Source organism: Micromonospora sp. AKA38 (assembly GCF_027925725.1).
In the GTDB taxonomy this organism is placed as follows: Bacteria; Actinomycetota; Actinomycetes; order Mycobacteriales; family Micromonosporaceae; genus Micromonospora.
On the sequence record NZ_BNEI01000004.1, the window covers coordinates 344,859 to 460,201 of the forward strand.

General features: G+C 74.0%; 65 protein-coding genes, 4 pseudogenes and 2 riboswitches (2 of these 71 cut by a window edge). Of the genes and pseudogenes, 46 read left to right on the plus strand and 23 right to left on the minus strand.

Annotated features, from left to right (window positions below; all coding sequences use genetic code 11):
* The 3 genes in view from TPA0908_RS16945 to TPA0908_RS16955 are tightly spaced (at most 14 nt apart) and all read right to left on the minus strand, a layout consistent with a single transcriptional unit that may run on beyond the window.
* Nucleotides 1-53: the 5' end (the start) of a thioesterase II family protein gene (locus TPA0908_RS16945; protein ID WP_281939072.1), read on the minus strand. The gene continues 706 nt to the left of window position 1, outside the view; the window shows 53 of its 759 coding nt (coding positions 1-53); the start codon lies at nucleotides 51-53; its stop codon lies off the left edge, out of view.
* A 14-nt stretch (nucleotides 54-67) separates the two neighbouring features.
* Complete coding sequence (locus TPA0908_RS16950) at nucleotides 68-286, minus strand: MbtH family protein (RefSeq protein ID WP_281939074.1); 219 nt, start codon at nucleotides 284-286, stop codon at nucleotides 68-70.
* Entirely contained in the window at nucleotides 283-11,805 is an 11,523-nt protein-coding gene (locus TPA0908_RS16955; RefSeq protein ID WP_281939076.1) for a non-ribosomal peptide synthetase, read from the minus strand. Before TPA0908_RS16955 ends, TPA0908_RS16950 begins: the two co-directional genes overlap by 4 nt.
* Nucleotides 11,806-12,082: 277 nt before the next feature.
* On the opposite strand from TPA0908_RS16955, the gene TPA0908_RS16960 reads away from it, so the two are divergent.
* The 3 genes from TPA0908_RS16960 to TPA0908_RS16970 are packed head-to-tail and all read left to right on the plus strand — an operon-like array spanning nucleotide 12,083 to nucleotide 14,932.
* Nucleotides 12,083-12,832 (plus strand): O-methyltransferase, encoded by a 750-nt coding sequence (locus tag TPA0908_RS16960; protein ID WP_281939078.1) that lies wholly within the window; start codon nucleotides 12,083-12,085, stop codon nucleotides 12,830-12,832.
* Nucleotides 12,822-14,699 carry an HAD-IIIC family phosphatase gene (locus tag TPA0908_RS16965; RefSeq protein WP_281939079.1) on the plus strand — a complete coding sequence of 626 codons (1,878 nt, stop codon included), beginning with the start codon at nucleotides 12,822-12,824 and terminating at the stop codon, nucleotides 14,697-14,699. The genes TPA0908_RS16960 and TPA0908_RS16965 overlap by 11 nt, the downstream gene beginning before the upstream one ends.
* Complete coding sequence (locus TPA0908_RS16970; protein ID WP_281939081.1) at nucleotides 14,696-14,932, plus strand: acyl carrier protein; 237 nt, start codon at nucleotides 14,696-14,698, stop codon at nucleotides 14,930-14,932. Before TPA0908_RS16965 ends, TPA0908_RS16970 begins: the two co-directional genes overlap by 4 nt.
* Here TPA0908_RS16970 and TPA0908_RS16975 read toward each other — a convergent pair.
* Nucleotides 14,902-15,684 (minus strand): thioesterase II family protein, encoded by a 783-nt coding sequence (locus tag TPA0908_RS16975; protein WP_281939083.1) that lies wholly within the window; start codon nucleotides 15,682-15,684, stop codon nucleotides 14,902-14,904. The genes TPA0908_RS16970 and TPA0908_RS16975 overlap by 31 nt on opposite strands.
* Before the next feature lie 127 nt (nucleotides 15,685-15,811).
* On the opposite strand from TPA0908_RS16975, the gene TPA0908_RS16980 reads away from it, so the two are divergent.
* Entirely contained in the window at nucleotides 15,812-16,852 is a 1,041-nt protein-coding gene (locus TPA0908_RS16980; protein WP_281939085.1) for a ketoacyl-ACP synthase III family protein, read from the plus strand.
* Here the strand turns inward: TPA0908_RS16980 and TPA0908_RS16985 are convergent.
* Nucleotides 16,836-17,984: a glycosyltransferase gene (locus TPA0908_RS16985; RefSeq protein ID WP_281939086.1), complete on the minus strand. Its 1,149-nt coding sequence runs from the start codon at nucleotides 17,982-17,984 to the stop codon at nucleotides 16,836-16,838. The genes TPA0908_RS16980 and TPA0908_RS16985 overlap by 17 nt on opposite strands.
* 115 nt (nucleotides 17,985-18,099) lie before the next feature.
* On the opposite strand from TPA0908_RS16985, the gene TPA0908_RS16990 reads away from it, so the two are divergent.
* Nucleotides 18,100-18,513: a hypothetical protein gene (locus TPA0908_RS16990; protein ID WP_281939087.1), complete on the plus strand. Its 414-nt coding sequence runs from the start codon at nucleotides 18,100-18,102 to the stop codon at nucleotides 18,511-18,513.
* 101 nt (nucleotides 18,514-18,614) lie between these two features.
* On the opposite strand, the gene TPA0908_RS16995 is transcribed toward TPA0908_RS16990, so the two are convergent.
* Nucleotides 18,615-19,907: a cation:proton antiporter gene (locus TPA0908_RS16995; RefSeq protein WP_281939089.1), complete on the minus strand. Its 1,293-nt coding sequence runs from the start codon at nucleotides 19,905-19,907 to the stop codon at nucleotides 18,615-18,617.
* A 315-nt stretch (nucleotides 19,908-20,222) separates the two neighbouring features.
* A riboswitch (cobalamin riboswitch) is annotated at nucleotides 20,223-20,425 on the plus strand.
* Between the two features lie 35 nt (nucleotides 20,426-20,460).
* Between TPA0908_RS16995 and bluB the strand changes: the two genes are divergently transcribed.
* From bluB to cobA, 14 genes and pseudogenes are all read left to right on the plus strand, one after another.
* Nucleotides 20,461-21,102 carry a 5,6-dimethylbenzimidazole synthase gene (gene bluB / locus TPA0908_RS17000; RefSeq protein ID WP_281939091.1) on the plus strand — a complete coding sequence of 214 codons (642 nt, stop codon included), beginning with the start codon at nucleotides 20,461-20,463 and terminating at the stop codon, nucleotides 21,100-21,102.
* Between the two features lie 196 nt (nucleotides 21,103-21,298).
* A riboswitch (cobalamin riboswitch) is annotated at nucleotides 21,299-21,428 on the plus strand.
* A 320-nt stretch (nucleotides 21,429-21,748) separates the two neighbouring features.
* Entirely contained in the window at nucleotides 21,749-25,417 is a 3,669-nt protein-coding gene (gene cobN, locus TPA0908_RS17005; RefSeq protein ID WP_281939093.1) for a cobaltochelatase subunit CobN, read from the plus strand.
* Nucleotides 25,414-27,633: a VWA domain-containing protein gene (locus TPA0908_RS17010; RefSeq protein WP_308447833.1), complete on the plus strand. Its 2,220-nt coding sequence runs from the start codon at nucleotides 25,414-25,416 to the stop codon at nucleotides 27,631-27,633. Before cobN ends, TPA0908_RS17010 begins: the two co-directional genes overlap by 4 nt.
* Nucleotides 27,634-27,693: 60 nt before the next feature.
* A complete protein-coding gene (gene cobO / locus TPA0908_RS17015) occupies nucleotides 27,694-28,305 on the plus strand; it encodes a cob(I)yrinic acid a,c-diamide adenosyltransferase (protein ID WP_281939095.1) in 612 nt (203 codons plus the stop codon).
* Nucleotides 28,302-29,663 carry a cobyrinate a,c-diamide synthase gene (locus TPA0908_RS17020; protein ID WP_281939096.1) on the plus strand — a complete coding sequence of 454 codons (1,362 nt, stop codon included), beginning with the start codon at nucleotides 28,302-28,304 and terminating at the stop codon, nucleotides 29,661-29,663. Before cobO ends, TPA0908_RS17020 begins: the two co-directional genes overlap by 4 nt.
* Nucleotides 29,660-30,442, plus strand: coding sequence for a precorrin-2 C(20)-methyltransferase (cobI, locus tag TPA0908_RS17025; protein WP_281939097.1), 783 nt, complete (start codon nucleotides 29,660-29,662; stop codon nucleotides 30,440-30,442). Before TPA0908_RS17020 ends, cobI begins: the two co-directional genes overlap by 4 nt.
* Entirely contained in the window at nucleotides 30,439-31,278 is an 840-nt protein-coding gene (gene cobM, locus TPA0908_RS17030; RefSeq protein ID WP_281939099.1) for a precorrin-4 C(11)-methyltransferase, read from the plus strand. The genes cobI and cobM overlap by 4 nt, the downstream gene beginning before the upstream one ends.
* A gap of 50 nt (nucleotides 31,279-31,328) precedes the next feature.
* A pseudogene (locus TPA0908_RS17035) lies at nucleotides 31,329-32,345 on the plus strand (cobalt-precorrin-5B (C(1))-methyltransferase); the annotation flags it as partial.
* Nucleotides 32,306-33,637: a precorrin-6y C5,15-methyltransferase (decarboxylating) subunit CbiE gene (cbiE, locus tag TPA0908_RS17040; protein WP_374709230.1), complete on the plus strand. Its 1,332-nt coding sequence runs from the start codon at nucleotides 32,306-32,308 to the stop codon at nucleotides 33,635-33,637. The pseudogene TPA0908_RS17035 and the gene cbiE, both read left to right, overlap by 40 nt.
* A complete protein-coding gene (cobJ, locus tag TPA0908_RS17045; protein WP_281939102.1) occupies nucleotides 33,625-35,370 on the plus strand; it encodes a precorrin-3B C(17)-methyltransferase in 1,746 nt (581 codons plus the stop codon). The genes cbiE and cobJ overlap by 13 nt, the downstream gene beginning before the upstream one ends.
* Nucleotides 35,358-35,581 (plus strand): annotated as a pseudogene (locus TPA0908_RS17050) (4Fe-4S binding protein); the annotation flags it as partial. The gene cobJ and the pseudogene TPA0908_RS17050, both read left to right, overlap by 13 nt.
* Nucleotides 35,582-35,644: 63 nt before the next feature.
* Nucleotides 35,645-36,652, plus strand: coding sequence for a HoxN/HupN/NixA family nickel/cobalt transporter (locus TPA0908_RS17055; protein ID WP_374709231.1), 1,008 nt, complete (start codon nucleotides 35,645-35,647; stop codon nucleotides 36,650-36,652).
* Nucleotides 36,649-37,245, plus strand: a complete 597-nt coding sequence (locus TPA0908_RS17060) for a precorrin-8X methylmutase (RefSeq protein WP_281939106.1) — start codon at nucleotides 36,649-36,651, stop codon at nucleotides 37,243-37,245. Before TPA0908_RS17055 ends, TPA0908_RS17060 begins: the two co-directional genes overlap by 4 nt.
* A complete protein-coding gene (gene cobA, locus TPA0908_RS17065) occupies nucleotides 37,242-38,876 on the plus strand; it encodes a uroporphyrinogen-III C-methyltransferase (protein ID WP_281939108.1) in 1,635 nt (544 codons plus the stop codon). The genes TPA0908_RS17060 and cobA overlap by 4 nt, the downstream gene beginning before the upstream one ends.
* Nucleotides 38,877-38,953: 77 nt before the next feature.
* Here cobA and TPA0908_RS17070 read toward each other — a convergent pair whose 3' ends face one another.
* The 5 genes from TPA0908_RS17070 to TPA0908_RS17090 form a co-directional block, all read right to left on the minus strand.
* On the minus strand, nucleotides 38,954-41,002 hold the full coding sequence (locus TPA0908_RS17070) for an amylo-alpha-1,6-glucosidase (RefSeq protein WP_281939336.1): 2,049 nt from the start codon (nucleotides 41,000-41,002) through the stop codon (nucleotides 38,954-38,956).
* Between the two features lie 5 nt (nucleotides 41,003-41,007).
* Nucleotides 41,008-41,367 (minus strand): SCP2 sterol-binding domain-containing protein, encoded by a 360-nt coding sequence (locus tag TPA0908_RS17075; RefSeq protein ID WP_281939110.1) that lies wholly within the window; start codon nucleotides 41,365-41,367, stop codon nucleotides 41,008-41,010.
* A gap of 225 nt (nucleotides 41,368-41,592) precedes the next feature.
* Nucleotides 41,593-43,128: a ricin-type beta-trefoil lectin domain protein gene (locus TPA0908_RS17080; protein ID WP_281939112.1), complete on the minus strand. Its 1,536-nt coding sequence runs from the start codon at nucleotides 43,126-43,128 to the stop codon at nucleotides 41,593-41,595.
* 151 nt (nucleotides 43,129-43,279) lie between these two features.
* Nucleotides 43,280-45,634 carry an AbfB domain-containing protein gene (locus TPA0908_RS17085; RefSeq protein WP_281939114.1) on the minus strand — a complete coding sequence of 785 codons (2,355 nt, stop codon included), beginning with the start codon at nucleotides 45,632-45,634 and terminating at the stop codon, nucleotides 43,280-43,282.
* A gap of 181 nt (nucleotides 45,635-45,815) precedes the next feature.
* Entirely contained in the window at nucleotides 45,816-46,826 is a 1,011-nt protein-coding gene (locus TPA0908_RS17090) for a hypothetical protein (RefSeq protein ID WP_281939115.1), read from the minus strand.
* Nucleotides 46,827-47,025: 199 nt separating this feature from the next.
* Between TPA0908_RS17090 and TPA0908_RS17095 the strand changes: the two genes are divergently transcribed.
* Nucleotides 47,026-48,591 (plus strand): chitinase, encoded by a 1,566-nt coding sequence (locus TPA0908_RS17095; protein WP_281939116.1) that lies wholly within the window; start codon nucleotides 47,026-47,028, stop codon nucleotides 48,589-48,591.
* Nucleotides 48,592-48,807: 216 nt separating this feature from the next.
* On the opposite strand, the gene TPA0908_RS17105 is transcribed toward TPA0908_RS17095, so the two are convergent.
* Nucleotides 48,808-50,301: a sulfatase family protein gene (locus TPA0908_RS17105; protein ID WP_281939120.1), complete on the minus strand. Its 1,494-nt coding sequence runs from the start codon at nucleotides 50,299-50,301 to the stop codon at nucleotides 48,808-48,810.
* Between the two features lie 210 nt (nucleotides 50,302-50,511).
* Here TPA0908_RS17105 and TPA0908_RS17110 point away from each other — a divergent pair, with 210 nt between their 5' ends.
* From TPA0908_RS17110 to TPA0908_RS17130, 5 genes are all read left to right on the plus strand, one after another.
* Nucleotides 50,512-51,783 (plus strand): chitinase, encoded by a 1,272-nt coding sequence (locus TPA0908_RS17110; protein WP_281939122.1) that lies wholly within the window; start codon nucleotides 50,512-50,514, stop codon nucleotides 51,781-51,783.
* Between the two features lie 20 nt (nucleotides 51,784-51,803).
* Nucleotides 51,804-52,985: a carbohydrate-binding protein gene (locus TPA0908_RS17115; RefSeq protein WP_281939124.1), complete on the plus strand. Its 1,182-nt coding sequence runs from the start codon at nucleotides 51,804-51,806 to the stop codon at nucleotides 52,983-52,985.
* Nucleotides 52,986-53,216: 231 nt separating this feature from the next.
* Nucleotides 53,217-55,850, plus strand: coding sequence for a class III lanthionine synthetase LanKC (lanKC, locus tag TPA0908_RS17120; protein ID WP_281939126.1), 2,634 nt, complete (start codon nucleotides 53,217-53,219; stop codon nucleotides 55,848-55,850).
* On the plus strand, nucleotides 55,847-55,981 hold the full coding sequence (locus TPA0908_RS17125; protein ID WP_255562982.1) for a hypothetical protein: 135 nt from the start codon (nucleotides 55,847-55,849) through the stop codon (nucleotides 55,979-55,981). Before lanKC ends, TPA0908_RS17125 begins: the two co-directional genes overlap by 4 nt.
* 212 nt (nucleotides 55,982-56,193) lie before the next feature.
* Nucleotides 56,194-56,607, plus strand: a complete 414-nt coding sequence (locus TPA0908_RS17130) for a hypothetical protein (RefSeq protein ID WP_281939131.1) — start codon at nucleotides 56,194-56,196, stop codon at nucleotides 56,605-56,607.
* Nucleotides 56,608-56,659: 52 nt separating this feature from the next.
* Here TPA0908_RS17130 and TPA0908_RS17135 read toward each other — a convergent pair whose 3' ends face one another.
* The gene (locus tag TPA0908_RS17135) at nucleotides 56,660-58,801 is read right to left on the minus strand and encodes a discoidin domain-containing protein (RefSeq protein ID WP_281939133.1); all 2,142 of its coding nucleotides are present in this window, start codon (nucleotides 58,799-58,801) and stop codon (nucleotides 56,660-56,662) included.
* Between the two features lie 182 nt (nucleotides 58,802-58,983).
* Between TPA0908_RS17135 and TPA0908_RS17140 the strand changes: the two genes are divergently transcribed.
* Both TPA0908_RS17140 and TPA0908_RS17145 read left to right on the plus strand, forming a co-directional pair.
* Nucleotides 58,984-60,300 (plus strand): family 43 glycosylhydrolase, encoded by a 1,317-nt coding sequence (locus tag TPA0908_RS17140; protein ID WP_281939135.1) that lies wholly within the window; start codon nucleotides 58,984-58,986, stop codon nucleotides 60,298-60,300.
* 107 nt (nucleotides 60,301-60,407) lie between these two features.
* On the plus strand, nucleotides 60,408-61,235 hold the full coding sequence (locus tag TPA0908_RS17145) for a peptidoglycan-binding domain-containing protein (protein ID WP_281939137.1): 828 nt from the start codon (nucleotides 60,408-60,410) through the stop codon (nucleotides 61,233-61,235).
* Between the two features lie 104 nt (nucleotides 61,236-61,339).
* Here the strand turns inward: TPA0908_RS17145 and TPA0908_RS17150 are convergent, their stop codons facing one another.
* Entirely contained in the window at nucleotides 61,340-64,705 is a 3,366-nt protein-coding gene (locus tag TPA0908_RS17150; RefSeq protein ID WP_281939139.1) for a CARDB domain-containing protein, read from the minus strand.
* Nucleotides 64,706-65,036: 331 nt separating this feature from the next.
* A pseudogene (locus TPA0908_RS17155) lies at nucleotides 65,037-66,380 on the minus strand (beta-1,3-glucanase family protein); the annotation flags it as partial.
* 210 nt (nucleotides 66,381-66,590) lie between these two features.
* On the opposite strand from TPA0908_RS17155, the gene TPA0908_RS17160 reads away from it, so the two are divergent.
* Entirely contained in the window at nucleotides 66,591-69,680 is a 3,090-nt protein-coding gene (locus tag TPA0908_RS17160) for a discoidin domain-containing protein (RefSeq protein WP_281939141.1), read from the plus strand.
* 45 nt (nucleotides 69,681-69,725) lie between these two features.
* On the opposite strand, the gene TPA0908_RS17165 is transcribed toward TPA0908_RS17160, so the two are convergent.
* Nucleotides 69,726-70,529: a DUF1206 domain-containing protein gene (locus TPA0908_RS17165; protein ID WP_281939143.1), complete on the minus strand. Its 804-nt coding sequence runs from the start codon at nucleotides 70,527-70,529 to the stop codon at nucleotides 69,726-69,728.
* A 104-nt stretch (nucleotides 70,530-70,633) separates the two neighbouring features.
* On the opposite strand from TPA0908_RS17165, the gene TPA0908_RS17170 reads away from it, so the two are divergent.
* From TPA0908_RS17170 to TPA0908_RS17220, 11 genes are all read left to right on the plus strand, one after another.
* Complete coding sequence (locus TPA0908_RS17170) at nucleotides 70,634-71,425, plus strand: thioesterase II family protein (protein WP_281939144.1); 792 nt, start codon at nucleotides 70,634-70,636, stop codon at nucleotides 71,423-71,425.
* A 142-nt stretch (nucleotides 71,426-71,567) separates the two neighbouring features.
* Nucleotides 71,568-72,575, plus strand: a complete 1,008-nt coding sequence (locus TPA0908_RS17175) for a class I SAM-dependent methyltransferase (RefSeq protein WP_281939146.1) — start codon at nucleotides 71,568-71,570, stop codon at nucleotides 72,573-72,575.
* Between the two features lie 5 nt (nucleotides 72,576-72,580).
* A complete protein-coding gene (locus TPA0908_RS17180; RefSeq protein ID WP_281939339.1) occupies nucleotides 72,581-75,205 on the plus strand; it encodes an amino acid adenylation domain-containing protein in 2,625 nt (874 codons plus the stop codon).
* Nucleotides 75,186-76,355 (plus strand): potassium transporter TrkA, encoded by a 1,170-nt coding sequence (locus TPA0908_RS17185; protein WP_281939148.1) that lies wholly within the window; start codon nucleotides 75,186-75,188, stop codon nucleotides 76,353-76,355. The genes TPA0908_RS17180 and TPA0908_RS17185 overlap by 20 nt, the downstream gene beginning before the upstream one ends.
* Nucleotides 76,346-77,707 (plus strand): DUF6002 family protein, encoded by a 1,362-nt coding sequence (locus TPA0908_RS17190; RefSeq protein ID WP_281939150.1) that lies wholly within the window; start codon nucleotides 76,346-76,348, stop codon nucleotides 77,705-77,707. Before TPA0908_RS17185 ends, TPA0908_RS17190 begins: the two co-directional genes overlap by 10 nt.
* On the plus strand, nucleotides 77,704-80,055 hold the full coding sequence (locus tag TPA0908_RS17195) for a non-ribosomal peptide synthetase (protein WP_281939153.1): 2,352 nt from the start codon (nucleotides 77,704-77,706) through the stop codon (nucleotides 80,053-80,055). The genes TPA0908_RS17190 and TPA0908_RS17195 overlap by 4 nt, the downstream gene beginning before the upstream one ends.
* Nucleotides 80,056-80,110: 55 nt before the next feature.
* Nucleotides 80,111-81,769 carry a beta-ketoacyl synthase N-terminal-like domain-containing protein gene (locus TPA0908_RS17200; protein ID WP_281939155.1) on the plus strand — a complete coding sequence of 553 codons (1,659 nt, stop codon included), beginning with the start codon at nucleotides 80,111-80,113 and terminating at the stop codon, nucleotides 81,767-81,769.
* Entirely contained in the window at nucleotides 81,766-85,269 is a 3,504-nt protein-coding gene (locus TPA0908_RS17205; protein WP_281939157.1) for an amino acid adenylation domain-containing protein, read from the plus strand. The genes TPA0908_RS17200 and TPA0908_RS17205 overlap by 4 nt, the downstream gene beginning before the upstream one ends.
* Nucleotides 85,266-87,569, plus strand: coding sequence for a lantibiotic dehydratase (locus TPA0908_RS17210; RefSeq protein ID WP_281939159.1), 2,304 nt, complete (start codon nucleotides 85,266-85,268; stop codon nucleotides 87,567-87,569). The genes TPA0908_RS17205 and TPA0908_RS17210 overlap by 4 nt, the downstream gene beginning before the upstream one ends.
* Nucleotides 87,566-91,930, plus strand: a complete 4,365-nt coding sequence (locus tag TPA0908_RS17215; RefSeq protein ID WP_281939160.1) for a type I polyketide synthase — start codon at nucleotides 87,566-87,568, stop codon at nucleotides 91,928-91,930. Before TPA0908_RS17210 ends, TPA0908_RS17215 begins: the two co-directional genes overlap by 4 nt.
* Entirely contained in the window at nucleotides 91,927-97,293 is a 5,367-nt protein-coding gene (locus TPA0908_RS17220; RefSeq protein ID WP_281939161.1) for a non-ribosomal peptide synthetase/MFS transporter, read from the plus strand. The genes TPA0908_RS17215 and TPA0908_RS17220 overlap by 4 nt, the downstream gene beginning before the upstream one ends.
* Here TPA0908_RS17220 and TPA0908_RS17225 read toward each other — a convergent pair.
* A complete protein-coding gene (locus tag TPA0908_RS17225; RefSeq protein ID WP_281939163.1) occupies nucleotides 97,261-99,576 on the minus strand; it encodes a lantibiotic dehydratase in 2,316 nt (771 codons plus the stop codon). The genes TPA0908_RS17220 and TPA0908_RS17225 overlap by 33 nt on opposite strands.
* Before the next feature lie 46 nt (nucleotides 99,577-99,622).
* Here TPA0908_RS17225 and TPA0908_RS17230 point away from each other — a divergent pair, with 46 nt between their 5' ends.
* The 6 genes from TPA0908_RS17230 to TPA0908_RS17255 all read left to right on the plus strand — a co-directional run bounded on the left by TPA0908_RS17230 (nucleotide 99,623) and on the right by TPA0908_RS17255 (nucleotide 108,088).
* Nucleotides 99,623-100,633: a 3-oxoacyl-[acyl-carrier-protein] synthase III C-terminal domain-containing protein gene (locus TPA0908_RS17230; RefSeq protein WP_281939164.1), complete on the plus strand. Its 1,011-nt coding sequence runs from the start codon at nucleotides 99,623-99,625 to the stop codon at nucleotides 100,631-100,633.
* 75 nt (nucleotides 100,634-100,708) lie between these two features.
* Nucleotides 100,709-100,942: an acyl carrier protein gene (locus TPA0908_RS17235; protein ID WP_281939165.1), complete on the plus strand. Its 234-nt coding sequence runs from the start codon at nucleotides 100,709-100,711 to the stop codon at nucleotides 100,940-100,942.
* Nucleotides 100,939-101,844: a thiamine pyrophosphate-dependent dehydrogenase E1 component subunit alpha gene (locus TPA0908_RS17240; RefSeq protein ID WP_281939166.1), complete on the plus strand. Its 906-nt coding sequence runs from the start codon at nucleotides 100,939-100,941 to the stop codon at nucleotides 101,842-101,844. Before TPA0908_RS17235 ends, TPA0908_RS17240 begins: the two co-directional genes overlap by 4 nt.
* Complete coding sequence (locus TPA0908_RS17245; RefSeq protein WP_281939168.1) at nucleotides 101,841-103,919, plus strand: 2-oxo acid dehydrogenase subunit E2; 2,079 nt, start codon at nucleotides 101,841-101,843, stop codon at nucleotides 103,917-103,919. Before TPA0908_RS17240 ends, TPA0908_RS17245 begins: the two co-directional genes overlap by 4 nt.
* A 67-nt stretch (nucleotides 103,920-103,986) precedes the next feature.
* A complete protein-coding gene (locus TPA0908_RS17250) occupies nucleotides 103,987-106,932 on the plus strand; it encodes an ATP-binding protein (protein WP_281939170.1) in 2,946 nt (981 codons plus the stop codon).
* A gap of 178 nt (nucleotides 106,933-107,110) precedes the next feature.
* Nucleotides 107,111-108,088, plus strand: a complete 978-nt coding sequence (locus TPA0908_RS17255) for a glycoside hydrolase 5 family protein (RefSeq protein WP_281939172.1) — start codon at nucleotides 107,111-107,113, stop codon at nucleotides 108,086-108,088.
* 117 nt (nucleotides 108,089-108,205) lie between these two features.
* Here TPA0908_RS17255 and TPA0908_RS17260 read toward each other — a convergent pair whose 3' ends face one another.
* The 5 genes and pseudogenes from TPA0908_RS17260 to TPA0908_RS31810 all read right to left on the minus strand — a co-directional run.
* Nucleotides 108,206-109,243 (minus strand): GNAT family N-acetyltransferase, encoded by a 1,038-nt coding sequence (locus tag TPA0908_RS17260; RefSeq protein ID WP_281939174.1) that lies wholly within the window; start codon nucleotides 109,241-109,243, stop codon nucleotides 108,206-108,208.
* A complete protein-coding gene (locus TPA0908_RS17265; RefSeq protein ID WP_281939176.1) occupies nucleotides 109,227-110,156 on the minus strand; it encodes a sporulation-delaying protein SdpB family protein in 930 nt (309 codons plus the stop codon). Before TPA0908_RS17265 ends, TPA0908_RS17260 begins: the two co-directional genes overlap by 17 nt.
* Nucleotides 110,141-110,737, minus strand: a complete 597-nt coding sequence (locus TPA0908_RS17270) for an SdpA family antimicrobial peptide system protein (RefSeq protein WP_281939177.1) — start codon at nucleotides 110,735-110,737, stop codon at nucleotides 110,141-110,143. The genes TPA0908_RS17265 and TPA0908_RS17270 overlap by 16 nt, the downstream gene beginning before the upstream one ends.
* 281 nt (nucleotides 110,738-111,018) lie before the next feature.
* The gene (locus TPA0908_RS17275) at nucleotides 111,019-113,892 is read right to left on the minus strand and encodes an ATP-binding protein (protein ID WP_281939180.1); all 2,874 of its coding nucleotides are present in this window, start codon (nucleotides 113,890-113,892) and stop codon (nucleotides 111,019-111,021) included.
* A pseudogene (locus tag TPA0908_RS31810) lies at nucleotides 113,893-114,645 on the minus strand (AfsR/SARP family transcriptional regulator); the annotation flags it as partial.
* A 150-nt stretch (nucleotides 114,646-114,795) separates the two neighbouring features.
* On the opposite strand from TPA0908_RS31810, the gene TPA0908_RS17280 reads away from it, so the two are divergent.
* Nucleotides 114,796-115,179 carry a helix-turn-helix domain-containing protein gene (locus TPA0908_RS17280; RefSeq protein WP_281939182.1) on the plus strand — a complete coding sequence of 128 codons (384 nt, stop codon included), beginning with the start codon at nucleotides 114,796-114,798 and terminating at the stop codon, nucleotides 115,177-115,179.
* A 73-nt stretch (nucleotides 115,180-115,252) separates the two neighbouring features.
* Here the strand turns inward: TPA0908_RS17280 and TPA0908_RS17285 are convergent, their stop codons facing one another.
* Nucleotides 115,253-115,343, minus strand: partial view of a class I SAM-dependent methyltransferase gene (locus TPA0908_RS17285; RefSeq protein ID WP_281939184.1) — the 3' end only. The gene runs 2,456 nt beyond the window's last position; 91 of the gene's 2,547 nt are visible here — the last part of the coding sequence; its start codon lies off the right edge, out of view; its stop codon occupies nucleotides 115,253-115,255.

Here is a 115,343-nt window from a genome sequence, read left to right on the forward strand (position 1 = left end):
TCGGCCGTGGGCTTGCGCAGCAGCCATGGTCGGCGGGTGGCCGTGACGTCCATGCGGGCGGCTCCGGTCAGGTGTCGGTTTCGGCCATCGCCTCGACCAGGCTGCGTGGCCGCATGTCGGTCCAGTGCTCCTCGACGTAGGTCAGGCAGCCCTCGCGGGTGTCCTCACCGTGCACCACCCGCCATCCGGCGGGCACGTCGGCGAACGTCGGCCACAGTGAGTGCTGGTCCTCGTCGTTGACGAGCACGACGAAGCGGCCGTCGGGATCTTCGAAGGGGTTGGTCATTCTCGGCTCCTTGACGTGGTGTGCGGATCGGCGCTGAGCGCCCGGGCCAGCGCCGGCCCGAATGCGGCGACCGCGTCCGGTTCGAGCAGCCGTGGATGGGTGGAGGCGACCTCGACCGTGCGGACCGCCCCGTTGACGTAGGGCTGCCAGCTTGCCGGGTCGGGCCAGTCGTCCACCGGGTTGGCGGTCGTGACGACCAGCAACACGTCGCCGTCGAAGCGTTGCGGTCGGTAGCCGAACTGGAGGCGGATGTTGTTCTCGAACGTGCCGAGCACCGCCTCGATACCGGCCTCGTCCACCCCGGACAACGCGCCACCGGAGGCATGGAGCCGGCGTACCGTGGCGGCCACCGTGATCTCCTCGAGGTCACCGGGATCGGCGCCGACGAACATGAGGAAGCCGGCCAGGATCTCCTCGCGGGAGGGCATGGCCGGTGGCGTCGAGAACGCGCTCTGCGGGTAGGTGTCGAGGATCGCCAGCAGCTCGACGGTGTCGCCGGCCGCCTGCAGGGTGGTCGCGAGCGCGTGCGCGGCGATGCCACCGAACGACCAGCCGAGCAGGTGGTAGGGGCCGTCGGGCTGCACCGCGCGGATCTCGGCCAGCCACCTGTCGACAAGCGCCGGCATGTCGGTCGGAGCCGGGTCGCCGTGCAGACCGGGTGACTGCAGCGCGTACAGCGGCCGGTCCGGTTCGAGGAACCGGGCGAGTCTGGCGTACGACCAGCCGACACCGGCGCCCGGCGGCAGGCAGTACAGCGGTGGGAGCGTGCCGCTGGGCCGCAGCGGCAGCAGTGTCGCGAACGAGTCGAGGTGACCGTCACCGTCGTCGAGCCGCCGGGCCAGGTCGGCCACGGTCGGCGTCTCGAACAGGTGCAGCAGGCTGAGCCGCGTGCCGAGCGTCTCCTCGATCCGCCGCAGCAACGTCGGGGCCAGCAGCGAGTGCCCGCCCGCGGCGAAGAAGTCGTCGTTCGGGCCGATGTGCGGCCGGTCGAGCACCTCGGCGAACAGCGCGCACAGCAGCTCCTCGCGGGGAGTGCCGGCGGTACCCCCGACCCCGGTCACGGGCGCTGGCGCGGGCTCGTCGGCGGGGACGACAGTGATGTCGGCGGGCACCAGGTGAGCGGGCAGCCGGGTCCGCAGTCGATCGCCCAGCGCCGCCACGTCCAGCGTCGCGCCCGGCTCGGCCACCAGATAGGCCGACAGCCCCTGCGTGGTTCTGCCGTCGCCGTGCAGGGCGAGATCCACGTCGCGGACCCCGGTCTCGCCGCGCAACACGGCGCGCACCTGACCGAGATCCAGCGGTGTGACGGCCCCGGCCGCCACCACACGGGCCCCGTCGCACCGCGACAGGGACCGCTCCGGATCCGCCAGGGCGGCGGTGAGCAGTTGGCGCCAGCGTCCGACCAGGGCCTCGACGGTGGCGCGGTCGAACATGTCGGTCCGGAACTCGGCGATGCCGTCCAACCCGAGCAGCGCGCCGTCGGCCGCCTTGCGCTCGATGAGCTGGAAGGACAGGTCGAACTTGGCGCTGGCCGTCGGGACCGGCTCCGCGCCCACCGTGACACCGGGCAGACCGAAGCCGGTGAACGGCACGTTCTGCAACGCGAGCAGAACCTGGAACAGCGGCTGGTGGGCCAGGGACCGGGTCGGGTTGAGGGCTTCCACCAGGTGTTCGAACGGCACGTCCTGGTGACCGTACGCGGCGAGCGCCGTCGACCGGGCCCGCTCGACGAGGCCGGCGAAGCTCGGATCGTCGCTGGTGTCCACGCGCAGGACGAGTGTGTTGACGAAGAACCCCACCAGGTCGTCGAGGGCTTCGTCGAGGCGCCCGGCGACCGGTGTGCCGATGGGGATGTCGTCACCGGCGCCGAGCCGGGAGAGCAGCCCGGCAAGGCTGGCCAGCAGCACCATGAACGCCGTGGCGTCGACGCTGCGGGCGGTGGCCACGAGCGCGCCGTGCAGGTCGGCGTCGAAGGTGAAGGTGACGACCCCACCGCGATAGGAGGCGACCGGTGGCCGTGCCCGGTCGGCCGGCAGCGCGAGTTGTTCAGGCAGGCCACGCAGGGTTTCCCGCCAGAAGGCCACCTGGTCCGCGTAGAGGCTGTGGGGGTCGTCCTCGGCCCCGAGCAGTTCCTGCTGCCACAGCGTGTAGTCGATGTACTGGACCGGCAGTGGCGACCAGGCCGGTGGCCGCCCGTCGCTGCGGGCGGTGTAGGCGGTGAGCAGGTCGCGGGTCAGCGGCGCCATGGACCAGCCGTCGCCCGCGATGTGGTGTATCAGCACCAGCAGGACCGACGTCCGGGCGTCGACGGTGAACAGCCACGCCCGTACCGGCAGCTCGGCGGCCAGGTCGAAGCGGTAGGCAGCGGCCACGGCCAGCGCCTCCGCCAGGCCGGCCTCGTCGGCGGGTGTCACGGTCATCGGCACGGCGAGGCCGTCGACCGGCTGGACCTGCTGCACCGGGTGGCCGGCGGTCTCCGGGAAGGTGGTGCGCAGCGACTCGTGCCGGCCGACCACGTCGGTCAGCGCGGCCCGTAGCGCCGGCACGTCGAGTTCGCCGCGCAGCCGCAGCCCGATGGGCACGTTGTAGGCGGCGTCGGCCACGCCGAGACGTTCCACGAACCACAGCCGCCGCTGCGCGTACGACAGCGGCACGACGGCGGGGCGGGGCATCGGCCGGACCGCGGGCCGGGTGGTGGCGACCGCGTCGGTGAGGTGCTCGGCGAGCATGGCCGCGGTCGGGGCCACGAAGATCTGTCCCACCGGTATCTCGACGCCGAGCACGGCCCGGATGCGCGCGGCCAACCGGGTGGCCAGCAACGAGTGCCCACCCAGGGTGAAGAAGTTCTCCTCCGCGCCGACGGCGGGGTGGCCCAGGACCTCGGCGAACAGGTCGCACAGGATCTCCTCCTGCGGCGTGCCGGGCGCGCGGGTGGTGCGTGACGGGGTGGCGGCGGGGGCCGGAAGAGCGGCCCGATCCACCGTCCCGTACGGCGTCCGCGGGAGATCGTCGAGTACGACGGTGGCCGACGGCAGCAGATGGGCGGGCACGTGCCGGCGTAGTGCGCCGGCGTCGACGTGGTGTCCGGCGTGCCCGGCGACGTAGGCGACGAACCGTGGCGGCGTCTCCTCGCCGGAGCGGACGACGACGCCGCGCCGGACCGCCGGGTAGTCCGCGACGGCCGCCTCGACACGGCAGGGGAGCAGACCCGGTTCGAGGCCGTCGACCTGTTCGGTCGGGCCGTAGAGGTCGAGCTGCCCGTCCGGGCGCAACCGGCCACGGTCACCGGTCGCGGCCAGGCCGGTGCCGTCGTGCACGTGGATGTCGCCGGCGACGCCCGGCGGCACGGGTCGCCGCCAGGCGTCGAGCAGGTGGAGGCGGTCACCGGCAGCGGGTCGCCCGATCGGCAGCGGGTCGATCGCGGCGGTGCCCGCGGCGGGTTCGAGCGGGTCGCTGATCGTGAGCCAGGGATGCGTGGCGGTGCCGTACACGTTGACGAACCGCCGGCCGGCGGCCCAGTCCGTCACCATCGCGGGAGGGCAGTTCTCCCCGGTGACGGCGATGCCGTTGAGGCCGGCGGGCGCCGCGTCCGGGTCGAGGTCGCTGAGGCGGGTCGGGGTGGTGATGAGGTGACTGACGCGTCCGGTGTGCAGCCAGCCATCGAGATCGGCCGAGTCGGTCGGCACGGGTAGCAGCGACGCACCGGTTTCGGCGGCCAGGAGCGCCAGCGCTCGCGCCACGGCGGGCCCGGCGGTCGCCTCGTGCGCGACGCGGGCGTCGGGGCCGATGCCCAGTGCGGTGGCCAGCGCCCGCGCCCGCGCCGAGAGCACGTCGTCCACCTCGACGGTTCGAGCGACGTCCGGGTCGGGCACCGTGGCGTGTTCGGCGGGCGTCAGCAGATCTATCGCGCCCAGCCGGATGCCGGGGTCGGCGACGGCGGCGGCGAGGAGGCGGCGGTAGCGGTCGGCGAGGGCCTCGACGGTGGCCCGGTCGAACAGGTCCGTGTTGAACTCCACCATGCCCGAGATGCCGGCCGGCGCGCCGGTCTCGTCGCGTTCCTCCGCGACGTTGACGAACAGGTCGAACCGGGAGGCGCCGACGCGGGGCCCCTGCGCGCCGGCCGCGAGGTCAGCCGACCTGAACTGCCCGCCCGGTGCGTTCTGCAGGGCGAACATGACCTGGAACAACGGCTGGTGGGCCAGGGACCGGGTCGGGTTGAGCACCTCGACGAGATGCTCGAACGGCACGTCCTGATGGCTGTACGCGGCCAGCGCGGTCGACCGGGCTCGCGTGAGGAGGTCGGCGAAGGTCGGGTCACTGCTGGTGTCCATGCGCAGGACCAGAGTGTTGACGAAGAACCCGACCAGTTCGTCAAGCGCCTCGTCCAGCCGGCCGGCCACCGGGGTGCCGATGGGCACGTCGCAGCCTCCGCCCAGCCGCGACAGCAGCCCGGCCAGTCCCGCCAGCAGCGCCATGAACATGGTGGCGCCGTGACCACGGGCGGTGGCGGCGAGCGCGGCGTGCAGGTCGGCGTCGAGCGTGAAGGCGACCACGTCACCGTGGTACGCGGCGACCGGTGGCCGCGGTCGGTCGGCCGGCAGCACGAGCTGTTCCGGTAGGCCCCGGAGCGCGTCCTGCCAGTAGCTCACCTGCTGCGTGTAGACGCTGTCGGGATCACCCTCGGCGCCCAGCAGCTCGTGCTGCCACATCGTGTAGTCGGCGTACTGCACGGGCAGCGGCGTCCAGGCCGGCGGTTGCCCGTGGCCGCGGGCGGCGTAGGCCGTGCGCAGGTCGCGGGTCAGCGGCGCCATGGACCAGCCGTCACCCGCGATGTGGTGCATCAGGATCAGCAGTACCGAGGAGTGCTCGTCGACGGTGAACAGCCACGCCCGCACGGGTGGCTCGGCGGCCAGGTCGAACCGGTGACCGGCGGCCTCGACGAGCGCGGCCGCCAGGCCGGCGGCGGTCACCCCGACGGTCTCGACGTGCGCCACCACCTCGCCGATCGGGAGCACCCGCTGCGACGGTACGCCGTCGGTGTCCGTGATGACGGTACGAAGCGACTCGTGGCGTTCGAGCACGTCACGGTAGGCGGCCCGCAGGGCGGCCTCGTCCACGGCTCCGTCGAGGCGGATCGGCACCGGCACGTTGTAGGTGGGACTGGGACCTTCGAGGCGGTGCAGGAACCACAACCGGCGCTGCGCGAAGGACAGCGGCACCACGTCCGGCCGGGCGATCGGCACCACGGCCGGGCGCAGCGAACGGTGCGGGTCCAGCGCCGTCGCCAGTCCGGCCACCGTGGGCGCGTCGAAGAGCCTGCGCACCTCCAGTTCGACTCCCAGCGTGGAGCGCACGCGACTGACCAACCGGGTCGCCAGAAGCGAGTGGCCGCCCAGATCGAAGAAGCTGTCGTGGACGCCCACCGCCGAGACGCCCAGCACCTCCGCGAACAGGCCGCACAGCACTTCCTCCTGCGGTGTGCGGGCCGCCGCCACCGCGCTTGTGGCACCGGACTCGGGTACCGGCAACGCCGAGCGGTCGAGCTTGCCGTTCGGGGTCGTCGGCAAGGATTCCAGCAGCATCACGACCGGCACCATGAACTCCGGCAGCCGGTCCCTGATCCAGTCACGCAGGCGGGATTCGACGAGCCCGGCGTGGGGCGCGGGCACGACGTAGGCGACGATCTGGGTGACGCCCGGCCGGTCGTGCGCGACGACGGCGACCTGGTTGACGTCGGGGTGCTCGGTGACGACGGCCTCGACCTCGGACAGCTCGACGCGATGACCGCGGATCTTCACCTGGTGGTCGACGCGGCCCAGGTACTCCAGCGTGCCGTCGCGCCGCCACCGCACCAGGTCCCCGGTGCGGTACATGCGGCCACCGGCCGCGCCGAACGGGTCGGCGACGAAGCGTTCGGCGGTCAGCCCACGGCGTCGCAGGTACCCGCGAGCGGCGCCACGACCGGCGATGTACAGCTCACCGGTGGTCCCCGGCGGCACCGGGTTCAGCCACGGGTCCAGCACGTACACCTGCTGGTTCGCGATGGGCCGGCCGATCGGGGCCGCGGGTGGCCAGTCGTCCACACCCGGCGGCAGTTGGCACGCGGTGACCACGTGCGCCTCGATCGGGCCGTAGTGGTTGTGCAGGCGGCGTTGCGGACCGCGGCGCATGAAGTCACGGATCTGCCTGCTGAGCAGCAGCGCCTCCCCGGATTGCGACACCTCGCGCAGCGCCGGCAGATCCGTGTCGTGCTCGTTCGCCGCCTCGCAGACCGCCTCGATGACCAGCGTCGGGCTGTAGAACTCCCGGATGCGCTGCCGCGCCAGCCATTCGGCCAGCGCACCCGCGTCCCGGCGGATGGTCTCGGCCGGCAACACGAGCGTCTTGCCGGTGGTGAGCGCCGAGAAGACCTCCTGCGTGGCCACGTCGAACGTGACGGTGGTGAACTGGGCCACCCGGGCGTCGGGGTCGGCGCCGATGTGCGCGTCGTGCCAGCGCAGCATGTTGGCGATGACGGTCGTCGGCATGACGACGCCCTTGGGCCGGCCGGTGGTGCCGGAGGTGTAGAGCACGAAGACCGGGTTGAGTGGATGCGGCCGGCCGGTGCGCTCGGCATCGGCCAGGTCTCCGGCGGGGACGGTGCGCAGCCGGTCGCGTACCTCGTCGGCGTCCACCACGATCACCGGCGCGACGTCGTGGTCCACGCCGCCCGCCAGCGCGGTGACGGTGAGCACGGCGGCGACCTGCCCGTCGTCGAACATGAAGTCGACGCGTTCGGCCGGGAAGCCGGGGTCCGCCGGCAGGTAGGCCGCGCCGGTCTTGTTCACCGCGAGCAGCGCCACGATCAGGTCGACCGACCGCGGCATCAACAGCCCGACGAGGCGTTCCGGGCCGGCGCCGTGTGCGACGAGCAGGCGGGCCAGCCGGTTGGCGCGCGCGTTGAGGTCGGCGTAGGTCACCCGCTCGCCGCCGGACTCGACCGCGATCCGCTCGGGCGCCCGCGTCACCTGCGCCTCCACCCGCTGGTACAGCAACTCGGCAGGCACCGGCCGTATCGTGTCGTTCCACGCGGCGAGATCCGCCCGCTCGGTCGGTTCGAGGAGGTCGAGCGCGCCGAGCCGACGGTCGGGATCGGCAACCGCCGCGGCCAGCAACCGGATCCAACGCCGCGCGAGTACGCCCACCGTGGCCCGGTCGAACAGGTCGCTGCGGTACTCGATGATGCCGTCCATGCCGGTCGGCCGCCCGGTGGCGTCGTGGCGCTCGACCACGTTCCAGAACAGCTCGAAGCGGGACGTCGCGGTGCCGACGGGCTGGAACGTGACCTGCGCGCCGGGCAGCTCGAAGCCGGCCTCCGGCGCGTTCTGCAGGGCGAGCATGACCTGGAACAGCGGGTGGTGGGCCAGCGACCGGACCGGGTTGATCACCTCGACCAGACGCTCGAACGGCACGTCCTGATGGGCGTACGCGGCCAGCGCCGTGCCGCGGACGCGTTCGAGCAGGTCCGCGAACGACGGGTCCCCGCTCAGGTCGACCCGCATGACGAGCGTGTTGACGAAGAAGCCGACCAGGTCGTCGAGCGCCTCGTCGAGCCGCCCGGCGACGGGGGTGCCGATCGGCACGTCCCGGCCCGCACCCAGCCGCGAGAGCAGCCCGGCCAGGCCGGCCACCAGCACCATGAACACGGTCGCGCCGGACGACCGGGCCACCTCGACGATCCGCTCGTGCAGCCGCGCGTCGACACTGAAGTCGAGCAGGTCGCCCTCGTAGGACGAGAGCGCCGAGACGGGCCGGTCGGTGGGCAGCGCGATGCGGTCGGGCAGGCCGGCCAGCGCCCGCTGCCAGTAGTCGGTCTGCTGGGCGGCCAGGCTGTCCGGGTCGTTCTCGGCGCCGAGCAGCTCCTGCTGCCAGAGCGCGTAGTCGGCGTACTGCACCGGAAGGGGCCGCCAGCCGGGCGCACGCCCCTGCGTCCGGCTGGCGTACGCGGTGAACAGGTCGCGGGCCAGCGGCGCCATCGACCAGCCGTCGGCGGCGATGTGGTGCACGTTGAGGAGCAGCACGTGGTCATCCGGCGCGAGCACCAGCAGGTCGCCCCGCACGGGTGGCTCCGAGGCGAGCTGGAACGAGTAGCGGGCCGCCCTCTGCAACACCGCTTCCAGCGTCTCCGACGTCACCGGCGTGACGGTGAGGTCCACCCCGGCTCGGTCCGGCGGCCGGACCAACTGGGAGGGCGTACCGTCGACCTCCGGGTAGAGCGTGCGCAGGCTCTCGTGGCGGGCGACCACGTCGGTCAACGCGGCCCGCAGCGCGGCGCGGTCGAACGTGCCGGTGATCCGCAGCGGCAAGAGGATGTTGTAGGTGGGGCTGGGGCCTTCGAGGCGGTGCAGGAACCACAGCCGGCGCTGCGCGAACGACAGCGGCACCACGCGTGGCCGGGCCCGCGGTGTCAGGGCCGGGCGCAACAGTCGGTTGGCGTCCAGCCGCGACGCCAACCCCGCTACCGTCGGCGCCTCGAACAGCGTCCGCACCTCCAGCTCCACACCGAGGGTGGAGCGCGCCCGGCTCACCAGGCGGGTCGCCAGCAGCGAGTGCCCGCCCAGGTCGAAGAAGTTGTCCCGGGTGCCCACCGAGGACAACCCGAGCACCTCCGCGAACAGGCCGCACAACACCTCCTCCTGGGGTGTGCGCGCTTCGGCGCCGCCGGTGACACCGAATTCGGGTGCCGGTAGCGCCGCCCGGTCGAGCTTGCCGTTCGGGGTCAGCGGCAACGACTCCACCACCATCACGACCGGCACCATGAAGTCCGGCAACCGCTGGCGGAGATGCTGGCGCAGCGCGCCGACGAGCAGGCGGCCGGGATCACCCCCGAGCGGGCGGTTGGTGAACGCGGTCGCCGCGTGCCGGCCACCGGGCGCGGCCGGCGCGACGGCCACCGCCATGCCGGTGCCGGGCGGACTGTCTGCCGTCGTGCCGGCGGCGATGTCGAGGTCGAACCGGTCGACGTCCTCCGCCGACCATCGGGCGGCCGCCACGCGCCCGGCCCGGTGCACGGCGTCGAGCGCGTCCTGCGGGTCCACGCCGCCCGCGTCGTACGCGGCGGCCACCGCGTCGACCCAGACCCGTCCGGCGTCCACGACACGCGCCACGGCGGCGTCGGCGGCGACGCGTGCGTTGGGGATACCCGTGACGCGTACCGCTTCGCCGACGCCGGCCAGCCGCTCCACCACGGCCGCCACCGACGAGACGTCGATGTCCCACCGCCAGGTGGTCTCGGCCGGTGCCGCCGGATCCGGTCCGCCGGCGCGGTAGAGCACGGCGTCATAGCGGTAGCGGTTCAGCTCGGTGTCGTGGCGTCCCCGCTTGAGCCGCACGTCGACCGCGCCCAGCAGGGGGAACGCGGCTGCGGCGTCGGTGAACATCCGTGGGTCGACAAGCAGTTCCCGTTCGAGGTCGATGTCGTGGTCGAGTCGCTGCCGGACCTGGTCGACGTCGGCGAACGCCGGGGTGTCGACCAGCCGGACACCGGCGTGGAAGCAGCGCACCAGCGCGAGGTTGCGCAGATCGCCCAGGAACACCGCACCGCCCGGCCGGACCGACCGGAGCGCGATGGTGACCACGTCGACCAGGTAGTCGGCGCTCGGGAAGTACTGGACGACGGAGTTCACCACCACGGCGTCGAAGTGAGCCTCCGGCAGGCCGGTCGGATCGTCGGCGGCCTGCTCGCGTACCCGCACCCGGCCCGCCAGCGTCGGATCGGCGGCTGTCCGGGTCCGCAACGCGGTGACGGCCGGACCCGAGAAGTCGGTCGCCACGTACTCCTCGGTGTGCGGCGCCAGCGGCCCCAGCAGCAGGCCGCTGCCGGCTCCGATCTCGAGCACGCGGCGGGGTCGCAGCGCACGGATCCGCGTGACGGTCTCGTCGCGCCACTCCCGCATCGCTTCCAGCGGGATCGGCGCGTCGTCGTAACTGCTGTTCCAGCCGCTGAAGTCGTCGTCGAGCGGCGCCGGCGCGGTGGACCGACCGGAGTAGAGATCGTCGTAGACGTCGCGCCACTCGCCGACCAGTTCCGCCGCGACCTCCTGGGTGCCGGCGGCGTCGGTGGCCGGCACCACGTACCCGACGAGGCGCTGGTCGCCGGGTTGGACCTCGTGTACGGTCACCGCGGCCTGTGCGACGCCGGGGTGGGTGGCCAGCACCGCCTCGACCTCGCCGAGCTCGATGCGGAAGCCGCGCACCTTCACCTGCCCGTCGGCGCGGCCGACGAAATCGAGCACGCCGTCGGGCCGCCATCGGACGATGTCGCCGGTGCGATACATCCGGCCGCCGCCCGGATGGTACGGGTCGGCCACGAACCGCTCCGCCGTGAACGCCGGTCTGTTCAGGTAACCGAGCGCCACCCCGGCGCCGGCGATGTAGAGCTCGCCGTCGACTCCGGGTGGCACCGGCCGCAGCGCCGGGTCGAGCACGTAGACGCGGGCGCCGTTGACCGGCCGCCCGATCGGCGGCACCCCCATCTCCGGGTCGACGAAGCAGGTGGTCGCGTGCACCGTCGTCTCGGTCGGCCCGTAGATGTTGAGGATGCGGCAGTCCGGCCGGGTCTCGTGGAGGTCCCGGACGGTCTGGGCGGGCAGCGCCTCGCCCCCGAGAACGACGGTGTGCAGGGCCAGTGACGCCCACAGCTCGGCGGCGACGGTGCGGGTGGCCAACAGCTCGGCGAAGGCCGACGGCGTCTGGCTGAGCACGGTCACGCCCTCGGCGGCGAGCAGTCGTAGGAAGTCCAGCGGAGAGCGGGTGTCCGAACGGCTGGCGACCACCAGCCGGCCGCCGTGCGACAGCGGTCCCCACATCTCCCACACGGAGAAGTCGAACGAGTACGACTGGAACAGCGTCCACACCTGGTCGTCACCGAGACCGGACCACGGTGCGTCGGTGGCGAACAGCCGGATGACGTTGCGGTGCGCGACGGCGACGCCCTTGGGGCGGCCGGTCGACCCGGAGGTGTAGATGACGTAGGCGGTGTGCTCGGGGGTGAGGCTGCCGCCGGTCTCGTCGACGCTCAGCGTGTCGGCGGGAAGCTCGGCCAGACGGGCCACCGTCTCCGGGTGGTCGAGCTCGATGACCGTCGCGGTGGCGGGCAGGCCCACACCGCTCGCCCCGGTTGTCACCACACACGCCGGCCGCGCGTCGGAGACGAAGAACGTCAGGCGATCCGGTGGGTAGTCCGGGTCGAGCGGGAGGTACGCGGCGCCGGTCTTGAGCACCGCGATGACGGCGACGACCAGGTCCACCGAGCGCGGCAGCGCCAGGGCGACGATGCGGCCGGGCGCCGCGCCTCGCTCGACAAGCAGGCGGGCGAGCCGGTTGGCGCGCTCGTCGAGCCGGCCGTAGGTCAGGCGGTCGTGGCCAGCCGCCACGGCTTCCGCGCCGGGCGTACGGATCACCTGTGCCTCGAACATCTGCGGCAACGTCGCGCTGGTCCGCCCCGAGTGCCGGGCACGCTCCGTCGCAGTGTCCGTCATAGCGCTCCTCAAGCTCGCCGATCACGTCGGCAGCGGTGCCGCTCGAATCCCCCTGCGGTGGTCGAAAATTGTCCCGGCGAGCAGCCTCCTGGAATGCCTCGAAGCTAGAGCGCCCATCGATGGCAGTCAAGGCTTGACCTCGTCCGACGCCTCTGGTAGCGATATAGAAGTCAATAAATGCTTTGATCATCATCGACTGTTCGCGAAACGATCAGTGCACCTCGGCGCTTGACATCGCCACGCACCGGGCCGGGGCGGTCATGCAGGGGGAGGCTTCGTGCTCCATCGCAAGGACATCGTCTTCACAAAGCCGCCCATCTTCCGGCCCGGAATCGAAGAGTACGCCACCGCGCACACCTCGCCGGTCGCCGGAGAACTGCACCAGATACAGCAGCGCACGCAACGGGAGTGCCCACAGTGGGCGGACATCGCGTCCACCTCCATCCAGGCCGTCTTCCTCGGCATGCTCGTATCCCTGGCACAGGCCCGAAACGTGTTGGAGGTCGGCACCTTCACCGGTCACGGCGCGGTCGCGATGGCGTCCGCGCTCCCCGCCGACGGCAGGGTGGTCACCGTCGACAGCTTCGTCGCCGACGAGCAGGCCCGCGCGGTCGCCAAGTCGGCATTCGACGCCAGTCCGCACGGTCACAAGATCCGGCTGGTGGAAGGTGACGCGCTTGACGTTCTCGGCGAGGTGGACGGGCCATTCGACATCATCTTCGTCGACGCCGACAAGCCGAACTACCAACGGTATTTCGACCGGATCATGCAACGGCGGTTGCTTTCCCCGCACGGATTACTCATTTTCGACAACACGTTGTGGGGCGGGGCGGTCACCGACCCACCGCCGGCCTCCGGCGTCGAGCTCGACCGCACCACGGACGCCGACGAGTGGTTGCGCGCCATGCGCGGCGACTGGGCGCGGCACCTGGCCGCGTTCAACGCCTCGATCACGGCCGATCCGCGGGTGGAGAACGTGTTACTGACGGTGCGGGACGGCATGACGCTGATCCGACATGCCCGTTGACGGACAGCCGCCGTTGGAGGCGTTGCGGTCGCTGCACTCCGCCGGCGCGCTGGCCACCGAGTTCCGTCGCGTGCCGCCACTGCTGAACCAGCTGGCCCGCGCTCCCGACGCCGCCGCCAACCTGACCCGGGCCGGTCAGCTACTGACCCGCATGGACCCGGCCGACGTGCCCCGGCCGGACCGGCGCGGTCTGCTCACGGTCGCGATCACCAGCGCCACCACCGTACGGCCGTTGCTGGCGCCGTTGACCGCCGAGTGCGCGCGACACGGTCTGCTGATGCGGCCCCACGTGACCGAACAGGACCCGCACGCGCTCGCGCTGCGCCGGGGCGGCGCCGTCGAGGCGGCCCGGCCCGATCTCACGCTCTGGCTGCTGGCCCCGCCGATGGTCACCTCGCGGCTGCCACCCGGCTGGCGGGCACCGGATCTCGCCGCCGTGCTCGCCGCCGTCGGCGACGAGATCGGCGCCGTCGTCAGCGAGGTTCTCGCCACCACCACCGGGCTGCTGGTGCTCAACACGACGCCGCTGGTCCGCGCGCTCAGCCACCAGGCGCGCGACCTGCGGACCCGGGCCGAGGTCGGCGCGTTGTGGCGCGAGTTCAACACGGCCCTGCTCCGGCTGAGCGCGCGCGATCCACGCGTCGTGGTCATCGACCTCGAACCGCTGGCGAACGCCACCGGACCCGTCAGCGACGAGCGCATGGCCGGGTACGCGGGGGTGCACCTCAGCGACGAGCTGTTCGCCGCGTACGCCCGCGAGGTCGGCCACCTCGCCGCCGCGGCGGCCGGGCTCACCCGCAAGGTGCTCGTGGTCGATCTCGACGGCACCCTGTGGGACGGCATCCTGGGCGAGGACGGTCCGGCCGGGATCGCCGCCGCGGGAACGCTGCGCGGGGAGGCGTTCCGCGCCGTCCAACAGCTCCTCAAACACCTGTCCGGGCAGGGGGTGCTCCTTGCCGTGAGCAGTAAGAACGACATCGACGCGGTACGCGCCGTGCTGCGCGAGCACCCGGACATGGTGCTGCGCGAGGCGGACTTCGCGCGCCTCAATGCCAACTGGCATCCCAAGGACGTCAACCTGGACGATCTCGCCACCGGGCTGAACGTCGGCGCGGACAGTCTCGTCTTCGCCGACGACTCGCGTTACGAAGTCGGCCTGATCGCCGCCGCCCGACCGGAGATCGCCGTGGTCGAGCTCGACGACGAGCCGGCGTCCCACGTGTCGCGACTGCTCGCCGACGGCTGGTTCGACGTGCTCGACCTGACCGATCAGGACCGCACCCGCACCGCCGGCTACCACGCCGACGCCGCCCGCACCGAGCTGCGCGATCAGGCCGGCTCGACCGCGGCGTACCTGCGAAGCCTCGGCACCGTGGTGCGCCTGGCCCGGCCGCGCCCGCACGAGATCGGCCGGATCTCGCAGTTGACGTTGCGCACCAACCAGTTCAACCTCACCGGCGAGCGGGTGCAGCCGGCCGGTGTCCAACGGCGGCTGGACGATCTCGTGGTCGCCGTGGAGGTCACCGACCGCTACGGCCGCTACGGCATCGTCGGCGCCGTCTTCGCCTGCCGCGACGGCGACACGCTCGACCTCACCAACGTCGTGCTCAGCTGCCGGGTCTTCGGCCGGGACATCGCCGAGGCAGCGGTGATCAGCATGCTGCACCACGCCCGCGACACCGGATGCGACCAGGTGATCGGCCGTTACCGTCCGACCGGTCGCAACGCCGGTGCGGCGCGGTTCTACCCGGCGCTCGGCTTCTCGCCCGCCGCCGGCGGCTTCCGCCACGACCTGCGGGCCGTGCCGGAGCAGCCCGAGCACCTCGCCGTCGAGAACGACCTTGCCCCGACGGAGGCGGCGTCATGATCGATGAGGCGGAGTTCCTCCGGCTCGTCCGCGACGAGCTGAGCCTGCCGGTGGCCGACACCGGTGACCTCGACGTGGACCTCGACGCGGTCCCCGGCTGGGACTCGATCCATGTGCTGCGGCTGGTGGTGGCCATGGAGAGGCGCACCGGCCACCGGGTGCCCGTCGGCGCCCTGCTGACCCAGCGGACCCTGCGTGGCATCTACCGCCGCGCGACCGCGGCGCCGGACTGACCCGGCACCGCCGCGAGCAACCGCCGGCCCACGTCCTCGACCACCGCACGTTCCTGCGGCGTCAGGAAGAAATGGTCACCGGACCACGTCCGCAGCTCGAACCGGCCCCGGGTCACGTCCCGCCACGCGGCGACGTCGTCGACGGACACCTCCGGATCGGTGTCGGCGCTGTAACCGACGATCGGCACGTCCACCCGATCGACGTGATCCGGATAGTACGTCTCCACCAACCGGTAGTCAGCCCGCACCATCGGCAGCAGCATCGTGCGCAACTCCGGATCGTCGAAGACATGTGCGGTATGACGGTCGAGCCGGCGGATGTCGTCGATCAGCGCGGCGTCCCCGCGAATGTGCAGATCGTTGCGCGACAGGCGATGGGGCGCGGGTCGCGCGGACACGAACAGCATGCGCAGCACCGGGCCGAGGTCGCGCTCCAGCCGCACCGCGACCTCGTGGGCCACCGATGCCCCCAGACTGTGGCCGAAGAACGCCAGCGGCGGTCCGAGGAGTGTCGCCGTCGCCGTGCTGATCGCGTCGGCCATCGGCGCCATCGCCTCGATGAACGGCTCCCGGATGCGGTCCTCGCGGCCCGGGTAGCGCACCGCGAGCACCTCGACGCCGGGCGGCAACGCGCCCGGCCAGTTGCGGAAGAAGCTTGCCGCGCCGCCGGCGTGCGGGAAGCACACCAGCCGCGCGGTGGGAGCCGGCACCCGCCGATGCCACCGGAACCAGAGCGGGTCGGCTTGCGTCATCTCGCCTCCTCACTCCGGCCGGACGTCACCATCGACCGGTGCCGCCGCGCGACGCCCCTTAAGCCTTTCACGTTAGTCTATGCGTTGACCGGCTTACGGGCCGAACCCGCCGACCGAAGGGAACACCGTGCGCTGGGCCGACGTCTATCTCGCCGGGACCGGTGCGTATCTGCCCGAGCGTCGCGAGTCCGCGCGGCGGGCCGTCGCGACGGGGCGCTACGACGCCGCCGAGAGCACCGCCAACGGCATCCGCGCCGTCCGCGTCGCCGGCCCCGCCGAGCCGCCGCCCGTGATGGCCGTCGCCGCCGCGCGGCAGGCGCTCGACCGGGCGGGCCGCCCCACCGACGGTGGGCCGACCCTGGTGATCCACGCCAGCCTCGGCCACCAGGGCTTGGACTTCTGGACGCCGGCGCACTACATCCGTCGCGAGACGATCGGCGGCGACGGCCCGACCTTCGAGATCCGGCACAGCTCCAACGGTGGGATGGCCGCGATCGAGACCGCCGCCGCCTACCTGACCGCGATGCCCGCCGTCACGGCAGCCGTCATCACCGCGGCCGACGCGTTCGCCCTGCCGTACGTCGACCGGTGGCGCAGCGAGAACCAGCAGGTGTACGGCGACGGCGCCGGCGCCCTGGTGCTCACCCGCGAGCCCGGCCTTGCCCGCCTGGTCGCGACCGCCACCGTCACCGACTCGGGCCTCGAACCGATCTACCGCGGCGCGGCCGAGTGGGTGGCGGCGCCGATGCCCGACGGCGGCCCGGTGGACCTGCGCGGCCGCAAACGGGAGTACCTGTTGCTCAGCCCGGAACGCTACGACGAGGCGATCGAGCAGACCCAGGCCGGCCTGCGCACCGCCCTGGACAACGCCCTGGCCGACGCGGGGATCACTGTCGACGGGGTGGACCTGTTCGTCCACCCGGTCATCGGCGAGACGGTCGTGGCGTACACCTATGGCGAGCGCCTGGGCATTCCGGCCACGGCGACCCTCTACGACTGGGGCCGGGACATCGGGCACCTCGGCGCCGCGGACCAGTTCGTCCAGCTCCATCACCTGCTCGTCAACGGCCTGGTCCGAGCCGGGCGGCACGTCGTGGCCATCGGCTCCGGTGCCGGCTTCGGCTGGACGGTCGCGGTGTGGGAGATCCTGCCTACCGCACCCCGGTGAGCGCGGGGAACTCGGCGACCAGATCGTCCACCGACGGCAGCGCCGCCATCTGCCGGCGTACCGTGTCCGCCCGCTCGCGGTAGGCCGGCTCGCTCAGCACCTGCCGGATCTCCCGCCGCAGCCGCGCGATCGTCGCCTCGGCGGCCGGCGCCGTCGCCGCGACGCCGGCATCGACGCAGCGGGCGGCGTTGTACAGCTGGTCTCCCATGATCGGCATCGTCACCATGGGAACCCCGGCCCCCAGTGCCTCGCGCACGCTGTTCTGCCCGGCGTGCGTGACGAACACGTCGCAGTGGGCCAGCAGCAACGGTTGCGAGATCGTGTCGACCAGCACCACGTGCGGCCGCCCCGGCGCCACGCCCGCCGGCAGCACGCCTGCCGTCGACACGATCGCGTCGACCTCGAGCCCGTCCAGGGCCGTGACCAGCATCCGGACCAGTGCGGGCCCGTATCCGGTCACATGCGGCACCAGGGTGCCGAGGCTCGCGAAGACCAGTGGGCGTCCGGAACGACGCTGTTCCAGCCATTCCGGCAACGACTCGCCGGCGGTCAGCGGATCGGCGTGCCGGTAGCAGCGCGTGTGCGGTAGCGACTCCTCGGCCCGGTCGTAGCCTGGCGGCAGGAAAGAGGCGTGCCGATAGCGGTAACTCGCCAGCCCTTCCGGGTCCGGCGCGAGGCCGAGCGCCTCCCGGTGCGGCGCCAGCGAGGCCGCCAGCCGATCGGGCCCGTACGTCAGCGCCGTCGCGCCCCCGGTCGACACCGAGACGTGCGGCACGCCGAGCACCTCCGCCGCCAGCGCGCCGCCGAACTCGGTCGACGCCCGGACAATGAGGTCCGGCGTCTTCCGCTCGGCCAGTGCCAGCAGGTCAGCGGCGGTTCGCCCGGCCGGCCCTCCCGCCATCTGCTGCGCCACGGTGCGCGCCCCGTCCTCAAGCTCCGCCAGCGGCACGACAGGCGACCGACCGTCCTCGCCGGTGAGCTGCGCCAGCCAGTCGTCCCCGACCGCAGCCGTGGCGAACCCCTGCCGTCGAGCCAGCGGCTCCGCCGCTGCGGGCACCGCGACCGTGACGTCGTGTCCCGCCCGTCGCGCCGCGTCGGCCACCGGCAGCAGCGGCCGGACATGGGACGTCATCGCGTGACTCGTGATCCAGATATGCATAGACGGCCTTCGCTGGATTGGATGAGCGTCACTGTACCGAAGCCGGTGGCTCACTGCCACCGCCCGGCGTCCCGGTTAGAGTCACCGTGTGCACCAGGCGGACGTGACCACCGAGTTGGCCCGGGCGGCCGCTCTGATCGGCGGCGGTGACGTCTCCCGCGACCGTCTGATCAGCGAGTGGGCCGCGTCGTCGGATCCGCTGACCCGTTGCGTCCTGGCCCACCACATCGCCGACCTCAGCCCCGACGCTGCCGACGAACTGGCCTGGGACGAGCGCGCCCTGGCCGACGCGGACACCGCCCCGCATTCGTCGGTAGCCCCGTTCTATCCCTCACTGCACCTCAACCTCGCTGCCTCGCACCTGCGCCTGGGCGACCTCCCCGCCGCCCGCCGTCACCTCGACCGCGCCGAAGCCACCCGGTCCGCGCTGGGCGACGCCCCGTACAGCGTGATGATCGGCGCCGCCGTCGACCGACTGCGCGCCAGGACCCAGGCTCCGTAACCCGGAGGTGCGCTGCCCCGGATCGCCGGCGACGTCCGGGAGGCGACGGCGCGCCGACAGTGGTGCCCACGGTCGGGCTTCCACGGCGTGACGGGCGGAGATCAGCTCAGAGCCTCGGCACGACGGTGTTCCCGCGCCGACGCGGGCAGTCGGGCGGCCGCGTAGCGTAGGCAGGGCGGCGCCATCACCGAGGTGACGATGGCGACCAGCACGATGACCGTGAACATGGCGGTGTCGAGGACGCCGAGGCGCAGCCCGACCGTGGCGACGATGATCTCGATGACGCCTCGGGCGTTGAGGCCGGCGCCGAGGGCGAGGCCCTCCCAGTGACCCAGGCGGGCGGCCCGGGCCCCGACGTACGCGCCGACGAACTTGCCGACGACCGCCACGGCCAGCACCAGCAGGGCGACACCGAGCACGGCGGGCCGGGCCAGCGCGGTCAGATCGCTGCGCAGGCCGACGGTGGCGAAGAACAGGGGCGCCAGTACGCTCATCACGACCAGCCGCAACGGGGCAAGAGCCTCACGGTCCAGGCTGGCGCAGCCGTTGATCACCAGACCGCCGACGAAGGCGCCGAAGACCGGCTCCAGGTGCAGCGCGTGGGTGGCGGCGGCGAACAGCAGCAGGATCACCACCACCGACGCGACGGTGGGACCACGCTCTCCACCAGCTCGTACCCGCCGCAGCAGCGCGCCGACGAGCGGCCGGGCGAGCCACAGGGCGACCACGACGACGAGGGCCACGGTGCCGACCGCGAGGGCGACGTCGAGGCCGCCGAGACTGCCGGCTGCCATCGCGGCCACGACCGAGAGCAGCAGCCAGCCGACGACGTCGTCCACGATGGCCGCGCTCATGATCAGGTGGCCGATGTCGCGGTGCAGCAGTCGCATCTCCCACAGGGTCTTGGCGATGACCGGGATGGCACTGACACACATCGCCACCGCGAGGAACAGGGCGAAGACCGGGCGGTCGGTGCCGGCCGGGAGCACGCTGGACGGGAGGAGCAGGCCCAGGCCGACGCCGAGCGCCAGGGGGACGACGAGCCCTCCGATGCTGACCCGGGCGGCCACGCCACCGTCGCGGCGTAGCTGCCCGAGGTCCAGGTGCATGCCGGTGAGGCCGACCAGAAGGAGCACGCCGAGTTGACCGACCGCGTCGAGCAGGTGCAGTTGCTCGGACTGCTGGGGGAACAGCCACCGGGACAGGTCGGGCACGGCCGCGCCGAGGACCGACGGACCGAGCACCACGCCTGCGGTCAGTTCACCAACCAGCGAGGGCATGCCCGCGCGTACCGCGAGGCGCCCGAGCGCGACGGCGGCGGCCAGCAGGATGCCCACCTGGAGCAGGAAGATCAGCAGCGAATGGGTGCCGAGAGGTGCGACCGGTATGGCCACCAGGAGTCCTTTCGGTGCGGGCCGCGCGGACGCGGACGGGAAACGCCGCGGCGGAGCCGACCCGCCGCGGCATCGGTGCGGGCCGTGGCGTCAGCCGGTCGACGTAGCACCATTCCCGGATTGACTGTCGCCAACGAATTGACCTTCCCAAATTCGTTGAGATCACTCAAGACACCGGACAACCGGATCGGGAAGGCTCGCGGGAAGGCGATCGGCGCTGCCGGCGGCGGTTCCCCGGCCGTGAGCCGCTGGATGACCGCTTGTGGCTTTCCATCCCGCCACGGGCGCGGCCCCCACTTCGGGTATTGTGCCGGGCGGCATGAACTGTTGCGAGGTGCCCCACCCGGTGGTGGGGAGAATCGGGAAGCCGGTGTGACTCCGGCACGGGCCCGCCGCGGTGACCAGGGAACTGCCGCCCACGCGCACGTGTGCGCAGTCACTGGCCGAACCGGCTGGGAAGGCGGGCGGACCGGTGTTGATCTGGGAGTCCGAAGACCGGCCTCGCGTCATCGGCCCCACCCGGGTGGGGCATGAGCGCAGCGGGAGCCTGCCCATGATCAGCGACATCTACGACGTGATCCACCGCCGCCGCGACGTCCGCGGCCAGTTCACCGGCGAGCCCCTCGCCCCCGGGGTCCTCGACCGGGTGCTGGCTGCGGCGCACGCCGCGCCCAGTGTCGGACTGTCCCAGCCGTGGGATTTCATCCTGGTCCGTGACCGGGACCTGCGCGAAGCGTTCCACCGGCACGTCCGGGCCGAGCGTGACACGTTCGCCGCCACTCTCGACGCCGAGGCGGCCCACCGGTTCTCCCGCATCAAGATCGACGGGATCATGGAGTCCTCGCTGTCGATCGTGGTGACCTACGACCCCGACCGCGGCGGCCCCGCGGTCCTGGGCCGGCACGCCATCGCCGACGCCGGCCTGTACTCCGTGTGCCTGGCCATCCAGAACCTCTGGCTGGCCGCCGCCGCCGAGAACCTCGGCCTCGGCTGGGTGTCGTTCTATCGCGAGCAGTTCCTCCAGCGGTTGCTCGCCATTCCGGCCGGCATCCGACCCGTCGCCTGGCTCTGCCTCGGCCCCGTCACCCACCTCGAAGCGGTGCCCGATCTCGAACGACACGGCTGGCGCCACCGCCGCCCCCTGCGCACGGCGATCCACCACGACCGCTGGAACCCCGGATCGGTCACGGGCTGACGTCTGTCCACCGGGGCTGGGGCCGGTGGCCCGGCCGGCATCGCGCGGCAGGGCCACCGGCCCGGGTGTCGTGACGGCGCCCGACCCGGCGAGGTCGATCAACACGTTTCGATGGCTGGGTCGCGCCCACCCCTGGCGGGAGGGGCGTTGACCCGGGGTCGGGAGGTGTGGCAGCATTCGCGGCCTGACGGCAGTGAAGGAAGCCGGTGTGATTCCGGCGCGGTCCCGCCACTGTCACCGGGGAGTGATCCCCCCTCGCGAGTCACGGCCGTGTGCGTGCGGTTGGAAGGCCGGGGGTGAGCGTCGATCCGGAAGCCAGGATACTTCGGCCGTCGGACGTACCCCAGGGCGTGGACACCCGAGGAGGACCCGATGACGCACGGCATCTCTTTCATCGACGAACATCGCCATGATCCGCACGGTGGACACTCCGCCGCACCCGTCGCCCGCCACGCCGCCGGTCGTGCCGGCGCACCCGAGACCGTGGACCCCCTCGGTCGGGGCGCGTGCCGCCGGCGTTGACCGCTCGCCGACCCGCGTCCCGGTGAGTCGCGCCGTGGGTCGCCGCACCCGCTGACGCCGCTCCCATCCCGCTTCGCCCCGGTCGCCTTCGCGCGACCCCGAGCGTCACTCTCCGGAGTTTTTCGTGCGCATCCTGCTGCTGTCCACCGCCGACACCGACCTGCTGGCCGCCCGCGCCAGCGACGCCGACTACCGGCTCGCCAACCCCGCGCGGGTCGACGCCGACGCGGTGCCCGCGCTCGTCGACGGCGTCGACCTCGCCGTCGTACGCCTGCTCGGCGGCCGGCAGACGTGGCCGGACGGGCTGGCCGCCGTGCTGGCCAGCGGCGTCCCCACGGTGGTGCTCGGCGGTGAGGCGCTGCCCGACGCGGAGCTGATGGCGGTCTCCACCGTGCCGTCCGGTGTGGTCACCCAGGCGCTCGCGTACCTGGTCGAGGGCGGCCCGGCGAACCTGGGCCGGCTGGCCCGGTTCCTGTCCGACCGGGTGCTGCTCACCGGCGAGGGCTTCGACCCGCCCGCGCCCACCCCGGCCTACGGCGTGCACGGCGATCCGGAGATCGTCCCCGGCCGGCCCACCGTGGGGATCGTCTTCTACCGGGCGCACGCGCTGGCCGGCAACACCGGCTTCGTCGACGTGCTCGCCGACGCGGTACGGGCCGCCGGCGGGAACCCGCTGCCGATCTTCTGCGGCTCGCTGCGGGGGTTGACCGCCGGCGCCGGTCCGCTCGGACTCTTCGGCCGGTGCGACGCGCTGCTGGTCACCGTGCTCGCCGCCGGCGGAGCGGTGGCCGCTGACGCCTCCGGCGGCGGCGACGAGGACGCCTGGGACGTCGGCGCCCTCGCGGCGCTGGACGTGCCGGTGATCCAGGCCCTCTGCCTCACCAGCACCCGCGAGCAGTGGGCGGGCAGCGACGCCGGACTGTCCCCGCTCGACGCCGCCATGCAGGTGGCCATCCCCGAGTTCGACGGCCGGATCATCACCGTGCCGTTTTCGTTCAAGCGGATCGACGCCGACGGGCTCTCGGTCTATGCCGCCGACCCCGACCGGGCCGCCCGGGTGGCCGGCATCGCGGTCCGCCACGCCCGGCTGCGGCACGTGCCCGCCGCCGACAAGCGCGTCGCGGTGGTGCTCAGCTCGTACCCGACCAAGCATTCCCGGGTCGGCAACGCGGTCGGTCTGGACACCCCGGCCTCCGCCGTCCGGCTGTTCGCGGCGATGGCCGACGCCGGCTACCACCTGGGCGACGCCCCGCCACCCGACGACGGCGACGCCCTGATCCACGCGTTGATCGCCGCGGGCGGCCACGACGTGGAGTGGCTCACCCCGGAGCAGCAGCGCGCCGCCGAGGCCCGGATACCGGGGCGCACGTACCGACGGTGGTTCGACGAGCTGCCCGCCGCGCTGCGCGAGCGGATGCGGGAGCACTGGGGAGAGCCGCCCGGCGAGCTGTACACCGACGGCGGGGACATCGTGCTGGCCGGCCTGCGCTTCGGCAACGTGGTGCTGCTGATCCAGCCGCCGCGCGGCTTCGGGGAGAACCCGATCGCCATCTACCACGACCCGGACCTGCCGCCCAGCCACCACTACCTGGCCGCGTACCGCTGGCTCGCCGCGCCGGTCGCCGACGGTGGGTTCGGCGCGGACGCCGTGGTGCACCTGGGCAAGCACGGCACCCTGGAGTGGCTGCCCGGCAAGGGCCTCGGCCTGGCGGCCGACTGCGCCCCCGACGCGGTGCTGGGCGACCTGCCGCTGGTCTATCCGTTCATCGTCAACGATCCCGGTGAGGGCACCCAGGCCAAACGGCGTGCCCACGCCGTCGTGGTCGACCACCTGGTGCCGCCGATGGCCCGCGCCGAGACCTACGGAGACCTGGCCAGACTGGAGCAACTGCTCGACGAGTACGCCACCGTGCAGGCCCTCGACCCGGCCAAGGCGCCGACCGTGCGGGCGCAGATCTGGGACCTGGTCTGCGCCGCCGAACTGCACCACGACCTGCACGCCGAGGCGATGCCCGACGCCGACGACTTCGACGACTTCGTGCTGCACCTCGACGGCTACCTCTGTGAGGTCAAGGACGTGCAGATCCGCGACGGGCTGCACGTCCTCGCCGCCGCCCCCACCGGCGAGCCGCGGGTCAACCTGGTCCTCGCGGTGCTACGCGCCCCGCAGGTCTGGGGCGGCACCCGTGCCCTGCCCGGCCTGCGGCAGGCCCTCGCCGGCGCGTACGGTCTCGACGAGCAGGCGCTGCTCGCGTCGCCGGGGCGGCGGGTGGCCGTGCCGGCCGCGCTGACCGAGGTCGTGGACGGGCCGTCGGTCACCGCCGCCGACGCCGTCGACCTGATCGAGGCGCTGGCGCGCCGGCTGGTGGTCGGCCTGGAGACCCTCTGCTGGGAGGCCGACGCGGTCGAGGCGGTGGTCGCGGAGGTGACCGGCCGGGCCGTCCCGGACGCCGCCGCGGTGCTCCGCTTCGCCGCCACCGAGGTGGTGCCCCGCCTGGCGCGGACCACCGACGAGCTGACCAACACCCTCGGCGCCCTGGACGGCCGGTTCGTGCCGCCCGGCCCGTCCGGCTCGCCCACCCGGGGGCTGGTCAACGTGCTGCCCACCGGTCGCAACTTCTACTCCGTCGATCCCAAGGCCATCCCCAGCCGCAACGCCTGGGACGTCGGCACGGCGCTGGCCGACTCGCTGCTCGCGCGGCACCTCGCCGACACCGGCGTGTACCCCCGGTCGGTCGGGTTGTCCGTCTGGGGCACCAGCGCCATGCGGACCCAGGGCGACGACATCGCCGAGGTGCTGGCCCTGCTCGGCTGCCGACCCGTGTGGGACGACCGCTCGCGGCGGGTCACCGGCGTCGAGGTGGTGCCGACCGCGGAACTGGGCCGGCCCCGCGTCGACGTCACGGTCCGCATCTCCGGGTTCTTCCGCGACGCGTTCCCGCACGTGGTGGCGCTGCTCGACGACGCCGTCCGGCGGGTGGCCGCGCTGGACGAGCCGGACGCGGAGAACTTCGTCCGCGCGCACGTCGCCGCCGACCTGGCCGAGCACGGCGACGAGCGGCGGGCCACCGCCCGGATCTTCGGCTCCAAACCGGGCGCGTACGGCGCGGGACTGCTGCCGCTGATCGACGCCCGTACCTGGCGCAGTGACGCCGACCTCGCCGAGGTGTACGCGGTCTGGGGTGGCTACGCCTACGGCCGCGGTCTCGACGGGCGGGAGGCGCGTGCCGACATGGAACGCTCGTTCGCCCGGATCGCGGTGGCCGTGAAGAACCAGGACACCCGCGAGCACGACATCGTCGACTCCGACGACTACTTCCAGTACCACGGCGGGATGGTGGCGATGGTCCGCCACCTGACCGGCGCCTCGCCGGAGGCGTACGTGGGTGACTCGGCGATGCCGCACGACGTGCGCACCCGGACGCTGGGCGAGGAGACCCGGCGGGTGTTCCGGGCCCGGGTGGTCAACCCGAAGTGGATCGCCGCCATGCGCCGGCACGGCTACAAGGGCGCGTTCGAGCTGGCCGCCACCGTGGACTACCTGTTCGGCTACGACGCCACCGCCGGGGTGGTCGACGACTGGATGTACGAGCACCTCGCCGCCGCCTACGTCTTCGACGACACCACCCGTGACTTCCTGGAGCGGTCCAACCCGTGGGCGTTGCGCGGCATCACCGAGCGGCTGCTGGAGGCCGCCGACCGGGGGCTGTGGGCCGAACCGGAGCCGGCCACCCTGGACCGGCTCCGCGACACGTACCTCGCCAGCGAGGGTGACCTGGAGGAACGCGCATGAGCACCTACCCGTTCAGCGCTGTGCTCGGCATGGCCGACATGCGGCTGGCGCTGCTGCTCAACGCCGTCTCCCCGGCGATCGGCGGGGTGCTGGTGCGGGGCGAGAAGGGCACCGCCAAGTCCACCGCCGTACGGGCCCTCGCCGCGCTGCTGCCACCGGTGCGGCGGGTGGCGGGCTGCCGGTTCGGGTGCGATCCGGCCGCGCCCGACCCGGCCTGCCCGGACGGTCCGCACCTCGCCGGCGCCGCCGCCGAGACCGCGCCGGCCCGGCTGGTCGAGCTGCCGGTCGGCGCCGCCGAGGACCGGGTGGTCGGCTCGCTGGACCTGGAGCGGGCCCTCGGCGAGGGGGTACGCGCCTTCGAGCCGGGCCTGCTGGCCGCCGCGCACCGCGGGGTGCTCTATGTCGACGAGGTGAACCTGCTGCACGACCACCTGGTCGACCTGCTGCTCGACGCCGCCGCGATGGGTCGCAACCACGTCGAGCGGGAGGGCGTCTCGGTCAGCCACGCCGCCCGGTTCCTGCTGGTCGGCACGATGAACCCGGAGGAGGGTGAGCTGCGCCCGCAGCTCCTCGACCGGTTCGGGCTCACCGTCGAGGTGGGCGCCAGCCGGGACCCGGCGGTCCGCGTCGAGGTGGTCCGTCGCCGGCTGGCCGCCGACGCCGACCCGGCCGGCTTCGCCGCCCGCTGGGCCGAGGCCGAGGCGCGGACCGCCCGACAGGTGGCCGCCGCCCGGCAGCGGCTCGCCCGGGTACGACTGCCGGACTCCTCGCTGCGCCAGATCGCCGAGGTCTGCGCCGCGTTCGACGTGGACGGGATGCGCGCCGACATCGTCACCGCCCGTACCGCCATGGCGCACGCCGCCTGGCACGGGCGGGACCGGGTGACCGTCGACGACGTCCGGATGGCCGCCCGGCTGGCCCTGCCGCACCGGCGTCGCCGCGACCCGTTCGACACTCCCGGCCTGGACGACAAGCGCCTCGACGAGGCGTTGCAGCGCGCCCAGGACGAGCACCCCGACGACCCGGACGACGGCGGCCCCGACGGCGACGGCCCGCGGGACGGCGGTCCGGGCGGTCCCGGCGGTCCGGGCGGTCCGGGCGGCCACGGTGGGGCCGCCGGGGACGGTCCCGGCTTGGGCGGGGGCGGCCCGGACGGGCGCGGCGGAGACCGGGGTGCCGGGGACGGTCGCGGTCCCGACGTGGCAGACCCGGAGGCGCACGGTTCCGGCGGGCGCGGCACCGTCGACGCCGACCGACGCGGACCCGACGGAGAGCCGTTCGCCGGGGACGGGCCGCCCGGTCCCGGCGGGCGGGCCGACGGCGGCCGGCCGGGCGACGGCGGCAGCGACGACCGGCGTCGGGGCCGGCCCGGTCCGGGCGACGGCGGCGCCGGCCCTCAGTCGGTGGCCGTACCCCGGGGTGGGCTGACGGCGCGGCTGCTCACCGCGCCCGGGGTGGGGGACGGGGTGCCCGGTCGGCGGTCCCGCGCCCGCACCGGGCGGGGCCGCACCACGGGCGCCCGGGTGCCGTCCGGTCGGGTGGCCGCGCTTCACCTGCCGGCCACGGTCCGCGCGGGCGCGCCGCACCAGGCGGCCCGGGGTCGGCTCACCGGCCCACTGAGGCTGCGCCCGGACGACGTGCGCGAGGCGGTCCGCGAGGGACGCGAGGGCAACCTGGTGCTGTTCGTGGTGGACGCCAGCGGGTCGATGGGCGCCCGCGAGCGGATGACGGCGGTCAAGGACGCCGTGCTCGCCCTGCTCACCGACGCGTACCAGCGGCGGGACAAGGTGGCGGTGATCGCCTTCCGGGGCGACCGGGCACGCACCCTGCTGCCGGCCACCTCGTCGGTGCTGACCGCCTCGATCCGGCTGGCCGAGATGTCCACCGGTGGGCGTACCCCGCTGGCCGAGGGCCTGCTCGCGGCGGCCGACCTGCTGCGCCGGGAACGGCTGCGCGACCCGAAGCGCCGCCCGCTGGTGCTGGTCGTCACCGACGGTCGTGCCACCGCGGGTCGGCGCCCGCTGGAGCGGGCGGCCACGGCGGCGACGGTGCTCGCCGCCACCGGCGCTCCCTGCGTGGTCGTCGACTGCGAGTCGGGTCCGGTCCGCCTGCGCCTGGCCCACCGCCTGGCCACCCAGCTCGACGCCCCCCGCCACCCGTTGCACGCGGTCACCCGGCCGTCCGCCCGCGGTCCCGCACGCGCCGCCCCGGCGTAGCGGACGACGCGCGCCCATGACCGACCGTCCGACCGGAGTGCCGACGAGGAGAGATCGCTGATGCCACAGGGGAAGCCGAGCACGGTGCCCGACGACGGCCTGACGACCCGGCAGCGGCGGCACCGGCCACTGCTGATCGTCCACACCGGACAGATGAAGGGGAAGTCGACCGCCGCGTTCGGGTTGGCGCTGCGGGCCTGGACCGCCGGCCTGCCGATCGGGGTGTTCCAGTTCGTCAAGAGCGCCAAGTGGCGGGTGGGGGAGGAGAACGCCTTCCGGGCGCTCGGCGAGGTGCACGAGCGCACCGGTCAGGGCGCGCCGGTGGCCTGGCACAAGATGGGCGAGGGCTGGTCCTGGATCCAGCGCGCCGGTGCGGCCGACCACGCCGCCGACGCGCTGGAGGGCTGGCGGCAGATCCAGCGCGACCTGGCCGCCCAGCGGTACGGGCTGTACGTGCTGGACGAGTTCACCTACCCGATGAAGTGGGGCTGGGTGGACGTCGACGAGGTGGTCGCCACCCTCGCCGACCGGCCCGGCTTCCAGCACGTGGTGATCACCGGGCGCGACGCCGACCCACGGCTGGTCGAGGCGGCCGACCTGGTCGCCGAACTGACGAAGGTCAAGCACCCGATGGACGCCGGTCAGAAGGGCCAGAAGGGTATCGAGTGGTGACCGACCCGACGACGCCCTGGGCGCTGCCCCGGCTGGTGGTGGCCGCGTCGGCCAGCGGGCACGGCAAGACCACGGTGGCCACCGGGCTGCTCGCCGCGCTGCGCCGCCGTGGCCTGACGGTCAGCCCGCACAAGGTCGGTCCGGACTACATCGACCCCGGCTACCACGCGCTCGCCGCCGGCCGGGCCGGCCGCAACCTCGACCCCTTCCTGGTCGGCGCGGACCGGATCGCCCCGCTGCTGCGGCACGGCGCGAGCGTCCCCACGCCCGCCGACGTCGCCGTGGTCGAGGGCGTCATGGGCCTGCACGACGGCGCCGTGGGCCGGGGCGACTTCGCCTCCACCGCGCACGTCGCCCGGCTGATCGACGCGCCGGTGCTGCTGGTGCTCGACACCACCGCGCAGGGTCGGTCGGCCGCCGCGCTCACCCTCGGCATGGCCGCCTTCGACCCGACGGTGCGCATCGGCGGGGTGATCCTCAACCGGGTCGGTTCGCCCCGGCACGAGACGCTGCTGCGCGACGCGCTCGCCGAAGTGGGCGTGCCGGTGCTCGGGGCGGTCACCCGGGCCGCCGAGGTGGCCGCCCCGGCCCGGCACCTCGGGCTCGTCCCGGTCACCGAGCGGGCGCCCGAGTCGCTCGCGATCGTCGCGGCCCTCGCCGACCTGGTCGAGTCCACGGTGGACCTGGACGCCGTGCTCGACCTGGCCCGCACCGCCGCGCCGCTGCGGGTGCCCGCCTGGGACCCGGTCGCCGCCGTCGGCGGCCCGGCCGGCGGGGACCGTCCGCTGGTCGCGGTCGCCGGTGGTCCGGCCTTCACCTTCTCGTACGCGGAGACCACCGAACTGCTCACCGCGGCCGGCGCCGACGTGGTCACCGTCGACCCGCTGCGCGACCCGGCACTGCCCGCCGGCACCCGCGCGGTGATCGTCGGCGGCGGCTTTCCCGAGGCGTACGCGGAGGCGCTGGCCGGCAACGCCACACTCCGTGCCGAGCTGGCCGCCTTCGACGGCCCGATCGTCGCCGAGTGCGCCGGGCTGCTCTACCTCGGCCGGTCCCTGGACGGCGCGGCCATGTGCGGGCGGCTCGACCTGACGGCCCGGATGACCGGCCGGCTGACCCTCGGCTACCGGGAGGCGGTCGCCGCCGCCGACTCCCCGGTGGCCCGGGCCGGCGACGCGGTACGCGGCCACGAGTTCCACCGCACCACCACCGACCCCGGCCACGGCGAGCAGCCGGCGTGGCGCTGGAACGGCGCGGCGCACGGCTTCGTGGCCGGCCGGGTGCACGCCTCCTACCTGCACACCCACTGGGCCGGCCACCCGTCCGCCGCCCGGCGCCTGGTCGAGGCGTGCCGATGACCGCCGGGGCCGCCGCGCCGGTCGACGCCGTGCTGACCGGGATCGGCGTCGGGCCCGGCGACCCGGAACTGCTCACCCTCAAGGCGGTACGGGTGCTGCGTGCGGCCGACCTGGTCTTCGTTCCCGTGATGGCCGATCGGCCCGCGGGCGCCGCGGACCAGGGCGGGGCCGCCGGGCGGGCCGAGCGGACCGTGCTGGCGCACGTCGGGGCGGACCGGCTGCGCCGGCTGCCGTTCGCCCTGGACGACCGGGGCGGCGTGAGCCCGCGCCGGGCGGCGGCCTGGGACGCCGCCGCCCGCGTGGTGGTCGAGGCGGTCGACGCCGGGGCGCGGGCGCTCGCCTTCGCCACCATCGGCGACCCCAACGTCTACTCCACCTTCGGCTACCTGGCGCAGAGCGTCCGCGCGCTGCGCCCGGTGGTGCGGGTCGCCACCGTGCCCGGTATCACCGCCATGCAGGAGCTGGCCGCGCGCAGCGGCACCCCGCTCTGCGAGGGACGCGAGCCGCTGACCCTGCTACCGGCGACCGCCGGGCTGGCGCTCTTCGCCGACGCGCTGGCCGGCCCGGGCACCGTGGTCGCCTACAAGGGCTGGCGGCGGCACCCGGAGCTGGTCGGGGAGCTGCGCCGGCAGGGCCGCCTCGGCGACGCCGTGCTCGGGTGCGGCCTCGGGCTGCCCGACGAGCGGATCGGCGCGGTGGACGACGCCGAGCACGACCTGCCGTACCTGTCGACGCTGCTGGTTCCCGCCCGCCGGGACCGCCGAGGAGGAAAACTGTGACCGGCTCCGGAAAGGTGTGGTTCGTCGGGGCCGGCCCCGGCGCGGCGGACCTGTTGACCCTGCGGGCGGCCCGGGTGATCGCCGACGCCGACCTGGTGATCTGGGCGGCCAGCCTGGTGCACGCCGACGTGCTCGGCCACGCCCGGGCCGACGCGGAGATCGTGGACTCGTCGCAACTGCCCGTCGAGGGAGTGCTGCCGCTGTACGAGCGGGCCGCGCGGCGCGGGCTGACGGTGGCCCGGATCCACTCCGGCGACCCGGCGCTCTGGGGCGCGGTGCAGGAGCAACTGGACCTGTGCCGGGCGCTCGGCCTGGCCGTCGAGATCGTTCCCGGCGTCTCGTCGTTCACCGCCGTCGCCGCGATCGCCGGACGCGAACTGACCGTCCCCGAGGTCGCCCAGTCGGTGATCCTCACCCGTCTCGAAGGCGGCAAGACCCCCATGCCGCCCGGCGAACGGGTCCGCGACTTCGCTAGGCACGGCACCACGATGGCGCTGTTCCTCTCCGCCGCACGGTCCGGCCAGGCGCAGGCCGAGCTGCTGGCCGGCGGCTATTCGGCGGACACCCCGGCGGTGGTCGCGTACCGGGCGACCTGGCCGGACGAGCTGGTGGTGCGCTGCACGGTGGGCACCCTGGCGGCGACGGTCAAGGAGCACCGGCTCTGGAAGCACACGCTCTTCCTGATCGGGCCGGCGCTGGCCGCCACCGGGACCCGCTCCCACCTCTACCACCCCGGGCACTTCCACACCTACCGGCGGGCGGAGCCGGCCGCCCGGGCCGAACTGCGCCGCCGCACCGCGGCCCACCCCACCGACCCGACGGACGGTTCCCGGTGACGTACCCGGAACCGCCGCTGCGGGAGCCGGACCTGCCGCGTACCGCGAAGGTGCGGCCCACCGCGCTGCGCACCGGCTGGACCACCGGCGCCTGCGCGACGGCCGCGGCCAAGGCCGCGGTGACCGCGCTGGTCTCCGGCGTGCCGCAGCCCGAGGTGGAGATCGGGCTGCCGGCCGGCCGACGGGTCCGCTTCCCGGTCGCCCGCTGCGAGCTGACCGGTGTCCCGCCGAGGCGCGCCGAGGCGGTCGTGGTCAAGGACGCCGGTGACGACCCGGACGTCACCCACGGCGCGGAGCTGACCGCCACCGTCGACTGGGCCGACGCCCCCGGGCTGCGCCTGGCCGGCGGGCCGGGCGTGGGCACCGTCACCAAACCCGGCCTGGGGCTCGCCGTGGGTGGCCCGGCGATCAACGACACCCCGCGCCGCATGATCGACGCGGCGGTGGCCGAGGTGGTCGACCTGGCCGAGGTCGGCGTCCGGGTGGTGATCAGCGTTCCCCGGGGCGAGATCATGGCCCGCAAGACCACCAACCGCCGGCTCGGCATCCTCGGCGGCATCTCGATCCTCGGCACCACCGGGATCGTCCGTCCCTTCTCCACCGCCTCCTGGCGGGCCAGCGTCGTGCAGGCCGTGCACGTCATGGCCGCGCAGGGCGAGCGGACCGTGGTGCTCTGCACCGGTGGGCGTACCGAGCGGGCGGCCCGCGCGCTGCTGCCGGAGCTGCCCGAGGTCTGCTTCGTCGAGGTCGGTGACTTCACCGGCGCGGCGGTCCGGGCCGCCGTCGCCGACGGCATGACCGGTGTGGTGTTCGTCGGGATGGCCGGCAAGCTGGCCAAGCTCGCCGCCGGCGTCCTGATGACCCACTACACCCGCTCGGCCGTGGACCTGTCGCTGCTCGGCGCCGTGACCGCCGAGGCCGGCGGCGACCCGGCGCTGGTCGCCGCCGTGACCGGGGCGAACACCGGCCGGCACGCGTACGAGCTGTGGGAGGCCGCCGGGCTGCTCGGTCCGGCCGGGGACCTGCTCTGCCAGCGGGTCCGGCAGGTGCTGCTGCGCTTCGCCGGGCACGCCGTCACGGTGGACGTGGCGATGGTCGACTTCGCCGGGAGTCGCACGGTCGCCGCCACCGGCCGGTGGGCACGGTGAGCACGGTGACCGTGGTCGGCCTGGACGCGGCCGGCGCGCCGGCGCATCCCGCCCTGACGCCGGCGCTCGCCGCCGCCGGGCTGGTGGTCGGCGCCGCCCGGCACCTGGCCGCGGTGCCCGTACCGCCCGGTGCGGCCACCGTCGCCCTCGGGCCGCTCGCCCCCGCCGTGGACCGGCTGGCCGCCGCCGTCGCCGCCGGCGTACCCGCCGTGGTGCTGGCCAGCGGCGATCCCGGCCTGTTCGGCATCGTCCGGCGCCTGCGCGCGGCCGGGCTGCCACTGCGGGTCGTGCCGGCGGTGTCCAGCGTGGCCGCCGCGTTCGCCCGCGCCGGGCTGCCCTGGGACGGCGCCGCGGTGGTCACCGCGCACGGCCGGGACCCGCGGCCGGCGCTGAACGCCTGCCGGGCACTGCCGCTGGTGGCGGTGCTCACCGCCCCCGGCGCCGGGGCCGCCGAGCTGGGCGTCGGGCTGGTCGGCTGGTCCCGCCGGCTGCTGGTCGCCGAGCACCTGGGCACCGACGCCGAACGGATCTGCGAGGTCACCCCGGCCCAGGCCGCCGCCGGGACGTGGTCCGACCCGCACGTGCTGCTCAGCGTCGCCACGCCCGACCCCGGCGGGATGCGGTGGGACAACCAGCCGGCCGCCGCGCCGGTCGACGGGTGGGCCCTGCCGGAGAGCGCCTACGCCCACCGCGACTCCATGATCACCAAGTCGGAGGTACGTGCCCTCGTCGTCGCCCGGCTGCGCCCCCGGCTGGGCCGGCTGGTCTGGGACGTCGGCGCGGGCAGCGGATCGGTCGGCGTCGAGTGCGCCCTGCTCGGTGCGGCGGTGCTCGCCGTCGAGCACGACGCCGGGGCCGCCGATGCGATCCGGGCCAACGCCGCCGCGCACGCCGTCGACGTACGGCTGGTCGTCGGGCGGGCCCCGGCGGTGCTGGCCGGCCTGCCCGACCCGGACGCGGTCTTCGTCGGCGGCGGGGGCACCGACGTCCTCGCCGCCGTGGTGGCCCGCCGCCCCGACCGGGTGGTGCTCACGCTGGCCGCCCTGGACCGGGTCGCGCCGGCCGTGGCGCTGCTGCGCGCCGCCGGCTACCGGGCCGGGGGCAGCCAGCTCTCCGCCGCCCGCCTCGCCGACCTGCCCGGCGGGTCGATCCGTCTCGCGGCCACCAACCCGGTGGTCGTCCTCACCGGGGAGCGCACGTGCACCACCTGACCTCGCACGCCCGGATCGGGCTCGTCGCGGCCACCGCCGCCGGCCGATGCCACGCCCGGACCGTCGCCGCCGCCTGGCCGCACGCCCGGCTGGTGCCGGGGGAGAGCGTCGCCGACGCACTGCGAACCGCCTGGTCCGACTGTGACGCGGTGATCGCCTTCCTGGCCACCGGCGCGGTGGTCCGGATCCTCGCGCCGCTGCTCGGCGACAAGCGCACCGACCCGGCCGTCGTGGTCGTCGACGAGGCAGCCCGGCACGCCGTGGCGCTGCTCGGCGGGCACGCCGGCGGCGGCAACGCCCTCGCCGAGGCCGTCGGCGCGCTGGTGGACGCCCGGCCGGTGGTCACCACCGCCACCGATGCGGTCGACCTGCCCGGCCTGGACACCCTGGGCTGGCCGGTGGAGGGTGCCGTCGCCGCGGTCTCCCGGGCCGTGCTGGACGGCGAACCGGTCCGGCTGGTCGCCGACGTCGACTGGCCACTGCCCGCCCTGCCGCCGAACGTGCGCCCGTCCGGTGCCGACGCACCGGGGGCCGCCGACGGGGTGCCGGCCGGCTACCGGCTGCTGGTCACCGACCGGCTGGTGCCGCCGGACGACCGGACCGCCGTGCTGCGCCCCCCGTCGCTGGTCGCCGGGATCGGGGCCAGCCGGGGCGTGCCCGCCGACGAGGTGCGCGACCTGCTGCACCGGGAGCTGACGTCGGCGGGGCTCAGTCCGGCCAGCCTGCGCTGCCTGGCCAGCGTCGACGTCAAGGCCGACGAGGTGGGCATCGTGGCGACCGCGAACGCGCTGGGCGTACCGCTGGTGACGCATCCGGCGGTGACGCTGGCGGCGGTCGACGTGCCGCACCCCAGCGAGGTGGTGCGCGCCGCGGTCGGCACACCCAGCGTCGCGGAGGCCGCCGCGCTGCTCGGCGTCGACGGCCGGTCCGGCGACGCCGAACTGCTGGTGCCCAAGACGGCGTCGGCGATGGCCACCGTGGCGGTGGCCCGGCACGCGCCGCGCGGCCGGCTCGCCGTGGTCGGGCTCGGGCCGGGCGCCGCCGACCTCCGTACCCCCCGCGCGGTCGCCGAGCTGCGCCGGGCGGCCGTGGTGGTCGGCCTGGACCAGTACGTCGACCAGGTGCGCGGCGTGCTGCGCCCGGGCACCCGGGTGGTGGCCAGCGGGCTGGGCGCGGAGGAGGCCCGGGCCCGGGCCGCCGTCGCCGAGGCCGCCGCCGGCCGGGCGGTCGCGCTGATCGGCTCCGGCGACGCCGGGGTGTACGCGATGGCCAGCCCCGCCCTGGAGTACGCCGACGAGCGGATCGACGTGGTCGGCGTGCCCGGGGTGACCGCGGCGCTGGCCGCCGGGGCGCTGCTCGGCGCCCCGCTCGGCCACGACCACGCGTACCTGAGCCTGTCCGACCTGCACACTCCCTGGGAGATCATCGAGCGGCGGGTGACCGCCGTCGCCAAGGGCGACTTCGTGGCGCTGTTCTACAACCCGCGCAGCCGGGCCCGGGACTGGCAGCTCGGCCGGGCCCTGGCGATCCTCGCCGCGCACCGTCCACCGGACACCCCGGTCGGCGTGGTGCGCAACGCCAGCCGCGACGGCGAGCGGGTGCACCTGGCCACCCTGGCCACCCTCGATCCGCAGGTGGTCGACATGTACAGCGTGGTCGTCGTGGGCAGCAGCGACACCCGCCTGGTCGCCGGTCGGATGGTCACGCCCCGGGGGTACCGGTGGCGCTCGTGACCATCGGCGCCTGCCAGGGCTGCGGCGCCTGCCTGCTCACCTGCCCCACGCACGCGATCCGGCCGGTCGCCGGCGGCCTGACCGTCCGGGCCGACCGCTGCACCGGCTGCCTGGAATGCGTGGAGATCTGCCCGGTGGACGCGATCCGGCTCACCGACCCCGACGAACGTGGAGGAACCCGATGAGTACGACCGCCGCCAGCACCGCACCTCCGGTCGGCCGATGGAGCCGCGCCGAACGGGCCCGCCTCGGCGGCATCGTGCTCGCCGTCGCCATGCTGCACGTCGCCGGCTGGAGCTTCTACCTGTACTGGAACAACCAGCCCGTGGCGGCCGGTGGGCTGGCCGGCGCCGGCACCCTGGCGTACGTGCTCGGGGTGCGGCACGCGTTCGACGCCGATCACATCGCCGCCATCGACGACACCACCCGGCTGATGCTGCTGCGCGGTCGGCGGCCGGTGGGTGTCGGCTTCTTCTTCGCCCTCGGGCACAGCGCGGTGGTGCTGCTGCTGGCCCTGATCGTCGGCCTGGCCTCGACGAACCTCAGCGGCGCGGGGCTGGTACGGGCCCGCGAGCTGGGCGCCACCGTCGCGATCGTCACCGCCACCGTGTTCCTGACGCTGGTCGCGGTGCTCAACGCGGTGGTGTTGAGTGGGCTGGCCCGGCTGTGGCGCCGGCTGCGCCACGGTGGCCTGGACGAGCGGGAGCTGGACCTGCACCTGCTCAACCGGGGGCTCATGCAGCGGGTCCTCGGCGGCCGGGCCCGGGCGCTGGTGCGCTCCTCGTGGCACATGGCCCCGGTCGGTTTCCTGTTCGGCCTCGGCCTGGAGACCGCCAGCGAGGTGACCCTGCTGGCGCTCTCGGCGAGCACCGCCGCCGCCGGTGGCCTGCCGGTGCTGGCCCTGCTGACACTGCCGCTGCTCTTCGCCGCCGGGATGTCCGCCATGGACACCGCGGACAGTCTGCTGATGAGCCGCGCCTACTCGTGGGCGTACCGGCAGCCGGCCCGGCGGCTCTTCTACAACCTGGCCACCACCGCGATGACGGTGCTGGTGGGCGCCGTGGTGGCCAGCGTCTATCTGGCCGGGCTGCTGGTCGACCACCTGGGGATGACCGCGCTCTCCGGGTACGCCGCCGTCGCCGACCACTTCGAGCAGCTCGGATACGTCGTGGTGGGTCTCTTCGTGGCCTCCTGGGTGGGCGCGGTCGCGCTGTGGAAGCTGCGCGGCTACGACCGCCGCTACGCCGGCACGCTGCCCGCCGGCACCGGGGAGCAGCCGTGAGCCGGGTGGTGCACCCGATCGAGGCGGAGTCCTACCGGATCCTGCGCGAGCGGGTCGACCTCACGCACCTGCCGCCGTTGACCCGCGCGGTGACCGAGCGGGTCGTGCACGCCAGCGCCGACCTGGCGTACGTCGACGAGTTGGTCTGCGACGAGGCGGGCCTGGCGTCCGGGCTGGCCGCGCTGCGCGCCGGCGTGCCCGTGGTGACCGACGTGGCGATGGTCGCGGCCGGGATCACCCGGGCCGGCCTGGACCTGGTCTGCCCGGTCGCCGAGCCGGCGGCCGCCGAGCTGGGCCGGGCCGCCGGGATCACCCGGTCGGCGGCGGCCGTGCGGATCGCCCTGGACCGGGTCGGCCCGGGCGCGGTCTGGGTGGTCGGTTGCGCGCCGACCGCGCTTGTCGAACTGCTCACGCTGGCCGCCGCACCGGCCCTGGTCGTCGGTATGCCGGTCGGTTTCGTCGGTGCCGCCGAGTCCAAGGCGGCGCTGCGGGCCAGCGGCCTGCCCGCCGTGTCCAACGTGGGGGAGAAGGGCGGTTCGGCGGTCGCCGCCGCCGCCCTCAACGCCCTGCTCTACATCGAGGAGATGCCATGACCGGTCTGGTCATCGTCGGGCACGGTACGCGCAGCGCGGCCGGGGTCGACCAGTTCGCCGCGCTCGTCGAGCGGGTTCGTCGACGCGGTGTCGTCGGGGACGTCGAGGGTGGCTTCATCGAGCTGTCCCGTCCGCCGCTGACCGACGCGGTGACCGCGTTGGTGGAGCGGGGACACCGGGCGCTGGTGGCGCTGCCGCTGGTGCTCACCGCCGCCGGGCACGGCAAGGGCGACATCCCCGCCGCGATGGCCCGCGAGCAGCAGCGCCACCCCGGGTTGACCTACCGCTACGGCCGTCCGCTGGGCCCGCATCCCCTGCTGCACGCCGCCATCGAGGAGCGGATCGACGCCGCGCTGGCCGGCGCCGACCGGGCCGGTACGTGGATCGCGTTGATCGGCCGGGGCTCCACCGACCCGGACGCCAACGCCGAGGTGGCGAAGGTCGCGCGGCTGCTCTGGGAGGGACGCGGTTACGCCGGTGTCGAGCCGGGGTTCATCTCCCTCGCGGAGCCGTCGGTGCCGGCGGTGCTGGAACGGCTGCGCCGGCTCGGGGCGCGGCGGATCGTGGTGGCGCCGTACTTCCTGTTCGCCGGGGTGCTGCCGGACCGGATCGTCGCCCGGTCGGCCGAGTTCGCCGCCGCGCACCCGGATCTGGACGTGCGGGTGGCCGAGGTGATCGGCGACTGCGACGCGCTGGCGGACCTGGTGCTCGAACGGCACGCCGAGGCGCTGGCCGGGGACATCCGGATGAACTGCGACACCTGCGCGTACCGGGTGCTGATGCCGGGCTTCGCCGACAAGGTGGGCCGCCCGCAGCGCCCGCACGACCACCCGGACGACCCGGTCGACGGTCACCACCATCACCACGGCCACGGCCACGGCCACGGCCACGATCACCACCACGAGGCGACGGCGGGGTCGGTCGCGGTCGTCGGCGGTGGGCCCGGCCCGGACGACCTGATCACGGTACGCGGAAAGGCCCTGTTGGACGCCGCGGACGTGGTGGTGGTCGACCGGCTGGCCCCGCACGGGCTGCTCGCGGGGCTGCGTGACGACGTGCTGGTGGTCGACGCGGCCAAGGTGCCCCGCGGTCCGTCGATGGCGCAGGACACGATCAACGCGGCGCTGGTGACGCACGCCCGCGCCGGCCGGCGGGTGGTGCGGCTCAAGGGCGGCGACCCGTACCTGTTCGGTCGCGGCCACGAGGAGGTGCGGGCCTGCGCGGAGGCCGGTGTGCCGGTGACCGTGGTGCCCGGCGTGAGCAGTGCGTTCGCCGCGCCGGCGCTGGCCGGTGTGCCGGTGACCCACCGCGGCGTCGCGCACGACGTCACCGTGGTCTCCGGGCACCTGCCGCCGGGTCACCCGGGCTCGCTTGTCGACTGGGCGGCGCTGGGCCGCGCCCGGGGCACGCTGGTGCTTCTCATGGCGGTGGACACCATCGCCAAGATCGCCGCCGTGCTGGTCGAGCACGGCCGCGCCCCGGAGACGCCGGTGCTCGCCGTGCAGGACGCCGGGCACCCCGGACAACGCGCGGTGCCGGCCCGGCTGGACGAGATCGGCGCGGTCGCCGCCCGGCAGGGCATCCGTCCGCCGGCCGTGTTCGTGGTGGGTCAGGTGGCCGCGCTGGGCTGACCGGCCCGTTCGTGCGGGAGGGAGGGACCCTCGCCGAGCGCGGCCACCGCGGCCGTGGGTCGGGCGAAGGCTCCCGCTCAGGGGCTCGCCGGATCCGGCCGGCGGCGCGCGAAGGCGTCGAGCCTGCCCCAGCGGCCGGGAATGTCCAGCAGGGTGATCCGTTCGAAGGCGGGCGGGAGCGCCGGGGTGGTGGCGAGGTGGTCCTCGTGGGGCTCCATGCCCAGCATCGTGCGGAGCAGAAGCAGCGATGCCCCGCTGGACCACGCCTGTGGACTGCCGGCGGTCGGATACCGGACCGGGTAGCGGGTGGTCCGGCGGTCGAACCCGCCGAACGCCTCGGGCAGGCGACCCTCGAAGAAGCCCGCGGCCTCGATGATTCCTTCGGCGATGCGTCCCGCCTCGTCGGTCAGACCGTAGCGCCGCAGTCCCCAGGCGATGAAGGAGTTGTCGAACGGCCACACGGTCCCGTTGTGGTAACCCAGCGGGTTGTAGCGGGCCTGCCCCTCGGCCAGCGTGCGGACACCCCAGCCGGAGAACAGCGCGGGGCTCATCAGGAGTTCGGCGACCCGTCCGGCGCGCTCCGGCGGGACGATGCCACTCCACAGGAGGTGTCCGATGTTGGAGGTCAGGCTGTCCACCGGCGTGCCGTCGCCGTCGAGCGCGAGGGCGTAGTAGCCGCGGTCCGCCAGCCAGAAGTCCCGGTTGAACCGGTCGTACAGGGCCGCCGCCTCCCGCTCCAGACGCTCGGCCAGGGCCGGATCGTTCCAGAAGGCACGCGCCAGCCGGGCCGCGCGGATCTTGGCATCGTAGGCGTAGCCCTGGGTCTCGCACGTCGAGCGGGGGAAGCCGGGGAGTCGTCCGTCGGCGTAGGAGATGCTGTCCCACGAGTCCTTCCAGCACTGGTTGTCCAGGCCGGTGGAGCGGTTACGGCGTTCGTACGAGACGTAGCCGGCGCCGGTGAGGTCGGCGTGGTTGTCCAGCCAGTCGAGCGCGGCGCGCGCCTCCTGTTCCAGCTCACGGACGAGATCCGCGTCGCCGCTCCACCGCTCGTACTCGTCGAGCAGCACCAGGAACAGCGGGGTGGCGTCCACGGTGCCGTAGTACGGCGAGTGGGGTTGCTCCTCGAAGGCCGCTGACTCGCCGTAGCGCAGTTCGTGCAGGATCCGGCCGGGATCCTCCTCCAGCACGTCGTCGGTGCGCGCGCCCTGGAGCGAGGCCAGGATCCGCAGGGTGGCCGGTGCCAGGGACGGCGTGAACGGCAGCGCCTGTAGACAGGTGAGCAGACTGTCCCGGCCGAAGAGGGTCATGAACCAGGGCAGCCCGGCGGCCGGCACGGTGGCGCCGCCGAGTGAGAGCGGCGCGAACCGCAACGCCGCCAGGTCCACCAGGCTGCGTTGGTAGACCTGGCGCAGCACCGGGCTGTCGGTGTCCAGGGTCGGAGCCGCCGCCACCCAGGCACGTACGCCGTCGGGCAGGGTCGACGCGTCGGGCCGGTGGACCCGGAGCCCGGCCCGCAGGTCGACGCCGTCGGGTCGCGGCGCTCTCATCTCGGCCCTCACCTCGACCGTCCAACTGGCTCCGGCGTCCAGCCGGATCGGGAAGTCGAGGTGCTCCGGGGTGAAGGTCGCCGGCTCGCTGGCCGTGAGGACCACCTCCCGCTGGAAGGTGGCCCGGCGATAGCCCAGCCGTAGCTCGTCGGGGGTGACGTGCGCGTAGCGTTCGCCGACCTTCGCGTCGGCAGCGAACTTGATCTCGAAGATGTCGGCGAAGTCGGCGGCCACCTCGAGACGCACCGCGAGGTCGAGGTCCGACTCGCCGTAGTTGAAGACGGTGACGGTCTCGACCAGGTCGGCGCCGATGCGGCGTCGTCGGATCGCGGACACGTCCGCCTGGACGTAGTCCATCCGGCCGCCGGGAACGAGGAAGAACGCCACCTCGAAGTACTGGCTGTCGTCCACCGAGAGGGCGGTCATCCGCTCGCCGTCGATGGTCAGCACCCACCGGGACAGGTAGCGCGAGTCGGCGGAAAACAGACCGACCGGCGCGGCCGACGAGGCCTCGATGTCCCCACTGCTGTCGGAGACGACGAACGTGTTCCCGTCGATGCAGGACACGGTGCCCGGCACGTCCCTCACGCGGCGCCTCCACCCTGCCGGCCGGCCGCCGTCACGGGCGCGGGGAACAGCCGTCCGATCCGCAGTGCCAGCGCGAGATCACCGTCGACCATGATCTCGCCCCGGGCGATCGCCGCCAGCCCGTTCATCCCGCCGGCCACCATCGCCACGGCGGTCTGTTCGGAGAGGGTGATGACCGTGGTGGCGGGGCCGTCGTCCTCGGTGACCCGTAGCCGCCCGTGGTCGATGTCGAGCCGCCGGTGGTGTACCCCTCGGTCGTCGTGGATGTCGAACCGCACGCTGCCACTGACCTTGACGAGCCGCTCGTCGGGGCCGCTCCGATCCAGACCGTCGAGAAAGGCGTCGATCGGCGTCACCCGGACCTCCTCGCTGCCACCGGTGTCTGGCCGGCGGTGGCTACCCGCGCCGGGGCGGCTCTAACACCGCCCACACCGTCGGAGCGGGGTGCAAAGCACGCAGACGGGCCGATCTGCGGAACCCGTACCCGGCCCGGCGGGACGCCCGGTTCGGCAGTCGTTCCTGAGCGGCACGACGCCCGTCCTCGGCCCACCTCGGACGGGACGCCGTGTCGGGCGCTCCGCTCAGCCGGTGCGCCACTTCTGGTTGGCGGTGCCGCCGCACTCCCAGAGTTGCAACCGCGCGCCGTCGTTGCCGTTCCAGTCCTTGATGTCGACACACTTGTTGGCCTGCGGGTTGACCAGGTCCCCGGCGGCGGACAACACGAACTGCTGCGCGGCGTTGCCGCTACAGGTGGCGATCTGGATGACCGCGCCGTTGTCCCGGGACCCCCAGGCGACATCCATGCACATGTTGTTCTGCGTGCGCAGGCTACCGCCGGTGAAGGTCCAGCTCTGTGCCGCCGTGCCGTTGCAGTTCCAGGTCTGGAGGGGAACCCCGTCGGAGAAGTTCGAGTTCGGCACGTCGACGCACGTGTTGTTCCAGTTGCTGATGATCCGGGTCCCGGTCCCGCCGCCGCCGGTGGTGACCAGGTTCAGCCCGTAGACGCCGAGGATCTCGTTGACCGGCTGGAACCACATGGTGCCGCCGGAGGTGCAGTTGCCCGATCCGCCCGAGGTTACCCCCTGTGCCTGGTCGCCGGAGAGCCAGGCGCCGCCGGAGTCGCCCCCCTCGGCGCAGGCGTTGCTGCGGCTGAGCCCGTAGACCGCGCCCTGCGCGTAGTTGACCGTCTCCTCCCGACCCAGGAGGGTGCCGCAGCGCCAGCCGGTCGTCCGTCCCGACCGGCATACCGAGCTGCCGATCACCGCGTCCCGGGAGCCGGCGACGGGAGCATTGCCCCCGGCATAGTTGTTCACCCAGGGTCGTGGCGTCCAGTCTCCGTTGGTGCGGACCCAGGCGTAGTCGTTGCCGGGGAACGACGAGCCGGCGAAGGTGCCCTGCGCCACGTTGTTGTACCCCCGGGTGGGGCTGCCGGTGGCCCCGCAGTGTCCGGCGGTGACGAAGCCGCCCGCGACGGCGAAGCCGACCGAGCAGAGCACGTTGCCGTTGATGACGAACTGGTCGCCGCCTCGGATGTCGTACACCGGGCGCGGTGCGTCCGGAGCCGTCGCGTAGCGGACGAGCCCGCCGGCGAGGCCGCTGCCGCCGACGAACGCGCGGGCGGTGCGCTCCTGGCCCGGCGCGACCCGCACCACGACCTCGTTGGCGGCGGCGTCGACGTACCAGCCGCGCACGGCGGCGCCGGGCGGATGGCTGCGTGCCCGCCGATCCAGTGTGGTAAGTGCCGAGGTGAGACTCGTGAGCGCCCGGGGGACGAGCCGGGGCCGGGCCCCCTCGGCCCGTACCGCCGCGGCGGCGGACGCGTCGGTGACGGCGACCGTGAGGGGGCCGCTCGTGTCCAACCACGAGCCGGCGTACCGGGCGCCGAGGCGGGAGCGCAGCCGTCGGTCGACCACCGCGGCGGCGGCCTCGGCTGTCAGGCGGGCGGTGAGTTGGTCGTCGGTCAGGCGCAGATCGCGGCGCATCGCCTCGGCCATGCCGGCCGGCAGGCCGGACACCTGCGCCTGTGCCCGAGCGGTGGGGGAGGTCTCCGGCGGTGCGGCGGCCGGCATCGGCAGCGCGAGCGTCGCGGCGGTGAGCAGCGCCATTGTTCTGGTCATCGAACTCCTTCCGGTGGGTGCGGCGTCGCGCCGTGCCTCCGGGCGCGAGAGAGCGCTCTCAGAGTGAAACCGTAAACAACCTTTGTCAATAGATGTGCCTCGATCGACGTGGCGCGGGGGACGCTGCCGGGGAGTCAGCGCCCCGGCTTGGTCAGGGCGCCCAGGGCGTCGTGACGTTCCAGGTGCTGTCCGCGGCCCACAGCGCGGGTGAGTTCCACGCCTCGCCGCCCGCGCCGTTGCTCAGCCAGACCTCGGAGTCGTAGTGCCGCAGGTACCTGCCGCGGAAGTTGTAGGACTCCAACGAGACGCCGCTTCCGGTGACCCCGACCCGGGCGCACCAGGTGGCGTCCGCGCGGAGCAGCGCCGAGCCGTCGTTCGGCGAGTTGCGTACGCGCGAGTTCTGGTGCCGGAGGAACTGCCCGGGGAAGTTGACCGACTCGAACGAATAGCACGCCGCGTCGGCCAGACCGGCCCGGACCGTGTAGGTCGCGTCGTTCCTGAGCAGCGCGGAGCTGTTCCCGTCCACGACCTCCGTGTAGGCGAGGCTGTCCCGGTGCCGCAGGTACCGGTTGGTGAGTCCGGGGGTGGTGACCTGAAAGGATCGGCGGGTGTTCAGCGGCAGCGCCACCGGCGCCGAGCTGCCGACGGATCTCGACGCGTTGATGAGGGACAGGTTGGCGGCCCGTACCCGGGCCTGGTCCATCTTGACCACCTGCCGGTCGTAGGTGAGGAATCCGTTCAGCTCACCCTCCTGGTCGGCGATCTCGGTGTAGACCGAGGCGCTCAGTCCCTTGCCGAGCATGAGGTTCTGGGTGCCCTGCACGAGTCCGACGTAGCGGTCGGTCAGCGCCGTGGAGTCCGGTTGCCACTCGTACGCGAAGAAGGCGCCGTTCGGGCTCCACTCGTGTCCGGGCGCGCGCAGGCCCAGGCCGCCGAACTCGCCGAGCACGGCGATCCGGCTGCTCGACGGCACCGGCGAGTCCGGCCCCAGGTAGACGTGCCAGTCGTCGATGTCGCCGTTGCCGGGGTCGCCCAACGACTGGCAGCAGTTGTAACCGCTGTGCGCGTTGACGAGGCGGGTCGGGTCCTGGTTCTTCACGTTCTGGGCGACCCGGCGGGTGTCGGCCAGCGCACGCTCCCCCCACCCCTCGTTGTAGACGGTGTAGGTGACGACGGCCGGCGAGCTGCGGTGCTCGTCCACGATCTCGCGGGCCTCGGCTTCGAGCTGCGCCTGCTGCGCGTCGGTCGCGTCGATGTCCTGCGCGGTCAGTGACGGGACGTCCTGCCACACCAGCAGACCGAGCCGGTCGGCGTGGTAGAACCAGCGCTGCGGTTCGACCTTGATGTGCTTGCGCACCATGTTGAAGCCGAGGTCCTTGTGCTTCTGCAGGTCGAAGGCGAGCGCGGCGTCGGTGGGCGCGGTGTAGAGCCCGTCCGGCCAGAACCCCTGGTCCAGCGTGCCGGTCTGGAAGACGAACTGGCCGTTGAGCTTCGGCCGCAGGACGCCGTTGACCACGCCGGTGCTGATCTCGCGCATGCCGAAGTAGTGCGTGGTCCGGTCGACCTGACCGCCCGCCGCGTCGCGCAGGGTGATCCGCAGGTGGTAGAGGAACGGGTCGTCGGGGGACCAGCGACGGGCGTTCGGCACGGGCACCGTGAACTCGGTGAAGCCGCCGGTCGCGGAGCCGACCACGGTGGAACCGTCGAGCGCCTCGGCCACGACGCGGTGCCCGCTGACGTCCCCGCGGGTGAAGACCCGGACGCGGAGGGTGTTGTCGGCCAGGCGTGGGTAGAGGTCGACGCTGCTGATCGACGCCGCCGGCACCGGTTCCAGCCACACCGTCTGCCAGATGCCCGAGCTCGGCGTGTAGAAGATGCCGCCGGGTTGCTTGGTCTGCTTGCCGATCGGCGGCAGACTGCCGCTCTGCCGGCTGTCCGTCGGGTCCCACACCTTCACCACGATCTCGTTCGCGCCGCTGCGCAACTGCGCGGTGACGTCGAAGGTGAAGGCGTCGTAGCCGCCGGTGTGGCCGCCGACCGCGACGCCGTTGACCCAGACGGTGGTCTGCCAGTCGACGGCGCCGAAGTGCAGCAGGACGCGGCGTCCGCCCCAGTTCGGGGGCACCGTCACGATCCGCCGGTAGAACAGGTGGTTGCGGTTGTCGCCGGCGGACCGTTGCACTCCGGAGAGGGCGCTCTCCACCGGGAACGGCACGTTGATCCGCTCGGGCAGGTCGGTGCCGAACTGCGGGGCGTCGTCCGTGGCGGACTGGCGTAGCTGCCACTCGCCGTTCAGGTTGAGCCAGTCCGGCCGGGTCATCTGCGGTCGCGGGTAGTCCGGCAGCGGCACGCCGTCGAGGGCCTGGGCGGTCCAGGGAGTGGTCAGCGGCGGGTTCTTGGCCGGCACGGCGTGCGCCGGCGCGGCCGGCGCGGTGAGCAGGCCGGCGACCAGCGTGAGAACGGCCAGCAGGGGCGCGGCGAGGCGGACGGGATCGGGACGTGTCATGCCGTCTCCATCGGGCGGGCCGTCAGGGCCGAGCTGCGCCGCCGGCGGCTGGCGGTGGGTGCCCGGCGGCCGATCAGGTCAGGCCCGGTCCCGACATCGTTATAGAGCCCTCACGGGCCACCCGTCAATCCTCATCCATCGATATGTCACATCGCGTCATCCATGGGGCCGGCAACCGGTCTCAGGTGGTCAGGGGCGTGAGGAACACGGTGGCGGTGCAACTGATCGCGCCGACGTTGGTCACGGTCAGGGCGAGCTGGCGTTGGGTGGTGCCGTCCGGGTTGACCCGCTGGACGTACCAGGTGCGGGTGATCTCCATCTGACACGGGTCGGTGAGCTGCGCGCCCCAGGGCGACAGGCCGATCAAATGCACGGCGGTGAGCGGGTTGGCGTTGTTCCAGGTCCAGGTGGAGGAGCCGGCCGGGGCGAGGGTGCCCACGTACCAGGTGGTCGGCACGGAAAGCTGCGCCAGGCGGACCTGCGCACCGCAGGTGACCGCGCCGATGTTGCGTACCACGAAGGCGAACTTGCGGACCGCGCCGGCCTCCTGGAGGTACCAGGTCCGGGTGATCTCGAGCTGGCAGGCGGCTGCTCCGCTCGCGCCGGTCGGGCTCAACCCGAGCAGGTAGGAGACGGTCGGCGACACCTGCTCGACCCACCGGTAGTTGCCGGTGGCGCCCGGGGCGAGTGGCGCGATGGTCCAGTCGTACGTGGCGGGTTGGGCGGACAGCAGGACCGTCGCCGCGCAGGTGACGGCGCCGTTGTTGCGGATCTGGAAGTGGAAGCGTCGTTCCCCGCCCGGCTGTTGGGAGTACCAGCGGCGGGTCACCTCGAACTGGCACGGCAGGGCGGCGCTCGCGCCGGTGGGGGAGAAGCCCACCTGGTAGGCCACGGTGAGCGGGTTGGCGTTGTTCCACACCCAGCCCTGGGTGTCGCCCGGGGCCACCTGCCCCGTCGACCAGGAGGCCGCCAGGGCGGCGCGGTTGGCGGAGGCGTCGGTGCCGGCGGACACCGTCCCCGGTGGGGCCGGCACGACCCGCTCGGATCGGGTGCCGCCGGCGCGGGAACCGTCGGGCGGAACCGCCGCGGCGGGGACGGCCGAGCCGGCGAGCATCAGCAGCACCAGCATCGCGCCGAGGCGTACCCGTGGCGTCGTTCCTCGCATCTGCCGCCCCCACTCGATGTGCGTCACGATCGATCCTCACGATCGCACGCCCGCCCGGCCGATCATGCGACCGACCGGGACGGATAGCTGACACCGTGGCGTGGAGGCGGCTCACGCCGGTGACCGCGCCGCCGTGCCTCCGGGGGCCTGGACAACTTCAGTTAACAAACCTAATAATTAGCCTCCCGTCGATACCCCTCGACCGGGCACCCCTCGGGAGGACCGGATGGCGCGCAGATTCCGAACACCGTTCCTGGCGGCCCTGGCGGCCCTGGTCGCCGCCGCCGCGGCGACCCTGACCCTCGCCGATCCGGCCCTGGCCGCCGGTCCGACGGCCACGTTCACCAGGACCTCCGACTGGGGTACCGGCTGGGAGGGTCGATACACCATCACCAACGGCGGCTCGGTCCCGATCACCGGCTGGCAGGTCGCCTTCACGCTGCCGGCGGGCACCACGCTCGGCTCGTACTGGGACGCCACGGTCACCAGCGTGGGACAGCGGCACACCTTCACCAACCGCTCCTGGAACGGCACCCTGTCCCCCGGCGCGTCGGTGTCGTTCGGGTTCCTGGCCACCGGCTCCGGCTCGCCCGGCGACTGCACGCTCAACGGCGCGCCGTGCGGAGGTGGCGCGCCGCCCACCACGGCACCCCCCACCACCGCCCCGCCCACCACCGCCCCGCCCACCACCGCGCCGCCCACCACACCGCCACCGACCACGGCACCGCCCACCACCGCGCCGCCGACCAGCCCGCCGAACACCGGGCTGCCGCGGCACGCCCTGATCGGCTACCTGCACGCCAGCTTCGCCAACGGTGCTGGGTACCTGCGGATGGCCGACGTGCCCGCGGACTGGGACATCGTCAACCTCGCCTTCGGTGAGCCCACCTCCGTCACCTCCGGCGACATCCGCTTCCAGCTCTGCCCGGTCGCCGAATGCCCCACCGTGGAGACCGAGGCCCAGTTCATCGCCGCGATCCGCGCCAAACAGCAGCAGGGCAAGAAGGTGCTGCTGTCCATCGGGGGCCAGAACGGGCAGGTGCAACTCACCACGACCGCCGCCCGGGACACCTTCGTCCGCTCGGTGTCGGCCATCATCGACCGGTACGGCCTCGACGGCCTGGACATCGACTTCGAGGGCCACTCCCTCTACCTCGACCCCGGCGACACCGACTTCCGCAACCCGACCACGCCGGTCGTGGTGAACCTGATCTCGGCGATCCGCGCCCTCAAGCAGCGCTACGGGAGCGGCTTCGTGCTCACCATGGCTCCGGAGACGTTCTTCGTGCAGCTCGGCTACCAGTTCTACGGCTCAGGCCCCTGGGGCGGCCAGGACCCCAGGGCCGGGTCCTACCTGCCGGTGATCCACGCGCTACGCGACATCCTCACCGTCCTGCACGTCCAGGACTACAACTCCGGTCCCATCGTCGGGCTCGACGGCCAGTACCACACGATGGGCGGCGCCGACTTCCACATCGCGATGACGGACATGCTGCTGGCCGGCTTCCCGGTCGCCGGGAACGCCAACGCCGTCTTCCCCGCGCTGCGCGAGGACCAGGTCGCGTTCGGCGCGCCCTCCTCCACCAGCGCCGGCAACGGCTACCTCGCCCCCGCCGGCGTGCAACAGGCGGTCACCTGCCTCGTGCGGGGTCAGAACTGCGGCGGATACAGCCCCCGCAGCGGCACCAACCCCAACTTCCGCGGCCTCATGACCTGGTCCATCAACTGGGACCGGTTCTACTCCTGGGAGTTCCGGCTCAACCACGGCCCGTTCCTCAAGGCGTTGCCCTGACGCGAGGGCGCCCGACCGGCCGGACCCGCCGCCCGCCGGCGGCCCGTACCGGTGGCGCGGCCCGGTCCGTCCGGACCGGGCCGCGCCACGACCCGGTGGGCCGGGTCTGCCGGTGTGCCAGATCCGCAGCCGTGCCCTCGTCCGGGCGAAGCCGCCGGCGCGGGGTGGCAACGAGCGGACCTGGCTCCACGCGTTCCTCGACGAGCGGGTCGTCGGTCAGGCCGGCACGTCGCCGGCCGTCCAGCAGGACGAGTGGCCGTGGCAGCCGGTGTAACCGGCGAGCGCCTGGTGCAGCGCGGCCAGCCGCGAGGCGGGAAGGTCGCCGGCGAGGTTGGTGAGCTGGTCGGGGTCGGTCGTGCGGTCGTAGTACTCGCGCTCACCGTTCGCGTACTCCACGTAGGTGTAGGTCGCGGTCCGCAGCGCGTTGTAGGTGGTCGGGCTCCCGTTGCGTTGGTCCTGGGCGTCCGGGTCGTCGGCGGCCTGCTGGGGTCCGTGGTGCTCGACGAGCGCTCCGTCGCGCCAGTTCGGGGCCGCGTCACCCTGGACGAGACCGAGCAGGCTGCGGCCGTCGACGTCCGCGCCGACGTCCGCGCCGGCGATCCGCTGGAAGGTCGGCGCCAGGTCGATGTTCTGGACGACCTCCGGCCGGGTCCGGCCCCGGCTGACGCCGGGACCGACGATGACGAGCGGTACGCGTACGTCGGTGTCGAAGGCGGTCTGCTTGCCGCCGGTGAGCCGGTACTCGCCCATGTGGAAGCCGTTGTCGGAGCTGAACACCAGGTAGGTGTTGTCGGCGACGCCGCTGACCGTCAACTGCTCGCGGAGGTTGGCGATGAGCCGGTCCACCGCCTGCACCGCCTGCGCACGCTTGCGGAAGTTGCGGTCCAGGGTGTCCTTCTCGGTGGCGGTCAGGGGTCCGTTGCCGGCCAGCCAGGAGGGCGCCTGGCGGGGCAGGCGGTCGTAGGCCGGGCCGCGTGGGGCGGTGAGACCGGGGAACTTGTCGAGGTCCTGGTCGGCCGGGGTGAACGGGCTGTGCGGTGCGAACGTCGAGACCTCCAGCAGGAACGGTGTCCCGGCCGCCGCGGCGCGCTGGATGAAGGATCTGCCCTTCCGGGCCAGCACGTTGGTGAGGTAGTCGGCGGGTGCGTCGCCGTAGTGCCTGATCACATGGTTCTCGTTGAGGTCGTAGTTGTACTCGGGGTAGCCGTTCCCCGCTCCGTACCACTCGGACCAGCCCGGCGGGACGTAGGGCTGGGTCCCGCCCTGGGTGTCGGCCGGTTGGTAGCCGTTGAGGTACTTGCCCATGAACGCCGTGGTGTAGCCCCGGCCCTGCACGGCGGTGGCGAAGGTGCGGTTCTCGTTCCCCCGGCTCTTGAAGACCGCGAATCCGCCGTCGCTGCCGCCGTTGGTGAACACGCCGGTGTCGTGGGGGAAGTTGCCGGTCAGGATGGACGAGCGGGAGGGGCAGCAGAGCGAGTCCGTCACGGTGTAGTTGGTGAACGTCACGCCCTCTGCCTGCAACTGCCGTACCTGCGACAGGTACGGCACGAGGTTCCAGGCCAGATCGTCGGTGAGCACGAAGACGATGTTGGGCGGAGCGGCGGCGGGCTCGGGCGCGGGTTCCGCGCCCCGTGCGGGTGCCCAGGCGGCGACGGCTGCCAGCGTGACGACGGACATCGCGGCGAGGCGGCTCCGGAGAGTGGTCGGCATGGGGGCGAGCCTGCCTGATATCGACCGGCATCTCATTAACGGGTGGTAATGATCCGGTCAACGTGCCCGCGGCGCACGCGGTGACGACGAGGGTCGGCGAGCTTGGCACCTCTCGACAAAAAATTCAAGGTGGTCTAACTCTGGACCTTTACTGTTAACACTCCTAATAATTGGCTCCTCGGTTCCGTCCCCTCCGGAAGGCCCACCCCCATGCGCCGCCCCGCCGTCCTCGCCCTGGCCGCCGTCCTGGCCGCCGGCGGCACCACCGTCTATCTGGCGTCGTCCGCCTCCGCGGCCGCCGCCTGCTACCCGACCTGGTCGTCGTCCGCCGTGTACGTCGGCGGCGGTCAGGCCTCCTACCAGGGCGTCAACTACCAGGCCAAGTGGTGGACCCAGAACGAGAACCCGGCCACGCACAGCGGCCAGTGGGACGTCTGGGCCAACCAGGGCGCCTGCGGCGGCACCACGCCGCCGACCACGTCACCCCCGACCACGACACCGCCGCCCACCACCCGACCCCCGACCACCCCGCCGCCCACGACCACCCCGCCACCCACCACGCCTCCGCCGACCGGCAACGGTCAGCTCCCGAAGCACTTCCTCACCGGGTACTGGCAGAACTTCGACAACCCGGCCCAGGAGATCCGGCTCCGTGACGTGCCGGCCAACTACGACCTGGTCGCGGTCGCGTTCGCCGACGCGACGAGCACACCGGGCGCGGTGTCCTTCGGCATCGACGCGGGCCTGAGCGCCTCGCTCGGCGGCTACACCAACGCCGACTTCAAGAACGACGTCGCCACCCTGCACGCGCGGGGCAAGAAGGTCGTCATCTCGGTCGGCGGCGAGCGCGGCACCATCTCGGTCGCCAGTTCCAGTGCCGCCACGAACTTCGCCAACTCGATCGTCGGCCTCATCGGAACCTACGGGTTCGACGGCGTCGACATCGACCTGGAGAACGGCGTCAACGCGACGTACATGGCCCAGGCGCTGCGCGACATCCGCAACCGGACGAGCGCCAACCTGATCATCACGATGGCGCCGCAGACGATCGACATGCAGAGCACCGGCGGCCAGTACTTCCAGCTGGCGCTGAACATCAAGGACATCCTGACCGTCGTCCACACCCAGTTCTACAACTCCGGCGCGATGCTCGGCTGCGACAACACCGCCGCGTACAGCCAGGGGTCGGTCAACTTCCTCGTGGCGCTCGCCTGCATCCAGCTCGAGAACGGGCTCCGGCCGGACCAGGTGTCCCTCGGGCTGCCGGCCGCGCCGAGCGCGGCCGGTGGCGGCTACGTCAACCCCTCCGTGGTCAACCAGGCCCTCGACTGCCTCGCCCGCGGCACCAACTGCGGCTCCGTCAAGCCGCCGCGCACCTACCCCGGAATCCGTGGCGCCATGACCTGGTCGATCAACTGGGACGTCACCAACGGCAACGGATTCGCCAACACCGTCCGCCCGCACCTCACCACCTTGCCCTGACCCCCCCGCAGGAGCGTGTCATGAAACTCAGGCAGAAGATCCTGGCTCTGGCCGCCGTCACGGTCACCGCCACCGCGATCGCGATCGTCCCCATGTCCACGTCGAGCGCGGCCGTGGCCTGCTACCCGGCCTGGTCCGCGTCCGCCGTGTACGTCGGCGGCGGTCAGGCGTCCTACCAGGGCGTCAACTACCAGGCCAAGTGGTGGACCCAGAACGAGAACCCGGCCACCCACAGCGGGCAGTGGGACGTCTGGGCCAACCAGGGCGCCTGCGGCGGCGGCACCACCCCGACCACCCCGCCGCCCACCGGCCCGACCAACCCGCCGCCGGCCGGCAAGATGGCCGCGTCGCCCTACGTCTACCCCGGCTGGGGCAACCCGCCGGCGCCCTCGACCATCACCGCTCAGGGCGTCCGCGCGTTCACCGTCGCGTTCGTGCTGGCCAACGGCTGCAACCCGGTCTGGGACGGTGAGGGCGGCCTGACCGGCGGCGTCCACGAGTCCTGGATCAACCAGGCCAAGGCGGCCGGCGCGACGATCGTCCCGTCGATCGGCGGCTGGCAGGGCAACAAGCTCGGCCCGAACTGCGCCACCCCGGAGGCCCTCGCCGGGGCGTACCAGAAGGTCATCAACACCTTCGGTCTCAAGGCCATCGACATCGACATCGAGAACTACGACGAGTTCGAGAACTACGTGGTCGCCGACCGCATCGTGAGCGCGCTGGGCATCATCAAGCGCAACAACCCGGGCGTCACCACGATCCTCACCTTCGGGACGACCACGAGTGGCCCCAACACGCACGGCGTCCGGCTGATCAACCAGGCCCGGGCGCTGAACGCCAACGTGGACGTCTTCACCATCATGCCGTTCGACTTCGGCGGCGGCAGCGACATGTACACCAGCACCCGCAACGCCGCGGAGGGCCTGAAGAACCAACTGAAGTCCACGTTCGGCTGGAACGACCAGACCGCCTACGCCCACATGGGCATCTCCGGCATGAACGGCCTGTCCGACCAGCAGGAGGTCACCACCCCGGAGACCTGGACGCGGATCCGTGACTACGCCAGGAGCAGCGGCCTCGCCCGATTCACCTTCTGGGCGGTGAACCGCGATCGCGGCTGCGCCGGCGGGGGCGTGGTCTCCACCTGCAGCGGCATCGCCCAGAGCGACTGGGAGTTCAGCCGCATCTCCGCCGGCTTCTAGGCCCGGAGGTCTCCGGTGGACGGTTCAGCGACCAGGCGGAACCCGAAACCGGAGACCTCACCCGCCGGTTGCGGACCCCGGTGAGGGGATCACCGCCTCCGACCAGCGGCGTCACTTTTCTGGGGTATCGAAGCGTGTGACCGTGTGCCACGATCGCTGTCGAACCCGCTCAGGGCGCCGCGCAGGTCTCACGACGGTGGTGCGAGCCGTGGCTGACGTAGTGAAGGGCCGATGGACAACCGGTATCAGTACTACCGGATCGCTGATCCGACCTTCTACGACCGACCCGGTGCGGACGGCGGCCCCCGGCGGGACCGCTTCGGGACGGACCTGCGGGCCGGGCCGGGATGGGACCTGTCGACCCGGGACGGGTGGACGATGGTGACGCCGCCACGGGGCCTCGTCGCGACGCAGGGTTGGAAGATCCACGTGTCCGCGACGCTGGACAACGCCCGACGGATTCTCGACACCGTCTCGACGTACTGCCAGCAGGCGCAACTCGCGTACAAATTCCTCAGCACCGAACTCGATCTGACGCTGCGCAACTCGAAGTACGCGGACCGGGCCGCCAGCGGCAAGTTCATCACGATCTACCCCGAGGACACCGACGAGTTGGAGGCCGCGCTCCGCCGGCTCGGCGCGCGGCTCGACGGGGAACCCGGCCCGTACATCCTCAGCGATCTGCGGTGGGACCGGGGCCCACTGTTCGTGCGCTTCGGCGGGTTCGCGCCCCGCCGGGTCACGACGGCCGACGGCTCGCGGGTTCTCGCGGTGCGGCAGCCGGACGGCACGCTCGTGCCCGACCGGCGGGAACCCTCCTTCTCGGTGCCCGCCTGGGTCGACGTCCCGGCCTTCCTCCGGCCGGCGGTCCAGGAGCGCGGCCGGCAGCAGACGCGACCCGAGGAGTTCCCGTACGAGATCGAGGGTGTGCTGCACTTCTCCAACGGCGGCGGCGTCTATCGGGCCCGGGACGTCAGAACGGACCGGGTGGTCGTGCTGCGGGAGGGCCGACCGCACGCCGGCATCGACGGCCTCGGCCGGGACGCGGTGCACCGACTCGACTGCGAGGCCGACATGTTGGCCCGGCTGCGCGGGCTGCCCTGCGTCCCGGCCCTGTACGAGAAGTTCACCTGCTGGGAGCACGTGTTCCTCGCCGAGGAGTTCATCGAGGGGCGGACGCTCGGTCGCGAGTTCAGCGCGCGGTACCCGCTCACCCGGGCGGGCGCCGGTCCGGACGAGATCCGGGACTACGTCCGGTGGGCGCTCGACGTGCTGGGGAAGGTGGGCGACGTCCTCGCGGACCTGCACGGTCGCGGGGTCGTCTTCGGCGACCTGCATCCGCACAACGTCATGGTGCAGCCGGACGGCGCGGTCCGGCTCATCGACTTCGAGCTCGCCACCGGGGTGGACGACAGCGCCCGGCCCGCGATGGGCGCGCCCGGCTACGTCGCCGCGGACGGTCGCACCGGAGTCGCCGCGGACCGGTACGCGTTGGGGTGCCTGCAACTGTCGATGTTCCTTCCGCTGACCGCCGTGTTGCCGCTCGCGCCGGGCAAGGCCGCGCAACTCGTCACCGCGGCGATGCGGCGCTTCGACCTTCCCGCCGGGTTCGGGCCCGAGGTGGTGGCCAACCTCGGCCTGGCCGGGGACGACCAGGGTGCGGTGTCCGCCGCGTCGCCGGACCTGGTCCCCGGTGACCTGGACACGCCGGAGGTGCCGTTCACCCGCGTCCGCGCCGCCCTGGCGACCGGCATTCTCGCCACCGCCACCCCCGGGCGGCGGGACCGGTTGTTCCCGGGGGACATCGAGCAGTTCCAGGTCGGCGGTCTCGGGCTGGCCTACGGCGCGGCGGGTGTGCTGCACGTCCTGGACCGGACGGGGGCCGGACGGTTTCCCGAGCACGAGGAGTGGCTCGTACGCCGGGTGCAGGACGAGCGGGGCGCGCTGGCGCCGGGCTTCTACGACGGTCTGCACGGCGTGTGCCACGTCCTCGACGGGCTGGGCCGGCACGAGGAAGCGTTGACCCTGCTCGACCGCGCGCCCCGGGCCGCCGGGCTGGATCTGCTGTCCAGTCACCTGTTCGACGGGCTCGCCGGCATCGGTCTCAACTATCTGCACTTCGCCACCGCGACCGGTGACCGGAGCTGGACGACCGCCGCGCTGGACATCGCGTCGAGGCTTGAGGACCGCGACGCGGGCCGGGCCGCCGCCGGCAACCGTCCGGCCGCCGGCCTCCTGCGGGGAGCCAGCGGCGTCGCGCTGTTGTCGGTCAGGTTGTTCGAGGCGACCGGTGACCGCGCCCACCTGGAGTCGGCGGAGCGCTGGTTGCGGCACGACCTGGGCCGCTGCGTCCTGATGCCGGACGGGTCGCGTCAGGTGGACGACGGGTGGCGCGTGTTGCCCTACCTCGCCGCCGGCAGCGCCGGCATCGCGATGGTGCTGCGGGAGTTTCTCCGGCACCGGCCGAGTGACGAGCTGGGGACGGTGCTCGGCGAGTTGACCCGCGCGGCGTGTGCCGAGTTCACCGTCCAGTCCGGCCTGTTCAACGGGCGGGCCGGACTGCTCGCCCTGTTGCTCGGCCTGGACCGGTCCGACGTTCCCGTCGTCGCCGCGGACGGCGGCGGCATGACCGTCGCCGACCTCGTCCGTCGGCACGTGGCCGCGCTCTCCTGGCACGCCGTGGCCTATCGCGGTGGTCTCGCCTTCCCCGGGGACCAGCTCGAACGGCTCTCCACCGATCTGGCCACCGGCGCGGCGGGCGTCCTCCTCGTGCTCTGGGCCGCCGCGCGGCGTGCACCTGTCCCCGTCCTGCCGTTTCTCGGCGGGACGGTGCCGCGACGAGAGCGGAGGGGGGTGATGAGATGAACTTTCTGTTGAACCTGCAGGGCGTCACTGTCGAGCAGGAGCCCGCGCCCGAGGCGCCCACCAGCACCTTCAGTTACTTCTACTGCCGGGACTACAGCACGTACAGCGTGTGGGTCGGCTGCGGCGACTAGCCGCCCCGTCCGGGTCCACGCCCGGCTACCGGCTCCCGGGGACGACCGTCGCACGGGTCGCCCCGGGAGCCGTTGCCGTCGCTGTCGCCTGACCGCCAGTGTCCGGGCACGGACAGTGCACGCGTGCCGGCGTCCGGGCCGGTCGATGATGGGTCCGTCGACGTGCCGCCGAAACGGGCCGGCGGGCGTGGCACTCCGGCAGGAGGATGGACATGTCGTTCGAGGTCGACTTCAACTGGGCGTCGCAGGCCGTCATCGAGACGGTGGCGGTGCCGTTCCCGTCCCTGGAGACGCCACCGGACGTGGTCGTCGCCGATCCTCCGGTCCCGCAGTTGGCCTTCCAGCAGTCCGGTCCGGTCACGGTCACGATGCTCGGCTGTGGCCGGTGGAACCGGGACACCAGCTACCGGTTCAACGCCGGCTGCAACCCGGAGCCGCACCACGCGGCGCAGGTGGGGGAGGTGGGGGTGCTCTCCGCAGCCGAGGCGCAACGGTTGGAGACGTGGTTCCTGCAGCGCTATCCGAACTCCAACCCCGCCGTGCTCAAGAACGGCGGGAAGTGGAATCTCGTCCTCACCCGCAACGGCGCGGTGTTCAACTTCCACGTCGCCGTCCAGCCGGGCTAGCCGCGACGCGGCGGGGGCGCGGGCCGGCCCGGCCGGCCCGCGCCCCCGCCGGTCACCGGTACACGCGCACGTAGTCGACGAGCATCCGCGCCGGGAACGGCGTCGACGCGTCCGGCGGGCCGGGCCAGTCGCCGCCCACGGCCAGGTTGAGGATCAGATAGAAGGGGTGGTCGAACACCCACGGGCCGCGGGTCGTCTCCACCGTCTCCTTGCTGGCGTAGAACACCTGCGTGCCGTCGACGAGGAAGCGCATGCCCCGGCTGTCCCACTCGACCGCGTAGACGTGGAAGTCGGCGGACAGGTCGACCGTCCAGACGTGCTCCTGGCCGTAGCCGCCCCCACCGTTGTAGGCGGGCGCGTGCAGCGTGGTGTAGCTGCGGTAGGTGTCGCGGCCGAGAATCTCCATGATGTCGATCTCGCCGTTGTACGGCCACGGCCGGCCGGTGAGGAAGTCGCCGCCCATCATCCAGAACGCCGGCCAGAGGCCGTTGCCCCGGGGCACCCTGATCCGCGCCTCGATCCGGCCGTACTGCACCTGGAACTTCGTGCCGGTGTTCATCCGGTGCGAGGTGTAGGCGCGTCCGCCGGCGTTCTCCCGCCGGGCCTCCATGACGAGTTGGCCGGCGCCGTTCATCGCCGCGTTGGCGTTGTCGGTGTAGTACTGCGACTCGTTGTTCTGCCCGGTGCCCGGGTCGACGGTCCACTTCGCCGCGTCCGGCCGGGCGCCGGCCGGTCCGTCGAACTCGTCGGCGAAGACGAGGGTGGTGGCCGGGAACGTGGGGTCGGCGGGCCGGGCCGGGGGAGCGGTCGGGGCGCCTCCGGTGCCGTACACCTGGAACTCCCACAGCGAGTACCCGTAGCCGTTGCTGCGCGCGGTGCCGTACATCCGCACGTAGCGGCCGGTGCCGGTGACGGTGAGGTCCTGCCGGAAGCCCGGGTTGCTCGTGGTGCGGTAGACGGTGGTCCAGGTGGTCGCGTCCGTCGAGGTCTGGATCTGGTACGCGGTGGCGTAGGCCGCGTCCCACTGGAGGACCACCCGGTGTACGGTCGCGGTGGCCCCGAGGTCGACGTAGATCCAACCCGGGTCGACCCAGCCGGTGGTCGGGCTCGTCGCCCAGCGCGAGGCCGGGTCCAGGTCGAACGCCCGCGCCGGCGAGCACTGCCAGCAGGCGCCGTCGTCCTGGTGGGACGAGGCGACCGCCGGCTTGCCGTAGGACAGCAGCACGTCGCCGCCGGACGGTGGCGGCGTCGTCGGGGTCGTCGGGGTCGCTCCGGTGGTGCGGACCGCGAGTTCCCAGAGCGAGTAGCCGTACGCCGTGGCCCGCGCGGTGCCGAGGACCCGCAGGTAGCGGCCGGAACCGGTCACGGTGAGCTGTTGGCCGCCGCCGGTGCCGGTGGTGGTGGCGTAGACGGTGGTCCAGGTGGCGCCGTCGGTGGAGAGCTGGATCTGGTACGCCGTCGCGTAGGCCGCCTCCCAGGTGAGGTCGACCCGGCAGACGGCGCGCTCGACGCCGAGGTCGACGCGCAGCCACTGCGGGTCGGCGGCGGCGCTGGACCAGCGGGTGCCGGGGTTGCCGTCCACCGCCGCCGAGGCGGGCAGCGCGGCGTTCTCGGTCGACGAGGCGGTGGCCGGGCGGTTCGACGCGGCGTTGCCGGTGGTGTCGCACCCGGTGGCGGCGGGCGTGCCGTACACCTGGAACTCCCAGAGCGAGACCCCGTACGCGGTGCCCCGGGCGGTGGTGGTGACCCGCACGTACCGTCCGGTGCCGGCGACCGCGAGCGTGTCGACGCCGCCGTCGCCGCCGGTGACGGCGCGCAGCGTCGTCCAGGTCGCGCCGTCGGCGGAGACCTGCACCTGGTAGGCGGTGGCGTACGCGGCCTCCCAGGCGAGCACCACCTGGCTGACGGTCGCGGCGGCGCCCAGGTCGACGCTGAGCCACTGCGGGTCGGCGGCGGCGCTGGACCACCGGGTGCCGGAGTCGCCGTCCACCGCCGCCGAGGCGGGGAAGGCGGCGCTCTGCGTGGACGAGGCGGTGACCGGGCGGCCCTGGGACAGCAGCGGGTCGGCGCCCTGGGCCGGACCGGCGGCGAGGCCGGTCAGGGTGGCGACGAGCGTCGCCGCGAGGGCGGCGGCGGTGAGGCGGCGACGGGTACGCGTCGGCGGGTCGACGGTGCGGACGGGTTGGCGGTTCATGGGCGTCTCCAGGAGCGGGCGGTGGCCGGAGAATGGCTCGCCGGTCGGCCGTGACCAGCGGTGGAGAGCGCTCCCTGGTGACCAGGTTCGGCGCGCGACGGGCGCGTGTCAAGGAAATCCGGCGGTTCCGGAACCACGCCGCCGCCGCGCCATGGCATCGACATCTGTGGTTGCATGTGGGCATGCGTCGCACTCTCGCCCACCTGCTGGCCGTGCTCGTCGCCGCGTCGTGCGTGCTCGTCGCCGCGCCGGCCGGCGCGGCGACCACCGCGCCGTCCCTGGTGCTCGGCACCGACTTCCCGGACCCCGACATCCTCAAGGTCGGCGGCACCTACCACGCCTACTCGACGAACAACGGCAACGGCAACGTGCCGGTCGCCACCGCGTCGGCGCTCACCGGCCCGTGGACCCGACGCGCCGACGCGCTGCCGACGCTCGGCGCCTGGGCCTCCGGCGGCCTCACCTGGGCGCCGGACGTGTCCCGCCGGGCCGACGGCACCTATCTGCTCTACTACACCGCCCGCAGCCGTGCCGCCGGCCGCCAGTGCATCGGCGCGGCCACCTCGACCTCGCCGCTCGGCCCCTTCGCCCCGGTCGGGTCCGGCCCGCTGGTCTGCGACGCCGCCGAGGGCGGTGACATCGACCCGTCCAGCTTCGTCGACACCGACGGCCGGCGCTACCTGCTCTACAAGGACGACGGCAACGCGGTCGGGCAGCCGACGAGCCTGTGGGCGCAGGCGGTCGCCGCCGACGGCGTGACGCTCCAGGGCGGCCGGGTCGAACTGCTGCGCAGTGGCCGCGCCGAGGAGGCGGGCGTCATCGAGGCGCCGGTGCTGACCCGGGTGGGCGCGCACTACGTGCTCTTCTACTCCCTCGGCGGGTACGGCGGCGACGGCTACCAGACCAGCTACGCCAGCGCCACGTCGCTGGCGGGCCCGTACACCAAGGCGTACCGGTCGCTGCTGACCACCGCCAGCCTCGACGGCGCCGTGCGCGGGCCGGGCGGCGCGGACGTGGTGCGCGAGGCCGGCGGCGACCGGCTGGTCTTCCACGGCTGGGTCAACGACTACTCGGCGCGCGGCATGTACGTCGCCGACCTCGGCTGGGCCGGGGACAACCCGGTGGTGCGGGGCAGCCGGGTGCGCTACGAGGCCGAGCGGGGCACGCTCAACCACTGCGCCGTCCGGAGCACCGCGACCGCCTCGCAGGGACAGGTGGCGGCCTACCTCGACTACGCCGACAGCTGGGTCGAGGTCAGCGTCTTCGCGCCGCGCGCCGGCGGCTACACCGCGTACGTCGGCTACTCCGCCGGCTACGGCGACGCCGAGCACACGCTGACCGTCAACGGCGGTGGCGCGCAGGTGGTCGCGTATCCGAACACCGGGTGGGAGACGTGGCGGCAGGTCCGCGCGGACGTGGTGCTGAACGCCGGGTGGAACACGCTGCGCCTGACCCGGCGCAGCCGCTGGGCGGAACTCGACTACCTGGAGATCGCCTGATCGTCGGCACGGGTGACGCCGTTCGTGGGGCGGGAGCCCCCGGGCCTCGCCGTGCCTTCCGGGCCGCCCGGCCGGGTGGCCCGATCCCGACACCGTACGGAGGTCACGTGATCACGAGAAGGAGCCTGCTCGTCTCGGCGGCGGCGGCGGTGGCGGTCGGCGCCGGCGCACCGCTGCGTGCCGGCGCCGCACTGCCCGAGGTCGACATGGAAGCCCTGATCAAGGCGGCGCAGATCGATCCGCGCCGGGCGGACACCGCGCTCACCGAGGGCGCCCGGGACAGCGTGCTGCTGGTGGAGCGCGCGTTGCAGGCCCGGGGGCTGCTGGCCTCGACGTACGTGGACGGGCACTTCGGCACCAGCACCGTCGCCGCGTACGCGGCGTACCAGCGCTCGCTCGGCTACACCGGCCTCGACGCGACCGGCCTGCCGGGCCCGTCCTCGCTGCGGTCGCTGGGGGACGGACGCTACACCGTGGTCCGGTCGATCTCACCCGGCAGCATCGTGACGATGCGCGGGGTGCAGGTCAACACCCGTACCCGGTCGATGCTGCTGGAGGCGGAACGTCTGCTCGGGCGTCAGCTCGGCCTCACCCAGGGCTCCTACAACACGGGCGTCGGCGCGTCCGCCGGCACCCACGACGGCGGCGGGGCGCTGGACATCTCGGTCAGCGGGCTGTCGTCGGCGACCCGGACCGACGTGCTGCGCCGGCTGCGCACGGTGGGCTTCGCCGCCTGGTACCGGACCCCGGACCAGGGCGACTGGGGATACCACATCCACGCGATCGCGTTGGCCGACACCGACCAGTCGACCGGTGCCCAGAACCAGGCCGGCGACTACTACCTGGGCCGTAACGGCCTGGCCAACCGGGCACCCGACGACGGTCCGGTGGTCAGCCCGAAGCGCACCTGGGAGGAGTACCAGCGGGCGCTCTGAGTCGCGGCACGCCGGCCGACTCCGACCTGACGGGACACGGAACGGGGTGGCCCGCGCGCCGACCGGCGCCCGGACCACCCCGCCCGTCGGCGGTGTGACAGGCGTCAGCCGCCGGTGATGGTGAACGTGGTGCCGGGCTGCCGGACGATGTCACCGTCGGCGGAGTTGCTGATGGTGACGTTGGTCAGCGTGGCGTTGCCCCGGGCGCCGCTCATGGCGAGGATGCCCGCGCCGTTGTTCGACCGGTCGATGCGGACGTTGCTGATCGTGACGTTCGGCATGCTGCCGCCGCCGTTCTTGAACTGGATGCCGTCGTAGGTGGAGTCGATGACGTCGGTGTCGCGGATGGTGACGCCGGTGATGTCGCCGCTGGCGGGGAACAGGGTGATGGCCCCGAACTCCTGGTCCTCGTTCCAGAACACGCCACCGCACCGGTAGAGGCCGTTGTTGGCCACCAGCGTCGTGCCGGAGAACGGCAGCGGACTGTGGTCGGTCGCCAGCATGATCCCGGGGTAGTTCATGGTGTCGGAGATCAGGTTGTTCTCCACCGTGTTCCCGTAACCGCCGTAGATCGCGACGCCGTTCGCCCGCCACGGCAGTTGCACGGTGTTGTTGAGGAAGCGGTTGTCGTGTGCCACGTCCACCGCGGCGTCCTTGACGCGGGGGTTGGCCCACACCGCGAGCGAGTCGTCCCCGGTGGTGCGGAAGGAGGAGTTGAACACCCGCGAGTTGCGGGTGCCGTTGGAGAAGTTGACCCCGTCGGCGTAGGTGTCGCGGATGCGCATCCCGGTGAACTCCAGGCCGTCGCCCGGGTTCCAGTAGGCGGGGGTGTCGGAGTAGTCGCGGCCCACCCAGGCGCCCACGTTGACGTGCTCGATCCAGACGTTGCTGATCTTCGTGTTCTTCCCGAACCGTCCGTTCAGGCCGTGCCCGCGGTTGGCGCGGTTGGTGGTCATGCCGAAGATGGCCAGGTCCGAGATGGTGGTGTTGTCGTCGATGTCGAAGCCGACGTTGCCCTCGTGCGGGTGGTTGATGTTGCCCACCACGTTCTGCGGCTCGGTCTCGGTGTAGAGCTGCGAGTGCCACATGCCCGCGCCCCGGATCGTGGCGTTGCGGATGCCTCGCTGGTTGTACTGCCCGCGGTTGGGGTCGGGGGAGAGGATCTTCTGTTCCTGCCGCCACTGGCCGGCCGGGATCCAGACGCAGCCGATGACGCCGTTCTGGTCGTCGGTCACGGCCCGCTGGATGGCGGCCGTGTCGTCGATCCCGTCGTTGGGGACGGCGCCGTAGGCGGTGATCGAGGTGCACTCCGCCGGCTTGCTCGCCGGCGGCGCCACCTGCTCCAGGTCGATCAGGTCGACGACGTAGAACGACGCGGTGTCGGTCGCGTCGCGTTGCAGCCGGAACCGGGTGCCGGCGGGGTACGACTGGGCGAGCAGGGCGTGCGACTCGTCGAACAGCCGCCGGGCGTTCGCCTGTGGGGTGTTCGAGAGCGACTCGGTGTCGTCGGTGGTGCCGTACAGCCAGCTGTTGCGGGAGGAGAGCGTCAGTTTCTGGACGAACGTGTCGTTGACGTAGAGGCTGAGGCTGGCGGTCAGCCCGCCCCCGTTGGGCGCGTCGGGGATGGAGTTGCGGACGACTATCGAGTTGGCCGGGCTGGTGGAGGTGACCTCGACGAACTGGCCGGTGCTGGTCAGCCGGACCGACTTGCGGCCGGACGACTCGGTGGCGAAGTTGGTGTGGCCGAAGGTGCGCAGCGGGTCGGCCTCCAGCAGGGTGCCCTGGTAGCGGGCCGCCTCGGCCTCGTACTCCGTCCACGGCACCGCCGCGCCGCGTCCCACCACCATGGACTGCGACAGCGAGTTGTTCGTCTCGTTGGTCTCGGTGACGACGCCGCTGGCGTCGGCGGTCGCGGTCAGCGTCACGCCGCCGGCGGTCGCCGTCCAACTGCCGGTCACGGCCACGGTGGCGGTCGCTCCGGCGGCCAGTGCCCCGGTGGCGGTGTTCAGGGTGGTGCCGCCGACCACGAGCCGGGTGACGCTGGCGGCGGCGGCGCTGGTGCCACGGTTGCGGACGCTGACGGAGAACGTCACGGTGGCGCCGACGGCGGGACTCGGCGGGTTGCTGGTGATGGCGACGACCTGGAGGTCCGGGCCGGGGGCCTGGCCGACGACCAGCGGCGCGGACGCGGTGAAGCTGTTGTTGTCGTTGTTCTGCTCGGCGACGGTGTCCGCCGGGTCGACGACCACGACGAGGGTGTAGCTGCCGATGGCCTGCGCCGGCGCGGTCGCCGACACGGTGGCCGTGGCGCCGGCGGCCAGGGAACCGACCACGCCGCTGGCGACGACGCCGCCGTTGAGCCTGAAGTCGACCTTGGTGCCGGCCGCGGTCGCGCTGCCGCTGTTCCGGACCGTCGCGCTCAGGTTGACCGGCGTGGCCTCACTCGGCGCGGTGGGGGTCCAGCTCGCCGCCGTCACGACCAGGTCCGGGTTCGGCGCCCAGCCGCCGAAGACCTGGAGGTCGGCGACCTGCGCGCCGGGCGCTCCGGTGTTGCCGGTGAACCTGAGCTGCACCTCGGCCACCCGAGCGGTGACCGGGATGGTCACCGAGTTCCGGTTGCCGGACGGGTCGAAGCCGTAGGCCGCGGCGGCCTTCAGGGTGGTGAACGTGGTGGCGCCCTGGGCGCGTCCCCGCACCTCGATGGTCTGGGTGCGGGCGCCCCAGACCGGGTCCGGGTTGAGTTTGACCACGATCCCGGTGACGTCGGCGTCGGCGCCCAGCTTGACCGTCAGGGTCGCCGGGAGTCCGTTCGACTCCCAGTAGGAGGTGGGGCTGTTGTCGGTGGCGTTGGCGGCCACGAACGTGAACACCGAGGAGGACGCGTCGACGGGCTTGCCGGCGGACAGGTTGGTGCCGGACGGTGTGCCCGGGTCGCCGCCGCCCTGCCCGGCGACGCCGTAGATCTCCAGCTCGGCGATCTGGGCGGCGGGCCATCCGGTGTTGCCGGTGATGGTCAACCGCAGGTAGCGGACGGTCGCGGCGGTGAAGTCGATCGTCACCGTGTTCCCCGAGGCCGGGTCGAAGACCCGTCCCGCCGAGGGGGAGAGGGTGCTGAAGGTGCTGCCGTCGCCGCTGCCCTGCACGGCCAGCGTCTGGGTCCGGGTCGCCCAGGCCGTCGACGCCGGCAGTTTGAGTTTGACCTGGTCCACCGCGACGCTGCTGCCGAGGTCGACCTGCACCCACTGCGGGAACGCCTGGGCGGGGCTCTCCCAGTACGTCTGCTGGTTGCCGTCGGTGACGTTGCCTCCGACGTAGGTCTCGACCGAGCCGCTCGTGGACACGGCCCGGCCGGCGGCGAGGTTCGCGCCGCCGGCTGCCGCCGCCGGGGTGGGTACGAGGGCCGACAGGCCGGCCAGCAGGGCTGCGGTGAGCCCACTGACGAGCCGTCGGCGGTGATTCTTCGGTGTCATCGGGTCCTTCGATCCGTGGGTGCGGGGGCGGGCCGCTCGCATCACACTGATGCGATTCTTGGCTTCTTCCGTGGTGTCGTTACGTTCTTGCGTCTCTCTAGCGAGTTTTTGCAAGGATGGCCGTCAATGTTTCAGACGGATGACCGACACGTCAACGGGGTGGAGGAAGAAAGACCACGGAGCGGGAGCGGCGGCGCCATCGGCGCCGGTCGCTCGCGTCGGTTCCGGAGCCGCCCCGGGCGGCTCCGGAACCGTCACGCGTTCACCAGCCGACGGCGACGATCAACCACTGCGGGTCGCCGTGCGAGACGAACGACGACTGGTCGGCGACGTCGTCGTACGGGAAGCCGTAGGCGCGGCCGTTGATGGCGCGGTCGTGCCAGAACTTCGCGTACCAGTTGGCCGGCGACTGCTGGTAGAAGCGGGTCGGGTCCTCCCACTGCGTGCGGGGCAGCTGCGCGGTGTGCCGGTTCAGCGCGGCACAGCCGGTCGGGTCGCCGGCGAACCGGCCGGCGCAGCCGAAGATGTCCGACGTGGCCGCCGACAGCCCGACCGAGTCGGCGTACGCGGTGAAGTAGCCGGCGTACTGGCCGCCGGCCCGGAACTGCGGCGAGCTGCCCGGCGCCGGGATCCGGTAGGGCGCCTCGATGCTGGCCAGGTGCTTGAACTCCGCCGGCACCGCGTCGGCGAAGCGCTGGAACGTCACCGAGCGGTCCTCGGCGAAGGTCGCCTCGTTCTCGCCGACCGCGACGTCGTAGCCGTCGCGCGCGTGCAGCCGCATCGCCAGCTTGAGCGCGAACGCGTCGACCCGGGTGGTGTTGCCGTTGAACTGGTTCGTACCCACCGTGAACTCGATGAAGTCGCTGTACTGACTGGTCGGCGAGCCGAGGCGGAAGTACATCCGGCCCGCGGAGTTGACCGGCATGTCCAGGTAGGGCTGCTCGGCGATGGAGTGGGTCTGCCCGTTGAAGCTCCAGTAGACCTGGCTGTCGGGGTAGCGGCCGTTGGTCCGGTTGAGCACCTTGACGGTGAGCACGTTGCGGGCCGGCGGAATGCTTGTCGTGTCACCCCAGAACCCGCCGGTCGGCGGTGGGGTGGTCGGCGGCGTCGTCGGGTCGTCGGTGGTGGCGACCGCCACCTCCCAGAGCGAGTAGCCGTAGGGCGTGGCCCGGGTCGTGCCGTACATCCGCAGGTAGCGGCCGGTGCCGGTGACCGCGAGGGTCTGCGTGCCGCCGGTGCCGGAGGTGGTCGAGGAGACGGTGGTCCACGGCCCGTCCGGTGCGGCGGCCACCTGGAGCTGGAAGGCCACCGCGTACGCGGCCTCCCACCGGAGCGTGACCTGGCAGATGTTCCGGGTGGCGCCGAGGTCGACGCGTAGCCACTGCGGGTCGGCGAACGCGCTCGACCAGCGGGTGCCGGTGTTGCCGTCGACGGCGGCCGAGGCCGGGAAGGCGGCGCTCTCGGTGGACGAGGCGACCGCCGGGCGGCCGGCGGCCACGTTGCCGCCGCAGGCGGCCAGGCCCGGGGCGGCGCCGGCCGAGGGGGCGGCGGCGAGCATGCCGCCGGCGAGCAGGGTGAGCGCGGTGACGGCGGCGGCGAGCAGCCGACGCCCGGGACGGCCGGGGGCGGGACGGGCCGGCACGAGCCGGTGCGGGACGGGTGGGGTGGGGGACATGAACGCCTCCTTCGGTGGATCCGACGGAGGGCGCTCTCTCGGTCACCGAGGGTGGACCCGGATCGCGGTCGCTGTCAAGGAACAACCCGGCGCTCCATGATCTTTTCCGGACTTTCCGCGCATCGTTGACTCAGTGAAGAGCGTCGATGACGCTGGGTGCGAGGGCGCTCTCTCCGCAAGGTCCCCACCACCACCGTCTGGGAGCCACGCATGCCCGCGACACCACCGCTGCCCGCACCCGTACGCCGCCGGCACCGCCCGGCCGGCGTGACGCTGGCGCTGCTCGCCCTCCTCGCCACGTATCTCGTCGTGCCCGGCCCGGCCGCCGTCGCGGCCGGGCCGCTGATCTCGCAGGGACGCCCCACCACCGCCTCGTCGTCCGAGGGCGCCGCCACCCCGGCCGCCGCCGCCACCGACGGCGACGCCGGCACCCGTTGGTCAAGCGCGTTCGCCGACCCGCAGTGGCTCCAGGTCGACCTCGGGGCCACCGCCACCGTCGACCAGGTGCAGCTCGTCTGGGAGGCGGCCTACGCGACCGCGTTCCAGATCCAGGTGGCCGCCGCGCCGACCGGACCGTGGACCACCGTGCACACCACCACCGCCGGCACCGGCGGCACGCAGACCCTCGCGGTCACCGGCACCGGTCGCTACGTGCGGATGTACGGCACGGCCCGGGCCACCGGCTACGGCTACTCGCTCTGGGAGTTCAGGGTCTTCGGCAGCATCGGCACCACCCCGCCGCCCACCGGCCGGCCCATCTCGGAGTTCCGGAAGGTCGCCGCGTCCTCGTGGGAGGGTGGCAACGCGCCCGCCGCCGCGCTCGACGGGCGGAGCACCACCCGCTGGTCGAGCCAGTTCGGCAGCGACCCGCAGTGGCTGAGCATCGACTTCGGCGGCGTCGCCACCATCAACCGGGTGGTGCTCGCCTGGGAGGCCGCCTACGCCACCGGCTACCGCCTCGAGACGTCCGCCGACGGTGCCACCTGGACCACGATCTACGCCACCACCACCGGCCGGGGCGGCACCGAACAGCTCACCGTCACCGGAACCGGTCGCTACCTGCGTCTCTACGGCACCGCGCGGGCCACCGGCTACGGCTACTCGCTGTGGGAGGTGCAGGCGTACGGCGGCGTCGACGACACCGCCACCACCGCGCCGCTGCTCTCCGGCCCCACCCGCCCGCCGGCGACCCGCGACCAGTTCGCGCTGACCGCGCCGGCCGACGCGGCGATGGTCACCACCACCCGCCGGCCCGCGCTGAGCTGGACGGCGGTCGCCGGCGCGACCCGCTACCAGGTGTGGATCAACATCAGTCGCACCGACTACGACTTCACCGCCGCCGGCAACCTGCTCGACCTCTACACCAAGGTCGCCGAGCCGACCGGCACGACCTACACGCCCACCTGGGACCTGCCGGACCGCTGGACCTACCAGTGGTACGTCACCACCATCGGCGGCACGCCGGTCACCTCGAACATCCGGCGCTTCAGCGTCTACCTGCCGGTGCTGGAGAACGTCGCCGACGGGATCGGCGTCGTCGCCGGCGCCCGCGACCTCAACCGCAGCGGCGCCATCGAACCGTACGAGAACTGGCGGCTGCCGGTGTCGAGTCGGGTGGACGACCTGCTCACCCGGATGACGCCAGAGGAGAAGGCATACCAACTGTTCTACAACGCCCAGGCGTACCCCCGATCGGGTTGGCACTTCGGCCCCGCGCAGGCGGCGGACCTGCACAGCCAGCTGCTCGCCTCGGCCGGCACCCGGCTGGGCATCCCGTTCGTCTCGGCGGGCGACACCATCCACGGCTACCAGACGACGTACCCGATGCAGAGCGCGCTGGCCGCGGCGAGGAACTACCCCCTCGACTACCGGCTCGGCGACATGCAGCGGCGGGAACAGTTGGAGGTCGGCACCCGCGGCGTGCTCGGTCCGCTGGCCGAGGTCGGCACCAAGGTGATCTACCCCCGGATCCAGGAGGGCAACGGCGAGAACGCGCAGGTCGCCGCGGCCCAGGTCCGCGCCCTGGTGGCCGGCCTCCAGGGCGGCCCGGAGCTGAACCCGCACTCGGTGCTGGCGACGGTCAAGCACTGGCCCGGCGAGGGCGCCGGCGGCGAGGCCCTGATCGTCTACGACAACGTGACGATCAAGTACCACATGATCCCGTTCCGCGCGGCCATGGAGGCCGGCGCGGTCAACATCATGCCCGGATACGCGGGCAGCTCGCTGCTCGACCCGGGCGGCCCCGGTGCCGGGGACAGCGCCAAGATCCTCGCCTACCTGCGGCAGAACCTCGGCTACCAGGGTCTGATCACCACCGACTGGCTGCCGTCGGGCTCCTGGATCGGCGCGGCGAAGGCCGGCTCCGACGTGATGGGCGGCGCCGACCCGGGCGCGGCCGGCTTCTCGATCGCCGACTTCGTGGCCAACGTGCCGGCGTCGCGCATCGACGACGCGGTCCGGCGGGTGCTACGGCTGAAGTTCCAGCTCGGCATCTTCGAGGCCCCGTACGGCGACCCGGTCAACGGCCCGTACCGCTTCCACCAGCCGGCGTACACGGCGCTGGCCGACCAGGCCGCCCGCGAGGCGATGACGTTGCTGAAGAACGACGCCGGCACGCTGCCGGTGCGGCTCGCCGCCGGTGACGACATCGTGGTCGCCGGACCACGGGCGGCCGACGGCGGCTCCTGCTGCGTGTGGACCAGCTTCTTCCATGCCGAGTACGGCTCGCGGACCATCCTGGACGCCATCCGGGACCGGGCCGCCGAGGCCGGGGTGACCGTGCACCAGGACGACAGCCCGAACCCGAAGCTGGCGGTGGTCGCGGTCGGCGAGGCCTCCTACACCCACGCGACCAACTGGCCCAAGGAGCAGCCGTACCTGCCGCCGGACCAGCTCGCGGTGATCCAGAAGTTCCGCGCCCGGGGCATCCCGGTGGTGGTGGCGCTGGTGCTGCCCCGGCCCTACGTCATCACCGAGTGGCGGGACCTGGCCAGCGCCGTCGTGGTCACCTACCGGGGCGGCGAGGAGATGGGCCCGGCCCTGGCCGGCCTGCTCTTCGGCGACTACCAGCCGCGCGGCAAGCTGCCCTGGCAACTGCCCCGCAACCTCTCCGACGTGCTGCGTCCGGGCGGCACCGACACCCCGACCGACGCGGTCGAGTCGTGGGACCTGCCGTACGACCTGGGCGCGACCGCGGCCGAGCGGGGGCAGATCCGGGCCGCGATCGACGCGGGACAGCCACCGGCGACGACGTACGGCAATCCGCTCTACCCCTACGGCGCCGGGCTGACCGGCTTCTGAGCGCACGGGCGGGGGCGCGCGCCGGCATCCGGCGCGCGCCCCGGCTCACACCTTGCGGAAGCGCGCCTCGGTCACCGCGAACAGCCCGTACGCCGCGAACCCGGCCGCGACCACGAGGAGCAGCGCGGTGCCGTAGGGCTCGCCGGCCAGCGTCCGCAGCGCCGCGTCGAGCCCGCGCGCCCGGTCCGGCTCGTACCGCCACGCCGCCAGGACGAACAGCACCCCGGCGATCCCGTACGCCAGCCCCTTGGCCACGAAACCCGCCGTGCCGAGCCGGCGCACCAGCCGTCGGGTCGCCGCCGCCATCTCGCCGACCCGCAGGTGCTTCTCGAAGCGCCCGGTGACTCCGACGAACGCCAACCATCCCCCGAGCCCGGCCAGGACCAGTCCCGCCACGAGGACGGTGAGCCGTCCGCCGCTCGACGCGAGCAGGCCCTCGGCGGTGTCCTGCTGGGTGTCGGCGCTTGACGACTTCTTGCCGCGCGCCACCTTCACTCCGCTGAACGCGAGGTAGAGGTAGAACGCGGCCCGGCCGGCCGACGCCAGCCGCTCGGTCGGCCGGCGCTCCCGGAGCATCTCCAGCACCTGCCAGACCGCCATGGCCACCAGCCCGACGACGATCGCCACGACGAGCACCAGGCCGAACGGCTCGTCGGCGATCTCCTGCATGGCGCCCGACTGGTCGCCGTCGGCGGCCGGGCCGCCCGAGGCCACCCGGACGACCACCCAGGCGAAGAGCAGGTGCAGAATGCCGTAGCCGACGAAGCCGGCCCGGGTGAGACGTTCCAGCGTGGGATTGTCGGCGGCGCGGGAGACGGTGCCGCGAGCCCGCGAGGACAGCGATGACATGCGTCGACATTCACCCGTAGCGGCTCCGGCGAAACGTGGGCGAGGGCGAGGCCGTCCGCGGCGGCACACCCGGCGGCGATGCGGTCGTGTCTATGCTCGTGGTCATGTCCCTGGGGAGCGCGGGCGGCGCGGACCGCTGGTTCGAGTCGGCGACCGGGACGGGCGGCGGGGCCGAGGTGTTCGTCTTCCCGTACGCCGGTGGCATCGCCGCGTCGTTCACCCCCTGGCAGGAGGCGGCCCCGCCGGAGCTGTCGGTGCGGGTCGCGCAGCTGCCGGCCCGGGGGGTCCGGTTGCACGAACCGCCCGTCGACGATCTGACCGAGCTGGTGGCGGAGCTGACGACGGCGGTCACCGAGCGGGCGTCGGGCCCGTTCCTGCTGTTCGGGCACAGCCTGGGCGCGCTGGTGGCGTTCGAGGTGACCCGGGAGCTGCGTCGCCGGGGCGGCCCCGATCCGCTGGCGTTGCTGGTCAGCGGCGCCGAGGGGCCGCAGACCCGGCGGGTCGCGCGGCGCTGCCACGAGCTCGACGACACCGACCTGATCGAGGCGCTGCGCGACTTCGGGGTCACGTCGGCCGCGCTGCTGGCCGACCGGGAGCTGATGGAGCTGATCCTGCCGGGGGTCCGGGCCGACTTCGCCCTGTCCGAGCGGTACGCCTACCGTCCCGAACCGCCGCTGGAGCTGCCGGTGCACGTGCTGCTCGGCGACCGCGACGAGCACGTCGACCCGGACCGGGCGGCCGGGTGGGCGCGGGACTGCGCGGCCCCGCCGCGGGTCCACGTGTACGCCGGGGGGCACTTCTTCCTGGCCGAGCACCGGTCGGCGATCCTGGACCTGATGCGACGCATCGTCACCTGTCACACCGCTCCGGCGCATTCCGCGACAAAGGACAGGTAAGGACCCACCGGTGCTCGGGGGCTTCCACGATGCCGGCCGGCGGACATGGTGGATCGACGAGACGCGGTGCTAGAGTTCGCCATTCCTTCGTCGAGGAACGCCGCTGCCGAGGCGGCACACCGTAGCGCGCGCCGAGGTGCTGATGAGCCGGCCGTACCTGCCGTCCCTGGTCCTGCGCGACTACCTGCACGCGGTGGCGACACTCCACCCCCACCTGCGCGGGATGCTCGACTTCGGGCGGCCGGGCGCGGCCGAGGCGCTGGCCGAACTGGCCGCCACGGTGAGCGAGTTCGACACCGACTCCACCGGCCGGGGTGACTCGTACCGCCGGGCCCAGCGCGACACGCTGGTGCGCTGGACCGGGATGCGGCAGCTGCTGGAGCTGGCCACCCCGGCGGACGCCGAGCCGGTCACCCTGATCCTGGACGTGCTCGGCGGCGACGGCACCGTGGCCCGCGCCGCGAGCGGCCAGTCCGCCTGCTTCGAGTCCAAACTGGCGTTCGTCACCGGTGACGTGTCCGGCCACATGGTCGACCGGGCGCTCGCGCACGGCCTGCCCGCCGTCCGCCAGGCCGCGCACTTCCTCTTCCTGCGCGACGGCAGCGTGGACGCGGTGCTGCTGGCGTACGGCACCCACCACATCCCGGCGCACCGGCGGCCACCGGCGGTGGCGGAGGCGGCCCGGGTGGTCCGCCCCGGCGGCCGGATCGTGCTGCACGACTTCGACGAGTCCAGCCCGATGGCCGGGTTCTTCGCCGAGGTGGTGCATCCGCACGCCGCCGGCGGCCACGACTACCGGCACTTCACCCGCGCGGAGCTGGCCGGCCTGTTCGCCGACGCCGGCCTGCCGGTGCGCGTCGTCGACCTGTACGACCCGCTGATCGTGCGCGCCGACACCGAGCGGGCCGCGTACGCCGGGATGCGCGACTACGTCGGCGACATGTACGGCGTCCGGGACTTCTTCACCACGATCGGCGACGACGCGGTGTGGCGGTTGCTCACCCACCACTTCGACCACACCGGCTACCTGACCGCGATCGGCGGTCGGGACGGCATCCCGGTCCGGCCGGTGGTCTACCGGGCCGACGGGCAGTTCGTCGCCGAGGTGCCCCGGATGGCGATCGTCGCGACCGCGACCAGGACGGCGTGACCAGCATGTCCGATCCGCGCTACCTACCCGATCTGGTGCACCGGCCCACCGGCCCGGACGCCGACCGGATCGCGGTCGTCGCCCCCGACGGCGAGCTGAGCTACGCGCGACTGTGGGAGCGGGCCGACGCGACGACGGAACTGCTGCGCCGGGCCGGCGTCCGGCCGGGCGACCGGGTCGGCCTGCACCTGCACCGGTCCGCCGACTACGTGACGGCGCTGCTGGGGACGCTCGGGTCGGGCGCGGTCGCGGTCCCGGTCGATCCCGAGCTGCCCTCCGGCCGGGCCGAGCAGATGCTCGCCCTGGCCGCCCCGCGCGTCGTGCTCCACGCGGACCGGCCCGCGACGGTGGCCGTACCGGCGGGCACTCTCTGGCGCGACGTGCGTACCGCCGGGGTGGGGGCAGGCCTCGACCCGCCGGACCGCGCGGGCTGGGCGCCGCCCGCGGAACAGGCCGCGCTGGTGTTGTTCACCTCGGGTTCCACCGGCCGGCCGAAGGGGGTGGTGTTGCACCACGCCGGGCTGGTCAACCGGCTGGCCTGGGGCCACGACCGGTTCGGCTTCACCGCCGAGGACCGGGTGCTGCACAAGGCGTCGATCGGGTTCGACGCGTCGGTGCACGAGATCTTCGCCCCGCTGGTCGCCGGCGGCGTCGTGGTCGTCGCCGGTCCGGGGCTGCCGTTCGACAGCCTCGGCCTGGTCCGGCTGATCCGGCGGGAGGCGGTCACCACCGCGCACTTCGTGCCGACCATGCTGCGGCACGTGCTGGACGAGCCGGAGTTCGCCGGCTGCGGGACGCTGCGGCGGGTGCTGTGCGGCGGCGAGGCGCTCGACATGCGGCTGGTCCGGCGGCTGCGGGAGGTGCTGCCGTGCGGGCTGTTCAACGGGTACGGCCCGAGCGAGACCTCGATCAACGTGTCCTACTGGGACTGCGCGGAGCCGTACGCGGGCAGCATCGCCCCGATCGGCCGGCTCGTCGACGGCGTGGTCGCCCACGTGCGCGACGAGGAGGGCCGGCCGGTCGCCGACGGGGACACCGGTGAGCTGTGGCTCGGAGGGGTGGCGGTCGGCCTGGGCTATCTGGGCGACGACGCGCTCACCGCGGCACGCTTCCGGCCCGACCCGGAGCGGCCGGGCGGCCGGCTCTACCGCACCGGCGACCTGGTGCGGGTCGCGCCGCAGGGGTTCCTGGAGTTCCGGGGCCGGGTCGACGACCAGGTCAAGGTCCGGGGCGTGCGGGTGGAACCGGGCGAGGTCGCGGCCGTGCTGCGCGAGCATCCCGCGGTGCACGACGCGGTGGTGGTGACCGTGCCCGACGCCGACGCCGGGCCGCGCCTGGTCGGCTACGTCGTGCCCCGGCCGAGACGCGCCCCGACGGTCGGTGGGCTGCCCCGGTTCCGGCTGCCCAACGGCATGGCGGTGACCGCCGCCTCGCCCGACGAGGCGGTCTTCCTCTTCCGGCAGATCTTCGACCACGCGGAGTACTCCCGGTTCGGCGTCCGCCTCGGTGACGGCGCGGTCGTCGTCGACGTGGGCGCAAACATCGGCCTGTTCGCGCTCTGGGCGACCCGGCAGGCCCGCGACGTACGCCTGGTCGCGGTCGAACCGAATCCGGACACGCTGCCGTACCTGCGGGCAAACCTCGGCCTCTACGCCGCGTCGGCGTCCGTCGTCGAGGCGGCGGTGACCGACGTCGCCGGCACCGCCGAGCTGATCTCGTTTCCGGAGCTGAGCTACCTGTCCGGCCTCGGCGCCGACCGGGCCGGGGCGGCGTCGGAGCTGGTCCGGTCGCACTACCGGCACGGCGGCGCCGCCGCCGACGACGCCGAACGGGCCGCGCTGCTGGCGGACGCGCGCCGCCGGCTGACCCCGGTGGCGCACGTCGTGGCGACGGTGACCCTGTCCGAGCTGTTGGACCGGTTCGCGCTCGACCGGGTCGACCTGCTGAAGGTCAACGTGGAGGGCGCCGAGTTGAGCGTGCTGCGCGGGGTGCGCCCGGAGCACTGGCCTCGCGTCCGCCAGGTGTGCCTGGAGGTCGAGCGCAGCAGCGTCACCGCGCCACCGGCGCGGGAGCTGCTGTCGGCGGCCGGGTTCACGGTGCACGAGATCGGCGACTGGAACGTCGGCGCCGACGCCGACGTCAGCTACCTCTACGCGGTGCGGTCGGGGGAGCAGCCGCCGGCCGGGTCGCCCTGGGCCGAGCCCGCCGACCAGATGCTGACCACCGCCCAGCTCCAGGGCTACCTGGCGTCGGCGCTGCCGTCGGCGATGCGCCCGGACCAGATCGTCCTCGTCGACGACCTGCCCCGGCTGCCCAACGGCAAGGTGGCGCGGCGGGAGCTGCCGCCGCCACCCCGGCCGCGGGCGGACCTCGCCGCCGAACCGGGCGGCGTGCTCACCGACCGGCTGCGCGAGGCGTGGCGGGTCACGCTCGGCGTCGACGCGGTCCACGACGACGACAACTTCCTCGCCCTCGGCGGGCACTCGCTGACCGCGCTGCGGGTGGCGGTGCGGGTGCGCGAGATGGCCGGCCTGGAGGTCAGCCCGGCGGGCTGCCTGCGCGCCGGGTCGTTCGCCGACTGGCTGACCCGGGTCACCGACGGGGGACGCGATGTCCGCGCCGCCCGGTGACGCGTCCCGGCACGTCGTCGTGGTGGGCGGCGGGCGGCTCGCCCGCGCGCTCTGCGACTCCCTGGCCGCGATCCACACCCCCGTCCGGCTCCGGGTGACCGTGCTGGCCCGCGACCCGGGCGCGGCGGACCGGCTGGCCCGGGGCGCGCAGGTGCGGGCCACGGTCGCCGGCACCGCCGTCGGGTTCGCCGCCCGGCCGTTCACCCCGTCCACCACCGACCCCGGGACCGGGTACGCCGCCGACGCCGCGTCGATGGCCCGGCTCCGGCCCGACGTGCTGGTCTGCGCCGCGTCGGCCCAGTCGCCGTACGAGCGGACGCACGCGCCGTCGGCCTGGACGGAACTGGTCACCGCCGCCGGGTTCGGGGTGACGTTGGCGTTGCAGGCCGAGCTGGTGTCCCGGCTGGCCGCCGCGCTGGCCGCCGGCGCGCCGGACGCGTCGCTGGTGAACGCCGCCTTCCCCGATGCGGTCAACCCGCTGCTGGCCGCGGCGGGCCGGCCGGTGCTCTGCGGCATCGGCAACGTGGCGACGCTGGCCGCCTGCCTGGACGCCGCGCTGGGCGGCCCCGGGCCCCGGCGGTTGGCCGTGCTCGGCCACCACGCCCACCTCGCGGCACCCGAACCGGCCGCCGCCGACGACACCGCCGAGGTGCGCGCCTGGCTGGACGGCCGGGAGGTCCCGGACGTCACGAGGCTGCTCGCCGGCTACCGCGCCCTGCCCCGCCCGGAGCTGAACGCGCTGGCCGGGCACGCCGGGGCCGCCGTGGTGGCGGCGCTGGCCGCCGGGGTGGACGAGGTGGTGGCGAACCTGCCCGGTCCGCTGGGCCTGCCGGGCGGCTATCCGGTCCGACTGCGCGACGGCCGGGCCGAACTGCGCCTGCCGGCCGGCGTCGACGTGGCGCACGCGTCGGCCTGGAACACCGCCGCCGGGCGCCGGGACGGCGTCGAGGTCGACGACGGCCACGTGCGTTACCCGGAGCGGGCCCGGGCGGCGCTGGCGGCGTACCGGCCGGACCTGGCCGGCGGTTGGCACGCCGGCGAGCTGCCGGACGTCTTCGCCCGGTTCGCCGCCCTGCGTGACCACCTGCGAACGGTGCCGCCGGCGCCGGCCCGTGTCCGGAGTGTGTGGGAGGAAGCCCGATGTCCGTGACCGCCCCGACCACCCGCAACCTGATCACCGACTACCAGGACGTCATCGCCTCGGCGGTGCGGCGGTGCGGCGCGGTCCCCGGCGACGCCGCCGGCACGCCCGGCTTCGCGCCCGGCTTCGACCTGCCCGAGCTGACCCCGGCCGTGCGCGACTTCTACGCCGCCGCCACGGTGCGCTGGGCCCCGCTCGGTGAGTACGGCGGTCACCGCCTTCACCTGCTCGACCTGACCGGCAACCCGGGCACCCGGACCACCAAGACGTTCGCGTCCCTGGTGATCGTCGCCCGCGCGGTGGAACACATCCGGCGTACCGGAGCCCGGCTGCGCATCGTCACCCCGACCTCCGCCAACAAGGGTGTCGCGCTGCGCGACGCGGTGGCCCGCGCGTACGCGGCCGGGCTGGTCACGCCCGAGCAACTCGCCATCGTGGTGCTCGCGCCGCGGGCGACCCGGCACAAGTTCCGCCACGACGCGCTCGCCGCCGACCCGGTCGCCCGCCGGCTCAACCCGCTGCTGCGCTACACCGGCGACGACCCGGAGGGCGTGAAGGCGCTCGGCCGCGCGTTCGTCGACGCGTACGCCGCCCGGCTGCACGACGAGCAGGGCGTCACGCTCTGGTACACGCTGGACCTGAAGAACTACCTGGTGGCCGACGCGGCCCGGGCCGCATTCGAGGCCGATGTCGCCCCGACCGGCGGGGCCCCCGCCCGCTGGCACGCCCACGCCGTCTCCAGCGCGTTCGGTCTGCTCGGCTACAACCTCGGCCGCGACGTGCTGGAGGCGGCCGGCCGGGCCGACCCGGACGACCGTCCCGGTTTCCTGCTCGTGCAGCACCTCGGCACGCCCGACATGGTGCTCAGCCTGCGCCACGGCTCGTTCGCGCGGGACAACGTCCCGACCTGGACCCGCGACGAGAGCCTGGACGCCTGGACGCAGGACAAGGACCCGCGCTTCCCGGCCGTCACCGACGACCCGGCCGAGGTGCTCGACCCGACCTTCTACACCCACCGTCCGGTGACCTCCCCGGCGATGAACGCGCTGATCGACAGGCACGGCGGCGACGGCATCGTGGTGTCGCGGCGCGAGTGCGTCAAGCGCTACCCGGCGGCCCGGGGACGGCTGGCCGACGCCGGGCTCGTGCTGCCGGCCGAGCCCGGACGACTGCGGGAGTGGTCCATCGTGATGGCGCTGACCGGCGTCTGCAACGCCGTCGACCGGGGCCTGGTGCCGGCCGGACACGACATCGTGGTGCACGGCACCGGCAGCTACGCCGACGACTTCACCGTCGCCGACGCGGACGCCGAGGTGTCCACCGTCGCCGACGTCGCGGCGGCCGTCGTGGGCCGGCGGTGAGCCCGACGCCGGCCGCCCACCCGCTCGGCCTGCCCGCCGGGCCGGCCGCGCGGCTCGTCGCGCGGGCCCGGACCGCCGGGGTCGAGCCGGCCACCGTGGTCCTCACCGCGACCGCGCTGCTGGTCCGTCGGTACACCGGCGCCCAGGTGGTCACGCTGGGCCACGGCGACGAGCCGGTGACGCTGGACCTGACCGTCGACGCCCCGATCCTTCAGCTGTGGCGCGCGCTGCGCCCGGCGCCGCCCGGCGTCATCCCCGACGCGGTCGTCCGGATCGACCCCGACCTGCGTGCCGGCACGCTGACCGGCCTGCCCGACGACTACGCCGACGACCTGCACGCCGACCTGGTGGAGCTTCTGTCCGCGCTCGACCCGGACGCGTCGTCGGCCGACGTGCTGCGTGCGGCCCGCTACGAGCGGCGTCCGGCGCCCGACCTGGGCCGGCTGCACGGCGGCGACGGCACCGAGGCCGACGCCGTACGCGGGGAGACGATCCCCGCCGCGTTCGCCGCGGTGGTCGCCGCGCACCCGGACCGGATGGCGGTGTTGGCCGACGACGCGACGGTGACCTACCGCGACCTCGGCGCGGCGGTGACCGCGACCGCGGCGGCGCTGACCGGGCCGGGCGACCCCGCGACGCCGCCCGCGCCGGTGGCGGTGCTGTGCCGCCACGGGGTCGCCACGATCACCGGGATCCTCGCGGCGCTGGCGTCCGGGTCGGCGTACGTGCCGCTGGACCCCGTGTTCCCGACCGTCCGGCTGGCCGGCATGATGCGCGACGCCGGGGTACGGGCCGTCGTCACCGACTCCGCACACGCGCGGCTCGCCGCCACGCTGGCCGCCGACGCCGGGCTGCCGGCGCTGCCCGTGGTGCCGCTGCGACCGGGCGTTCCCGGGTCCGGCCGGCCGGTGCCGCCCGGCCCGGCGCGGCCGGACGACCCGGCGTACGTGCTCTACACCTCCGGTTCGACCGGGCGGCCCAAGGGGGTGGTGCAGAGCCACCGCAACGTGCTGTTCGGCATCCGCAACCACGTGCGCAACTTCGCCGTCCGGCCGGACGACCGCACCAGCGTGCTCACCTCGTTCGGCTACGACATGGCGGTCACCGACACGTTCGCCGCGCTGCTGTCCGGCGCCGCCGCCGTCCCCGTCGACGTGCGGGCGCACGGCCTCGGTCACCTGGCCGGCGCGCTCGCCGACCGGGGCGTCACGGTCTACCACTCCACCCCCACCGTCTACCGCTACCTGGTGGCGAGCCTGGGCGACGGCGGGCGGCTGCCGTCGGTCCGGGCGGTCCTGCTCGGCGGCGAGGAGGTCACCCGGCACGACGTGACGCTGGCCCGGCGGTCGTTCGCGCCGGGTGCGGTGTTCGTCAACGGGTACGGCACCACCGAGATCAGCTTCGCCACGCAGCACCACCTGCCGCCCGACGCCCGACCGGAGCGGGCCGTGGTGCCGATCGGGCACCCGCTGCCGGGCGTCGAGGTGGTGCTGACCGACCCGGCCGGGCGCCCCACCTGCCGGACCGGCGAGGTCGTCGTGCGCACCCCGCACGTCGCGCTCGGTTACCTGGGGCTGCCGGAGCTGACGGCGGCCCGGTTCACCGAGCACGACGGGGTGCGGGCGTACCGGACCGGGGACGTCGCCCGGCGGCTGCCCGACGGGACGCTTGTCTTCCTGAGCCGCAGCGACCGGATGGTGAAGATCCGCGGTTACCGGGTGGAGCTGGGTGAGGTCGAGGCCCACCTGGCCGGGCTGCCCGGGGTGGGCCGGGCGGCCGTGGTGGCACGGCGTGGCGCGGCCGGCGCCGGCGAGCAGGAGATCATCGGGTACGTCGTGCCGGCCGGGGCGGACCTGCGGCCGGCGGAGCTGCGGGAGCGGCTGGCGGCGGTGCTGCCGGACTTCATGGTGCCCCGGGCCGTGGTGCCGGTGGCGGACCTGCCGACCGGCCCGACCGGCAAGCTCGACCCGGCCGCCCTGCCCGACCCGGACGCGGAGGCCGAGGGTCCGACCGGTGGGCCGCCGTCGGGGCCGGTCGAGGAGACCATCGCGGCGGGCTGGCGCGCGGTGCTGGGACTGCCCACCGTGGACCGGCGGGTGAACTTCTTCGCCGCGGGCGGCCACTCGCTCCAGCTCGCCCTGGTGCAGAAGCACCTGGAGGACCAGCTCGGGCGGCGGGTGCCGCTGGCCCGGCTGGTGGAGTTCCCGACGGTGGCGTCGCTGGCCGCGCACCTGACGGCGGGAAGCGCGGTCGACCTGCCGGAGGACGGCCGCCTGGCGGCGGTCGGCCGCCGGATGGCGCGGCGCCGGGCCGCGCGGGGCGGCGACCCGGGGGAGGGCGAACCGTGAGCGTGAGGAACGCAGCGCAGCGGAGTCCCGCAGTCGCGAACGAAAGGCAGGCACCGTGAGCGAGGACGACCGGATCGCGGTGGTGGGGCTGGCCTGCCGGGTGCCCGGCGCGGACGACGCGGTCACCCTGTGGCGCAACCTGCTGGCCGGCACGGCGTCGGTACGCCGGCTCACCGCCGCCGACGGCGCGCCCACCGACCCCGACTGGGTGCCGGTGTTCGGCCGGCTCGATGACCTGGCGGGGTTCGACGCGGACCTGTTCGGCTACCCGGCCGGGGCGGCGGCGCTGCTCGACCCGCAGCACCGGCTGTTCCTGGAGGTGGCCTGGCACGCGCTGGAGGACGCCGGCATCGACCCCGACCGCGACCCGGCCCAGGTCGGCGTGTTCGCCGGCTGCGGTCCCAACCGCTACCTGCGTCACCACCTGCTGGGCAGCCCGGCCCTGCGGCCCGCCGCCGGGGACCTGGCCGAGGACTGGGACGACGTGCTGACCGGCGCGGACGGCGACTACCTGCCGACCCGTGCCGCGTTCGCGCTGGGCCTGACCGGGCCGGCGGTGGCGGTCCGGACCGCCTGCTCGACCTCGCTGGTCGCGGTCTGCCAGGCCGCGCAGAGCCTGCTGGACTACCGCTGCGACGTGGTGGTCGCCGGTGGCGCGGCGGTGGTGTCGACCCGGCAGGCCGGCTACCGCCTGCGCCCGGGTGGCCTGCTGGCCACCGACGGGGTGTGCCGCCCCTACGACGCGGCGGCCACCGGGCAGGTGTTCGGCAACGGGGCGGGCGCGGTGGTGCTCAAACGGCTCGCCGACGCGCGCGCCGACGGCGACCACGTCCACGCCGTCCTGGCCGGGTGGGCGGTGAACAACGACGGCGCGGACCGGCCCGGCTTCACCGTGCCGGGCGTGGCCGGGCAGGCGGCGGTGCTGGCGGAGGCGTTGGCGTCGGTGGGCTGGGACCCGGCCGACGTGGGCTACCTGGAGGGCCACGGCACCGGCACGCCGGTCGGTGACGCGATCGAGGTCGAGGCGCTGGTCCGGGCCCGGCGGGGCAGTCGGGCCCCGCTGCTGCTCGGCTCGGTGAAGGGCAACGTCGGCAACCTGGACGCCGCCGCCGGCGTGATCTCGCTGATCAAGACCGCGTACGCGGTCCGGACCGGGCAGGTGCCGGGCACGGCGCGCTTCACCGGCGCGCACCGCGACGTCGACCTGGCCGCGGCGGGCGTCGAGGTCACCGCGCGGACCCGTTCGTGGGACGGGCCGCGGCGGGCCGGGGTCAGCTCGTTCGGCCTCGGCGGCACCAACGCGCACGTGCTGGTGGAGCAGCCCCCCGCCGCGGGCGACCGGGACGGGCCGGTCGTCGCCGGCGGCGACCGGGTGGTGCTCGGCCTGTCGGCGGGCAGCCCGACCGCGTTGCGGCAGCTGGCCGGGCGACTGGCCGCGCGGCTGGCCGAGGGCGACCTCGCGGTCGCGGACGTGGCGTACACGCTGGCGGTGGGCCGGCGGCGGCTGGCCCACCGGGGCGCGGTCGGGTGCGCCGACGTGCCGGAGGCGGTCGCGCAGCTCACCGCGTTCGCCCGGGGTGGGCCGGTGGCCGAGGACGCCGCGACCCGGTCCTGGCGCGACGGTGGCGACCTGCCGGTGGCGCGGGGGCGGCGGGTGCCGCTGCCCAGCTATCCGTTCCAGCGGACCCGGCACTGGGTCGAGGCGGCGCGATGACCGGCCCCCACCTGCCGTACCCCGAAATGTGCCTGCCCGACCTGGTCGCCGGACACGCCGCCCGGCGACCCGACGCGCCGGCCGTGACGCAGGGCGGCCGGACGCTGAGCTACGCCGACCTGGTCGGCCGCGCCGCCGCCCTCGCCGCGTCGCTGCGCGCGGACGGCGTCGCCCCGGACGACCTGGTGGGCGTCTGCGTGGACCGCCGCCCGGAGCTGGTGGTGGCGCTGCTGGGCGTGCAGGCGGCCGGCGCCGGCTACGTTCCGCTCGACCCGGCGCTGCCGGCGCCGCGACTGCGCGAGCTGGCCGCCGAGGCCCGCCTGCGCGTCGTGGTGGGCGCGCCGGCCGTCGCGCCCGGCGTCTTCGCCGACCAGGCCGTACGGGACGTGCCCACGTCGACGGCCCGCTGGCGGCCGACGCCGGCCACGCTGGCCACCACCGCGTACGTGATGTTCACGTCGGGGTCGACCGGGCGGCCCAAGGGGGCGGTGATCGAGCACCGGGCGCTGACCGAGGCGGTCACCGGCATCGCGGAGTTCTCCGGCTTCGGTCCCTCGACCCGCTGCCTGGCCTTCGCCTCGATCGGGTTCGACGCGTCGGTGGCCGACCTGCTCGCCCCGCTCGCCGCCGGTGGCACTGTCGTGCTGGCCGGTGACGCCGAGCGGGCCGACCCGACCCGGCTGTACCGCGTCTGCGCCGAGCAGGACGTCGACGTGGTGGTGCTGCCGCCGCCGGTCCTGCCGCTGCTGGACCCGGCCCGGCTGCCCGGCGTACGGCTGGTGATGACCGGCGGGGAGGCGACCGGCCCGGAGCAGGTCGGCCGGTGGACCGAGGGCGGCCGGCGGTTCGTCAGCGTCTACGGCCCGACCGAGGCGACCGTGCTGGTGACCTGGTTCGAGGGCAGCGGCGTGTGGACCCGGCCCATCCCGATCGGCCGGCCGGCCGCCAACCACCGCGTCCACCTCGTCGACGACCGGTTCCGCGAGGTCGGTCCCGGCGAGATCGGTGAGGTGCTGGCCGGCGGGCCCGGTCTCGGCCGGGGCTACCTGTTCGACGCCGCGCGCACCGCCGAGCGGTTCGTCCCGGACCCGTTCACCGACCGGCCCGGGCAGCGCCTCTACCGCACCGGTGACCTGGCCCGCCGGCTGCCGGACGGGAACCTGGAGTTCCTCGGCCGGGCCGACCGGCAGGTCAAGATCCGCGGGCAGCGCATCGAGTTGGGCGAGGTGGAGGCGGTGCTGCGCCGCCACCCGGACGTCGACCTGGCCAGCGTCCAGGCGGGCGGCGGCCCCGGCGGGCCGGAACTCGTCGCGTACGTGGCGACCCGCCTGGACGTGGCCGCGCTGCGCGCCCACTGCGCGCGGCTGCTGCCGGCGGCGGCCGTGCCGGCGCGGATGCACACCATGCCCGCGCTGCCGGTCACCATCAACGGCAAGATCGACGTCGACCGGCTGGCCGCGCTCACCGCCGCCGCGCCGGAGCCGGCGCCGACCGGAGAGGCGCCGGCGACCGACACCGAACGCCTCGTCGCGCGGGCGTGGTCGGCGCTGCTGGACGCGCCGGCCGTCGACCGCGACGCCGACTTCTTCCACCACGGTGGACACTCGATCGCCGCGATGCGGCTCGTCGCCGACCTGCGGGAGCGGCTGGGCCGGGACGTCGCGGTCGAGGACGTGCTGCTCGGGCGGACGCTGCGCGGCATCGCCGCCCGCGTCGACGCCGCCGCCGGGACCGGCCCGGCCGACGCCGTCCGGGGCCGACCGCCGGCCCTGTCCCCGGCGCAGCGCCGGCTGTGGTTCCTCGACCGCTACTTTCCGGCCGCCGCGTCCGCCTACAACGTCGCCTTCGCCGAACGGCTCACCGGCGGACTCGACGTCGCGGCCCTCGCCACCGCGCTGACCGCCGTCGCGGACCGCCAGCAGATCCTGCGGTGGCGTATCCCCGACACCGACGGCGTGCCGTACGCCGTGGTCGACCCGCCCACGCCGGTGCCGCTGCCGGTACGCGACCTCCCGCCGGGCACGGACCTCGCCACGCACCTCGCGGCCGGCGCGGCGAGGCCGTTCGCGCTGGCCACCGACACGCTGTGGCGGGCCGAGCTGATCCGGACCGGCGTCGACGAGCACGTGCTGGCCGTCTACGCCCACCACGCCGTGTTCGACGGCTGGTCCCAGTCGCTGTTCCACGCCGACCTGGCCACCGCCTACCGCGCCGCGCTCGGGCAGGGGCCGCCGCTGCCGCCGCTGGCCGCCGCCTACGGCGACTACGTCGCGTGGCGGGAGGAGCGCTCCCGGCGTCGCGGCGCGTCCGACCTGGACTGGTGGCTGGCGCACCTGAACGGCGCGCCCGTGGTGGTGGAGCTGCCCGGGGGACGGCGGCGGCCGGCCGAGCAGACGTACGCCAGCGCGACGGTCGGCACCCGGCTGGACCGGGCCGCCACCACCGCCCTGACCGACCTCGCCGCCGGGCTCGGCGCGACCCCGGCCGCCGCCGTGCTGGCCGCGTTCGCGCTGGTGCTGGCCCGCCGCACCGGCCTGCCCGACCTGCTCGTGGGCACCCCGACGGTGGACCGGCGCGCGGCCGACTTCGCGCCGATGGTCGGGTTCTTCATCGAGATCGCGCCGCTGCGGCTGCGCCCGCTCCCGGAGGCCGGCTTCGCCGCCCACGTCCGCGCCGCCTGGGCCGAGCTGCTCGCCGCGCTCGCCCACCCGGAGGCGCCTGTGGAACGCGTCGTCGGCGGGTTCGGCCTGGGCGGCCTGCTGGACCGCAGCCCGCTGGTGCAGGTGCTGTTCAACATGTACACGTTCGACGAGCCGAAACTGGAGCTGGCCGGCCTGACCAGCGAGCCGGTGCCGGTGGCCGCGCCCGGGTCCCCGTTCGACCTCACCCTGTACGGCGTGACCCGGGACGGGCAGCTCCGGGTGGAGATCGTGTTCAACCCCGACGTCTACGGCCGCGGGCTGATGGCGGCGGTGCTGGGCGAGGTGGAGCGGATGCTGCGTGTCGGGGCCGCCGATCCCGGGCGGCCGGTCTCCGAGCTGCCCGCCTGGACGGCCGTTCCCGCCGGGAGCCCGGGCGAGGTGCCCCGGGCCGCGCCGGTCACCCGCGCCACGAGCCGGCCGGGGGCGACCGCCGCCCGCCCGGCCACCGCCACCGAACGGCGGATCGCCTCGGTCTGGTGCGACGTGCTCGGCGTGCCCGAGGTGGCCGCGACGGACAGCTTCTTCGACGTCGGCGGCGGCTCGCTGGCCGTCGCCGTCGTGCAGCGGCAGCTCAACCGGCTGCTCGGCACCGACCTGCGGGTGGTGGACCTGTTCCACCACCCGACCGTCCGTGCGCTCGCCGCGCACCTGGACAGCGGCCACGCGTCCGGCGGGTCGCCCGGCGACAGCGCCGAGGACGCGGCGGTGGAACGGGCCGCCCGCCGGGGCGCGGTGCGCCGCCAGCGGGTGCTGCGCCGGGCCGCCGACGAGCCGGCCGGGGCGGGTGACCCGGCATGACGCACCTGGTGCCCCTCGGCGACACCGGCTGGTCGGTCTGGCGGGACGCGCTGCTGCGCGGCGCCGGGTTCCCGGCCGACGGCCTGGACCGCTTCGCCGCCCCGGAGTGCGCCGCCGCCGCCGACCGGCACCTCGCCGGCCAGGTGGACGACGCCGCGTTCCCGGCCGCGTACGCCGACGCCACCCGGGCGGCGTCGGCGGCGGTGTGCGGGATCGCCGCCGACCCGCTGTTCCGCGAGGCCGTCACCTGGCAGAACCCGGACGTGCTGGTGGCGCTGGACGGGCTGGTCCGCGACGGCCCGGACGGGCCACGCAACGTCCGCCGCCGGGGCCGGGAGAACGTCGTCGCCGGCTACTGGCAGCGCTACGTCGCCAAGTGCGAGACCATCGGCTTCTTCGGCCCGGTGTGCTGGGGCGTGGTGGCGCCGGGACCGGCTGCCGTCACCGCCCGGCCCGGCCCCGGCCTGCTCCGCCGGCGCGTCGTGCACCTGGAACACTGGGCGCTGTCCGCGTACGCCGACCGGCTGGTGGCGGACCCGCTGCTGCGGTCGTGGCTGGCCCCCAGGCTGGCGCCGCACGCCCACCTGGACGGGCGGGTCGTGCACCGGCCCGCCCAGCGTCCCGCCCCGGTGTCGCTTACCGAGTCGATCGCGCTGGCCCGCTGCGACGGACGCCGCCCCGCCCGGGAGATCGTCGACGACCTGGTCTGCGACGAACAGACCGGCGTGCGCCGGCCCGAGGAGGGGTTCCTCCTCCTCGCCCACCTGGCCGAGCGAGGGCTGCTGCGCTGGGACTTCGACCTGCCGCCGGGCTTCGCCGCGGAGGCGGGCCTGCGCGAGCGGATCGACGCCGTCGGCGACCCGGCGGCCCGGGAGCCGGCCCGCGCCGGACTGGACCGGCTCGCCGCCGCCCGCGACCGCGTCGCCGACGCCGCCGGTGACCCCGCCGCGCTGGCCACCGCGCTGGCCGCCCTGGACACGGAGTTCACCGGACTGACCGGCCGGCCGCCGCGCCGCCGGGCCGGGCAGAACTACGCCGGGCGGGCGCTGTGCCACGAGGAGACCGTCCGCGACGTCGAGTTCACCGTCGGCCAGGACCTGCTCGACGCCCTCGCCCCGGCGCTGGACCTGCCGTTGCGGGCCGCGCGCTGGCTCACCGCCGAGCTGGCCACGGCGTACGGGGACGCGCTGCGCGACCTCCACGACGACCTGAGCGGCGACGGGCCGGTCCGGCTCGGGGACCTGTGGTTCGTCGCCCAGGGGCCGTTGTTCGGTCCCGGTGACCGGCCCGCCGACCGGGTCGCGCGCGAGTTCGCCGCCCGCTGGGAACGGGTGCTCCGGCTCGCCGACCTGCCCGCCGGCACCGCGCGGCTGACGGTCGACGCGGCCGAGCTGGCGCCCCGGGTCGCGGCGGAGTTCCCGGCCACCCGACCCGGCTGGAGCGCGGGCCGGATCCACAGCCCGGACCTCCAGCTCGTCGCGGAGTCGCCCGACGCCGAGTTCGTCGCGGTGCTCGGCGAGCTGCACGCCGCGTACCCGACGTTCAACGCCGAGCTGTTCACCCACTGCCATCCGGACCTGGCGCGGCTGCGCCGGGCGTACGCGGCGGACCTGGGCCCGGCGCGGCTGCGTCCGGTCTACCCGGTCGACTTCCCCCGGGTCGGCGGCCGGCTGTCGGCGTCCCTGTTCGGCCCGGACGACCACCGGCTCGCGTTCGCCGACGCCCCCGGCGCGGGCCGGGACCGGCTGGTGCCGGCCAACGCCGCGGTGGTCTCCGAGGTGGCCGGCGTGCTGGTGGCGACCGGCCCCGACGGCACCCGCTGGCCGCTTGTCGAGGTGTTCTCCGACCTGATCGCGGTGCACGCCGGCGACGCGTTCAAACTCATCACCGAACGCCCGCACAGCCCTCGGGTCACCGTGGACCGGCTGGTGCTGGCCCGGGAGACGTGGCGCGTCACCGTCGGGGCGACCGGCCTGACCGACGCCGTCGACCCGGCGCGCCGTTACCTCGCGGTACGCCGGTGGCGGGCCGCGCTGGGCCTGCCGGAGCGGGTCTTCGTCCGGGTGGCCACCGAGCTGAAACCCGAGTACGTCGACCTGACCAGCCCGCTCTACGCCAACCGGCTCTGCCTGATGCTGCGGGCGGCCCGGCGGGCGGGCGGCGCGGACGTGCCGGTGACGGTGACCGAGCTGTTGCCCACGCCGGCGCAGGCGTGGCTGCCCGACGGCCGGGGCCGCCACTACGTCAGCGAGCTGCGCCTGCACATCCGCGATGCCGCCGAGTCGGAGGTCATGCCGTGACGAACGAGACAGTGGAGCCGATCGCGATCGTCGGGCTCAGCCTGCGCGTGCCGGGCGCGGCCTCGGCGGAGCGGTTCTGGCGCAACCTGGTCGACGGCGCCGAGTCGTTCACCCGGTTCAGCCGCGCGGAACTGCTGGCCCGGGGCGTCGCCGTCGACGAACTCGACGATCCGGCGTACGTGCCGGTGGCCGCCGTGCTCGACCAGGTCGACCAGTTCGACGCCGGCCTGTTCGGGATGAGCCCGCGCGACGCGGAGCTGGCCGACCCGCAGCAGCGGCTGTTCCTGGAGCACGCGCACGCCGCGTTGACCGACGCCGGCTGCGACCCGGCCCGCTACGACGGCGAGATCGGCGTGTACGCGGGCGGCAACGCCGACCTCTACCAGTGGCTCAACGTCCGGCGGAACCCGCGCGCGCTGGCCGACGCTGGTGAGCTGCGGGTGTCGTTGGGCAACAAGCCGGACTACCTGGCCAGCAGCGTGTCGTTCCGGCTTGGTCTGCGCGGCCCGGCGATGACCGTGCAGACCGCCTGCTCGTCGTCGCTTGTCGCGGTGCACCTGGCCAGCGAGGCGCTGCGCAACGGCGAGTGCGACACGGCGCTCGCGGGCGGCGTCTGCGTGGAGCTGCCGCACGCCGTCGGGTACGTCGCGGACGAGGGCTACACCTCCGCCGACGGGCACTGCCGCCCGTTCGACGCGCGCGCCGACGGCACCGTCTACGGCAGCGGTGTCGGTGTGGTCGTGCTCAAGCGGCTGTCCGACGCGCGGGCCGACGGGGACGACATCCGGGCGCTGATCATCGGCAACGCGGTCAACAACGACGGCGCGACCAAGGCCGGCTTCACCGCGCCCAGCGTCACCGGCCAGGTGGAGGTCGCCGTGCAGGCCCTCGCGGTGGCCGGCGTCGCCCCGCGCTCGGTCAGCTACGTGGAGGCGCACGGCACGGGCACGGTCCTGGGCGACTCGATCGAGATCGCGGCGCTGAGCGCGGCGTACGGGCGGCGCACCGCCGAGCGGGGCTGGTGCGGGGTCGGTTCGACGAAGGCCAACATCGGTCACCTCAGCGCGGCCGGCGGCGTGGTCGGCCTGATCAAGACCGTGCTGTCGATGCGGCACCGGCTGATCCCGCCCAGCATCAACCACGACCGGCCCCACCCGGAGATCGACTTCGCGGCGAGCCCGTTCTACGTGGTGTCGACGCTGACCAAGTGGGAGCCGGCGGAGCAGCGCCCGTTGCGGGCCGGCGTCAGCTCGCTCGGCCTCGGCGGCACCAACGCGCACCTGGTGCTCCAGGAGGCCCCACCGCTCGCCCCCACCGAACCGGACGACGGCGGCGGGGAGCTGCTCCAGGTGTCCGCCGCGACCCCGGCCGCGCTGGCGGCGGCGTGCGCCGGGCTGGCCGCCCACCTCACCGACCGGCCGGAGCTGGAGTTGCGCGACGTGGCGTACACGCTGCGGGAGGGACGGCCGGCGTACCGGCACCGGGCCGCGGTGGTCGCGGTGGACCGGACCCGGGCGGCGGCTGCCCTGACCGACCCGCGCCGCCGGGGCGACGGGGACGCGGCGCACCCGCCCCGGGTGGGTCTGCTCTTCTCCGGCCAGGGCTCGGCGCACCCGGGCATGGGCGCGCACCTGGCCGCGACCGAGCCGGTCTTCGCCGCCGCCGTCGAGGAGTGCGCCCGGGTCCTCGGCCGGGACCCGCACGAACTGCTCGTCGGCGCGGGACCCGGGGCTGACGAGCGACTGGCCGAGCCGGAGGTGCTGCAACCCGCGCTGTTCACGGTCGGGTACGCGCTGGCGACGCTGTGGCGGCACTGGGGCGTCACGCCCGCCGCGATGCTCGGCCACTCCATCGGCGAGCTGGTGGCGGCCACCGTCGCCGGGGTCTTCGACCTGCCCGACGCGGTGCGCCTCGCCGCCGCCCGGGGCCGGCTGGTCCGGGCCGCGCCGGAGGGCCGGATGCTCGCCGTGCAGCGCGGCGCCGACGAGATCACGCCGCTGCTGCCGGCCGGCGTCGCGGTGGCGATCAGCAACGGGCCGCAGACCTGCGTGCTGGCCGGCGCGCCGGAGCCGGTGACCGCGTTCGCCGACACGCTGCGCGGGCGCGGCATCGGCTGCACGCCGCTGCGCACGCCGTACGCGATGCACGTGCCGCTGCTGGAGCCGGTGCGCGACGAGTTCGCGGCGCTGGTGGCGGCGGTGCCGCGCCGGGCGCCGGCGGCGCCGGTGTGGTCGGCGGCGACCGCCGCGCCGTTCACCGACGCGCAGCTCACCGACCCGGCGTACTGGGCGGAGCAACTGTGCCGGCCGGTGCGCTTCGGGGCCACGGTGGCGGCCCTCGCGGCGACCGGCCCGCCCGACGGGTGGCTGCTGCTGGAGTGCGGCCCCGGCCGCCAGCTCGCCGGGCTGGCCCGGCTCAGCCTGCCGCCGGGGGCCCGCGCGCCGCTGCGCACGCTGCCCGCGCCGGGGGAGCGCCTGACCGACCGGCAGACCGCCCACGAGGCGGCCGGCCGGTTGTGGACCGCCGGGGTGCCGGTCCACCTGCCCACGCCCGGCCGGCCACGTCGGGTGTCCCTGCCCGGCTACCCGTACCAGCGGACCCGGCACTGGATCGACCCGGCGCCGGCGGCCGTGGCGCCCGCCGCGCCGGCCGCCGACCGCCGCCACGACGACGGCGTCGTCGAGGTTCCCCTCTGGCGCGAGCTGCCCGCCGCGGCGTCCGCCGAGGCGCCGGCCGCGCTGCTGCTGTTCGCCTCGGGCCGGCGGGGCACGGCGCTGGCGGAGCGGCTGCGGGAACGCGGCGTCGACGTCACGGTGGTCCGCCCCGGGCCGGCCTTCGCGGTCCGCCCGGACGGCTACCAGGTGCGGCCGACAAGCGTCGCCGACCACCGTCGGCTGCTCGACGAGTGCGCCGACGACGAGCGCGCCGGCCGGGTCGTGCACGCCTGGCCGCTCGACGGGGACCCGGCCGGCTCCGACGTGGCCGCCGTGTCGGCGGCCCAGGACCACGGCTACCTCGCGCTGCTGACGCTGCTGGAGGCGCTGCCGGACGCCGACGTGGAGCTGGACGTGGTGACCGCCGGGGTGGCCGACGTGACCGGCGTCGACCTGCTGCGCCCGGAACACGCGACGGTCGCCGGGGTGGTGCGCTCGGCGCCGCTGGAACGCCCGCGGCTGCGTGGTCACTGGGTCGACGCCGACCCGGGCGAACCCGCCGTGGACCCGCTGGCCGACGAGCTGCTCGGCGTCGACCGGGCCGAGGCGGTCGCGCTGCGGCTCGGTGGGCGTCGCTGGACGCGCGAGTTCGCGGCGGTGCCGGCCGGCGGTCGGGCCGGTTCCGGGCCGGTCGTCCGGGACGGCGGGCGGTATCTGATCACGGGCGGCTCGGGCCAGGTCGGCGGCGCGTTCGCCGCCGAGCTGGCCCGGCCCGGCGCGCGGCTGGTGCTGGTGAGCCGCGCCACGGCGCCGCCGGCCGACCGGATCGCAGCGCTGGAGCGCGCGGGCGCCCGGGTGCGGCACCTCACCGCCGACGTGGCCGACCCGGACGCGATGCGGGCGGTCCGCGCCGAGGTGCTGCGCGACCTCGGCGGTCTCGACGGCATCATCCACGCCGCGCGGCGGCCGGACACCGGCCCGGCCGCCGGGTCCCGGCTGGCGGAGGCCGCCGCGGAGCTGCGGCCGAAGCTCACCGGCGCGCTGGTGCTGCGCGAGGTCTTCGGTGACCTGCCACTGGACTTCGTGGTGCTCAGCGCCTCGGTGACCGCGCTCGCCGGTGGACTGGGCCGGGTCGACGACACGGCGGCCAACGCGTTCCTCGACGCGTACGCCCGCGCCCCGCACGGCTGGCCGGCCCGGGTGGTGGCGCTGGCCTGGGGCGCGTGGCGGGAGGACGGCGTGCCCGACCACGACGGGCTGCCCGCCGCGGCGGCGACGGCGGCGGCGCGCCGGGTCCTCGCCGGGGGCCGCGCCGGCTCGGTCGCGATCGGCGCGTACACCGTGGCCGCGGTCGCCGGCCACGAGCGGCGGCTCGCCTCGGTCACCGCCGCGACCACCGCCACCGCGACCGCCGTCGACGGCGACCTGACCGCCACCGTCGCCGGGATCTTCCGCGACGTCCTGGGCGTCGCCGAGGTCGGCCCGTACGACGACTTCTTCCGGCTCGGCGGCACCTCGTTGGTGGCGGCGCACCTGGTGCTGCGCATCCGCCAGGCCGTCGGCGCCCGGCTGTCCATGCGGGTGCTGTTCGACGCGCCGACGGTCGCCGCGATGGCCGCCCGGATCGAGGCGCTGCGCGCCACCCCGCCGGCCACGGCGGCGGAGGCACCGATCCCGCGCCTGCGCCGGCCGGGGCGGCCGGCGTGACCGAGTCGCCGCCGGACCTCACCCCGGTCGACGGCGTCTACCGCGCCGCCGCCTCGTACGCCCAGGAGCGGGTCTGGTTCACCGCCCAGCTCAGCCCGGGACAGCCGCTGTTCACGATGACCGACGCGGTCACCCTGCCGGCCGGGGCGGGCCCGGAGCAGGCGCTCGCCGCGCTGCGGACGGTCACCGAACGGCACGAGGCGCTGCGCACCACGCTGTGCCTGGTGGACGGCGAACTCCGGCAGGACATCCACCCCACAGTGCCGGTGGAGCTGCCGGTGACCGACCTGTCCGGGCTGCCGCCGCCGGAGCGGGAGCGGGCCCGCGTCGGGATCGTCGCCGAGTACGCCCGCCTCGACCTGCCGATGGACGGCCTGCCGCTGTGGCGGGCGCGGCTGCTGCGGCTCGACGCGGACACCTGGTGGCTGCTCTTCGCCGGCCACCACGTGATCCTCGACGGCACGTCGCTGCTCAACCTGCGCGCGGAGCTGACCGAACTGTGCGCCGCCGCGGTGGCGGGCCGCGCGCCGGACCTGCCCGACCTGCCCGTCCAGTACGCCGACTACGCGGCCTGGGAACGCGACCGCCTCGACGGCCCCCGCCGGGGCGAGCTGCGCGCGTACTGGCGGGAGACGCTGGCCGGCCTGCCCGCCGTGCACGGGCTGACCACCGACCGCCCGCGCCCGCCGACGCGCGCGTTCCACGGCGCCGACGTGCGCCGCGCCCTGCCCGACGGCGTGGCGGAGGCGTTGCCCGAGCTGTCCCGGCAGACCGCCGCCACCCCGTTCATGGTGCAGCTCGCCGCGTTCGTGGCGCTGCTGCACCGGCTGTCGGGCAGCGACGACGTCGTGGTCGGCATGCCGGTGGCCGGCCGGGACCGCGCCGAGCTGGAACCGCTGCTCGGCATGTTCATGAACATGCTGGTGCTGCGCGTCGACGTCTCCGGTGATCCGCCGTTCCGGACGCTGGTCCGCCGGGTCCGCCGGGTGGTGCTCGATGCGTGGGACCACCAGGACATGCCGTTCCAGAAGCTGGTCGAGGACCTGGCGGTACGCCGCGACCCCGGTCTGCCGCCGCTCTACCAGGTGACGTTCCACCACCTGCCGACCGGGCGCGGCGCGGCGTTCGGCGGCGCGATGGACGACCTGTCGCTGGAGATCGCCGGCGACGAGCTGCGGCTGGAGTACGACACCGCGCTGTTCGAGCCGGCCGGCATGGCCGCGTTCGCGGACCGCTACCTGCTGCTGCTCGCCGCCGCCGTCGCGTCGCCGCAGACCCGGGTGGGCGCGCTGCCGGTCATGTCGGACGCCGAACGGGACCGGGTGGTGACCGGCTGGAACGACACCGCCGCCCCGGTGCGCCGGAGCACCCTGGCCGAGTTGTTCGACGCCCAGGTCCGGCGCACGCCGGACGCGGTGGCGCTTGTCGACGGCGACACCCGGCTGACCTACGCCGAGTTGTCCGCCGCCGCCGACCGGGTGGCCCGGCGGCTGACCGCCCACGGGGTGGGGCCCGAGTCGGTCGTCGCCGTCCACGAGCCCCGCTCCAGCCGTCTCGTCGCCGGGCTGCTCGGCGTCCACCGGGCCGGCGCGGCGTACCTGCCGCTGGACCCGGACCATCCGCCGCAGCGGCTGGCGTTCATGCTGACCGACGCCGGCGCGGAGGTGCTGCTCGCCGACGAGGTGCCGGCCGGCCTCGCCGGCGCGGGCGTGGTGCTGCCGTTGACCGGTCCGGACCGGCCGGTGCCGGTGGGCGGACCGGATCGGCCGGTGCCGCGGACCGGTCCGGACCGGCCGGGACCCGTGCCGGGCCGGGCCGCCGGGCCGGGCAACGCGGCCTACGTGATCTACACCTCCGGGTCCACCGGGCGACCGAAGGGCGTGGTCAACGCGCACGCCGGCGTGGTCAACCGGCTGGACTGGATGCAGGACGCCTTCGCGTTGGGGCCGGACGACGCGGTGCTGCACAAGACGCCGATCGGGTTCGACGTGTCGGTGTGGGAGGTGTTCTGGCCGCTCGTGGTGGGCGCGCGGCTGGTGCTGGCCGCGCCGGGCGGGCACCGCGACCCGGCGTACCTGCGGGAGCTGATCGAACGCGAGCGGATCACCACCGTCCACTTCGTACCATCGATGCTGGACGCGTTCCTGGCCACCGCCGACGCCGCCGACCTGGCCCGGTGCGGCTCGCTGCGGCGGATCGTGTGCAGCGGCGAGGAACTGCCGCTGGACCTTGCCCGCCGGGCCGTGGCCGCGCTCCCGGCGGCGTCGCTGCACAACCTCTACGGGCCCACCGAGGCGGCGATCGACGTGACCGCCTGGGCGGCCACGCCCGCCGCGCTGGCCGCCGTCACCCGGGTGCCGATCGGCGGGCCGATCCGCAACGTGCGCGCCCACGTGCTCGACCGGGCCATGCGGCCGGTGCCGGTCGGGGTGGCCGGGCAGCTCCACCTCGGTGGGGTGCAGGTGGCTCGGGGCTACCTGCGCCGACCCGGGCTCACCGCCGACGCGTTCCGCCCCGACCCGTTCGGCGCGGCCGGCGGGCGGCTCTACGCCACCGGCGACCGGGCCCGCTGGCGGGCCGACGGGACCCTGGAGTACCTCGGTCGCCTCGACGACCAGGTGAAGCTGCGGGGGCTGCGGATCGAACCGGGGGAGATCGCCGCCGTGCTGCGCGAGCAGCCGGGCGTCGGCGCCGCCGCCGTCGCGGTCCGCGGCGCCACCCCCGCCGGTCAGCGCCTGGTCGCGTACGTGACACCGGCGGCGGGCGCCGGGGCGGTGGACCCGGCGGCGCTGCGGGAGGCGCTGCGGCGGCGGCTGCCGGACTACATGGTGCCGTCGGCGTTCGTGCCGCTGGACGCGCTGCCGCTGTCCGCCAACGGGAAACTGGACACCGCCGCGCTGCCCGACCCGGTGCCCGACGGCGGCGGCGCCGCGGCGCACCGCCCACCGGTCACCCCTGTCGAACGGGCCGTCACCGCCGCCTGGCAGGACGCGCTGGGGGTCGCCGACGTCGGCCTCGACGACGACTTCTTCGCCCTCGGCGGGCACTCGCTGCTGGCGATCCGGATGCTGGCCACGCTGCGCGCGGCGTACGGGCCGGTCGACGTCGGCGTGATGGACCTGTTCCAGCACCCCACCGTGGCGGGGCTGGCCGCGCTGATCGACGGCCCGGCCACCGACCGCCGGCGTCCGCTGCTCTACGAGCTGACCCGGCCGGTGCCGGCCGAGCAGCGGCTGCGGTCCTACGTGTGCGTGCCCTACGGCGGCGGGCTGGCCAGCATCTACCAGCCGCTCGCGGACGAGCTGCCGCCCGGGCACACGCTCTACTCGCTGGCCGTCCCCGGGCACGACGTCGGGGTCGACGACACCGAGCTGCCCTTCGACGAGCTGGTCGAGCGGTGCGTGGCCGAGATCGAGGACCGGGTGGACGGCCCGCTGGTCCTCTACGGCCACTGCGTCGGCGGCGCGCTGCTGACCGGCATCGCCCGGCGGCTGCACGAGCGGGGCCGGCCGATCGAGGCGATCTACGCCGGTGGCGTGTTCCCCACCGCCCGGCCGGACAACATGCTCGGCCGGCTGGTCGACTGGGTCGACTCGCGGGGCGCGGACCGGCGCTACGAGACGTTCCTGCGGTCGATCGGCGCCGAGCTGGCCGACCTGGACCCGGCCCAGGTCGACCGGTTCGTCCACCACGTGCGGCGCGAGGCGGCCGAGGCGCAGGAGCGGTTCACCGCCTGGCTGGACGCCGAGCCGGTCCGGGTCCCCGCGCCGGTGATCTCCGTCGTGGGCACCCACGACGTGCTCACCGAGTACTACGAGGAGCGCTACCGCGAGTGGGACTTCCTCGGCGGTTCCACCGCGCTTGTGGTGCTCGACCAGGCCGGGCACTACTTCGTCAAGCAGCGGGCCCGGGCGCTCGCCGAGGTGCTCACCCACCCGGGCCTGTCCGCGCCGGCCACCGCGCCCGCTCCGGTCGCCGGTGACGGCTGGGAGCTCGCCGCGACAAGCGCCGACCCGGCCGCCGTCGAGGCCGGGGTGCAGCCCGGCGTACGCCGGTTCCTGGCGCTCACCGCGAGCCAGCTCGTCTCGGCCACCGGCTCGGCGCTGACCCAGTGGGCGGTGCCGGTCTGGGTCTACCTGAGCACCGGCTCGATGCTGTGGTTCGGCCTGTCCGGGGTGATCGCCTACCTGCCGGCGCTGTTGGCGCTGCCGGTCGCCGGCACCGTCGCGGACCGGTTCGACAGGCGTCGGGTGCTGATCGCCGCCTGCGCGGTCGCGGTGACGGCGGAGGCGCTGCTGGCCACGCTGCTGTGGACCGACCGGCTGGGACTGGCCGCCGTCTACACGCTGGTCTGCGTGCTCGGCGCGGCGTCGGTGTTCCAACGCATCACCTATCTGGCCGCGATCCCGCAGGTCGTGCCGAAGCGCTACCTGGGCCATGCCAACGGCATCGCCCAGCTCGCCGTGGGGCTCAGCTCGCTGGCGGTGCCGCTGCTGGCGGCGGGCCTGCTCGCGGCCGTCGGCCTGACCGGGGTGCTGGTGATCGACATGGTGAGCTACACGGTCGCGATCGGCGTGCTCGCGGTGGTCCGCTTCCCCCGGCTGCTCGGCCGCCGCCGCAAGGAGCCGTTCCTGGCCGAACTGGTCGGCGGGGCGCGGATGGCGTGGGCGGAGCCGGGCTTCCGGGCCATGCTCGGCTTCTTCTCGCTCTACAACCTCTGCCTGGCCAGCCTGCTGTTGGTGCCGCCGATGGTGCTGGCGTTCGGCACCATGGGCCAGGTCGGCACCGTGGCGTTCGCCGAGGCGCTGGGCGCGGTCCTGGGCGGGCTGGCGGTCGCGGTCTGGGGTGGACCGACCCGACGCCGGATGCCCGCGCTGATCGCCATCGCGTTCGGGGTCGCGATCAGCCTGGTGCTCAGCGGCGTACGCCCGAACCTGTGGCTGATCGCGCTCGGCAGCTTCGGCGTGGGCCTCGGTCTGGGCCTGCACAACGGCATCTACCTGTCGCTCATCCAGGTGAAGGTGCCGCAGCGGTTCCACGGCCGGGTGCTGGCGATCATCCAGACGCTGACCTGGGCGACGTTGCCGCTGGGCTTCGCCGTGCTGGTGCCACTGAGCGGCGCCGTGCTCGAACCGATGTTCGCCCCGGGCGGCGCCCTGGCCGGCAGCGTCGGCGCGCTGATCGGCACCGGCCCCGGCCGGGGGCTCGGGTTCGCGTTCGTGGTGTCCGGCCTGGCGCTGGCCGTGGTGGCGGCGGGCGCCTACGGCATGCGCCGGCTGCGCCACTTCGACACCGAGACCCCGGACGCCCCGGCGGACGCGACGCGGTGGCTACCGCGCGGGCGCCGGGTCGACGATCTGTAGCCGCAGCTCCGAGGCGTACGCCCGGCCGGCCGCGTCGGTCAGCCAGGCGTCGCCGGGGCCGGGCAGCAGCTCGGTGACGGTCAACCCGACCCGGTCCCCGCCCCGCTCGTGCGCGCCGCGCAGCAGCGTGCACAGCAGCCGGGTGTAGACGCCGCTGGTCAGGTCCACGAAGGTGGGCTTGAGTTCGGTGTCGACCCGGACGAAGACCTGCTCGGGCAGGCCGAGCGCGCGCCGCCAGCGCCGCACCGCGAGGTAGCGCGCCCGCTCGCCCTTCACCGTGTGCAGCCCGGTCGCGCCGACCGTGGTGCGCCACGTCTCCCGCACCAGCACCAGATCGTCGACGGTGACCCGGGGCGTGTGCCCGGCGTTCCCGGCCAGCTTCCACGTGTCGAACACCTGGTGGTCGACGAGCGGCGCGAACACCTCCAGCAGCGGCCACTGCCGCCCGTCCCCGGCGTACGCCCGCAGGCCGCCGTCGGCATCGGGTCGCACCGTGAGGTCGGTGATCGGCACGAGGCGGTCCGGGTCGGCGCCGGGGGCGCCGGTGAAGCCGAGCTGCGCGTCGGCGGGCCCGTGCAGCCACTCCGCGATGCGGGCGGTGTGCCGGGGCCAGTCCACCGGGGCCAGCAGCCGTACCCGGCCCTCGGGCAGGTCGGCGCGCATGGCGTCGCGCAGCCGCCGCGGATCGGGGTGGCCGTGGGCGAAGAAGTGCGTGTCGAACGCGGCCAGGGCCACGTGCAGCTCGCCGAGCACGACGGTGACGTCGCCGCGTCGCAGCGCCGCCTCGTCCGGGGCGCACAGGTGCACGTCCGGGCTGTGGATCCGGGCGGCGGCCCAGCCGGGCGCGGTGGCGGGGAACGCGGCGGCGACCCGCGCGGTCAGCTCGGCGGCGTCGAAGCGCAACTCGCGGGCGTCGGGGTCGGCGTCGGCCAGCCCGAGCACGGTCGCCCAGCGGGCCAGGAAGTCGGCGGTGACGGCGGCGCTGGGCGGGTCCGCCCCGAACACCACCGCCTGGGCGTGGAACCACAGGTCGGCCAGGGGCACGTCCGGGCTCCCCGCGTCGGCCGACAGGTCGCGGTGCAGCGCGGCCAGCGCGTCGGCGTACGCGTCGCCGATCGCCGCCGTCAGCCACCGCGCCGACAGCAGCAGCGGCTCCAGCGGGGCGAGCCGGCGCAGCAGCGCGTCGCCGAAGCGGATGTCGAGGTCGCGTACGGTCTCCAGGTGGCACAGGGTGCGCCCGGCGTACACCTCGCCGGGCTGGTGCCGCGCGGGCCGGCCGGTCAGCTCGACGAACCGGCGCTCCAGCGTGGACATCGCCGCGGCCAGCGCGTCGGGGTCGTCGGCGGCGGCCACCGCGTCGCGCAGCGCGCCGACGTCGGCCAGCTCGCCGAGCAGCCGGGCGCGGAGCGCGTCGTCGCCGATCGCGGCGAGCTGGTCGCGCAGCGCGTCCTCGGCGGTGAGGTCGACCGGCAGGTCGAAGCCGATCCGCAGCACGCCGCTGCCGGCGAGCGCGTCGAGTTGCGCGTGCACGTCGGCGGCGCGACGGAAACCGCTGGCCGGGTCCGCGAGCAGCCCGGCGACGAGGTCCCCGACCCGCGGTCGCCGCCGGGCCAGCGCCAGCAGCGCGGCCGTCCCCGCCGGCAGCGCCTGCGGCGCGCGGTGCGGGTGCCGCAGCACCCGGTCCCGCAGTGTCAGCTCCGGCGACAGCCGCACCGGCAGCCAGTCGCGGACGCCGGCCGCGCGGGCGAACGCCGCGCCGAGCGCGTCCAGCCCCCACCGTTCCAGGAAGACCCGGCGGTCCCGGGTCAGGGCCGGGCCCGGCCGTACGGTGACGATCGGACCCGGGCCGCCCAGCTCGGTCCAGCAGATCGGGCCGAAGAAGCCGACCGTGTCGTTCTTGAGGCAGTAGCGCTGCCAGTACTTCGCCACCACCTCCTCCCGGTGGCGCCGGCGCAGGTTGCGCGGGGCGTGCGGGCCGTCCCGCCGGATCGCGTCGACGGCCACCAGCACCGCCGGGTTCTGCCAGGTGAGCGCCGTGCGGAACGCGTCGTCCCCGGCGACGTCGTGGACCGCCCGGCCCAGCTCGGCGGCGGCGTCGTCGAACGCGGCGTCGAACGTGGCCTCGTCGCAGGCCCCGGCGAGGTGGGCGTCGGCGACGGCGGCGAGCGCGGGCGCGGCGAACCGGCGCATCCCGGCGGCCGGGAAGCCGGCCGAGCGCAGCAGCGCGGAACGCCAGACGTGCCACGGGGTTCCGGTCAGGGGCGTGAGATGCTCTCGGGGCACCCGGCAATGGTAGGCATCGACGGGATCCACGGCGGGACGGGCGAACATGAGCTTCGGGCTGGTGTCCTTCGGGGAGGCGCTCGGCGACCCGGCGCCGGTGGCGGACGTGGTGGGGGAGTACACCGACGACGTGCAACGGGTCCTCGGCTACGGCTACCGGCAGGTGCACCGCGCCGCGCCGGCGGTCGGCGTGACCGACCTCGCCGAACGGGCCGCCCGCCGGGCGCTCGACGCCGCCGCGCTGCCCGCCGCCGAGCTGGACCTGCTGGTGCTGGCCGTCACCGACGTCACCGAACACCTCTACTGGGACGCCGCCGCCGAATTGGCGCACCGGCTCGGCCTGGTGGACGCCGAGGCGGTGCTGCTCACCCAGGCGTGCACCACCGGCGTGCTCAGCCTGGACACCGTCGCGGGCCGGTTCGCCACCCACCCGGGGTACGCGACCGCGCTGGTGGTGGCCGCGAACCGGACCTGTGAGGCGTACTGGAACCGGATGGACACCCAGCCGATGGTGTTCTCCGACGGCGCGGTCGCCACGGTGGCCCGGCGCGGGCACCCGCGGCTGCGTTGGCTGGCCACCGAGGCCGTGACCGACGGTCGCTACGCCGGGTTCCACCGGCTCGACAGCGGCGGCGCGGCGACGCCCTTCGGGCCCGGCGGCGATCCACCCGCCGCCCTCGACGGGTGGCACGTGATGGAGTTCTTCGACTACGACGCCGAGCAGTTCGCGCAGTTCGCCCGCGAACTCGACGAACGGGCCGTGCGGGTCACCGAGCGGGCCTGCGCCCGGGCCGGTGTCGCGGTCGCCGACCTGGCGCGGCTGATCCTGGTCGGCGACAACGAACGGGCCATGGCGTCGCTGGCCGAGGCGCACGGCGTGCCGTTGGCCCGGACCAACCGGGAGTTGGCCGCCGAGCACGGGCATCTCGGGGCCGCGGACCAGCTCTTCGGGTTGAGCCGCCTGCTGGCCGCCGGGGAGCTGGTCGAGGGCGACCGGGTCGCGTTGATCTCGCTGGGCCGGGGCATGCACTGGGCCTGTACCATCGTCGCGGTATAGGCATCGATCATCCGGTCGGTGTGCCAGCGCGCCGCCGCCGCTGCCGCCGGAGGACCCGTCCGGAAGGGACACGGCATGTCCAGTCGGCTGGTGCGACTCGTCGCCGACGTGCTGGAGCTGCCGGTCGACGAGGTCGACGCGCAGACCGGGCCGGCCACCACGGCCGCCTGGGTGAGTCTGCGTCACCTCCAGATCGTCGCGGCGGTCGAGGACGCCTACCGGGTGACCATCACGCCACGGGAGATCCGGGCCGTGCGGTCGGTGGCGGACCTGCGCGCGCTGCTGGCGCGGCGGGGCGTCGAGGAATGACGGCCGTCGCGCCGTCCCCGCTCGGCGACGCCGACCTCGACGCCGGGCTGCTCATCCGCCGCTTCGAGGAGGAGCTGCTCCGCCTGTACGCCGACGGCCACCTCGCCGGCACCACCCACACCTGCCTGGGCCAGGAGCACATCCCGGTCGCGCTGGCCCCGTTGCTGACCGGGGACTTCGTGTTCAGCAACCACCGGGGGCACGGGCACTACCTGGCCCACCGCGCCGACCCGCACGGCCTGCTGGCGGAGCTGCTCGGCCGGGACGGCGGGGTGTGCCGCGGGCACGGCGGCAGCCAGCACCTGCGCCGGGACGGGTTCCTGTCCACCGGGGTGCAGGGGGAGAGCCTGCCCGCCGCGGTCGGCGTCGGGCTGCACCTCAACCGCACCGGGCAGGACCGGATCGTGGCGGCCTACGTCGGCGACGGCACCTGGGGCGAGGGCGCGGTCTACGAGGCGCTCAACATGGCGGCGCTGTGGCGGGTGCCGCTGCTGGTGGTGGTGGAGCACAACCGGATCGCCCAGTCCACCCCGACCACCGCGCAGTTGGCCGGCACCATCGCCGGCCGGGTGGCCGGGTTCGGGATCACCGTCAGCGAGTCGGACTCGCTGGACCTCAACGAGGTGCGGGCCGGCGCCGCGCCGCACGTCGCGCGGGTCCGCGCCACCCGGCAACCGCACGTGCTGGTGCAGCACACGGTCCGGCTCGGCCCGCACAGCAAGGGCGACGACTCCCGCGACGCCGACGAGCTGCGCGAGCTGCGGCGGCTCGACTGGCTGGAGCGCTACGCCACCGCGTACCCGGAGCAGTTCTCGGCGGCGGACGCGCGGGCCCGGCGGCGGGTCGCGGACGTCTCGGCCGAGGTGCTGTCCCGGCCGTTGGTGAGCGGCGGCGTGGGGTGACCCGCGCCGAACGGGTGAGCGAGAACCTCAACCGCGCCCTGCACGAGCTGTTCGCCGCCGACGACCGGGTCTGGCTGCTGGGTGAGGACGTCGCCGACCCGTACGGCGGGGCGTTCAAGGTCACCCGGGGGCTGTCCACCGCGTACCCGGACCGGGTGCTGTCGACGCCGCTGAGCGAGAACGGCATCACCGGCGTCGCGGGTGGCCTGGCGCTCTGCGGTGACACCGTGATCGTCGAGATCATGTTCGGCGACTTCGCCGGTCTCGCGTTCGACCCGATCCTCAACTTTCTCACCAAGTCCGTCAGCATGTACGGCGAGCGCACCCCGATGCGGGTGGTGATCCGCTGCCCGGTGGGCGGCGGCCGGGGCTACGGCGCGACGCACAGCCAGAGCGTGCAGAAGCACTTCATCGGCATCCCGCACCTCGCGCTCTTCGAACTCTCGCCCCTGCACGACGCGGCCGACGTGCTCGCCGCCGCGCTGCGCCGGGGCGAACCGGCCATGCTCTTCGAGGACAAGATCCTCTACACCCGCCGCCGGTACGTCGACGGCCGCGTCGACGACCGCTTCGCCGTCGAGATGCGGGGCGCGGACCGCAACTGGGCCCGCGTGCACGACCCGGCCGCCGACACCGCGCCGACGCTCGTCATCGCGCCCGGCGGGGTCGCCGACCGGGCCATCGCCGCCGCGCGGGACGCCGCCGGGCGGGGCCGTGCCGTCGAGGTGCTGGTGCCGGCCCGGCTCTACCCGGTCGACGTGGACGGGCTGCGCGGCGTGCTCGACGGCGCGGCCGGGGTGATCGTCGCCGAGGAGAGCACGGCCGGTGGCACCTGGGGCGGCGAGGTCGCCGCCCGGCTGCACGCCGAGGCGTGGCCGCTGCTGCGCCGGCCGGTCGAGCTGGTCAGCTCCGCCGACCGGGTCATCCCGTCCGCCCCGCACCTGGAACGCGCGGTCCTGCTGGGCGCGGACACCATCCTGGAGCGGATCATGCGGGTTCCGGCCGGCGGGCCCGCCGCGCCGCGGGCGGCCGGCGTCGACCCGCCGCCGGCCGGGTCGCGTCCGGCGGGGACCGCCGAGCCGGGTGTCCCGGTGCGGGTGCCCACGCTCAACCCGACCGACGAGAGCTACCTGCTGCTGGAGTGGCTGGCGCCGGCCGGCGCCACCGTCGGCGTCGGGGAGCCGATCGCGGCGGTGGAGACCGCCAAGGCGATCGAGGAACTGGCCGCGACGCACGCCGGCGTGCTGCGGCACGACGTGGCCGCCGGGGCGGACTGCGTCCCGGGCGGCGTCATCGGCCGCGTCCTGCCCGTCGGGGCCGCGCCCGCCCCGACCGCGCCGTCCCCGGAACCGCCGCCGTCCCCGGAACCGCCGCCGGGGCCGGCCGCCGCGGTCCGGCCGCCGGTGGTGTCGCCGGTCGGACGGCCGTTGTCACCGGCGCAACGCCGCGTCGCCGAGGTGGTGGCGACCTCGCACCGGGAGATCCCGGCCGCGTTCACCGTGGTGCGCGTCGACGTGACGGCCGCCCTCGGGTACGCCCGCCGGGCCGCCGAGGAGACCGGCGCCGACGTCGGCCTCACCGAGCTCGTCATCGCCGCCGTGGCCGCGCTGCACGACCGGTTCCCCGACCTGTACGCCACGCTCACCGGCGACGGCCGGGTGCGCGACGCGGCGCAGCCGGCGGTCGGGCTGACCGTGGACGTCGGCACCGGGCTGTTCCTGCCGGTGATCCGCGACGCCGCGAAGCTGGACCTGGGCGACCTCGCCGACACCGTGGTCGCGCTGCGCATGCGGGCGCTGCGCAACCGGCTCGGCGAGGACGACATGGCCGACATGAACTTCCTGGTCGCGCTCAACGACACCCCAGGCGTGCTCCACGCCCGGCCGATCATCCCGCCCGGTGTCACCTGCGCGCTGTCGGTGCCCGACGTGCACCGCGAGGTCGTGCTCGACGCCGACGGCGGGTTACGCGAGCGGACCACCGCCGACCTCGGCCTGGCCTACGACCACCGGCTGGTCAACGGGGCGCGGGCCGGCGCGTACCTGGCCGCGCTCGCCGCCGCCCTGCGCCGGTGACCGGGCGGACCCGGACGCATCGTCGACAGTTGATCTAAACTGCGTCGCGGAGCACCGTGCGTGGTCGGTGACCGCCTCCGACGGGGTGATCAGCATGCTTGTCCGCGTCCTCGGACCCTGCACCGCCGAGACCGACCGGGGCGACGCGGTGCCGCTCGGCCCGCCCAAGCAGCGGGCGCTGCTGGCCGCGCTGGTGCTGCGCGCCGGGCGGGCGGCGACCGTCACCGAACTCGTCGACACGCTCTGGCCGGACGACCCGCCACGTTCGGCGGTCAAGAACCTCCAGCTCTACGTGCACCAGCTCCGCAAGCTGCTCGGCACGGCGCTCAGCCACCGCAACGGCGGCTACCGGCTCGACCGGGCGGCCTACCGGCTGGACGCCGCCGAGTTCGACGACCTGGTGGACCTCGCCCGGCGGGCCGCCGCCGCCGACGACCTGCCAACGGCCCACGACGCCTACCGGCGGGGCCTGTCGACGTGGCGGGGGCGCGCGCTCGCCGACCTGGTCGACCGGGGCCTGCTGCGGGAGGAGGCCACCCTGCTGGAGCGCCGCCACCTCGTCACGCTCGACGAGTCCCTGGCGGTGGAGGCCCGCCTGCACGGACCGGTCGCCGTGCTGCCCCGGGCCCGGCGGCTGATCGTCGACCACCCGTTGCACGAGCCGTTGCGGGAGCACGAGCTGCGCGGGCTGCTCGCCGCCGGCCGCCACGCCGACGCGGCGACCGCGTACCGGGAGTTCCGTCGGCTGCTCGCCGCCGAGGTCGGGGTCGCGCCGGGTCCGACGCTGCGGGCGCTCGGGGCCCGGCTGCCCTGGCACCGCGCGGCCGAGCCGGGCCCGGCCCAACTCCCCGCCGACCTGGCCGACTTCACCGGTCGGGCCGCGCAGGTAGCGGAGATCACCCACCACCTCAGCGGTACGGCGGGCGCGTTGCGCATCCACGCCGTGTCCGGCACCGGCGGGGTGGGCAAGAGCAGCCTGGCGGTGCACGCCGCGCACCTGCTCCGACCGCACTACCCGGACGGGCAGCTCCATGTGCGGCTGCACGGCCACGGGGAACGGCCCGTCGATCCGGCCGACGTGCTGGCGCAGTTCCTGCGCGCCCTGGGCCGGCCGGCCCCGCCGCCGGGCGGCGACCTCGACGAGCGCGTCCACCTCTACCGCAGCGCGCTGGCCGACCGCCGGGTGCTCGTGCTGCTCGACGACGCGGCCGGGGAGGGGCAGGTCCGCCCGCTGCTGCCCAGCGGTGCCGGCTGCGCGGCGCTGGTGACCAGCCGCACCCCGCTGGCCGGCCTGGTCGGCGCCCGGCACCTGCCGCTGGACGTGCTGGACGCGCAGGCGGCGGTGACGCTGCTGCTGACCGCCGCCGGCCGGGACCGCGCGCGGGTCGATCCGGCCGACGCCGCGGCGGTGGTGCGGCTCTGCGGCCGGCTGCCGCTGGCCGTGCGGGTGGCGGGCGCCCGACTGGCCACCCGTCCGCACTGGACACTGGCCGCGTTCGCCGGGCGCCTGGCCGACAGCCGGCGGCGGCTCGACGAACTGCGCGCCGGGGACCTCGACGTACGGGCCAGCTTCCAGCTCAGCTACGACGGCCTGGACCCGGACACCCGCCGCGCGTTCCGCCTGCTCGCCCTGCTGGACCAGCCGACCGTCACCGCGTGGCTGGCCGCCGCCCTGCTCGGCGCCACGCCGACCGGCGCGGAACGGCTGCTGGAGTCGCTTGTCGACGCCCAGCTCCTGGAGTCGTCCGCCGGTGACCGGTACCGCCTGCACGACCTGCTTCGGGTCTACGCCGCGGAGATGGCCGCCGCCGAGCCCGAACCGGCGCGGCGGTCGGCCGTCGGCTCGGCGCTGCGGGCCTGGTTGACGCCGGCGGAACGCGCCGCCGCGGCGCTGACCGGCCCGGACGCCGAGCAGGCGCGGAGCTGGTTCACCGCCGAGCAGGCCGATCTGGTGGCCGCCGTCCGCCAGGCGCACCGGGCCGGCGCCTGGTCGGTCACCTGGCGTCTGGCCCGGTCGTTGACCCGGTTCCTGGAGGAACGCTCCCAGTGGGAGGCCTGGCGGACCACCCACGAGCTGGCGCAGGACGCGGCCCGCCGCGCCGGGGACGTCGCCGTCGAGGTCGCGCTCACCCAGCGCCTCGGTGACCTCTACCGGGACCGGGGCCGCTTCGCCGAGGCCGCCGACCACTTCGGTCGCTGCCTGGACCTGGCCGGACGGACCGGCGACGACCTCCAGCGCGCCGCGGCGCTGCGCGGGCTCGGCGACGCCGGCTGGGGACGCGGCGACGCGCGGACCGCGATCACCCGCTACCGTGCCGCGCTGCCGCTGTTCGTCGCCGGTGACGACCGGCGCGGCACGGCGGAGACGCTGCGAGGGCTGTCGGTGGCGTACCGGGGCCTGGGCCGGCTGTCCGACGCGGCGGCTGCGGCCCAGCGGTGCCTGAGCGCGTTCGCCGCGCTCGGCGACCGCGACGGCGAGGCGTACGCCCGGCGCACGCTGGGCAGCATCCGGCTGGACCAGGAACGCTACGACGAGGCCACCGAGTGCTTCCTGCGTTGCCGGGCGGACTTCGCCGCGCTGGGGGACCGGCTGGGCGAGGCGGCGGCGCTGCTCGGTCTCGGGATGACCCAGGTCGACCAGGAGCGTTTCGCGCGGGCCGTGCCCACCTACCGGGACTGCCGTGCGGCGTTCGCCGACGTCGCGGACGCGCTCGGCGAGGCGTACGCCCGACGTGGTCTCGGCGACGCGCTGACCGGGCTCGGGCGGCACGAGGAGGCCGCCGGGGAGTTGACGGCCGCGCTGGCGGTCTTCCGCACCGGCGGAGACGTCCGCTGGGAGGGCTACGCGCTGTTCAGCATCGGCCGGCTGGAGTTGGCGCGGGGCCGGCCCGACGAGGCCCGCGACGCCCTGCGCGGTGCGTTGCGGATCTTCGAGCGGATGGCAGCCGCGCTGTGGGTCGACCGGACCCGAGGGCTGCTGGCCGCCCCGGCCATCCACGCGGGCGGCGTCTGAGTCGCGCCGGCCCGCCCGTACGCCCTGCTCAGCACGCCCGTATACCACCGCTATACCGGCCCGGCCGGATGGTGGTGGGGCCCGGCGGCGACCAGGATCGGTACGCCGACCGCGGACGTGGCCCGGTCGGTGGTGCGACCGCCCGGGCCACGTCCGCATCGATGCGTGAGGAGACACAGTGGACGAGGACGAGAACAACCGGCCGGGTCGGGGGCTGTCCCGGCGTTCGCTCATCCGGCTGACCGGCGGCGCGGCGGCGGCGGTCGGCGTGGGCGCGTACCTGGGGGCGGGACAGCCGGCCTCGGCGGCGCCGTTCTACCGGGCGCACGGCCCGGTGCTGACCGACGGCTACCAGACCTGGCTGACCGCGATCTCCAACCAGTCGGCCAACCTCGCCAAGGTCGTCACCGGGTGGGGGTTGGCGGGTGGCTGGGCGGCCAACCCGGACCATGTCTGGACCGCGTGCGGCGCCACGGACCACCTGATCGTGCGGACCGTCACCGGGGACACGAACACCATGATCGACGCGAACAACGCGGTCAACGAGATCCGGAACTCGCGGTTCTTCGAGTACAAGCGGATCCGGTCCGGCGCCGGCAAGTGCATCATCGAGCTCGGCAACGAGCCGAACATCGGGGTGAGCGACATCTGGGGTTACGGGTGGTGCCTCAGCGCCACGATCGACCGCATCCGGGCCGAGTTCCCCGGCGCGCTGATCTGCGGCACCGCCCTGTCGCCGAACAAGGGCGTGCGGCCCGACGACTGGTACGGCAACCAGAACTACCGGGACGCGATCGCCAAGTGCGACTTCGTCGGTGTCCACTTCTACAGCAACCCGAGCAACGGAAGCTTCATCGAGCAGGGCAACGTCAACGAGCTGACCTACGCCGAGACGTTGCAGCGGGCCGCCTCGATCTGGCCCGGCAAGCGGGTGATCGGCACCGAGTACTCGATCCGCACCACCGCCATCTCCCAGTACGACAAGGGCTACAAGTACGCCAACCTGATCCACTTCGACAACTCGGTCGCCGGCAACCTGTGGGGCGCCACGTACTACCACGTGCAGACCAACCCGGGCGGCGTGGACGTCAACGAGAACGTCGGCTCCGAGGGCGCCCGCGGCTACCGTCGGCGGCTCAGCGAGGGCGGGCTCTGACCCGTTCGGGTGGGACCGGCCCGAGGGGTCGGTCCCACCCGGGGGACGCCGTGGATCAGGGGCGCCTGGAGTGATTCGACGGAGTCGGTCTGGCGCTGCTCGCCGGGATCGCCAGCCCTACTTCGAGCCGTTCGGGCTGACGCCGACGGCCAGCTGTGACATCAGCTGTTGCACGTCGCCCTCCATAAGTTGTGCGGTCCGGGCGACGGTGAAGCCGAGTGCCTCGTTGATGCGCAGCATGTGCGGGTTGTGGGGGGCCACGCTCGTCTGGATGCCGTCGAGGCTGGAGATGTCCCCGGAGTCGAGCCAGTGCAACATCTGGCTCTTGACGAAGAGGCCGAGCCGATGACCGCGGTGGTTGGGGCGTACCGAGGTGTCCATCTGCAGGCCGATCCCGGGACGCTCGTCGCGGAACTGTAGTTCGGTCAGGCCCGCGATCTCGCCAGTGGCCTGGTGCGCGGCCACCACAACCCACTGCTTGATGCCACGGGCGGTGAGCTCCGCCTCGGCGGCGCGGACCCGTTCCACCGTCCACTCGGGTAGCCGGTAGGAGACACCGCCGAACGGGACGCCGTGCATGGCGGTCTTGGCCTCGGCGAAGTTGGCTATCAGCGCCTGGGGCGCCGGGCTGATCCACTGGGCGGCATGATATCCGGGCGGCGTTGGCTGCTGCCAGCGGCTGCGGTCGGCGGTCGCCCAGTCCAGCCGCTGTATGAGCATGGTGGAGGTGACCCGCATGCCGAGGCGGGTGGCCAACGCTGCGGCGGGGGTGTCCTTGGTCAGCCAGGCGCTGACCGTCTGGCGCTCCTCGGCGCTCGCGGCCGCCAGGGCGACGCGCAGCAGCGCGGTGCCGGCGCCCTGGCGCCAGCGGGCCGGGTCGACGCGGAGTTCGATCTGCGCGTGGTCGCTGTTCTCGTAACCGGGTAGCGACAGGCGGACCGCGCCGACCAGCTCGCTGTCGTCCCGTACCCCCCAGAGGAGGAAGCGCCGCGCCGTCGATGAGGCTGCCCGCAGCCATTCGTCAGCACCTCGGCGGGTGAGGGGCGGCTCATAGGGCCGATCGGCGGCCATGGCCGCCGCAGCCAGCCGGTGGTGGGCGGTGAGGAACGCGTCGTCCAGAGCGGCAGGGTCGATGGCTTCAACGTGCCAGTGCATCGGGGTTCTCCTGGGATAAGGGGGCGTGTGCGGGCGTGGGCGTGGCACCACGGGATGCGATTGGCGGGGCGGGCACAGACGTCGCGGCGAGCGCTAGGGCGGCGATCATGACCATGCCGAAAGTTGGTATGCCCAGCAGCACGGCAATCGCACCGTGCAACGCGATTCCCAGGGCCAACGCCAGCCGCCGGTAGGGGACCGGGGCCAGGACCAGCACGGCGAGGCTGACCTCCACTCCCAGCACCAGCCAGGTCGTCGCCGTGCCGAGAGGACTGCCCGCCAACGGCTCGACCAGGGGGGTGAGGCCACTGGCGATTCCGGAGACCGGATTGGTGAGCGCCGCCGGCAGCGCCGTCCCGTCCCGCCACTCGCCCTGGGTCAACTTCGCCGCCGTCGCCACGAGGTAGATGACGCTCAACTGCACCCGGACGACAAGTAGTGCCGCGTCCGCGGCTCCTTGCCAGCGCGGTGTCCGGCGGGTGGCACCCCAGTGCCACCGTCGCCGGTCCCCGAGGGCCAGGGGCACGAGCAGCATCGTCATGATCTGGGCCACGTAGTCACCACCACTCGGCATCGGCAGGGCGGTGGCGAGACTGGCGGTGACGTACCAGTGCGGCAGGCAGGTCCAGGACGGTCGCCAGCCGATCAGGCAGACTGTCAGGACGATGATCGAAAGCCAGCGCACGATGGCTTGGCTGTTCGAGGAATCACCGGCGATGCACCACAAGCCGGCGGCAGCGATTCCGTCGCACCGTCGTCCGGAGGCATCAGCGGGCGTGGGCGGGAACAGGATCGCCGGCGGATTGATGCCGACCACACTCAGCGTGGCGAGGCTGAGCAGGCTGCGCGGTAGCCCGTAGCCCGTTGGTAAGCGCTCCCGTGTCAGCTTGTGGAGGCTTAGCGAGGTGAGCATGACAGCTCGGTCAACGCTAGCCGTTCGACACGCACAGCGTGGTCAGGAGTTCGCCGTTCGACGGCGATCACGATGTCGCCGCAGAGCGTTGGCCAGGGAGCGTCATTGACTATCTCGACGTCGGGCCGGTGTGATGAGGGGAGGCAGGCCGCCAGCCGCTCGTCGGGACAGACATACCAACCTTTTTCGGGGATCTGAGCCGACAGGCGAGCGAGTTCGGCGAGCTGGGCCTGGTTCAATCGGCGGAGGCCGCCGAGACTGGTCCAACTGGCCTTTTGCGTGATCAGCAGTTCGGGCATCTTGCTTCCTGCGGTCGGCCAACGGTAGGCCGATACCTCCGTTCCGCCGGCAACATCGGTGTAGAACGACCAGGTCTGCGGCCACAGGTGCTTCACCGTGAGCTGGTGCGGGGCCCCCGCGCCGTTGCCGGGAAGCCATTGCACGACGCATGCGAGAGCAAGAAGCGTGAGCAGCAGCATCCGGTGGAACGTGAATGATGCGCGTCGCGGATCGTCGCCGGCTTGCTCCCCATCAGGGGGAAGCAGGCCGGCGACGTTGCGGCGGATCAGCAGTCTGCGCATTCGACGTTCGCAGGAGGTGAGGTGGGAGTCAGCTTGAACTGTGCCCCAACCCTGGGTGCCTGAGCCGGGGTGGCGTTGCTCGCCGTGGACACCGTGCTCCCAATGCCAATTACGGATGTGACGGCTAGCGCAGCTACCAATCCGTACAAAGACGACTTCTTCATGATGATCCTTGGTCAGCTGTGGTGGGTTCCGCCGGTGTTCACCGGCCCTGCCCAACCGATTCTGCTGGGTACACCTACTCGATCCCTACTCGTGCGGGCGGGACGGATGGCCGCAGGTCAACGCGCCATCGCCGGGACGCACGTCGCCGCGTGTCGGCACCGGTCGCAGTCGACCGCGCGCGGGTCGGTGGCGTCCAGATGTCGGCGTGGTCCGTCCGCGTCCACGAAGCCGGCCGGGTAGTGCTGGCTGGCGCTCCTCCAGTGATGGCGTGCTGCTGTGACGTCTCCTGCTCGAGCGCGCTCGTGGGCGAATCCCTCATGGGCCCGTGCGACATAGCGCGTGAAGCCGTAGTCGAGAGCTAGCGTCGAGACACGAGTGAACACCTCGACCGACTCTGCCCGTCGATCCATCTCCAGCAGGGCCTCTCCGATACATGCCAGCGCCAGGCACTCCACCTCCCGTAGCCGGAATTGCTTCGCCAGATCCAGGGATCGCCGCCCGAAGTCCAGGGCGGGTTCCGCCTGGCCTAGTGCACGCGAGGTCGACGACAGCCCCGCCAGGGCGACACTGATCCGGCGGTAGGATCGGGCCTCCGTGGCCTGCCGCAGAACCCAGGAAAACCGTTCGTACGCAGCCTGGAAGTCGCCTTGCTGGCTGAAGGTCAGGGCGCGGTTGAGGTTCAGCCAGAGGGTCGCTTCGGCAGGAAGGTCCGTCAGCGCGGACTCCGCCGCGTCGAGGTGGCGCAACGCGTCGTCGTACGCCCCCAGCTCACGGCAGGCCACGCTGAGGTTGTTGTTCAGCAGGTGGATCGCGAAACGGTCGGACGCCCCGGTGGCGAGGCGCAGACCGGTGCGGAAGCTCTCTCGCGCCTGCCGCGGCTGGCCGCTGTTGAGCTGGGCGGAGCCGAGATCCGCCCACTGGTACGTCTGCCAGCCAACCTTCCCCAGGTGGGCGGCTGCCTCGATGGCCTTGTGGAAAATCTGCTCGGCGAGGCCGCTCTCCCGCCGCTCCCGGGTGGCCAGGGCCAGGGCATAGAGGGCAAGACAATGACCGTCACGGTCGTTGGCCGCATGGGCAGAGGTCACCGCCAGTTGGATCATCTCGAGGGCGTCTCCCTCGTAGTTGCGCAGGGCGAAGAGCGGTTGGACCGCGCACGTCAGTTGCCACACCTGTCGGTGCATCCCGTGGCGTAGCGCCAGCCGGATGGCCGAGATGAAGTTGGTGAGTTCCCCTTCCAGGGCCTCCCGCACCGATGCGTCCGCCGGATGCGGGGGCAACGAGGGTCCCGTCGTCTCCTGCTCCTCGGCGAAGGTGAACGGCCGGGTGGCCAGAGGCCGGCACCACGTGCGGGCGAGCAGAATGTAGTAGTCGACGACGCGCTCCGCGGCGCGGCGGCTGTCCGTGGGATCATCGTGCTGCTCGTGGAGCTGCTGCGCGGCATCGCGGAGCAAGTCGTGCAGCTGATAGCGACCGGCACGCGGCTGGAGGACGACGTTGTCGTCGACCAGCGCTTCGAGGCTCGCCTCGGCTTGTAGCACGGACATCCCGGCCAGGGCCGCCACGGAGTAGCAGTCGAACTCCGTGGCGGGGTGAACCCCCAACAGGCGGAAGACATGCTGCTGGGTTCCGGTGAGATGCCGGTACGACAGGCTCAACGCCACCATGACGCTCCGGTCGCCCACGGTGAGCAGGCGGGCCCGGGTGCGATAGTCACTGAGCTGCCGAGCCAGGTCTTCGATCGACCAGTTGGGACGGTGCCGGAACCGGGCCGCGGCAATGCGGATGGCCAGGGGCAGGTGCCCGCACAGCCTCACGACATCCGTCAGCGTCTCCTCGTGCTGCGCCAGGTTGTCACCGCTGACCTCACGGAAAAGTGAGATCGCGTCGGGAACCGGCAGGGTGTCGACCGACAGCGGAACGGCGCCCTCCAAGGAAGCCAGTCGGCGGCGGCTGGTGATGATCACGAGCGTGCCGCCGGTGCCGGGTAGCAGCGCGCGGACCTGGGTGGCGTCCACCGCATTGTCGAGCACGATCAGGGCCTGCTTACCGGCCATCAACGACCGCCACTGCGCGGATCTTCCCGACGTGTCAGCTTCCAACGACTCAACGGGCAGGCCCGCGTCGCGTAGCAGCACGGCGAGGGCCTGCCCCGGAGTCAGTGGATCCTTGCCACTGGTGAAGCCCAACAGGTCGACGAAGAACTGCCCGTCTGGGAACTTCTCGGCTATCTCGTGGGCGAGCCGAACCGCCAGGGTGGTCTTGCCCACCCCGCCCATGCCGTCGATTGCCGATATGGTGAGAGCTGATGTCCCGCTCTCCGTCGCCGCCGTTCGGAGCACCTGCAACTCCGCGGTTCGCCCCGTGAATTCGTGGGGGGTGTGCGGCAGCAGGCACGGCTTTCGGCCTGCCGTCACGCCCGATGATTCCGGCTCCTCGCGTCCACCCGGAGAGTCGCCCGAACGTTCCTGCGGCCGATCGCTGTTCCCCCGCAGGATGGCGGTGTGCAGGTCCCGCAGCTCAGCATTCGGATCGACACCGAGTTCGTCGGCGAGAACCTGCCGACCACGTTCGAAGACGGTGAGGGCCTCGGCCGGTCGTCCGGACTGCCAGAGCGCACGCATGTAGACCAGGCGTAGCGATTCACGCAACGGCCGAGCAGCCACCTGGTCCGCGAGCAGCGCCACGATGTCCGCGGCATCGCTCCGGTCGAGCTTGAGCTGTGCGAGCTGTTCCACGACGTCGACGAACGTCGCTTCCAGCCGGGCGGCGAGAGCTGCCTCTCCTTCAGATCCCAGGGCCAAGATGGGTCCTCGCCACAAGCCGACCGCCCGCTCGTACTCGGACAGGGCCTCGTCGATGCGCGCGTCGGCATGGTGTCGCCGACCCCGGGCAACGGCTTCCTGGAACTCCAGGGCATCCACCTGGTCCGACGGAACCTCGAGCCGGTAGTGCGAACTGTCGTTCTGCAGTCGTACCTGGCTGTCGTTCATTCGGAGGAAGCTGCGAAGAGCGCTTATCGAATTGTGCAGCTGTTGCTGGCAGCTCCGGGGCGGGGTCGGCCACAGAATGCTGATGATTTCGTCCCGCGACACAAGCTCGTTCGCGTGTAGTAACAAGACAGCCAGTAGCCGGGCCTGTCGAGGACCGGGAAGGCGAACAGGCTTCCCGCCGACCTCGACCTCCAACTGGCCAAAGAGGCGGAAGTAGAGCTTCCGATCAGCGGAACGTCCGGTTGCCGATGTCGAGGCATGATTCATCGGTGCCGGCATGTCTAGCCCCCCGTTGGCCGTCAGGACGTCCTGGCCGTGCCAACTGCCGCCGAAGGGACGGTGCCGCGCCAGGCCGCCGGAGGCCTCAACGGCCACGGCACGTGCTTCGGTGCTCGCCAGCGGTGGCCTTCCTACGCGGCGGATGTTAGCACTCAAGTTCGTCACTGTGCGGGCGTGCGTCGGACCGGATCGCGCCGCCGAACGGGTCCCGGTGTCGTCGAGCGGCACCGCCCGTGCCATCGCCGGTGTTGGTCGCTGTCCCTCTCGTCCGTCAACTCGTCCATGAGCTGCGCTGCTCCGGTGGGGAGAGCGGGTGGCGACCGTCGCCGGCGCTGCCGCTGACCGGCTGGTCGCCCGAGGTGCGCGGTCCCGCCCGTGGCGATCGGTCGGCTCCCGGGAGATCACCTCGGCGATCGCGCCTGCCCGGCTCCGTGGATGGGCGTGCCGGATACGAAGATGCGTCCGCTCGTGCATTGGCGCCGAGTGCTCCGTGGACCCTTCTGGGATTTCGAGGTCGAGACCCGCAGATGCGGCAGCGTATCATTGCCCGCATGATGCCTCGTGCGATGCGGGTCAACGTCCGCAGGACGCCATCACTCCTCGATGGTGTCGGAGTGGGCCCCGATGACGCAGCTTGCTGATCGGCTGAACCAGCTCTTCGAGAATGCGCGCGAGGACGGTGCCGAGCCGCGTAACGCCGAGGTGTCCGCCGCTCTCAGGAACGATCAGGGCATCAGCATCTCGCCGGAATATATCCGGATGCTGCGCACGGGCGCGAAGGCGAATCCCCGGCCCGAACTGGTGCGAGCCATCGCCCGATATTTCGGCGTGCCCGCCGGTTACCTGCTCGGTGACTCGTACGGTGCGCTGCGCATCGGCTCCGAAACGGTTTCCAACCTCGGATCGGTTGACGTCTCGGGGTTGTCGCCGCAGAGCGTGGTGATGGTGCAGGCGCTGATAGACCATCTCCGGAACCTGGAGCGCAGTGGGCGGCCTGGATCCGAGTGAGTGCGCGGCGGCCCTGCCGGCCGGCGGAGGCGTGCTACCTCCGCCGGCCGGCAGGGCTTCTGGCGGCACCCGGTCACCCGGTCGCTGACTTCCGTCCGGCCGGCCACATCGTGTACTCGCCGAATGTCCACCGTATGCTGAGTCCCGTGGCGGTTTTCCCAGGA

Coding starts and splice junctions, on each gene's coding strand:
- TPA0908_RS16950 (WP_281939074.1), bottom strand. CDS start 286: ATGACCAACCCCTTCGAAGATCCCGACGGCCGCTTCGTCGTGCTCGTC.
- TPA0908_RS16955 (WP_281939076.1), bottom strand. CDS start 11,805: ATGACGGACACTGCGACGGAGCGTGCCCGGCACTCGGGGCGGACCAGC.
- TPA0908_RS16965 (WP_281939079.1), top strand. CDS start 12,822: ATGCCCGTTGACGGACAGCCGCCGTTGGAGGCGTTGCGGTCGCTGCAC.
- TPA0908_RS16970 (WP_281939081.1), top strand. CDS start 14,696: ATGATCGATGAGGCGGAGTTCCTCCGGCTCGTCCGCGACGAGCTGAGC.
- TPA0908_RS16975 (WP_281939083.1), bottom strand. CDS start 15,684: ATGACGCAAGCCGACCCGCTCTGGTTCCGGTGGCATCGGCGGGTGCCG.
- TPA0908_RS16985 (WP_281939086.1), bottom strand. CDS start 17,984: ATGACGTCCCATGTCCGGCCGCTGCTGCCGGTGGCCGACGCGGCGCGA.
- bluB (WP_281939091.1), top strand. CDS start 20,461: ATGATCAGCGACATCTACGACGTGATCCACCGCCGCCGCGACGTCCGC.
- TPA0908_RS17010 (WP_308447833.1), top strand. CDS start 25,414: ATGAGCACCTACCCGTTCAGCGCTGTGCTCGGCATGGCCGACATGCGG.
- cobO (WP_281939095.1), top strand. CDS start 27,694: ATGCCACAGGGGAAGCCGAGCACGGTGCCCGACGACGGCCTGACGACC.
- cobI (WP_281939097.1), top strand. CDS start 29,660: ATGACCGCCGGGGCCGCCGCGCCGGTCGACGCCGTGCTGACCGGGATC.
- TPA0908_RS17055 (WP_374709231.1), top strand. CDS start 35,645: ATGCTGCACGTCGCCGGCTGGAGCTTCTACCTGTACTGGAACAACCAG.
- cobA (WP_281939108.1), top strand. CDS start 37,242: ATGACCGGTCTGGTCATCGTCGGGCACGGTACGCGCAGCGCGGCCGGG.
- TPA0908_RS17080 (WP_281939112.1), bottom strand. CDS start 43,128: ATGACCAGAACAATGGCGCTGCTCACCGCCGCGACGCTCGCGCTGCCG.
- TPA0908_RS17085 (WP_281939114.1), bottom strand. CDS start 45,634: ATGACACGTCCCGATCCCGTCCGCCTCGCCGCGCCCCTGCTGGCCGTT.
- TPA0908_RS17095 (WP_281939116.1), top strand. CDS start 47,026: ATGGCGCGCAGATTCCGAACACCGTTCCTGGCGGCCCTGGCGGCCCTG.
- TPA0908_RS17105 (WP_281939120.1), bottom strand. CDS start 50,301: ATGCCGACCACTCTCCGGAGCCGCCTCGCCGCGATGTCCGTCGTCACG.
- TPA0908_RS17110 (WP_281939122.1), top strand. CDS start 50,512: ATGCGCCGCCCCGCCGTCCTCGCCCTGGCCGCCGTCCTGGCCGCCGGC.
- TPA0908_RS17115 (WP_281939124.1), top strand. CDS start 51,804: ATGAAACTCAGGCAGAAGATCCTGGCTCTGGCCGCCGTCACGGTCACC.
- lanKC (WP_281939126.1), top strand. CDS start 53,217: ATGGACAACCGGTATCAGTACTACCGGATCGCTGATCCGACCTTCTAC.
- TPA0908_RS17125 (WP_255562982.1), top strand. CDS start 55,847: ATGAACTTTCTGTTGAACCTGCAGGGCGTCACTGTCGAGCAGGAGCCC.
- TPA0908_RS17130 (WP_281939131.1), top strand. CDS start 56,194: ATGTCGTTCGAGGTCGACTTCAACTGGGCGTCGCAGGCCGTCATCGAG.
- TPA0908_RS17135 (WP_281939133.1), bottom strand. CDS start 58,801: ATGAACCGCCAACCCGTCCGCACCGTCGACCCGCCGACGCGTACCCGT.
- TPA0908_RS17140 (WP_281939135.1), top strand. CDS start 58,984: ATGCGTCGCACTCTCGCCCACCTGCTGGCCGTGCTCGTCGCCGCGTCG.
- TPA0908_RS17150 (WP_281939139.1), bottom strand. CDS start 64,705: ATGACACCGAAGAATCACCGCCGACGGCTCGTCAGTGGGCTCACCGCA.
- TPA0908_RS17160 (WP_281939141.1), top strand. CDS start 66,591: ATGCCCGCGACACCACCGCTGCCCGCACCCGTACGCCGCCGGCACCGC.
- TPA0908_RS17165 (WP_281939143.1), bottom strand. CDS start 70,529: ATGTCATCGCTGTCCTCGCGGGCTCGCGGCACCGTCTCCCGCGCCGCC.
- TPA0908_RS17170 (WP_281939144.1), top strand. CDS start 70,634: ATGTCCCTGGGGAGCGCGGGCGGCGCGGACCGCTGGTTCGAGTCGGCG.
- TPA0908_RS17175 (WP_281939146.1), top strand. CDS start 71,568: ATGAGCCGGCCGTACCTGCCGTCCCTGGTCCTGCGCGACTACCTGCAC.
- TPA0908_RS17180 (WP_281939339.1), top strand. CDS start 72,581: ATGTCCGATCCGCGCTACCTACCCGATCTGGTGCACCGGCCCACCGGC.
- TPA0908_RS17185 (WP_281939148.1), top strand. CDS start 75,186: ATGTCCGCGCCGCCCGGTGACGCGTCCCGGCACGTCGTCGTGGTGGGC.
- TPA0908_RS17190 (WP_281939150.1), top strand. CDS start 76,346: ATGTCCGTGACCGCCCCGACCACCCGCAACCTGATCACCGACTACCAG.
- TPA0908_RS17205 (WP_281939157.1), top strand. CDS start 81,766: ATGACCGGCCCCCACCTGCCGTACCCCGAAATGTGCCTGCCCGACCTG.
- TPA0908_RS17210 (WP_281939159.1), top strand. CDS start 85,266: ATGACGCACCTGGTGCCCCTCGGCGACACCGGCTGGTCGGTCTGGCGG.
- TPA0908_RS17230 (WP_281939164.1), top strand. CDS start 99,623: ATGAGCTTCGGGCTGGTGTCCTTCGGGGAGGCGCTCGGCGACCCGGCG.
- TPA0908_RS17235 (WP_281939165.1), top strand. CDS start 100,709: ATGTCCAGTCGGCTGGTGCGACTCGTCGCCGACGTGCTGGAGCTGCCG.
- TPA0908_RS17240 (WP_281939166.1), top strand. CDS start 100,939: ATGACGGCCGTCGCGCCGTCCCCGCTCGGCGACGCCGACCTCGACGCC.
- TPA0908_RS17260 (WP_281939174.1), bottom strand. CDS start 109,243: ATGCACTGGCACGTTGAAGCCATCGACCCTGCCGCTCTGGACGACGCG.
- TPA0908_RS17265 (WP_281939176.1), bottom strand. CDS start 110,156: ATGCTCACCTCGCTAAGCCTCCACAAGCTGACACGGGAGCGCTTACCA.
- TPA0908_RS17270 (WP_281939177.1), bottom strand. CDS start 110,737: ATGCGCAGACTGCTGATCCGCCGCAACGTCGCCGGCCTGCTTCCCCCT.
- TPA0908_RS17275 (WP_281939180.1), bottom strand. CDS start 113,892: ATGAACGACAGCCAGGTACGACTGCAGAACGACAGTTCGCACTACCGG.
- TPA0908_RS17280 (WP_281939182.1), top strand. CDS start 114,796: ATGACGCAGCTTGCTGATCGGCTGAACCAGCTCTTCGAGAATGCGCGC.